Here is a 92,043-nt window from a genome sequence, read left to right on the forward strand (position 1 = left end):
GGCCCCGCCGGCCTTCGAGGACGGCGGGTCCGGTATTTCAGCCCGTCCGGCGTTTGAGGACCGGGTCCGGGCGGAGCCCGGGAAGCGGCGGCGCGGAACGGAAACCCCGCGCCAGGTCACCGGGGTCGAACTCGCCGACGGCTACCGCCTCGACGCCGATCTCGTCGTCCTCGCCTGCGGCGTACGCCCCCGCACCGGCCTCGCCCGGGCCGCCGGGCTGGACGTCCGCACCGGCATCGTGGTCGACGACCACCTCCGCACCAGCGACCCCCGCATCCACGCCATCGGCGACTGCGCCGAGCACGCCGGCCAGGTGTACGGCCTCGCGGGCGCCGCCCTGGAACAGGCCGACGCCCTGGCCGCACTCCTCACCGGCGAGCCCACGCAGTACACCGGCACCCGGGCCCTCACCCGCCTCACCCTCACCGCCGACGGGGACCGCACCCTCGATCTCGCCGCCTTCGGCGAGACCACCGCCCTCCCCGGCGACGACGTGGTCCGGCTCGCCGACGCCACCCGCCGCACCTACCGCAAGGTCGTCCTGCGGGGCGACCGCCTCGTCGGCGGCGTACTGCTCGGCGAGCTCTCCACCGTGGGGGCCCTCGCCCGCACCTGGGAGGGCGAGGAATCACCGCACGACCTGTTCCACCTGCTCACCGACGACGGAGGCCACTGACATGACCGAGCCCCTGCCCACGATCGTGCTCATCGGGCACGGCATGGTCGGCCAGCGCTACCTCGAAGCACTCGCCGAGCGCGGGGTCACCGCCACGCACCGGATCACCGTGCTCTGCGAGGAGCCCCGGCCCGCCTACGACCGCGTGCACCTGACCTCGTACTTCTCCGGCAGCACCGCCGAGGACCTGTCCATGACACCCGCCGGGTTCATGGAGCAGCACGGCATCGACCTCCACCTCGACGACCCCGCCGAGCACATCGACCGGGTCGCCCGTACGGTCACCTCCCGGTCCGGGCAGGTGTTCCCGTACGACGTCCTGGTGCTGGCCACCGGCAGCTACCCCTTCGTGCCGCCGGTCCCGGGCAAGGACGCCCCCGGTTGCTTCGTCTACCGCACGATCGAGGACCTGCTCGCGATCGAGGAGTACGCGAAGACCAGGAGTTCCGGCGCGGTCGTCGGCGGTGGTCTCCTCGGGCTGGAGGCCGCCGGCGCCCTCCAGGGGCTGGGCCTGGCCACCCGTGTCGTCGAGTTCGCCCCGCGCCTGATGCCCGTACAGGTCGACGAGGGCGGCGGCGCGGCCTTGCTGCGCACCATCGAGTCCATGGGGCTGACCGTCCACACCGGCGTCGGCACCCAGGAGGTGGTGATCGGCGACGACGGCCACGTCAGCGGCATGCGGCTGTCCGACGGCTCGGTCGTCGACACCGACCTCGTCGTCTTCTCCGCCGGCGTCCGCCCCCGCGACCAGTTGGCCCGCGACGCCGGACTGGACGTCGGCGAGCGCGGTGGCATCGCGGTCGACGCCCGCTGCCGCACCTCCGACGCGCACGTCTACGCCATCGGCGAGTGCGCCCTCGCCGTCGACGGCCGCGTCTACGGTCTGGTGGCCCCCGGCTACGAGATGGCCGAGACGGCCGCCGACGATCTGCTGGGCCGCGAGAAGGAGTTCACCGGAGCCGACCTCTCCACCAAGCTCAAGCTCCTCGGCGTGGACGTGGCCTCCTTCGGCGACGCCCACGGCACCACCCCGAACAGCCTCGACGTCGTCTGGTCCGACTCCCGCTCCGGGGTCTACAAGAAGCTGGTCGTCTCCCCCGACGGCGTTCTCCTCGGCGGGGTGCTGGTCGGCGACGCGGACTCCTACGGCCTGCTGCGCCCGCTCACCGGAAGCGTCCCGCCCGTCGCCCCCGAGCAGTTGGTGCTGCCCGCCGGGGTCGGCGCCCCGGTCGCGCTCGGCCCGTCCGCGCTCCCCGACCACGCGGTGATCTGCTCCTGCCACAACGTCACCAAGAAGGCCATCGCCGCCTGCGCCACCCTCGCCGAGGTCAAGAAGTGCACCAAGGCGGGCACCGGCTGCGGCAGTTGCGTCAAGGTGATCGGACAACTGCTGCCCGCCGCCACCGACAAGGGGCTGTGCGGCTGCTTCCCCTTCACCCGGGCCGAGCTCTACGAGATCGTCCGCACCCGCCGGTTGACCTCGTACGAGGAGATCCTCGACGGGCACGGCCGGCCGGAGGCCCGCGGCGGCGAGGGCTGCGAGGTCTGCAAGCCCACCGTCGGCTCGATCATCGCCTCGCTCGCCCCGACCCTCGGCGCGAGCGGCTACGTCCTGGACGGGGAGCAGGCCGCCCTCCAGGACACCAACGACCACTTCCTCGCGAACATGCAGCGCAACGGCTCCTACTCGGTCGTCCCGCGCATCCCCGGCGGTGAGATCACCCCCGACAAGCTGATCGTGATCGGCGAGGTGGCCCGCGACTTCGGCCTCTACACGAAGATCACCGGCGGGCAGCGGATCGACCTCTTCGGGGCGAGCGTGGACCAGCTCCCGCGGATCTGGGCGCGGCTCGTCGACGCCGGGTTCGAGTCCGGGCACGCGTACGGGAAGGCCCTGCGCACGGTGAAGTCCTGCGTGGGGCAGACCTGGTGCCGCTACGGGGTCCAGGACAGCGTCCGGATGGCCATCGATCTGGAGCTGCGCTACCGGGGGCTGCGCTCCCCGCACAAGCTCAAGTCGGCTGTCTCCGGCTGCGCCCGCGAGTGCGCGGAGGCACAGAGCAAGGACTTCGGCGTCATCGCGACGGCGAGTGGCTGGAACCTGTACGTGGGCGGCAACGGCGGGGCCACCCCGCGCCACGCCGACCTGCTGGCCCAGGACCTGTCGGACGCGGAACTGGTCCGCCTGATCGACCGGTTCCTGATGTTCTACATCCGCACCGCCGACCGGCTGGAGCGGACGTCCACCTGGCTGGAGCGGCTGGAGGGGGGCCTGGCCCACCTGCGGGACGTGGTCGTGCACGACTCGCTCGGGCTGTGCGCGGAGCTGGAGTCCCTGATGGCCGACCACGTGGCGCACTACCGGGACGAATGGGCCGAGACGCTCCAGGATCCGGAGCGGCTGCGCCGGTTCGTGTCCTTCGTCAACGCGCCCGGCGCCCCCGACCCGACCGTGAAGTTCGTCCCCGAGCGTGACCAGGTCAAGCCCGACCTGGCCGTCCTGACCATAGGAGGAGCCGTCCGATGACCGTGGAACTGCAGGTTGCGCAGGGCTGGCTGACGGTGTGCGAGCTGTCCTCGCTGATCCCCGGGCGCGGGGTGGCGGCGCTGCTGCCCGACGGGAGCCAGGCCGCGGTGTTCGTCGACCGCGCGGGGCGCCCGTACGCCATCGGCAACCAGGACCCCTTCACCGGGGCGCAGGTGCTCTCGCGCGGGCTGGTGGGGACGGCCGGGGGCCGGCCCTTCGTGGCCTCCCCACTGCTCAAGCAGCGCTTCGACCTGGAGTCGGGGCGCTGCCTGGACGACGAGGAGACGGCGGTGCGGACCTATCCGGTGCGGACCGCCGTGACCTCGTGACCTCATGACCTCGTGACCGCGGGGTGGTGCGTGATCAGCTCTGGACCATCGACGGGTCCATCCACATGATCTCCCAGGTGTGGCCGTCGAGGTCGTCGAAGGCACGGCCGTACATGACGCCGTGGTCCTGGGCGGGGCGGGGTTCGGTGGCGCCGGCCGCCAAGGCCCCGTCCACCAGCTCGTCGACCGCGGTGCGGCTCTCGGCGCTCAGACAGATCAGCACCTCGGACGTCTTCGTCGCGTCCGCGATCTCCTTGTGGGTGAAGTCCTTGTAGCGGGCCTCGGTCAGGAGCATCGCGACGATGGTGTCGCTGATGACCATCGAGGCGCAGTTCTCGTCGGTGAACTGGGCGTTGAAGGAGTAGCCCAGCTTGCTCCAGAAGGTCTTGCTGGCCTCCAGGTCCTTGACCGGCAGGTTGACGAAGATCATGGTGGCGGACATCGAGGTCTCTCTTCTCTCGTGTGCGGTGCTTTCGAGAGGTAGACCGCGGGTCCCCGGAAGAATCATCGCTCCTCGCGAACTTTTTTCGATTTTTCTTTCCGGACCACGAAACCGCAGGTCAGGCAAGTGTCCGTCGAGCGGTCGCTCATGCGTCACGGGGAGTTGGGGCCACGGCAACTGGCGCCTCCTAGGTTCCTCCACGCGTGCGCCCCCGCGTCCGACCGGCCGCGGGGCCTTCCTCCCACAGGAGTGACCGTGGAACGTCGTACCTTCCTGCGCGGTGCGGTGATCGGTTCGTCGGCCGCCGCCTTCGGCGGCACGTTGATGCACGGGGCCGCCTACGCCGCCCCCGCCCAGCCCGGTGCCGGACCCTACGGGGCGCTCGGCGCGGCCGACGCCAACGGCATCATGCTCCCCAGCGGTTTCACCAGCCGGGTCATCGCCCGCTCGGGCCAGACCGTCAGCGGTACCTCGTACACCTGGCACAGCGCCCCCGACGGCGGTGCCTGTTTCGTCGACGGTTCGGGCTGGATCTACGTGTCCAACTCGGAGATCAACCCCTCCGGCGGCGCGAGCGCGGTGAAGTTCAACTCCTCCGGCACCGTCACCGGCGCCTATCGGATCCTCTCCGACACCCGGCAGAACTGCGCGGGCGGCAAGACCCCCTGGAACACCTGGCTGTCCTGCGAGGAGGTCGACCGCGGCTTCGTCTACGAGACCGACCCGTACGGGGTGAACGCGGCCGTGCAGCGCCCCGCGATGGGCCGGTTCAAGCACGAGGCGGCCGCCGCCGACCCGGTGCGCCAGGTGATCTACCTGACCGAGGACGAGACCAGCGGCTGCTTCTACCGCTTCATCCCGACCACCTGGGGCAACCTCTCCTCCGGCACGCTGCAGGTCCTGAAGGCCGGCACCGCCACCTCGGGCTCCTTCACCTGGCAGAACGTCCCGGACCCGGACGGCTCGCCGACCGCGACCCGCAGCCAGGTCTCGGGCTCGAAGAAGTTCAACGGCGGCGAGGGTTGCCACTACGCCAACGACACCGTCTGGTTCACCACGAAGGGCGACAACCGGGTCTGGCAGCTGAACCTCACGAACAGCACGTACGAGCTGGCCTACGACGACTCGCTCGTGCCCGGCGGCGCGGCCCCGCTGACCGGCGTCGACAACGTCACCGGCTCCTCGTACGGCGACCTGTACGTCGCCGAGGACGGCGGCAACATGGAGATCTGCGTGATCACCCCGGACGACGTGGTGGCGCCCTTCCTGCGGATCACCGGCCAGTCCTCCTCCGAGATCACCGGCCCGGCCTTCTCCCCCGCCGGCAACCGGCTCTACTTCTCCAGCCAGCGCGGCACGAGCGGCAGCTCCTCCGGCGGCATCACCTACGAGGTGACCGGCCCCTTCCGCGTCTGAGCCCCGCTCCTCCAGCCCCGCCGGCGTTCGAGGCGCGGGGGCCCGGGGCAGCGCCCCCGCAACGGACCGGCACCCGCACAACCGACCGCACCCCCCACGGGCAACCCCGCAGGGGGTGCGGCGGCCGCGTCACGAGGCCACGGCCCCACCCTTCAACAGCGCGGCCCCCAGCGGCGTCACGGTGTGCAGCACCGCGTTCCCCCGCCGCAGCGTGGTCACCAGCCCCGCCTCCCGCATCACACACGCGTGCTGGCTCGCGGAGGCCAGCGAGACCCCGGCCCGGCGGGCCAGCTCGCTGGTGGTCGCCCCGTCCCCTATGGCCCGCAGCACGACCGAGCGGGTGTGCCCGACCAGCTTGCCCAGGGTGCGCTGGCGCTGCTCCTCCACGGGCCGCGCCGCCTCACCCCCCGCCGGCGCCGAGGCCAGCTGCGCGGCGGCCGGGTAGACCAGCACCGGCGGCAGCTCCGGATCGTGCAGGGTCACCGCGGTGCGCCGGCAGAAGAAGGACGGCTGGAGCAGCAGCCCGCGGCCCCGCAGCCGTACGTCACGGTCCACGGGGTAATCGCATTCCAGCACCGGAGCCCGCCAGCGCAGCATCGGCGGCAGCGAGTCCAGCAGTTCGTCCGCGCCGCCGTCCAGCAGGGCCCGGCCGCGCGCGGCGCGCTCGGCCTCGATCTGGGCCTGGATATGCGTCCAGTACGGCTCCACGGCGGCCCGGTGGTACGCGCGGAGCTCGCCCATGAGCCGCGGCAGCTGCTTGTCACCGCCGTCCATGAACTCCCGTAGCCGCGGCGTCATCGGCGCTCCGGCGCCCAGCAGCTGCAGCTCGCGCCGCATGCGCTCGGGACGGATCCCGCGCAGCGCGTCGAGGCCCACGTCCCACCCGTACTGCCCCTCCACAGGGGTCAAGAAATCGGGGAAATAACCACGACTCGGTATGAGCATACCGAGCGTGCGTGTTTCACTATTCAACCTGCTCCGGGTTTCCGTACGCCATTCACCGAACAACCGGGCATCGCGCCGGTCTCTTAAGCGGTGAAAGCTCAGAATCGTTTCCCACAACGCATCGGGACGCCCTGCCATCCGTACGCGTGCCAGGTCCACTCCAGTGAAATGGATACGCAGCACCGAACCCCCACCTGTGCAACCGCAATCCCCCCGCTCCATGAGTATGCACGCCGTCACACGTTGTCACCACGCCCTTTCGGCCACAGTTGAAACCCCTTTCGGCGGGGGCGTGACAACCGAAATCCTGTACTCCGCCGGGCACACTCCGGTGCGACCGAAACGCTCCGCGAAGGCCGTGGGGGGCTTTGCGGGGCCTGGCGGTCGGTCGCACCGGGAAGCGCCGACGTGCCCGGCAGAATGACAGCGGCGGTGGACGGGTGGGGATCCGTCCACCGCCCGCTGGCGTAAAGACTTGTTGAACAACAAAAATAGGCGCGCCCGCCCCCGGGCAGTCAGGGAACCCGGGGACAGGCGCGGTCTATGGGGCCCTTGGAGGGCCAGGGGTCAGCGGCTGTCGCTGCCCTTCGCCTCGGCGGCGGCACGGCCGGCCTCCAGGCGCGCCACCGGAATCCGGAAGGGCGAGCAGGAGACGTAGTCGAGGCCGACCTCGTGGAAGAAGTGGACCGACTCGGGGTCGCCACCGTGCTCGCCGCAGACGCCGAGCTTGAGGTCGGGGCGGGTGGCCCGGCCCTGCTTGACCGCGTGGCGCACGAGGGAGCCGACGCCGTCCTTGTCGATGGTCTCGAAGGGCGAGACCCCGAAGATGCCCTTCTCCAGGTAGGCGGTGAAGAAGCTGGCCTCGACGTCGTCGCGGGAGAAGCCCCACACCGTCTGGGTCAGGTCGTTCGTGCCGAAGGAGAAGAACTGCGCGGCCTCGGCGATCTGGGCGGCCGTCAGGGCGGCGCGCGGCAGCTCGATCATCGTGCCGATGCTCAGCTTGAGGTTGGTGCCGGTGGCGGCCTCGACCTCGGCGATGACCTGGACGGCCTCGTCGCGGACGATCTCCAGCTCCTGGACGGTGCCGACGAGCGGGACCATGATCTCGGCGCGCGGGTCACCCTTGGCGTTCTTGCGCTCGGCGGCGGCCTCGGCGATCGCCCGGACCTGCATCTTGAACAGGCCGGGGATGACCAGGCCGAGGCGGACACCGCGCAGACCCAGCATCGGGTTCTGCTCGTGCAGCTTGTGCACGGCCTGGAGCAGGCGCAGGTCGTTCTCGTTGGCGTCCTTGCGGGACTCGGCGAGGGCGACGCGGACCGACAGCTCGGTGATGTCGGGCAGGAACTCGTGCAGCGGCGGGTCCAGGAGGCGGACGGTGACGGGCAGGCCGTCCATCGCCTCGAAGAGCTCGACGAAGTCCTTCTTCTGCAGCGGCAGGAGGGCACTGAGTGCCGCCTCGCGCTCTTCGTCGGTGTCCGCGAGGATCAGTCGCTCCACGAGTTCACGGCGCTCGCCGAGGAACATGTGCTCGGTGCGGCACAGGCCGATGCCCTGGGCGCCGAAGCGGCGGGCACGCAGCGCGTCCTCGGCGTTGTCGGCGTTGGCGCGCACCCGCAGGCGGCGGACGCGGTCCGCGTAGGCCATGATCCGGTGCACGGCGGCGACGAGCTCGTCGGCGTCGTCGGCGCCGGCGTGCATGCGGCCCTCGAAGTATTCGACGACCGGGGACGGTACGACGGGTACCTCACCGAGGTAGACCTTGCCGGTGGAGCCGTCGATGGAGACGACGTCGCCCTCTTCGATGACCGTCTCGCCGACCGTCATGCGGCGGCGCTTGGTGTCGACGTCGAGCTCCTCGGCGCCGCAGACACAGGTCTTGCCCATGCCGCGGGCGACGACGGCGGCGTGCGAGGTCTTGCCGCCGCGCGAGGTCAGGATGCCCTCGGAGGCGATCATGCCGTCCAGGTCGTCCGGGTTGGTCTCGCGGCGGATCAGGATGACCTTCTCGCCGGAGCGGGACCACTTGACGGCCGTGTACGAGTCGAAGACGGCCTTGCCGACCGCCGCGCCCGGGGAGGCGGCGATACCGCGGCCGAGCAGCGCGGTCTTCGCGTCCTCGTCGAAGCGCGGGAACATCAGCTGCGCCAGCTGGTGACCGGTGACGCGCTGGAGGGCCTCGGCCTCGGTGATCAGGCCCTGGTCCACGAGCTGCGTGGCGATGCGGAAGGCCGCACCCGCCGTGCGCTTGCCGACGCGGGTTTGGAGCATCCACAGCTGGCCGCGCTCGATGGTGAACTCGATGTCGCAGAGATCCTTGTAGTGGTTCTCCAGCGTCGTCATGGTCGTCATGAGCTGGTCGTACGAGGCCTTGTCGATGGTCTCCAGGTCCGCGAGCGGCACCGTGTTGCGGATACCCGCGACGACGTCCTCGCCCTGGGCGTTCTGGAGGTAGTCGCCGTAGACGCCCGCGTGGCCGCTGGCGGGGTCGCGGGTGAAGGCGACGCCGGTGCCGGAGTCGGGGCCGAGGTTGCCGAAGACCATGGAGCAGACGTTGACCGCGGTGCCCAGGTCGCTCGGGATGCGCTCCTGGCGGCGGTAGAGCTTGGCACGGTCGGTGTTCCACGAGTTGAAGACGGCCTCGACGGCGAGGTCGAGCTGCTCGCGGGCGTCCTGCGGGAAGTCGCGGCCGGCCTGCTTGGCGACGATCTTCTTGAAGCGGGTGACGAGCTTCTTCAGGTCGGCGGCGTCGAGGTCGGTGTCGACGGTGACCTTCTTGGCGGCCTTGGCCTCGTCGAGGGCTTCCTCGAAGAGCTCGCCGTCGACGTCCAGCACGGTCTTGCCGAACATCTGGATGAGGCGGCGGTACGAGTCCCACGCGAAGCGCTCGTTACCGGCCTGGGCGGCGAGGCCCTTCACGGAGTCGTCGGAAAGACCGATGTTCAGGACGGTGTCCATCATGCCGGGCATCGAGAACTTCGCACCGGAGCGCACGGAGACCAGCAGCGGGTCGTCCGACTGTCCGAGCTTCTTGCCCATCTTCGCCTCGAGGGCCGCAAGGTGGGCGCTGACCTCTTCGCGCAGCTCGGCGGGGGCCGTGCCGCTCTCGAGGTAGACCTTGCAGGCCTCGGTGGTGATGGTGAAGCCGGGAGGGACCGGCAGACCCAGGTTGGTCATCTCGGCGAGGTTGGCACCCTTGCCGCCGAGAAGGTCCTTGAGGTCGCGGTTGCCCTCGGTGAAGTCGTAGACGAACTTCTGATCTTTGTTTTCCGACACGGGTCTCGACTCCTCGAGGCTCGGTGGCTGCCCTGACGGCCAGGAACATACCCAGATCGAAGGCTTCTGGGTACGTCCACTTGGTCGTCATACGGCTGTAACCACCCGTGCGCCAGCAGATCGAAAGTAACTCATGGGTAATCAGAAAGTACGAACAGCCTTCACATCCCGAAGGATGAGGGGGCTCCTGAGGCCTGATCACGCTCGGATGAGCGATCATCGATACATTTGCCTTCAAGTATTGAACGCACAAAGGGTGGCACCCAGTGCCACCCTTTGAAAGTCTTACCCGTGACTTCTGTGCTCATCTGAGCGAAACCCTTCCCATGCGTGGCGTATATCACGCACCACGGAGGGCGATTTGTCAGCCTCCGGAGGTGTCCAGTTCAGCGTCCTCGCTCACACCGGCGCAGTCGTACGGGTCCTTCAGCCAGCCGTCCGGCAGGACAACTCGGTTGTTTCCGGACGTCCGACCACGAGGCCCGTCCGCGCTCTCCGGCCATGCTTGATCCAGATCGAGCTCGCTCAGATGAGCGTCCAGTTCGGCCAGGGAGGAGGTGACCGCGAGCTTCTTGCGCATCTCGGAGCCCACCGAGAAGCCCTTGAGGTACCAGGCCACGTGCTTACGGAAGTCGATCACCCCGCGCGCCTCGTCGCCGATCCACTCCCCCAGCAGCTGGGCGTGGCGGTGCATGGTGGTGGCCACCTCGCGCAGGGTGGGCTTGTGGAAGTCCTCGGGGCGCCCCTCGAAGGCCGCCACCAGGTCGTTGAACAGCCACGGCCGCCCCAGGCAGCCACGGCCCACGACCACGCCGTCGCAGCCGGTCTCGCGGACCATGCGCAGCGCGTCCTCGGCACACCAGATGTCGCCGTTTCCGAGCACGGGGATCTCCGGCACGTGCTCCTTGAGCCGCGCGATGGCGTCCCAGTCGGCGGTGCCGCCGTAGTGCTGGGCGGTGGTACGGCCGTGCAGGGCTATGGCGGTGACGCCCTCCTCGACGGCGATCCGGCCCGCGTCGAGGTAGGTGAGGTGGTCGTCGTTGATGCCCTTGCGCATCTTCATGGTGACCGGCAGGTCACCGGCGCCGGCGACGGCCTCGCGCAGGATCGCGCGCAGCAGGTTGCGCTTGTACGGGAGGGCCGAGCCGCCGCCCTTGCGGGTCACCTTGGGGACGGGGCAGCCGAAGTTGAGGTCGATGTGGTCGGCGCGGTCCTCTTCGACGATCATGCGGACCGCCTTGCCGACCGTGGTCGGGTCCACCCCGTACAGCTGAATCGAGCGAGGCTTCTCGGTCTCGTCGAAGTGGATCAGCTGCATGGTCTTCTCGTTGCGCTCGACCAGGGCGCGGGTCGTGATCATCTCGCTCACGAACAGCCCCTTGCCACCCGAGAACTCCCGGCAGAGGGTACGGAACGGGGCATTGGTGATGCCGGCCATGGGCGCGAGCACCACCGGGGGCTGCACGGTGTGCGGGCCGATCGCGAGAGGCGGAGGGAGCGTGGTCATCCGCCCATTGTCCCGCATGCCGAGGGGGTGGGGGGGACGTAGCATCGGCGCATGATCGAGCCGAGTCCCCGGCAGCGCATGCTCGTCCTCGCGATCTGCTGCATGAGCCTGCTGATCGTCAGCCTCGACAACACCGTGCTCAACGTCGCTCTGCCCTCGATGCGCCGCGACCTGGACGCCTCGGTCGCGGGGCTGCAGTGGAGCATCGACGCCTACACCCTCGTGCTGGCCTCGCTGCTGATGCTCGCGGGCTCGACGGCGGACCGGATCGGGCGCCGCAAGGTGTTCGTGGCCGGTCTGGTGGCCTTCACCGGCGGCTCGCTGCTCTGCTCGCTGGCCCCCAGCCTCAACTGGCTCATCGTCTTCCGGATGGTTCAGGCGGTCGGCGGCGCGATGCTCAACCCGGTGGCGATGTCGATCATCACCAACACCTTCACCGATCCCGCCGAGCGGGCCCGGGCCATCGGCGTGTGGGGTGCGGTCGGGGGCATCTCCATGGCGGCCGGCCCCTTGATCGGCGGGGTGCTGGTGGACTCCGTGGGCTGGCGCTCGATCTTCCTGATCAACCTGCCGATCGGGCTGGCGGCGTTCGCGCTGACCCTGCGGCACATCACCGAGTCCAGGGCGGCCCGGCCGCGCCGCCCGGACCCGCTGGGCCAGGTGCTGGTCATCGCCCTGCTGGGCAGTCTGACGTACGGGATCATCGAGGCGCCGGCCGCTGGCTGGCGCTCACCGCTGATCCTGGGGTGCGCGGTGGTGGCCGTCGCCGCGTTCGTGGGGCTGCTGATCCACGAGCCCCGCTGCGAGGAACCGCTGATCGATCTGCGGTTCTTCCGGAGCGCGCCCTTCAGCGGGTCGACCGTGATCGCGATCAGCGCCTTCGCCGGCCTGGCCGGTTTCCTCTTCCTGAACACGCTGTACCTCCAGGACGTACGGGGGCTCAGCGCCCTGCACGCCGGGCTCTACATGCTGCCGATGGCCGGCCTGACCGTCCTGTTCGCGCCGCTGGCCGGGCGACTGGTGGGCAGCCGTGGGCCGCGGATCTGCCTGCTGATCGCGGGCGTGGCGATGGCGTCGAGCGGGCTGCTGTTCGCCCTGTTCGAGGCCGAGACGTCCAACCCGCTGCTGTTCACCGGGTACATGCTGTTCGGGCTCGGCTTCGGCATGGTGAACGCGCCGATCACCAATACGGCGGTGTCCGGGATGCCCCGCTCCCAGGCCGGGGTCGCGGCCGCCATCGCCTCCACCAGCCGACAGACCGGCGGCACCCTGGGAGTGGCGGTGATCGGCTCGGTGCTGGCGGCCGGGCTGGCGAACGGCTCCGATTTCTCCGGGGCCGCCCAGCCGGCCTGGTGGATCATCACGATCTGCGGGCTGGTCGTCCTGATCGTGGGCGCGGCGACGAGCGGAGCGTGGGCCCGGGCGACGGCGGAACGGACCGCCCGCACCCTGGAGGAGTCGGTCGGCGCCGCCACGACGACGACGGGTTCGCCGCGCGGCTAGGTCGTCTCTTTCGGATCTTGTCGGCCGAGCCCGCGTTGTCCAGTGCCGTGCATCGCAAGGCGGAGGGGCTCCCTTGTACCGGACGTACTCGGGTGCTCCGACAACGCCGCGAGGTGCGGTGCCGGACAACGCGGGCCCGGCAAGATCCGAAAGAGACGGCCCAAGGCTGGCCCTTCCGGATCCTGCCGGGCGGCTACTCGCCGCAGTTGAAGTCCTCGGCCGAGGTGTTGACCCGGTCGAGGAGGCCGCGCAGGAGTTCGCGCTCGGCGGCCGACAGACCCGCGAAGATGCCGCTCTCGACCTCGTCGAGGGCGGTGTTCGTCTTGCGGAGGGCCGCTTCGCCCGCGTCGGTGATGGCCACGTTGTGCCGGCGACGGTCGGCCGGGTCCCGGCGACGCTCGGCCAGGCCCTCGCCCTCCAGGTCGTTCAGGATCCCGACGAGCACGCTCGGGTCCACCACCAGCCGCTCCGCGAGCGCCCGCTGGCTGATGGGGCCGCCCTCCAGGTGCATCAGCGTCATCGCGTGCCGCGGGGTGAGCCCGGCCGCGCCGAGTGCTCGCTTCATCCGCGTCTGGGTGACCGATCCGTGCCAGGCCAGCAGCAGGCCCAGCCGCTGGGGAGGGTGCGGTCCGTCCTGATCTGCCGTCATGGTCCACATCGTAGCAACCAGGAAATGATTGCGTTCAAGATATCGTTGATGTTATTCAATGATTTCGCATCATCGACCGTTGGAGATCTTCATGTTCGTCGCCTACGCCGTCGTCGGCGTCCTGCTCGCCCTCGCCCTCACCGCCTCGGCCACCTTCACCCTCCAGCGCAACGACCAGGTCGTCGCGAACATGCAGAAGGTCCAGGTCCCGGACTCGTGGCTGCCACGCCTGGCCACGCTCAAGGCCGCGGGCGCGATCGGCCTGGTCGTCGGCCTGTGGGTGACGCCGCTCGGCGTGGCCGCGGCGGCCGGCGTGACCCTCTACTTCATCGGCGCGGTCATCACCCACCTCCGGGCCAAGAACTACGAGCTGGCACCGGCGGCCGTTCTGACCCTGGTCTCGACGGCCGCCCTGACGCTGCGGATCCTCGCCTGACACTGACGAGTGACAGATATTGAAATCTGTCACTCTTCATGCCATTCTCGTTCCATGACGAAGAACGAGAGCACCCACACCCGCGCCCACACCCACACCGGCACGACCGCCGATCGCAGCACCCTCGGCACCCTCGGCAGCACCGGCCCCACCGTCTTCCGGCTGGGGCTGGGCTGCATGGGGATGTCCGCCCTCTACGGGGAGGCGGACCGCGCCGAATCCATCGCGACCATCCACGCCTACCTGGACGCCACCCCCGACGGCACGCACCCACTGCTGGACACCGGCGACTTCTACGGCATGGGGCACAACGAACTGCTGATCAACGAGGCTCTGCGCACGGCGCCCGCCGAGGCCCGCGAGCGGGCGCTGACCAGCGTCAAGTTCGGTGCGCTGCGTACGGTCGAGGGCGGCTTCACCGGTTACGACGGACGGCCGGAGGCCGTCAAGAACTTCCTGGCCTATTCGCTCCAGCGGCTCGGCCGGGACCACATCGACATCTACCGGATCGCGCGTGTGGACCCGGACGTGCCGATCGAGGAGACCGTCGGGGCCATCGCCGAGGCGGTGGAGGCGGGGCACGTGCGCCACATCGGCCTCTCCGAGGTCGGTGCCGACACCCTGCGCCGAGCCGCCGCCGTGGCCCCCATCTCCGACCTCCAGATCGAGTACTCGCTGATCTCCCGCGGCATCGAGGCCGAGATCCTGCCGACCGCCCACGAGCTCGGCATCGGGATCACGGCGTACGGGGTGCTGTCCCGCGGCCTGATCAGCGGCCACTTCACCCGCGACCGCGCACTGGCCCCGGGCGACTTCCGCGGCATGAGCCCCCGCTTCCAGGGCGACAACCTCGACCGGAACCTCGATCTGGTGGAGGCGCTGCGCAAGGTGGCCGAGGGCAAGGGCGTGAGCGTCGCCCAGACCGCGATCGCCTGGGTGCTCGCGCAGGGGCCGCGACACGGGGTCGACATCGTGCCGCTGGTGGGAGCCCGGCGCCGGGACCGACTCGCCGAGGCACTGGGTGCCATGGACGTCTCCCTCGACGCCGCCGACCTGGCCGCCGTGGAAGAGGCCGTCCCGGCCGGCGCCGCGGCCGGGGAGAGGTACCCGGCGGCCCAGATGGCCCACCTCGACAGCGAGCACTGAGCTGACGGTACGGTCGTACCCATGCCCCCCGCTGCTGCCGAGCCCCTGACTCCCGAGCGCATCCTCGCGACCACCGAGGAGGTGCTGCGCCGCTTCGGTCCCACGAAGGCGACCGTGGTGGACGTGGCCCGCGCCCTGGGTGTCAGCCACGGCAGCGTGTACCGGCACTTCCCGTCGAAGGCGGCGCTGCGCGAGGCCGTCACGGACCGCTGGCTCGCCCGGAGCGTGGTCATGCTGGAGGAGATCGCCTCGGCTCCCACCGGGAGTGCCCCCTCCAAGCTGGAGGCGTGGCTGGAGGCCCTCTTCGAGGCCAAGCGCCACAAGGCGGGCGACGACCCGGAACTGTTCGCCACCTACACCGTGCTGCTCGCCGAGAACAGCGGCGTGGTCGACGCGCACCTCACCGAGCTGATCGACCAGCTGGGCCGGATCATCGCCGAGGGTGTCGCCGCGGGCTCGCTCGCCGCCGACGACGTTCCGGCGGCCGCGCGTGCGGTCTTCGACGCCACCGGCCGCTTCCACGATCCGCAGTACGCGGCCGACTGGCTCTCGCCGACGATCATCACCGAGTTCGAGGCGGTCACCGCCCTCGTGATCCGGGGTCTGCGCGCCTGACGCGGGGCGGCCACCATCCGGAATCAGTCAGTCCGGAGAACTTGATGATCATTTTGGGTGCGTTCGGGTTGTTCGCGTCCCGTCAAAGTCTTTACGGTCCCCCTACCGCACCTCATCAGGCACGTCTCAGGGGGAACCATGTCCACTCCAGCAACTCACCACGCACGACCCGCGCCTCCGAAGCGCTCGGGCGGCGCCGCCGCCCTCGGCTGGATCCTGACCATCGGGTTCAACGTGGTCGCGCCGATCATCACGTACAACGTACTCACCAAGGACCACGGCTGGAGCGAGTTCTCCGCGCTACTGATCAGCAGCGCCTGGCCGGTGCTCGAAAGCGCCATCAGCCTGGCCTGGCGGCGCAAGCTCGACGAGTTCGCCGTCGTCACCCTGGTGTTCCTGGTGATCACCGCCGTCGTCTCGCTCGTCGGCGCGCACTCGGCCCGCGCCCTGCTCATCAAGGACTCGGGGGTCACCGGGCTGTTCGGGCTGCTCTGCCTGGCGACGCTGCTCGCGCCGCGGCCGCTGATGTTCTACTTCGGCCGCAAGTTCGCCACCGACGGCACCCCGGAGAGCACCGCGTGGTGGAACGGCCTGTGGCAGTACGAGGGCTTCCGCACCACCTTGACCCGGATGACCCTGGTGTGGGGCCTCGCGTACGTCGCCGAGGCCGCCGTCCGCGTCGTCCTCGCCTACACGCTGCCCACCAAGACCATGGTGGTGCTCAGCCCGATCATGATCTACGCGGTGCTGGGCGCCCTCGGCGTATGGACCGCCATGTACGGGAAGCGGTCCCAGGCCGAGGGCGAGCGCCGCGCGGCCGAGGCGGCGGCCGCCCGGACCGCAGCGACCACCTGACCGAGGCCCACCCCGCGAAAGACCGGTGGCCCGGTGCGCTGCGAGCGCACCGGGCCACCGGTCTTCGTACGGCAGGACCTAGCAGCCGAGCAGACGGCTGCCGAGGTAGGCCTGGATCTGGTCCAGGGAGACGCGCTCCTGCTTCATGGTGTCGCGCTCGCGCACGGTCACCGCGTTGTCGTCCAGGGTGTCGAAGTCGACGGTGACGCAGAACGGCGTACCGATCTCGTCCTGGCGACGGTAGCGGCGGCCGATGGCGCCCGCGTCGTCGAACTCGATGTTCCAGTTCTTGCGCAGGTCGGCGGCGAGGCCCTTGGCCTTCGGCGACAGCTGCGCGTTGCGGGACAGCGGCAGGACGGCGACCTTGATCGGGGCCAGGCGCGGGTCGAGGCGCATCACGGTGCGCTTCTCCATGACGCCCTTGGCGTTGGGGGCCTCGTCCTCGTTGTACGCGTCGAGCATGAAGGCGAGCATGGCGCGGTTGACACCGGCGGCCGGCTCGATGACGTACGGGGTGTAACGCTCACCCGACTCCTGGTCGTGGTAGGTGAGGTTCGCACCCGAGGCCGCGGAGTGGGCCTTGAGGTCGAAGTCGGTGCGGTTGGCGACGCCTTCGAGCTCCGAGAACTCGTTGCCACCGAAGTTGAAGCGGTACTCGATGTCGGCGGTGCGCTTCGAGTAGTGGGACAGCTTCTCCTTCGGGTGGTCGTACCAGCGGATGTTCTCCTCGCGGATGCCGAGGTCGCGGTACCAGTTCCACCGCTCCTGCATCCAGTACTCCTGCCACTGCTCGTCCTCGCCCGGCTTGACGAAGAACTCCATCTCCATCTGCTCGAACTCGCGGGTGCGGAAGATGAAGTTGCCCGGAGTGATCTCGTTGCGGAAGGACTTGCCCATCTGCGCGATGCCGAAGGGCGGCTTCTTGCGCGAAGTGGTCTGCACCACGGCGAAGTTGGTGAAGATGCCCTGGGCGGTCTCGGGGCGCAGGTACGCCTTCGAGCCGGTGTCCTGGGTCGGGCCGAGGTGGGTCTCCAGCATGCCGGAGAACTGCTTGGGCTCGGTGAACTGGCCCTTCACACCACAGTTGGGGCAGTTGACGTCGGCAAGACCATTGGCGGGCATACGGCCGTGCTTGGCCTCGTACGCCTCTTCAAGGTGGTCCGCGCGGTGGCGCTTGTGGCAGGAGGTGCACTCGGTCAGCGGGTCCGAGAAGGTGGCGACGTGGCCGGAGGCCACCCACACCTCGGGGGCCAGGATCACGGAGGAGTCGATACCGACGACGTCCTCACGCCCGGTGACCATCGCCTTCCACCACTGGCGCTTGATGTTCTCCTTGAGCTCGACACCGAGCGGGCCGTAGTCCCAGGCGGCCTTGGAGCCGCCGTAGATCTCACTGCACGGGAAAACGAAGCCACGGCGCTTGCTCAGGCTGACGATGGTTTCGATCTTGTCGGCGGCCACGGTGCTCTCTTCATTACGAGGACGAACGGCGAAGCCTTTAGATTACCGGCGCCCGCACCCCCCCTTTCAAATCGGTTCCCCTTCCAGGCCCGGCCACCCAGGCCTCCCACCTGCGTTTTTGACAATCGTTTCCATCTTTGATGAAAATGGATGTCATGAACGTACGCCGCCTCATACCCACCGCCGCCCTCGCCGGAGCCGTCGCCCTCGGCGCGACGGCCCTGACCGCCTGCTCCGGAGCCGCCGCCGGCACCGGTGGCGGCAACGACGGCAAGGTCGGCGTGACGGCGTCGTTCTACCCGATGGCCTTCCTCGCCGAGCAGATCGGCAAGGACCACGTGAAGGTCGACAGCCTGACCAAGCCCGGCGTCGAGCCGCACGACCTGGAGATCACCCCGAAGCAGACCGGGCAGCTCGGCGAGGCCGACGTGGTCCTCTACCTCAAGAGCCTGCAACCCGCCGTCGACAAGGCCGTCGCCCTGTCCGGCGTGAAGAACATCGTCGACGCCGCGACCCTCACGGAGCTGGAGGTCCACGGCTCCTCCGGCCACGACCACGGCGCCGAGGGCCACGCCGAGGGCGAGGGCCACGACCACGAACACGGCGAGGCCGGCCGGGACCCGCACGTCTGGCTCGACCCCGCCAAGTACGCGGAGATCGCCAAGGGAGTCGGCGCCGCCCTGGAGAAGGCCGACCCCGACCACGCGGCGGACTACAAGAAGAACACCGACGAGCTGGTCGGCAAACTGACCGCGCTGGACACGGAGTTCAAGGACGGCCTGAAGAACACGGCCTCCAGGACCTTCATCACCACCCACTCCGCCTTCGGCTACCTCGCCGAGCGCTACGGCCTCGACCAGGAGGCCATCTCCGGCGTCGACCCCGAGTCCGAGCCGAGCCCGGCCCGGATGAAGGAACTCCAGGGCCTCGCCAAGCAGGAGAATGTCTCCACCGTGTTCTTCGAGACCCTGGCCAGCGACAAGACGGCCAGGACCCTGGCGGCGGACACCGGCCTGAAGACCGACGTCCTGGACCCGCTCGAAGGAATCACCGACAAGTCCCAGGGCGCTGACTACTTCGAGGTCATGCGGTCCAACCTGAAGAACCTCCAGAAGGCGCTCGGAGCCAAGTAGATGACAGCAGCAACGGAGGCGCGAGCCATGCAGTCGACGCCGGCACAGTCAGCGGACCAGCCCGTCATATCCCTGCGCGGGGCCACGGCCTCGCTCGGCTCGCGCCCCGTGCTGCGCGGCGTCGACCTCACCGTCCGGCGCGGCGAGGTCGTCGCCCTGCTCGGCGCCAACGGCTCCGGCAAGTCCACGGCCGTGCGCGCCGTGGTCGGCCAGGTCCCGCTGACCGGCGGCGAGCTGTCCCTCTTCGGCACCGAGTTCAAGCGCTTCCGCTCGTGGTCGCGCATCGGCTACGTCCCGCAGCGCACCACGGCGGCCAGCGGGGTCCCCGCCACCGTCCGCGAGGTCGTCTCCGCCGGCCGGCTCGCCCGCTCCCGCTTCGGGATCCTGCGCAAGGCCGACAAGGCCGCGGTCGAGCGCGCGCTGGCCCTGCTCGGCATGGAGCAGCACGCCTCCTCCTCGGTCAACGCCCTCTCCGGCGGCCAGCACCAGCGGGTGCTCATCGCCCGGGCGCTCGCCGTCGAACCCGAACTGCTGATCATGGACGAGCCGATGGCCGGCGTGGACCTCGCCAACCAGGAGGTCCTCGCGAACGCCCTGCGCGAGCAGAAGGCCCTCGGCACCACCCTCCTGCTCGTCCTGCACGAGCTGGGCCCGCTGGAGCCCCTGATCGACCGGGCCGTCGTCCTGCGCGACGGCTGCGTGGTCCACGACGGCCCGCCTCCGGAGGCCGTGGGACAGCACGCGCTGCCCGGCCACGACCACGTACACCCCCACGCGGCGCACGACGCCGAGCCCCTGCGGACGGGACTGCTGAGCTGATGGACCTCCTCGAATACGCCTTCATGCAGCGGGCCCTGATCGCGGCCGCCATCGTCGGCCTCACCGCGCCCGCGATCGGCACGTACCTGGTCCAGCGCCGCCAGGCGGTCATGGGCGACGGCATCGGCCACGTGGCCACCACCGGTGTGGGCCTCGGCTTCCTGCTGAACACCAGCCCGGTGTGGATGGCCTCCCTCGTCGCCGTCGTCGGCGCGGTGGGCATGGAGCACATCCGCTCCCGCGGCAGGACCAGCGGCGACATCGCGCTCGCCATGCTCTTCTACGGCGGCCTGGCCGGCGGCGTCATGATCATCAACATGGCCGGCGGTTCCACCGCCACCCTGTCCAGCTACCTCTTCGGCGGCATCACCACCGTCGCGCCGGAGGACGTCTGGGCCGCGGTGATCCTCGCCGTCTTCGTCCTCGGCGTGACCGTCGGGCTGCGCCGCCAGCTGTTCGCCATCAGCCAGGACGAGGAGTTCGCCCGGGTCACCGGCATGCCGGTGCGCGCGCTGAACCTCCTGATGGCCGTCACGGCCGCCCTCACCGTCACGGTGGCGATGCGGATCGTGGGCCTGCTGCTGGTCAGCGCCATGATGGTGATCCCCGTCGCGGCCGCCCAGCGGGTCACCCGGGGCTTCGCCGCGACGCTGTCGCTGGCCATGCTGATCGGCGTGCTGGTCTCGCTCAGCGGCGTGACCGCCACGTACTACCTCGACGCACCTTCCGGCGCGGCGATCGTGCTGCTCGCCATCGCCGTCTTCGTCGTGATGACGGCCGTATCGGCGCCGCTGGCCAGGCGACGGGCGAAGGCGGGCCGCGCCGCCACCGAAGAGGTCTGCACGAGGGACGATGTGAAGGTCTAGAAATGTCGGCCGCCTGGCACAATGGGCCGAGGCCGATACGAGGAGGAACCGGTGGCGACTGCGCCTGGCGAGATGAATACCGCGCCAGTACGAGGACGATCCACCCGACAGCGGGCCGCGGTCGCGGCGGCGCTGGACGAGGTGGACGAGTTCCGCAGCGCCCAGGAACTCCACGACATGCTCAAGCACCGTGGCGACTCCGTGGGCCTGACCACCGTCTACCGCACCCTCCAGTCCCTCGCGGACGCCGGTGAGGTCGACGTCCTGCGCACCAGCGACGGCGAGTCCGTCTACCGCCGCTGCTCCACCGGCGATCACCACCACCACCTGGTGTGCCGCAAGTGCGGCAAGGCCGTCGAGGTGGAGGGTCCGGCCGTGGAGAAGTGGGCGGAGTCCATCGCGGCCGAGCACGGCTACGTGAACGTGGCCCACACGGTGGAGATCTTCGGCACCTGCGCCGACTGCGCTGCCGCGGGCTGACCGTCCGGCCGCGGCGGCCGGCATGCGCCTCGGCCGCCCGGGTCGTCCCTCCCGGATCTTGCCTGGCCCTCCCCCAGCCCCAGGGGGCTGGGAGGTGCCCCCTGCCGCCCGGCAGGATCCGAAAGGCTGCCCCTAGACCTTCCGCAGGTTCCGGTCGAGGATCCCCCGCAGCCGGTCGACGTCGGCCGGCTCCTGGGCTCCCCGCTTCGGCAGCACCGCGAGGCAGCTCGCGCGCGTGCCCCCGAGCAGGACGAAGAGCTCCGAGGTCTCCGCGTAGTGCGTGAAGAGCTTCCAGTCGGCCGTGTAGGACATGGTCTCGCCCGTGGTCGCGGTGCCCCGCTCGTCGACCTCCGTGCGGCACTGCCCGTACGTGGCCATCGCCCCGTGGAGCCGGCGCGCCATGCCGCGCCGGCCGCGCGCGGCGCCGAAGAGCCCGGCACCCAGTCCCAGCACCGCGGAGACCGCGACGACGACCGGCAGGAGCTCGCGGGACACGCCGAAGCCCACGGTCAGGCAGATCGTGACCAGCGGGAGAAGGGCCGTCTCCGCGCGGCCCGCCCCCGTCCTACGGGCGCGGGCCCGGACGGCCCCGTGAAAGTCCTCGAACGTCGGCCGGTAGATGAACACCGCCGACTCCGTGCCCTGCGTCCGCTGCTCGTGATCTTCGTCCAAGTGCATGGCACGGGAGCGTAGACGACGCTCAGGCGGAGGTGCCCGGCTCCCCCTGGTTGGGGACGGCCCCGCCGAAGCGGCGGTCGCGCTGGGCGTACTCCAGGCAGGCCGCCCAGAGATTGCGGCGGTCGAAGTCCGGCCACAGCACGTCCTGGAAGACCATCTCGGCGTACGCGCTCTGCCAGAGCAGGTAGTTGGAGGTGCGCTGCTCGCCGCTCGGGCGCAGGAAGAGGTCCACGTCCGGCATGTCCGGGTAGTACATGTACTTCGCGAAGGTCTTCTCGTTCACCTTCGACGGGTCCAGCCGGCCCGCCGCGACATCGCGGGCGATGGCCTGCGCCGCGTCCGCGATCTCCGCGCGGCCACCGTAGTTGACGCAGAAGTACAGGGTCATGGCGTCGTTGTCGACGGTCTGCTCCTGCGCGACCTGGAGCTCCTGGACGACCGACTTCCACATCTTCGGCATGCGGCCGACCCAGCGGATGCGGATGCCCAGCTCGTTCATCTCGTCGCGGCGGCGCCGGATGACATCGCGGTTGAAGTTCATCAGGAAGCGGACCTCGTCGGGCGAGCGCTTCCAGTTCTCGGTCGAGAAGGCGTAGAGGGAGAGGTTCTTGACGCCCATCTCCAGGCAGCCCTTGAGCACGTCGAGCACGACGCCCTCGCCCACCTTGTGGCCCTCGGTACGCGGCAGGCCGCGCTCCTTGGCCCAGCGACCGTTGCCGTCCATGACGACCGCGACGTGGTTCGGGACCAGCTCGCCGGGGATCTTCGGCGGGACCGCGCCGGACGGGTGCGGCTCGGGAACCTTGTACTCGCGGCGAGAGCGCCCCAGAATCCCGCGTCGTGCCATGTGCCCAGCTCCTATTTCTCGACGTATCGCAGGGAGCGTAGCCCGCGCTCCAGATGCCAGTGCAAATAGGCGGAGACCAGCCCGCTGCCCTCCCGCACGTGACGCGCCTCGCACGCGTCGGCATGCCCCCAGTCGCCCGTCAGCAGGGCGCTGAGCAGAGCGATGGCCTCAGATGAGGGTACGACGCTGCCCGGCACGCGGCAGTCCCCGCATATCACTCCGCCCGCGGCGACGGAGAAGTGCCGGTTGGGGCCGTGGATGCCGCACTTCGCGCAGTCCTCGAAGCTGGGCGCGTAGCCGTTGACGGCGAGGGAGCGCAGCAGGAAGGCGTCGAGGATGAGGTGGGGCTCGTGCTCGCCGCGCGAGAGGGTCCGCAGGGCTCCGACGAGCAGCAGGTACTGCTGCACGGCGGGCTCGCCCTCGTTCTCGGTGAACCGCTCGGCGGTCTCCAGCATGGCGGTGCCGGCGGTGTAGCGGGCGTAGTCGGTGACGATGCCGTTGCCGTACGGGGCGATGATCTCGGTCTGGGTGCAGAGCGGCAGGCTGCGGCCGATCAGTTCGCTGCCGCGGGCGAAGAACTGCACGTCGGCGTGGGAGAAAGGTTCCAGCCGGGCGCCGAACTTGGACTTCGTACGCCGGACCCCGCGGGCGACGGCCCGCACCCGGCCGTGGCCGCGGGTCAGCAGCGTGATGATGCGGTCCGCCTCACCCAGCTTCTGGGTGCGCAGCACGATGCCGTCGTCGCGGAACAGACTCATGCGCCCATTGTCCCGTACGGCGACGGAACCACGGGCCGGGTGTCGGCGCCGTGAACGGCAGCGGCCCCGGCCGGGCGCGGGGCCCGGCCGGGGTCCACCCCTTGGGAGGGTCAGGAGGCCGGGGTCCGGGCTTCTTCGCCCTCACCCGACGGGGCCGGTACGGCTGCCGCGGAGTCCGCGGTGTCCCCGGCCGCCGCCACCTGGGCGGGCAGTTCGACCTTGGGAGCGTCGTGGGCGCCTTCCTTGCCCAGGCCGTTGAAGACCAGGTTGAGGACGATGGCGGCCGTGGCACCGAGGGTCACACCGCTGTTGAGCAGCGAGGACAGGTCCGGGTCCATGTGCTTGGTGAAGAAGACCGGGACGGTCGCGGGGAGCAGGGCGAAGGCGAGGGAGACGCCGACGATCAGCGCGTTCTTCTCCTCCTTCAGGTCCACCTTGGCCAGGGTCTGGATACCGGCGAGGGCGACCATGGCGAACATGACGGTCGCGGCGCCGCCGAGGACTCCGTGCGGGACGGCGGCGACGATCGCGGCGGCCTTGGGCAGCAGACCCAGGACGATCATGAAGACACCCGCGGCGACCACCACGAACCGGCTCTTCACCTTCGTCATCCGCACCAGGCCGACGTTCTCGGCGAAGGCCACGTACGGGAAGGAGTTGAGGACACCACCGAGGGCGGTCGCGGCGCCGTCGGCACGCAGGGCGCGGGCCACGGTCTCGCTGTCGACCTCCTTGCCGACGATGTCACCGACGGCGTAGGTGTCACCGGTCGTCTCGACCATGGTGATCAGCATGACGATGAGCATCAGGACGATCGGGAACCACTCGAACTTCGGGGCACCGAAGTGGAAGGGGGTGGTGACGCCGATCCACTCTGAGTTGCCCACGTCGCCGAACTTCGCGTCGCCGAGCAGGAAGGCGACGGTGGTGCCGACGACCAGGCCGAGGAGGATCGAGATGCTGGAGAGGAACGGCTTGCCGATCTTCATCAGGATCAGGATGAAGAGCATCGTGCCGCCGGCGTAGGCGAAGTTCTTCGGGTCTCCGAAGTCCGGGCTGCCGAGGCCGCCGGCCGCGTCGTTGAGACCGACCGGGATCAGGACGATGCCCAGCACCGTGATCACCGTGCCGGTCACGACCGGCGGGAACAGCCGCATCACCGTCCGGAACGCCTTGGCGGGTAGCCAGGCGAAGGCGAAGGTGGCGATACCCGCGGTGATCACCGCGCCGTAGATGACGAGGAGGGCGGCGGTACCGCCGCCGGCCCCGAGGCCGATGGCGATCATCGGAGAGACCGCGGTGAAGGTCACGCCCTGGATCAGCGGCAGGCGCGCGCCGATCCGGCCGATGCCCCAGGCCTGGATGATCGAGGCGATACCGCAGGTGAAGAGGTCCGCGTTGATCAGGTAGACCAGCTGTTCAGGGCTCAGCTTCAGCGCGTTGCCGACGATGATCGGGACGATCACCGCGCCGGCGTAGAAGGCGAGTACGTGCTGGAAGCCGTACAGCGCGAGCTTGGGGAGGGGGAGCACCTCGTCGACCGGGTGCGTGCTCTGCTCTCCGTCGGTGGAAAGCCGGGCGGCGACACGTGCCATCTCAGCCTTGCCCTTCAAGGTAGGTAAGTGAGAGGAGATCTGGTTGTCCCTGGGCGTAGTGGGTCGCTAACCCGTTGGTACGCCAGGGTTGTCAGTGCATTCACGCTGAGGTGAATCGAAGCCGCGCTGTGTTAACGGCGCCGTCTTGTCGTGTGACCGGAATTGAACGCCTGTGGGAGGCGCCACACATATCGTCGACTTCGACAAACTGTTGACGTTCAGGCCCGTCGGATCTGTAGGTTTCTCCAGTGGTGCGCAGCTCTCGGCGGGGGTATGCGCGCAGGGGTGCGGAGCCAGGTGTTCCCGCCGCGCGACCGTGAAGCACATACACCGTGACGTGCGCGTACGGCCTTTGCAGCCCTTCGGACGGGCAAACCCGAAGGCCCTGTTCCGACCGTCCGACTGGTGGACACATCGGGCACGGAGCCTGCGCCCACACCCTTCACACGACGTTCACCCGTCCCGAAACAGGCCCTGCGAGGCCGGATCGTTACGTCGCGGAGGCCCGTTTCGGACGGAACGAGCCCCTCCGGAGTCCACCGGTCGGACACGAAACGGGCCCGCGCGGGGGATTCGCGCGGGGCCGCTCGTGCGGGATCCGTGGCACACCCCCTCAGGGAGCGCGTACCGCCGACAGCAGTCGGGTCACCTCGTCCGTGTCGATCCGCAGCGCCGAGCCGACCGTCGCGAGCACCTCGCGCTCGGCCGGGGTGTACGGGCCGTCCGCGAGCGCGATACGGGCCCCCTGGAGCAGGATCGATTCACGCCCCGGGCCGGCCAGGTGCGGGGCCAGCGGTTCCAGGGCCTCGTGGAGCTCTATCGACAGCGCCGCCCCACAGCACTCCGGGACGTCGTACAGCCCTTGCCGGCCCTCGTCCATGGACAGCGCCTCCACGAGGGACTCCAGCTGCTCCTCGGTGCACTCCTGGAAGCCCGCGGCCCGTACGGCGCCCACGGCGGCCTCCAGCGCGCTGCGCGAGGCCGTCCCGCCCGCGGTGAGCACGGCCAGCGCCACGGTGTGCACGGCATCGCGCAGGAGAGCCGTGAACCGGGTCGTGGTGAGGTGGTCCAGGACGTCGGTGGCGAAGCGCGCGCGGCAGCCCTGGCACTCGATGACAGGCCCGGCCTGCCCGCGGGGCAGCAGCGGCACCCCGAGGACGGTGAACCGGCGCCGCCCGGTCCGCCTGCGGTAATTGCGGTCGCCACCGCAGGCGGGGCAGAAGAACTCCCCGTCGCCCACGGTGCTCCAGGTGGTACGGGTGCCCCAGACCGTCAGCTTCCGGCCGTCCCCACCCCGAACTGGCAGCACGTCGCACCTCCGTAACCTTCCGGCAACATCGCCGGGTTGGCGTGATGTTAGCCACATCGATGAGGATGCGTCAGTCGTGTGACAAGACAACATGTCCCCGGCCCCGGACTTGGCCGGTCTGCGTCCCCGACGTCCCCCCGCCCCCCGCCCGCTCCCTCTAGGGTTCGCCGCATGAACGAGAAGTCCTGTCTGGTCACCGGCGCCGCGAGCGGGATCGGCCGGGCCACCGCCCTGCTGCTGGCCCGTTCCGGGGCCCGGGTGACCGCGGCCGACATCAATGGCCCCGGGGTGGAGGCCCTGCGTACGGAACTGGCCGCCGAGGGGTACGCGATCACCGCGGTCGCCGGTGACGTCGCCGATCCGGAGGCCAATCGCGCGATGGTCGCGGCCGCCGTCGGGGCCTACGGGCGCCTGGACGTCGCCGTGGCGAACGCCGGGGTGCTCCCCCTCTCCGACGTACGCGAGACCAGTCCCGAGGACTGGGACCACGTCATGGCGATCGACGGCCGCGGCATGTTCCTGACCTGCAAGTACGCCATCGAGGCGATGACCGCGCAGCCGCGCCCCGGTGGGGCTCTGGTCTGCGTGTCGTCGATCTCGGGGGTGGCCGGGCAGGCCCGCCAGGCCGCGTACGGACCCGCGAAGTTCGTGGCGTCGGGGCTGACCAAGCACCTCGCGGTGGAGTGGGCCGCGCACGGGATCCGGGTCAACGCGGTGGCACCGGGAACCATCCGTACGGAGCGGGTGATCGCGCTGCGGGACGAGCCGGGCGGGCCGGAGTACCTGTCGGAGATCACGGGGGCGCACCCGATGGGCCGGCTCGGGGAGCCGGAGGAGGTGGCCCGCGTGATCGCCTTCCTGGCCTCGGACGCGGCCTCGTTCGTGACGGGCGTGATCCTGCCGGTGGACGGCGGCTACCTGGCCCGCTGAGCCCGCCCTCCCCGCCGGCCCGCGGGGGAACGACGGGGAACGGTGGGGAACGGTGGGGAACGACGGAGCCCCGCCGCCTTCCCGGAGGAAGGGGCGGGGCTCACGTACGAGCGGTCAGCGGCCCGCGCGGTTGACGGCGGAGATGACCGCCTTCAGGGAGGCGCGGGTGGTGTTGGCGTCGATGCCGATGCCCCACAGGACGCGGCCGTCGATCGCGCACTCGATGTACGAGGCGGCCACGGCGGAGGCGCCCTCGCTCATGGTGTGCTCGGTGTAGTCCAGCAGGCGGGCGTCGATGCCGATGCCGGCCAGCGCGTCGAAGAAGGCCGAGATCGGACCGTTGCCGGTGCCGTCCAGGACCGTCTCCACACCGTCCACGACCGCCTCGACGGTCAGGGTGTCCGTGCCGTCCTTGTCGGTGGCCGTCGAACCGGAGCGCAGCTGGATGCGGCCCCACGGGTTCTCGGGGTTGGGCAGGTACTCGTCCTCGAAGACCGACCAGATCGCCTTCGGCGTGACCTCTCCGCCTTCGGAGTCGGTCTTGGCCTGGATGATCCGGGAGAACTCGATCTGCATGCGGCGCGGCAGGTCCAGCTTGTGGTCGTTCTTCAGGACGTAGGCGATGCCGCCCTTGCCGGACTGCGAGTTGACCCGGATGACCGCCTCGTAGGAACGGCCGACGTCCTTCGGGTCGATCGGCAGGTACGGAACGGCCCACTCGAGATCATCGACGGTCTTGCCCTGGGCGGCCGCGTCGGCCTCCATGGCGTCGAAGCCCTTCTTGATGGCGTCCTGGTGGGAGCCGGAGAAGGCGGTGTACACGAGGTCGCCCGCGTAGGGGTGGCGCGGGTGGACCTCCATCTGGTTGCAGTACTCGCTGGTGCGACGGATCTCGTCGATCTGCGAGAAGTCGATCTGCGGGTCGATCCCCTGGGAGAACAGGTTCATGCCCAGGGTGATCAGGTCGACGTTGCCGGTGCGCTCGCCCTGCCCGAACAGGCAGCCCTCGATGCGGTCGGCGCCGGCCATCAGGGCCAGCTCGGCGGCGGCGACGGCGGTGCCCCGGTCGTTGTGCGGGTGCACGGAGATGCAGATGTGCTCGCGGCGGGTCAGGTTGCGCGCCATCCACTCGAAGCGGTCCGCGTGCGTGGACGGCGTCGAACGCTCCACGGTGGCGGGCAGGTTCAGGATGATCTCGCGGCCCTCGGCAGGCTGCCAGACGTCACAGACGGCCTCGCAGACCTCCAGGGCGAAGTCCAGCTCGGTGTCGGTGAAGATCTCCGGGCTGTACTGGTAGCCGAAGGTGGTCTCGGGACCCAGCAGCTTGTCGGCGTACTCCACGACCAGGCGGGTGCCGTCGACGGCGATCTGCTTGATCTGCTCCTTGGAGCCGCGGAAGACGACCCGGCGGAAGGTCGGGGCGGTCGCGTTGTACAGGTGGACGGTGGCGCGCTTCGCGCCGACCAGGGACTCCACGGTCCGCTCGATCAGGTCCTCGCGGGCCTGGGTCAGTACGGAGATGGTGACGTCGTCCGGGATCGCGCCCTCTTCGATGATGGAGCGCACGAAGGCGAAGTCGGTCTCGCCGGAGGAGGGGAAACCGACCTCGATCTCCTTGTAGCCCATGCGCACCAGCAGGTCGAACATCTCGCGCTTGCGGGCGGGGGTCATCGGGTCGATCAGCGACTGGTTGCCGTCGCGCAGGTCGGTGGAGAGCCAGCGGGGGGCCTTGGTGACGCGGGCGTCCGGCCAGGTCCGGTCCGGGATGTCCACCTGCTCGTACGAGCCGTACTTGTGGATCGGCATCCCGGAGGTCTTCTGGGTGTGGGTCGCGTTCGTGATGGGCGTGGGGCGACCGACAAAAGGCTGCTGGCTCATGGCGTTGGGCTCCTCGCGTGTCCGCGTGTAGTTCGCTGGGACGGCCGACGACGGTAGTGAAAACCGCAACACCGAACTCCGCGGGGAGGGGGTCGGCCTACGACTACAGACCCTCGCCGCGGCAGCTAAGGAGAAGCAGCCCGAAACGCATGATGGGCCGAGCCTAGCCGAGCCGCGCCGTTACGCGAGGACCTGTTCCAGTATGCAAGACCCGGGGGTCCGATTTGCCCCAAATGTGAGCCAAACCTCGTTCGCTCCCGTCAGGTCCGGTTGTTCCGTCAATCCAGCGTCGCCACTTTCAGACAAGTGAATGAATCATGGTCGCAGGTAGTGACAGCGTCATGACCCACTGCCACATTGCCGGGCATGGATGCCTCCCACACCCACCGCCATCACCCCGTCTTCTGCACCGTCGTACCGCCGCACCTCCTCGACAAGGCCGCCCGCTCCGAGGACTCCCGCCGCGCCGACCTCGCCCAGCGCACCCTGGAGCGCGACTCCCTGCTGCGTACCCGGCGCCGGGTCACCGCCGTCCGGGGAGTCGTGCCCACCCTCGCCGTGACGGCCTCCGACGATCCGGACCGGACCGTCTACGACGCCCAGCACCGCACCCGGCTGCCCGGGAAGAAGGTCCGGGGCGAGGGCGACCCGCTGAGCAAGGACGCCACGGTCAACCGCGCCTACGCCGGGCTCGGGGCCACCTACGACCTGTTCCTCAAGGGCTTCGGTCGGCGCTCCATCGACGACGCCGGGCTCGCCCTGGACGCGACCGTCCATTACAGCGAGGACTACAACAACGCCTTCTGGGACGGCCGGCAGATGGTCTTCGGCGACGGGGACGGGGACCTCTTCCTCGACTTCACCGTGTCCGTGGACGTCATCGGGCACGAGCTGACCCACGGGGTCACCCAGTACACGGCGAACCTGACCTACCGCGGCCAGTCCGGCGCCCTGAACGAGTCGATGTCCGACGTCTTCGGCTCGCTGATCAAGCAGTACTCGCTGGAGCAGACCGCCGAGCAGGCCGACTGGCTGATCGGGGCCGGGCTGCTCGGTCCCGACGTCACCGGGGTCGCACTGCGCTCCATGAAGGCACCCGGCACCGCGTACGACGACGACGAGCTCGGCAAGGACCCGCAGCCGGCCACGATGGACGACTACGTGAACACCCACAGCGACAACGGCGGCGTCCACATCAACTCGGGCATCCCCAACCACGCCTTCTACATCGTGGCGACCGAGCTGGGCGGCAAGGCCTGGGAGCGGGCCGGACAGATCTGGTACGACACCCTGACCGGCGGGCGGCTCGCCGAGAACGCGGACTTCGCGGACTTCGCGCGGCTCTCGACGGCGGCGGCCGTGACCCGGTACGGGGACGGCGGCGCCGAGCACCAGGCACTCCAGAAGGCGTGGTCCGCGGTGGGTGTCCCGCTCGCGGGGTAGAGGGCTCCCATGCGCATTCAGGTGGTACGGACGGGCGGTTTCGCGGGCATCGAGCGCCGGGCCGAGGTGGACACCGCGGGCCGGCCGGACGAGGACGAGTGGCGGGCCCTGGCCCAGCTCGCCTTGCGACCCACCCCGCCGGGCGACCCGGCGGACCGGGTCCGGGACGGCTTCTCGTACCGGATCACGGTGGACGGTCGGACGGTGGCGTGCGCGGAGCCGCACCTGTCGGACGCCCAGCGGGCGCTGATCTCGCGCGTCCTGAAGGAGGGCGCCTGAGCCGGCCGGGAAAGCAGGTGCCCGGCCGGCGCCGCTTTGTTTGGATGGCCGAATGACCAACCACATGATCGATTCGACGCTGTCCGAGCTGGAGCGGTACTACGACACGGTGCCGCGGGTGGGCGGGGCCCGCGCCGAGGACTTCGGCCCACTGACCCTGTTCGTCCAGGAGGGCACGGGCTGGCCGTACTACGCGCGGCCCACGCTCGGCGGCCCCGAGGCGACCCGGGCCGACGTGGAACGGGTCTGGGAACGCCAGCGGGAGCTGAAGGTGCCCGAGGCCTTCGAGTGGGTGGCCGAAACCAGCCCCTCGCTACGGGCCGCGGTGGAGGCCGCGGGACTGCGGGTCCACGCGCACCCCCTCATGGTCCTGGACCCCGCGGCCGAGGCCCTTCCCCCGCACCCGGAGGTCCGTCTGCTCGACGCCGACGACCCGCTGCTGACCGCCGCGGTGACCGTCCCGGCCCTGGCCTTCGCGGCCCCGGGAACGGCCGTGGGCGAGGCCGGACCCGCGGAACTGGCGGCGGCGATGACGCAGCCGGCGGCCGAGGAGGGTAGGGCGCGGGTGTCCGGCAAGCTGACGGCGGGCACCACGGCCCTGGCCGCGGCCGTCCGGGACGGCGTGGTGCTGTGCGCCGGCCAGTACAACCCGGTCGGGGACGTGGTGGAGGTCGTGGGCGTCGGCACCCTCCCCTCGGCCCGCCGCCAGGGCCTGGCCCTCGGGGTCACGGCCGCCCTCGTCGCCCGGGCCCGGGCGCACGGGGCCCGTACGGTCTTCCTCTCGGCGGGCGACGAGGACGTGGCCCGCGTCTACGCCCGCATCGGCTTCCGCCGCGTGGCCACGGCCCTGATCGCCGAGCCCGAGGAGTGACCCGCCCGCTCGCGGGCCGTCCCCGGAACCGGGGCCGGCCGGCGGAGTTCTGACCGCTTCCGGTTCTTCTTTGCCGGGTCGGCAACAAAGTTTGCCGTAGGACGCCGGGCGGGCGGAGCATCGGCCGTACCGGCACTCGTACTGGAAGAGGGACCCATGACCGAGCACACCCACACGCACGCGCACTCCCACGACTACCCCGCGGACGCGCCGCCCGCCGGGGAGGCGTTCTGGGACGGCCGCTACGGGGAGAGCGACCGGATCTGGAGCGGTGAGGCCAACGCCATGCTGGTGCACGAGGTGTCCGCGCTCGCCCCGGGCCGGGCCCTGGACCTGGGGTGCGGGGAGGGTGCCGACGCCGTCTGGTTGGCCCGCCGCGGATGGACGGTCACCGGTACCGACATCTCCGGGGTCGCCCGCGGCCGGGCGGCCGAGCACGCGGCGGAGGCCAAGGTCGCCGACCGGATCACCTTCGCCCGGCACGACCTGACGGAGTCCTTCCCGGAAGGGGAGTTCGACCTCGTCTCGGCGTGCTTCCTGCACAACTACGGGGACTTCCCGCGGGACGCCGTCCTGCGCGCGGCCGCCTCGGCCGTGGCCCCCGGCGGCACCCTGCTGGTGGTCGGCCACGCGGGCTGGGCGCCGTGGCAGGAGGAGCGGGAGGAGGCGCACTTCCCCACGCCCGAGGAGGTCCTCGCGCAGCTGGAGCCGGTCACGGCGGGCTGGGAGGTACTGCGGGCCGAGGAGACCGAGCGGGTCCAGAACCAGCCCGACGGCACGCCCGGAACCCGTACGGACAACGTGGTGCGGGTGCGCCGGCCCGCGTAGCCGGACCGGACGAAGGATTGAGGGAACGACGAACGGACGCGGCCCCCTGCGGGGCGGCGTCCGTTCGTCGTCGTGGCGTCGCGGCGTCGTGTTGTCGCCTCGTGCGGTGCGCGCCTCAGAAGCCGAGCTTGCGCAGCTGCTTGGGGTCCCGCTGCCAGTCCTTGGCGACCTTCACGTGCAGGTCGAGGAAGACCGGGGTGCCGAGCAGCGCCTCGATGTGCTTGCGCGACTTCATCCCGACCTCCTTCAGGCGGGAGCCCTTCGGGCCGATGATGATGCCCTTCTGGCTCGGCCGCTCGATGTAGACGTTGGCGTGGATGTCCAGCAGCGGGCGGTCCGCCGGACGGTTCTCGCGCGGGATCATCTCCTCCACGACCACGGCGATGGAGTGCGGGAGCTCGTCGCGTACGCCCTCCAGCGCGGCCTCGCGGATCAGCTCCGCGACCATGACCATCTCGGGCTCGTCGGTGAGGTCGCCCTCCGGGTACAGCGGCGGGCTCTCCGGCAGCAGCGGCGCGATCAGGTCGGCCAGCAGCTGGACCTGGGTGTCGCCGACGGCCGAGACGGGAACGATCTCGGCCCACTCGAAGCCGAGCTCGGCGCCGAGCTGGTGCACGGCGAGGAGCTGCTCGGCCAGCTGCTTGGACTCGACCAGGTCGGTCTTGGTGATGATGGCGATCTTGGGGGTCTTCTTGATCCCCGCGAGCTCCTTGGCGATGAACTTGTCGCCGGGGCCGAGCTTCTGGTCGGCCGGCAGGCAGAAGCCGATGACGTCGACCTCGGCCCAGGTGGTCCGTACGACGTCGTTGAGGCGCTCGCCGAGCAGGGTGCGCGGCTTGTGGAGGCCGGGCGTGTCGACGAGGACGAGCTGGGCGTCGGGGCGGTGCACGATGCCGCGAACGGTGTGGCGGGTGGTCTGCGGCCGGTTGGAGGTGATCGCGACCTTGGTGCCCACGAGTGCGTTGGTGAGGGTCGACTTCCCCGCGTTGGGGCGGCCGACGAAGCAGGCGAACCCCGCACGGTGCGGGGCGGTGGACTCGGGGGAACGATCGCTCATACGGGCCATTCTCCCCGATGCGGCTCCCAGCGCCGACCAGATCACGGCGACGAGGGCCGGCACGGCCGTGAGCGAGGGGTACTCGGCGAGGTCCGCACGGCCCTGAGCTGTGGTTCCGTCGGCCCGGGCGCGCACGGTGACCTCGGCCCATTCCGCTCTGGGCGCGCCCTCCCAACGGGCACTGAGCCGTACTTCCTGACCCGGCAGCAGCTCGGCGGGCAGCCCGCCGAGCTGGTGGGCGAGGAGCGAACGGCCGAGGGCGCCGGTGGCGGTGAGGGTGGCCCGGGGGCGGAGGGTGACATTGCCGATGTTGTGGAGCGTGTACGAGATGTCCGCGCCGGAGCCGCGACGGTGCACGGTGACGCCCCGGACGGTGAGGGCCGGGGCGGTGGGGCCGGTCACCCGCAGGTACAGCCGGGCGGCGACGGCCTGCTGTACGCCGATCCCCCGGCCGGCGTCGGCCGCGTCGGCCGGCCGTTCCTCCAGGGCCACGACGGCGCCGGGGTGGTCCCCGGGTTCCGCCCGGTCGGGGACGGTGAGGGTGAAGCCGACGGCGACCGACGCGCGGGCCGCGACGGTGACCCGGTCCCGGTCGAGCTTCGCCCACGCGGCGGTGGCCGGCCGCGGCTCGTCGGGGCCGCGCAGGGCGAAGCCGCCGTCGCGGGCGGTGTTGTAGGCGTCGGCGACGTACAGCCGGAAGGTGCGGGGCCGGTCGGTGCGGTTGGTGAGGGTGACGGCGTCGGCGACGGACCGGCCGGGCGCGGTGGCGAGGTAGAAGTAGGGCCGCTGCCCGACGGTGTTCGCGACGGGCAGCACGGACCACTGCCCGTCGTCGGCCGCCGTCGCCGTCCCGGCGGGGACGAGGGCGAGCAGGACGGCGGCAAGAACGGCCCCGCCGGCGTTCAAGGCCCGGTGGCCGGGGCGGAGCCCCAGGAAACGGCGCGGCGGCGAGCCGGTCCGCACCGTCACGACAGGGTCAGGGTCAGGACCGCCGTGTACGCGCCCGGCGGGGTGTACGGCGGTACCCGCAGGGTCACCGTGGCGTCGATGGTGAAGGTGCCGCCGACCAGCGCCGCGTCGGGGGTGGAGGCCAGGAGGGCCCCCTCCGGCCCGACCACGCCCGCACTGCCCGCCGTACAGACGCTCCGGCTGCCCGCCGCCGCCACGCACGTCGGGGTCCAGGACAGGGAGGCGCCCGGGATGCGGATCCCGCCGGGTCCGGTGAAGTCGGTGACCTTGCCGATCAGGGACCAGCCGGCCGGGCCGCCGCGGGCGTCGGTCACCGTCACGGTCCCGATCCGGCCGGGCGCGGCGCCGCCGTCGCCGTACGGGACGGCGCCCAGGGTGATGTCCTCGCCGGTCTGGGTCATGCCCAGGACGCCCGGCTCGACGGTGGCCGTGACCTTCTGGACGGTGGGGGCCGGCGGCACAGCGGCGTCGATGACCGTGTACGCGGCCGGACCCGAGCCCTGGCGCGCCGACCAGGCGGCGCCCTCGTAGGCGATCACCGCGGTGGTGGCCTTGTCCGTGACCGGCAGCTCGACCAGGGCCGTGCCCCGTTCGTCGGCCGTGGCGCTCACCCGGTCGGTGGTCTCGGCGGCGCCGGCCCGCCCGGCGACCGTGACGACCGCGCCCGGCGGGAAACCGGCGGCGGTGACCTTGACCTTGGCACCCGGCCGACCCTGGGCCGCGCCGAGGAAGACGCTGCGCAGGTTGGCCGTCGGCAGCGCGGTCGCGGTCAGGCGGGCGGAGACGGGAGCGGTGGACGCGGCGTCGGTGGTGCAGAGGGTGTCCAGGTCCAGCAGGTGGCTGGTGTGCAGGGTGTAGCCGCCCGGGGCGAGCGTGGTCTCGCCGGGTGCGGTGACGGTGAAGGTGCCGGTCATCGTGACGGCGGGGAGGGCCGCGCCCGCCGGGACGGGGTCGTTGCGTTTGGCCCCGACCACCGTGACCTCGCCGCTCTGGGCGCCCGCCAGCAGGATCCGGCCGGTCGGGGTCAGCACGTCGGCGGGGAGTTCGCCACCGACCGGGTTGACGGCGGGGGTGCGCAGCACCTGGTAGGTGACGGTGACGGTGTCGCCGACCTGCGGGGCCGGGTTGTCGACGGTGATGCGTGCGGTGGTCGGTCCGTCCGCGGGCGGGAGTCCGGCCTCCTGGGGTGCCGGGCAGTGGGTCGGGAAGTCCACCTGGCCCGGGGGCGTCTCCCCCTCGGCCGCGGCGGGTGCGCCGAGCGCGCCCCCGGTCGTGGCCGCCAGCACGACCAGCCCTACGGCCGCCGACCATCTCCGCTTCCGCGCCCCTGTTCGCACTGCCCGCCCCTTAGGTTCCCGCGCGCCCGAGCCCGGCGCAGGGGGCCATTCACGAGCGGGGGGCGGGAGAAGTCAATGCACGGCTCCGGCATCATCTGATGGCCCATCAGGAGATGTCAGGTTGCCCGGCGCACCTGCAGCACGGAAGGTGCGGCGGTACGCGGTCGGGCTCCGGCAGGGCTGGGTTGTCGGCCGGCCCGCCGGGAGGCTAGCGGCCGGCCGGGGTCGTCGACTTCAAGGTGCCGTCCGGGGCGGCGAGGAGGACCGGGGTGTCCGGGCCTCCGAGGTCGCGGACCGCCGCACGATCGGCGTCGGCCGGGGCGTCCGCCGCGGTGACGACGGCCGCCGCCTCCAGCGACCGCGCCCCGCTCGCCACGGCCATCGCGACCGCGGTCTGCAGCGCGCTCAGCTTCAGGGAGTCGAGTTCCACCGTCCCGGCGACGTACGTGCGGCCCGTCTCGTCCCGCACCGCCGCCCCCTCGGGCACCCCGTTACGGGCCCGGGCGCTGCGCGCCAGCGTGATGATCTTGCTGTCCTCGGGGTCGATCCCGGTGCTCTCCGTCATGGTCGAAAGCATAGGGAGCGCCGCTGTCCGGCCGTGCAACGACCCCACCGGGCCCCGATCAGGGTCGGTCGAGCTTCAGCCGCTCCGCCCGCGGCAGCCCCGCCACCACCAGGTCGTAAGAGTCCTCGACGAGCTCACGCAGCATCGCGTCGGGGACCCCGCCCACCGTCACCGTGTTCCAGTGCCGCTTGTTCATGTGGTAGCCCGGCACGATCGCCTCGTGCTCCTCGCGCAGCCGCACCGCCAGCTCCGGGTCGCACTTCAGGTTGACCTTCAGCGGCTCCCCGTCCAGCGCCGTCAGCGCGAACACCTTGCCCAGCACCTTGAACACCGAGGTCTCCGGCGTGAAGGGGAACTCCTCCACCGCCGCGTTGAAGCCCAGGCAGAACGCACGCAGTTGCTCCGGGGTCATTCCCCCTCCTCCCCCGCGGCCTCCGCCGCGGCGACCGGCTCCACCAGTACCGTCACGATCTTGTTCCGGCGGCCCGCCGGGGACTCGGCGGTCAGTCGCAGCGGACGCCCGTCCGGCAGTTCCACCACCGACGAGGCGCCCGCGATCGGCACCCGCCCCAGCGCCTTCGCCAGCAGTCCGCCGACCGTCTCCACGTCCTCGTCGTCGAAGGCCTCGACCTTGAACAGCTCACCGAGGTCGGTGATGTCCAGCCGCGCGGTGACCCGGTAGCGGTCCTCGCCCAGGACCTCGACCGGTGGGAGTTCCCGGTCGTACTCGTCGGTGATCTCGCCGACGATCTCTTCGAGGATGTCCTCGATGGTGACGATGCCGGCCGTGCCGCCGTACTCGTCGATGACGACGGCCACGTGGTTGCGCACCTGCTGCATCTCGCGCAGCAGATCGCCCGCGTTCTTGGTGTCCGGTACGAAGACGGCCGGCCGCATCGCGGTCGAGACCAGGTCGGCCTCGGCCTCCCGGCTGATGTGCGTCTTGCGGACCAGGTCCTTCAGGTAGACGATCCCGACTATGTCGTCCTCGTTCTCCCCGGTCACCGGGATGCGGGAGAAGCCGGACCGCAGCGCGAGCGTGGTCGCCTGACGGACCGTCTTGTACCGCTCGATGCAGACGAGGTCGGTACGCGGCACCATCACCTCGCGCACCAGCGTGTCGCCGAGCTCGAAGACCTGGTGCACCATGCGGCGCTCGTCGTCCTCGATCAGCGATTCCTTCTCCGCGAGGTCCACCATCGCGCGCAGCTCGGCCTCGGAGGCGAAGGGCCCCTTGCGGAAACCCTTGCCGGGCGTGAGCGCGTTGCCGATGAGGATCAGCAGCTGCGGGATCGGCCCCATGATCCGGGCCAGCGGGACGAGGACGTACGCGGCCGCCGTCGCCGTGTTCAGCGGGTGCTGGCGGCCGATCGTGCGCGGGGAGACGCCCACGGCGACGAAGGACACGAGCACCATGACGGCGATGGCCACGAGCAGCGCGGTCCAGTTCTCGCCGAACTCGTCGAGGCAGACGTAGGTGACGAGCACCCCCGCCGCCATCTCGCAGGTGACCCGGACGAGCAGGGCCACATTGAGGTAGCGGGTGGGGTCGCCGGCGACCTGGGCGAGCTTCTCGCTCCCGCGCCGGCCCTCCCGTACGGCCTGCTCGGCCCGGAAGCTGGAGATACGGGCGATGCCGGACTCGGCGCAGGCCGCGAACCAGGCCACCACCACCAGCAGGACCGCCCCGGTGATCAGCTGGGGGGCGTTCACGAGACGGTCGGTGCCGGGGACGGGCCGGTGATGCCGCGCTCGCCGCGCCAGCTGTCGACGATGGCCGCCTGGAGGCCGAACATCTCGGCCTTCTCGTCCGGCTCCTCGTGGTCGTAGCCGAGCAGGTGCAGCACTCCGTGGACGGTCAGGAGCTGGAGCTCCTCGTCCATGGAGTGCTGCGTCGGGGCTTCCTCGCCCTGCCTCTTGGCGACCTCGGGGCAGAGCACGATGTCGCCGAGGAGCCCCTGCGGGGGCTCCTCCTCGTCCTTGGACGGCGGACGGAGTTCGTCCATCGGGAAGGACATGACGTCGGTCGGACCGGGCAGATCCATCCACTGGATGTGGAGCTGCTCCATGGCGTCCTCGTCGATGACGATGACGGAGAGCTCGGAGAGCGGGTGGATCCGCATCCGGGTGAGCGCGTAGCGGGCGATGTCGAGGATCGCCTGCTCGTCGACCTCGGTTCCGGACTCGTTGTTGACGTCGATCGACATGGTGCGCTGAGTTCTACTTCCCGTGTTGGCCGTTCCGGCCGTTACGACCGTCCTGGGCCTGCTGACTCTCGTCGTACTTCTCGTACGCGTCGACGATACGGCCGACCAGCTTGTGCCGGACGACATCCTCGGAGGTGAGCCGCGAGAAGTGGATGTCCGGGAGCCCTTCCAGGATCTCCTGGACCTGACGCAGACCACTCTTGGCGCCACCCGGCAGGTCGATCTGCGTGACGTCACCGGTAACGACGATCTTCGAGTCGAACCCGAGCCGGGTCAGGAACATCTTCATCTGCTCGGCGGTCGTGTTCTGCGCCTCGTCGAGGACGACGAACGCGTCATTGAGGGTGTTGTGCGTCAGCAGGTAGTCCTGTGTCACGTACAGCGAGTCCTCGGCGGCCACCTGGATGCACACCGCCTCCTCGCGGCCCGCGGGCTCGATGGAGTCGATGAAGCGCATCGGGCGCCCGCCTCCGCCTGCCGCGTGGTACGCGTCCCGCTTGCGAGCGAGGCGGAAGGGCTCGATGTCCTCGGGGAGCCGGATCTCGACGACGTGCGCATCCCGCCGGTGGGCGGCCAGGGCAGTGCCCTGCTTGCGCCCCTCTGCGGCGCGACGCCGGGTGTAGGCGACACCACCGAGGGACTGCACGAGGGCGATCACATCGTCGCGCAGGACGATCGACGTCGTGGAGTACTGGATGCGGCAGGTACGGTCCCGCTGGGTGACCGGGCCTCCGTCGGAGTCGAGCAGGCCTTGGAGTACCGCGAGGCGGACCTCTGCCGTGTTGAACAGGTAGTCGTCCGGCACGAACTTGGAGTGCGAGCGGCTGCCGAGCAGATCGAGCTCGCGCATCACCCGGGTGACGGGGTTCTCCAGCGTGACCACGTCACCGGGCGACTTCACCCTGTTCAGGACGTAGTCGGGCCCGCCCTTGTGTCGTGCGGCGACTCCAGGAAGCGCTGTTTCCAGGGCGCGGACGAGCTCCTCGTCCTCTGTGGCGTAGGACGGCGTGGTGGAGCCGGTGAGGCACCCGTCGCCGAGCAGCAGACCCAGCGCGTACGGGTCCATCGGGACCTCTCGCTCCGGGAACGCGACCGGAGCGGTGAGCATCGGCAGCTCGTAGCGGCGGGCATGGGCCGCACGGAGGTTGCCGATCATGTCCTTGGTCTCCAGGACCCGCCACGGCTTGTCGCGGCGCTTGTCCGAGGCCGTACGGACCGTCCACAGGTGCTCGCCGCAGCACAGGGTCCAGGAGCCGTCCTGGGCCGTGACGCGGTAGATGTCCTTCGGACCCTGCGGGTAGACGCCGAGAACCGGGGTGGGCTCACCGTTCGACCCGACGACCAGGTCGCCTACCTGGAGATCGCCGATCGGGCGCCAGCCATCGGGTGTCAGCACCTTCGTAAAAACGGGCTGAGCCCTGCCCCTCATGTATGCCAGCGGGGCCACCTCGATCGTGCCGGCCGCCATCAGCCGCGGGATCGAGTCGGGGTCGATCATGTCGTGCAGCGCGTCGTAGAGCGGGCGCAGGTACGGGTCGATCTTGTCGAAGAGGGTGCCCGGCAGGAAGCCGAGCCGCTCCCCCGCCTCGACGGCGGGCCGGGTCAGGATGATCCGGCTGACCTGCTTGGACTGGAGGGCCTGGACGGCCTTGGCCATGGCGAGGTAGGTCTTGCCGGTACCGGCGGGGCCGATGCCGAAGACGATCGTGTTCTTGTCGATCGCGTCGACGTACCGCTTCTGGTTGAGGGTCTTGGGTCGGATGGTGCGGCCGCGGCTGGAGAGGATGTTCTGGGTGAGCACCTCCGCGGGCGTCTCGGCAGGCCCGTCGCCATTGCCGTTGCCGCTCGCCTTGAGCATGGCGATCGAGCGTTCCACTGCGTCCTCCGTCATCGGCTGCCCGGTGCGGAGCACCAGCATCATCTCGTCGAAAAGCCGCTGGATCAGGGCGACTTCCGCCGCTTCACCGATCGCGCTGACCTGATTGCCCCGAACATGGATGTCGGCCTTCGGGAAGGCCTTCTCGATCACGCGCAACAGGGCGTCGCCCGAGCCGAGCACGGTCACCATCGGGTGCGTGGCCGGAACGGTGAAGTGGGCTCGCGCCTGCCCCGGCGCAGGGATGTGGGCTGTCGGTGTCTGAGTCATGGGCCGGCACTGTGGCCTGCGCATACCTCCCGCTGAGGGGCCGCGCCGATCGACGACCTCCGGAGTACCAAGCGTACGTCTCCGCCGCTGCTTCCCCGAGGGGTTTTACCGCCGGATCGCGCCGCGGGCCACCTCCTAGGCGGGGTGCCGGAAGCCGATCGTGGGTACGGCCCTGCGCCGGGCCGCCGGGGCCCCGCTCGGCGGGATCAGGTCGTCCAGGAAGCCGTAGCGGCCGCGCAGCTCCTGCGGGGCCGTCTGCCACCAGTGGGCCACCTCCGGCCAGCCCGGGGCCGACAGGGAGCCGCCGAACTCCTGCACCGACAGGGCCGCCGTCAGCCCGGCGAAGGCGAGGCGGTCCGTGAGCGGCCAGCCCGCCAGGGTGCCGGTCACGAAGCCCGCCACGTAGACGTCGCCCGCTCCCGTCGGATCCAGCTCGTCCACCGTGATCCCGGGGACGTACGCGGTCTCCCCGGTACGCCCGTCCACCGCGTACGAGCCCTCCGCGCCCATCGTCACCACCGCGATCGGCACCTTCTCGGCCAGCGCCCGGGCCGCGGCTCTCGGGCAGTCGGTCCGGGTGTAGCGCATCGCCTCGCCCGCGTTCGGCAGGAAGGCCTCGCAGTGCTCCAGGTCGGCCAGGGCCCCCAGGTCCCACCGGCCGCTCTCGTCCCATCCCACGTCCGCGAAGATCCGCGAGCCGCGCCGGGCGGCCTCGGCGATCCACTCCTCGCCGCGGCCGGGTCCCAGCGCGGCCACGGCCGCGCGGGCTCTCGGCGGGCACTGCGGGAAGGGCCCGGGGCCCGCCGGCGGCGGGGCCTCGTGGCCGTGCGAGACCATCGTGCGCTCGCCCTCGTAGGCCATCGAGACGGTGACCGGGCTGTGCCAGCCGGGGATGGTGTGCGACATGGACAGGTCGATGCCCTCACCCTGCTCGAGGGCGTCCCAGCAGTACTCGCCGTAGTGGTCGTCCCCGAAGGCGGCGGCGAGCGAGGTCCGCAGGCCGAGCCGGGCCAGGGCCGTGGCCATGTTGGCGACGCCGCCGGGGCTGGAGCCCATGCCGCGCGCCCAGGACTCCGTACCGCGTACCGGGGCGGAGTCGAGGCCCGTGAAGATGATGTCGAGGAAGACGGTTCCGGTCAGGAAGACGTCACAGCCGGGTTCCTGGGGGTCACGCAGCGGACCGAGCGGGTCCACTGCGGCTGCGCGGATTTCGTAGTCCCGACCGGTCACGGCGATCTCCCCGTTGTTTCTCGAAGGCCCGTTTCTGCATGACGTTTTCCCGTGGAAAGCTGCCAGCCCTGCCCGCCCCGGGCAGGACCAAAACCCAGTGTGGCGCAGATCACGCTCGAGGGGCCCTTCGTCACTCGGACCACTCGGCGAACACGGCCCCTGCCCGTGCCCCGCCCGTGCCGGGGCCGGGCAGGGGCCGGGCAGGGGCCGGGGCCGTCGTCAGCTCCGCTTGGGCAGGGGCACGCGCATCAGGTCCGCGGCCACCGTGAGCTCGCCCTCGAAGCCGGCCGCGCGGGCCTGTCGCTCGAACTCGGTCGGGTCGGTGTAGCGCTGCGAGAAGTGCGTCAGCACGAGGTGCCGCACGCCCGCGTCCCGCGCCACCCGCGCCGCCTGGCCGGCGGTGAGGTGCCCGTGGTCGGTGGCCAGCCGTTCGTCCTCGTCGAGGAAGGTCGACTCGATCACCAGCATGTCGCAGCCCTCGGCGAGCGCGTCCACGCCGGGGCAGAGCCGGGTGTCCATGACGAACGCGAACCGCTGCCCGGGCCTGGGCTCGCTCACCTCGTCCAGGGTGACCGCGCCGAGCCGCCCCTCCCGCTGGATCCGGCCCACGTCCGGCCCCTTGATCCCGTGCCGCGCGAGCAGCTCGGGCACCATGCGGCGTCCGTCGGGTTCGGTGATCCGGTAGCCGAAGGACTCCACGGGGTGCGAGAGCAGCCGGGCCTCCAGCGTGTACGAGGGCCCCTGGGCGAGCGTGCCGTCCGCGGAGACCGGTTCCTCGCGGAGCGCGACGGTCTCCCGGTAGGCCGTGGCGTAGCGCAGCCGGTCGAAGAACTTCTGCCCCGAGGCCGGGTAGTGCGCGGTGACGGGGTGCGGGACCTGGTCGAGGTTGATCCGCTGGATCACCCCGGCGAGGCCGAGGCTGTGGTCACCGTGGAAGTGGGTGACGCAGATCCGGTCGATGTCGTGCGCGGCCACCCCCGCGCGCAGCATCTGGCGCTGGGTGCCCTCGCCCGGGTCGAAGAGGATGCCCTCGCCGTCCCAGCGCAGCAGGTAGCCGTTGTGGTTGCGGTGGCGGGTGGGCACCTGGCTGGCCGTGCCCAGCACCACGAACTCTCGTACGGACACGTGCTATCCGGGGGGCCACTGGAGGCCGCGGCCGCCGAGGACGTGCGCGTGGGCGTGGAAGACGGTCTGACCGGCGCCGGAGCCGGTGTTGAACACGACCCGGTAACCGTGTTCGACGATCTTGTCGTCGAGGGCGACCTGGCCGGCCTCGCGCAGTATGTCGGCGGCGACGCCCGGCTCGGCCGCGGCGAGGGAGGCCGCGTCGGGGTAGTGCACCTTGGGGATGACGAGCACGTGCGTGGGCGCCTGCGGGTTGATGTCCCGGAAGGCGACCGTGGTCTCGGTCTCCCGTACCACGGTCGCGGGGATCTGCCCCGCGACGATCTTGCAGAACAGGCAGTCGGCCTGCGGTTCCCCGGCCATTGCTTCGCCTCCTGTGACGGTGATCGGTCCGGGCATCGTATCCAGCCGGACGCCTGCCACGGGCGGGCATTTCGGGCCGCCGGGCCGAAGTCCGCGGCCGGACGGGCCGATCGGGACGGGCCCGGCCCGACCGGGAGCCGACCGTCGGCACCGGACCGTCAGGACCGGCCGCCCGTCAGGACCAGCGGCCCGTGCGGGCCAGCAGGACGGCGACCGCCGCCGTACCGGCCGTGGAGGTGCGCAGCACGGAGCGGCCGAGCCGGTAGGGGTGGGCGCCGGCCTCGGCGAAGACCGCCAGTTCCTCCGGGGAGACACCGCCCTCCGGGCCGACCACCAGCACCACGGAACCGGCCTTCGGGAGCTCGGCCGTCGCCAGCGCCTCCGAGGGGGTGTCGCGGTCCTCGTGGAGCACCATCGCCAGGTCGGCGCCGGCCAGCAGCGCCGCCACCTGCTTGGTGGACAGGGCCTCGGCCACCTCCGGGAAGCGCACCCGGCGGGACTGCTTGCCCGCCTCCCGGGCCGTGGCCCGCCACTTGGCCAGGGACTTGGCGCCACGGTCGCCGCGCCACTGCGTGATGCAGCGCGAGGCCTGCCAGGGCACGATCGCGTCCACGCCGGTCTCGGTCATCGTCTCGACGGCCAGCTCGCCCCGGTCCCCCTTGGGAAGCGCCTGGACCACCGTGATCCTGACCTCCGGTTCCGGCTCCTCCGTGACGGAGTGCAGGTCCATGACGACCAGCCGGTCCTTGCCCTCGGCGGCCTTGACCACGCCCTCCGCCCAGTGACCGCGCCCGTCCGTGAGGACCACGTCCTCGCCCGGGTTCAGCCGTTTCACGGACACGGCGTGCCGGCCCTCCGGGCCGTCCAGGACGAACTCCGGCCCCGCGGGGACCTCTTCCACCACGAAAACCGGGGCGGTCATGACGCACTCCTCATCTGCGTTGCCTTCAACGTGCTCTGTGCCTCGGCCAGTTCGGCCGCCAGCACCTCCACCAGCTCCCCCGCCGGCAGCGGCCGGGCCAGCCGGTGCCCCTGGCCCGCCCACAGGGCCATGCCCTGTGCGTCCCCGGCCGCGGCGGCGGCCTTGCGCAGCCCCGAGGTCAGGTGGTGGACCTGCGGGTACGCGGCCGGGGCGTACGGCCCGTGCTCGCGCATGAAGCGGTTCACCAGCCCGCGCGCCGGCCGCCCGGAGAAGGCCCGGGTCAGCTCGGTACGGACGAACAGCGGGTCCGTCAGCGCCTTCTTGTGCACCGGGTCCGCCCCGGACTCCGGGCAGGCCAGGAAGGCCGTCCCGAGCTGCGCCGACTCCGCGCCGGCCGCCAGCAGGGCCGCGATCTGCGCGCCCCGCATGACCCCTCCCGCCGCGATGATCGGGAGCGCCACCGCCTCCCGTACCTGCGCCACCAGCGCGAGGAGGCCCACGGTCGCCGTGCCGTCGATCTGCGGATCGTCCCGGTGGGTGCCCTGGTGACCGCCGGCCTCCGCCCCCTGGACGCAGACCGCGTCGGCGCCCGCGTGCTGCGCGCTGCGGGCCTCCTCGACGGAGGTCACCGTGACGACGGTGTACGTACCGACCTTGCGCAGGGCGGCGAGGGCCGCGAAGGCGGGACAGCCGAAGGTGAACGAGACCACCGGGACCGGGTCTTCGAGGAGGATGGCGAGCTTGGCGTCGTAGCCGTCGTCGCTGGTGCCGATGATGTCCTCCTCGGCGAGCGAGATCTCGTACCAGCTCGCCTCACCGGCCAGCTGCCCGCGGTAGGCCTCCACCGCGGCCGGATCGACGTAACCGGTCTGCGGCATGAAGAGGTTGACACCGAAACGGCGCCGGGTCAGCGCGCGCACCTGCTTGATCTCCTGGTACATCCCGTCGGCGGTCTTGTAGCCGCCGGCCAGGAAACCCAGTCCGCCCGCCTCGCACACGGCGGCGGCGAGGACGGGACAGGAGGCGCCGCCCGCCATGGGAGCCTGCACGATCGGGTACGGGGAGAGACCGTTCGGTGCCGAGGACATGGACTGCATCGTGCCACGTCCCGCGCATGGGGCCGAATCATGGCATTCGCCTGGCATAGTCCGCTTCCCGACCGGTCCGGAGCCGCCGTCGGCCTCGTGCGACGAGCCCGGCCGGGGAATCCCCAGGCCGGGCTCGTGACGGTGGATCCCGGTCGGTCAGCGACCGTTGAAAGCGTCCTTCAGCCGGCTGAAGAGACCCTGCTGACCCGGCGCGAACTGGCCCATCGGCCGCTCCTCGCCGCGCAGCTTCGCCAGCTGGCGGAGCAGGTCCTCCTGCTGGGCGTCCAGCTTGCCCGGGGTGGTGACCTCGACGTGCACGATCAGGTCACCGCGTCCGCCACCGCGCAGGTGGGTGACGCCGCGCCCGTGCAGCGGGATCGCCTGGCCGGACCCGGTGCCGGGCCGGATGTCGATCTCCTCCAGCCCGTCCAGCGTCTCCAGCGGACACTTGGTGCCCAGTGCGGCCGCCGTCATCGGGATGGTGACCGTGCAGTGCAGGTCGTCCCCGCGCCGCTGGAAGGTCGGGTGCGCCAGCTCGTGGATCTCCACGTACAGGTCGCCGGCGGGGCCGCCGCCGGGGCCGACCTCGCCCTCGCCCGCGAGCTGGATCCGGGTGCCGTTCTCGACACCCGCCGGGATCTTGACCGTGAGGCTGCGACGGGAGCGGACCCGGCCGTCGCCCGCGCACTCGTGGCACGGGGTCGGGACCACGGTGCCGAAGCCCTGGCACTGCGGGCAGGGGCGCGAGGTCATGACCTGGCCCAGGAAGGACCGGGTGACCTGGGAGACCTCACCGCGGCCGCGGCACATGTCGCAGGTCTGCGCCGAGGTGCCGGGAGCGGCACCCTCGCCGGAGCAGGTGTTGCAGACGACGGCCGTGTCGACCTGGATGTCCTTGGTGGTCCCGAAGGCCGCCTCGTCCAGCTCCAGGTCGAGGCGGATCATCGCGTCCTGGCCGCGCCGGGTCCGCGAGCGCGGGCCGCGCTGCGAGGCCTGGCCGAAGAAGGCGTCCATGATGTCGGAGAAGTTGCCGAAGCCACCCGCTCCGAAGCCGCCCGCTCCGCCGCCACCGCCCGAGGAGGACAGCGGGTCGCCACCCAGGTCGTAGACCTGCTTCTTCTGCGGGTCCGAGAGGACCTCGTAGGCGGCGTTGATCTCCTTGAAACGCTCTTGCGTCTTGGGATCAGGGTTCACATCCGGGTGCAGCTCGCGTGCAAGCCGCCGGAATGCCTTCTTGATCTCGTCCTGCGATGCGTCGCGGCGCACGCCGAGAACGGCGTAGTAGTCCGTGGCCACTTACGACTCCGCCAGGATCTGTCCGACGTAACGTGCCACTGCGCGTACCGCTCCCATCGTTCCGGGGTAGTCCATGCGGGTCGGTCCGACCACGCCGAGTTTGGCGACTGCTTCGCCGCCCGAACCGTAACCGACCGAGACGACCGACGTGGAGTTCAGTCCCTCGTAGGCGTTCTCATGCCCGATCCGTACGGCCATTCCCGACTCGTTGGCCTCGCCCAGCAGCTTGAGGAGCACGACCTGCTCCTCCAGCGCTTCGAGCACCGGCCTGATCGTCAGGGGAAAATCGTGTCCGAAGCGGGTGAGATTGGCGGTTCCGCCGATCATCAGCCGCTCTTCGGCTTCCTCGACCAGGGTTTCGAGGAGTGTCGCGAGCACGGTGGAGACGGTGCCGCGGTCCTCGGCCTCGAAGGACTCGGGGAGGTCCTGGACGAGCGGGGGCACATCGGTGAAGCGGCGCCCGACGACCCGGCTGTTGAGCCGGGCCCGCAGGTCCGCGAGCGAGGTCTCCCCGAAGGGGCTCGGGCAGTCGATGAGCCGCTGCTCGACCCGCCCGGTGTCCGTGATCAGTACGAGCATCAGGCGCGCGGGAGCGAGCGAGAGCAGCTCCACGTGCCGGACGGTCGACCGGGTCAGGCTCGGGTACTGGACGACGGCGACCTGCCGGGTGAGCTGCGCGAGCAGCCGTACCGTGCGGCCGACCACGTCGTCGAGGTCGACGGCGCCGTCGAGGAAGTTCTGGATGGCCCGGCGCTCGGGCGACGACAGCGGTTTGACCCCCGCCAGCTTGTCGACGAAGAGGCGGTAGCCCTTGTCGGTGGGGATCCGGCCGGCGCTCGTGTGGGGCTGGGCGATGTAGCCCTCTTCCTCCAGCACGGCCATGTCGTTGCGCACGGTGGCGGGCGAGACGCCGAGCCGGTGCCGCTCCGTGAGCGCCTTGGAGCCGACCGGCTCCTCCGTCCCGACGTAGTCCTGGACGATGGCGCGCAGCACTTCGAGTCTGCGTTCGCTGAGCATCGCGCGCACACCTCCAGCTGTGGTCCGTTGCCGTGTTCTGCCGTGTTTGTTGGCACTCTGATCGTTCGAGTGCCAGAGAGCCCCCGCTCAGTGTACGGCCGGGCGGTGAGCCCCTGGCAAGGGAGGCCCGCCAGGGTAGCGTCGCCGTATGGACGTGCGTTGGGAAGAGTCCGGCTGGGAACGGCTGACCGGACGGGCCGGCCGGCGGCGACTGCCGGTGTGGGACTGCACCGTGGGGCTGGTGGTGGGCGAGGATTCGGTCCTTCTGATCGACCCCGGTTCGTGTGTACGCGAGGGCGCGTGGGTACGCGCCGAGGCGGAGCGGCTGACGGGCCGGCGCGTGACCCATATCGCATTCACGCACGGTCATTTCGATCACGTCCTGGGCGGGGCCGCCTTCGCCGGGGCCGAGGTGTTCGGGGCGGTCGGGCTGGCCGCACTGCTGTCGACGGGCCGCGAGGAGCTGCGCCGGGACGCGGTACGGCACGGGCTCGCGGCGGCGGAGGCCGCGGAGGCCGTGGACCTGCTGGTGCTGCCCCGGCACGAGGTGTCGGGCGAGTGGACGCTGGAACTGGGCGGCGTACAGGTGCTGCTGGCCAACGTGGGGCCCGGGCACACCGGGCACGACCTGGCCGTCTTCGTGCCGGGCGAGCGCGAGGTGGTCTTCTGCGGGGACCTCGTCGAGGAGTCGGGCGAGCCCTCGGTGGGTCCGGACGCCATGGTGGGGCAGTGGCCGGCGGCCCTGGACCGGCTACTGTCGCTGGGCGGGGACGACGCACTGTACGTGCCGGGTCACGGAGCGGTGGTCGGGGCGGAATTCGTACGTGCGCAACGCGCCACACTGGCGGCCCGTTCCGGCGTGTCGGAGGCGTGACGCGCGCGGCTCTCCTACTGTCGGCCGGATGCGCGAGTACTCCCCCGACCTGACCCCGCAGTGGAAGCGACCCAAGGCCGTGCCGGAGGTGGCTGCGGACCCCGACCTGGTGGTCGAGGTGGCGGGTACGGACTTCTGCGGCGCGGTGGTGGCCTGCGAGGCGGGCACGGTGACCTTGGAGGACCGCTTCGGCAAGCGGCGGGTGTTCCCGATGGAGCCGCGCGGGTTCCTGCTGGACGGCGAGGTGGTCACCCTGGTCCGCCCCACGCGCAGGCCCGCGGGGCCGCTCCTGACGGCCTCGGGCTCGCTGGCCGTACCGGGGGCGCGGGCGCGCGTGGCGCGGGCGGGCCGGATCTACGTGGAGGGCCGGCACGACGCGGAGCTGGTGGAACGCGTCTGGGGCGACGACCTGCGGATCGAGGGCGTGGTGGTGGAGTACCTGGAGGGCATCGACGACCTCCCGGCCATCGTCGCCGAGTTCGCCCCGGCCCCGGACGCCCGCCTCGGCATCCTGGTGGACCACCTCGTCCCGGGCTCGAAGGAGTCCCGCATCGCGGCGTCGGTGACCTCGCCGGACGTCCTGATCGTGGGCCACCCGTACGTGGACGTCTGGCAGGCGGTGAAACCGTCCGCGCTGGGCATCCCGGCGTGGCCGGTGATCCCGCCCGGCCAGGACTGGAAGACGGGCATCTGCCGGGCCCTGGGCTGGCCGGAGAACACGGGCGCCGCCTGGCAGCACATCCTGTCCCGGGTGACCTCGTACCGCGACCTGGAACCGACCCTCCTGGGCTCGGTGGAACACCTCATCGACCACGTCACGGCCTGACCGCCCCGCAGGCCCCTCTCAGCCCCGCCGCGCCTCTTCTTGCCTCGCCGCGCCTCTTTCAGCCCCGCCGGCGTTCGAGGCGCGGGGGTCCGGGGGCAGCGCCCCCGGCAACGGCGCCGCAGGCTAGTCCACCAGGTCCCGCACCACCGCATCGGCCAGCAACCGCCCGCGCAGCGTCAGCACGGCCCGCCCGCCCTCGTACGGCCCCGGCTCCAGCAGCCCGTCCGCCAGGGCCTTGCGGGACGCCGCCAGCCCGGCCGGAGCCAGCAGCGACAACGGCACCCCGTCCACCAGCCGAAGCTCCAGCAGGATCCGCTCCACCCGCCGGTCCTCCTCCGACAGGAGCTCCCGTCCCGCACCGGGCGACCGCCCCTCCGCCAGCGCCGCGGCATACGCCCCCGGGTGCTTCACGTTCCACCACCGCACCCCGCCGACGTGCGAGTGCGCACCCGGCCCCGCGCCCCACCAGTCGGCGCCGCGCCAGTACAGCTCGTTGTGCAGGCACCGCCCGGCCTCCGAGGTGGCCCAGTTCGAGACCTCGTACCAGGAGTAGCCGGCCTCGGCCATGACCGAGTCCGCGATCAGGTACCGGTCGGCGTGCACGTCGTCGTCCGTCATCGGGACCTCGCCCCGGCGGATCCGCCGCGCCAGCTGGGTGCCCTCCTCCACGATCAGCGCGTAGGCGCTGATGTGGTCCGGCCCGGCCCCCAGCGCCGCCGAGAGCGTCGCCCGCCAGTCCTCGTCCGACTCCCCGGGCGTCCCGTAGATCAGGTCGAGGTTGACGTGTTCGAAACCGGCCGCCCGCGCCTCCGCGACGCACGCCTCGGGGCGCCCCGGCGTGTGGGTGCGGTCGAGCACCTTCAGGACGTGCTGCTTGGCGCTCTGCATGCCGAAGGAGACCCGGTTGAAGCCCCCGGCGCGCAGCTCGGCCAGGTACCGCGGGTCCACCGACTCGGGATTGGCCTCCGTGGTGATCTCGGCGTCCTCGGCCAGGCCGAATTCGTCCCGGATCGCCGCGAGCATGCGGACGAGGTCGGCGGCGGGCAGCAGCGTGGGCGTGCCGCCGCCGACGAAGACGGTCCGGACCTGGCGCGGGTCGTCGCCGAGCACCTTCCGCGCGAGCCTGACCTCGTCGATCAGGGTGTCGGCGTAGTTCTCCCGGGAGGCGAGCACGCCGCCGGTGCCCCGCAGCTCGGTGGCCGTGTAGGTGTTGAAGTCGCAGTACCCGCAGCGCGTGGCGCAGTAGGGGACGTGCAGGTAGAAACCGAGCGGCCGCTCCCCCGCGCCCGCCAGGGCATGCGACGGCAGCGAGCCGTCTTCGGGCATGGGTTCACCGTCGGGGAGTGCGGAAGGCATGCCCCCATCATCCCGCACCGGAAAGGCCCCGCCGGCGTTCGAGGCGCGGGGCCGGGGGCGGAGCCCCGGGGAGCGGGGCCCGGCGGGGCGGTCCCCCGCCCCGCCCCGCCGGGCCCGCGGCAGGCTCTACGCCTCGCGGGACCCCTCGTACATCTCCTCGATCAGGTGCTTGAACTCACGCTCGACCACCGGCCGCTTCAGCTTGAGGCTGGGCGTGAGGTCGCCGTGCTCGACGTCGAGGTCGCGCGGCAGCAGCCGGAACTTCTTGACCGTCTGCCAGCGCTGCAGGCCCTCGTTCAGGGTCTGTACGTACGTCTCGATGAGGCGGTTGGTCTCCGCCGCCGCCAGGACCTCGCCGTACGTCTTGCCCTCCAGCCCGTTCTCGGCCGCCCAGGTCAGGATGGACGGCTCGTCGAGGGCGATCAGCGCGGAGCAGAAGTTACGGTCGGCGCCGTGCACGACGATCGTCGACACGTACGGGCAGATCGCCTTGAACTGGCCCTCGATCTCGGCCGGGGCGACGTACTTGCCGCCCGAGGTCTTGATCAGGTCCTTCTTGCGGTCCGTGATGCGCAGGTAGCCGTCGGGCGACAGCTCGCCGATGTCGCCCGTGTGCAGCCAGCCGTCGGACTCCAGGACCTCGGCGGTCTTGTCGGGCTGCCGGTGGTAGCCCTGCATGATGCCGGGGCCGCGCAGCAGGACCTCGCCGTCGTCGGCGATGCGGACCTCGGTGCCGGGGAGCGGCTTGCCGACCGTGCCGGTGCGGTAGGCCTCGCCCGGGTTGACGAAGGAGGCCGCGCTGGACTCGGTCAGGCCGTAGCCCTCCAGGATGTGGACGCCCGCTCCGGAGAAGAAGAAGCCGATCTCGGGGGCCAGGGCGGAGGCGCCGGAGACGGCGGCCCGCAGCTTCCCGCCGAAGGCCTCGCGGAGCTTGGAGTAGACGAGGGCGTCGGCGATCTTGTGCTTGGTGGTGAGGCCGAAGGGGGCCGTCGCCTGGCCGGTGCGGCGGAAGTTGTCCTGCGTGACCTTGGCGTACTCGCGGGCGACGCCGACCGACCACTGGAAGATCTTGTACTTGGCTCCGCCGGCGGCGCGGGCCTTGGCGGCCACGCCGTTGTAGACCTTCTCGAAGATGCGCGGGACGGCGGCCATGTACGTCGGCTGCACGATCGGCAGATTCTCGATGATCTTGTCGATCCGGCCGTCGACGGCGGTCACGTGCCCGGCCTCGATCTGCCCGGAGGTCAGCACCTTGCCGAAGACGTGGGCCAGCGGCAGCCACAGGTACTGGACGTCCTCCTTGCCGATCAGCCCGGTGGCGACCATGGCCTTGGCCAGGTACGACCAGTTGTCGTGCAGCAGCCGCACGCCCTTGGGGCGGCCGGTGGTGCCGGAGGTGTAGATGAGGGTGGCGAGCTGGTCGGAGGTGATCCCCGCGATCCGCTCGTCAACCGCCTCGGGGTGCTTGGCGAGGTACTCCTTGCCGCGCGCCTCCAGCTCCGCGAGGGAGAGCACCCAGCCCTCGGGGTCACCTTCGGCGGCGACCGCGTCGGCTGCGTCCAGCACCACGACGTGGGCGAGGTTCGGCAGGTCGGCGCGGCGCTCACGCGCCTTCGCCACCTGCGCCGCGTCCTCGGCGATGAGCACCCGGCTGTCGGAGTCGGCGAGGATGAACGCCGACTCGTCCGCGTTGGTGCTGGGGTAGATCGTGGTGACCGCGCCACCGGCGCACATCACGCCGAGGTCGGAGAGGATCCAGTCGACCCGGGTGTTGGAGGCGAGCGCGACGCGCTCCTCCGTTTCCAGGCCGAGGGAGATCAGACCGGCGGCGATGGCGAAGACCCGCTCGGCCGCCTGGCCCCAGCTGAGTGATTTCCAGTCGTCGGCGCCGCCCTGACCGCCGGCCGCCGGTACCGGGTACCGGTAGGCCTCGTCGTTCGGCGTCGCTGCGACGCGCTCAAGGAAGAGCACCGCCACCGTGGGCGGGCGGTTCTCGAGATAGGTCTGTGTGTCGCTCACGACATCCTCCGGACCGATCCACGCGGTAGTGCGTGGGCGTGGGGCGCTGGGGGCGCTGGGGACTGGCGGGTTTGCAGCCGTTGTCTTTTTTAAACTGGCGAGTAACCGTCGAGCAGTGATCAGACTAGAGCGCGACCGGCGCCCGCGTAAGAGCCCGCGAGCGGCCGCTTCATAACGAAACAGGCCCCCGCACCCGGGGGCGGGGGCCTGTGTGTGTCGCGTGACGGCGGGACTACTACTTCTTCTTGCCGCCGGACTCGTCACTGGAGAGGACGGCGATGAAGGCCTCCTGCGGGACCTCCACGGAGCCGACCATCTTCATGCGCTTCTTGCCTTCCTTCTGCTTCTCCAGCAGCTTCCGCTTACGGGAGATGTCACCGCCGTAGCACTTGGCGAGGACGTCCTTGCGGATGGCGCGGATGGTCTCGCGGGCGATGACGCGGGAGCCGACGGCCGCCTGGATCGGGATCTCGAAGGCCTGCCGCGGGATGAGCTCGCGCAGCTTGGCGACCAGGCGCACGCCGTAGGCGTAGGCGGCGTCCTTGTGGCAGACGGCGGAGAAGGCGTCGACCTTGTCGCCGTGCAGCAGGATGTCGACCTTGACCAGGCTGCCGGACTGCTCCCCGGTGGGCTCGTAGTCCAGGGAGGCGTAGCCGCGCGTCTTGGACTTCAGCTGGTCGAAGAAGTCGAAGACGATCTCCGCGAGGGGGAGGGTGTAGCGGATCTCGACGCGGTCCTCGGAGAGGTAGTCCATGCCGAGCAGGGTGCCGCGGCGCTGCTGGCAGAGCTCCATGATCGCGCCGATGAACTCGGAGGGCGCGAGCAGGGTGGCCCGGACGACCGGCTCGAACACGTCCGAGATCTTGCCCTCGGGGAACTCGCTCGGGTTGGTGACGGAGACTTCCTTGCCGTCTTCCATGACGACGCGGTAGACCACGTTGGGCGCGGTGGCGATCAGGTCGAGACCGAACTCGCGCTCCAGGCGCTCGCGCACCACGTCCAGGTGGAGCAGGCCGAGGAAGCCGACGCGGAAGCCGAAGCCGAGCGCCGCCGAGGTCTCCGGCTCGTAGACCAGCGCGGCGTCGTTGAGCTGCAGCTTGTCGAGGGCCTCGCGCAGGTCCGGGTAGTCCGAGCCGTCGAGCGGGTACAGGCCGGAGAAGACCATCGGACGCGGGTCCTTGTAGCCGCCGAGGGCCTCGGTCGCGCCGTTGTGCAGGCTGGTGATGGTGTCACCGACCTTGGACTGGCGGACGTCCTTCACGCCGGTGATGATGTAGCCCACCTCGCCGACGCCGATGCCGTCGGCCGGGGTCATCTCCGGCGAGGAGACGCCGATCTCCAGCAGCTCGTGGGTGGCGCCGGTCGACATCATCCGGATGCGCTCGCGCTTGTTGAGCTGGCCGTCGACGACACGGACGTAGGTCACGACACCGCGGTACGAGTCGTAGACCGAGTCGAAGATCATCGCGCGGGCCGGGGCGTCCTTGGGGCCGACCGGGGCCGGGACCGTGGCGACGATCTTGTCCAGCAGCGCGTCCACGCCGAGACCGGTCTTGGCCGAGACGCGCAGGACGTCCTCCGGCTGGCAGCCGACCAGGTTCGCGAGCTCCTCGGCGAACTTCTCCGGCTGGGCGGCCGGCAGGTCGATCTTGTTCAGGACCGGGACGATCGCGAGGTCCTTCTCCATCGCCAGGTACAGGTTGGCGAGGGTCTGGGCCTCGATGCCCTGGGCGGCGTCCACGAGGAGGACGGTGCCCTCGCAGGCGGCGAGGGAGCGCGAGACCTCGTAGGTGAAGTCGACATGCCCGGGGGTGTCGATCATGTTGAGGACGTGGGTGTTGCCCTGCCCCTCGCCCGTGGTGGGCGCCCAGGGCAGCCGGACCGCCTGGGACTTGATCGTGATGCCGCGCTCACGCTCGATGTCCATGCGGTCGAGGTACTGGGCGCGCATCTGCCGCTGGTCGACCACACCGGTGAGCTGGAGCATCCGGTCGGCGAGGGTCGACTTGCCGTGGTCGATGTGCGCGATGATGCAGAAGTTGCGGATCAGCGCCGGGTCGGTACGGCTCGGCTCGGGCACGTGGCTGGGGATCGCGGGCACGCAGTGTCCTGATTCTCGGTCGCAGTCGGAAGCGTTTGCGGAGCGTCGGTCGGAGCGAAAGTCCGGCTCCCGTCGCTCTCGGCGGCGCGATGTCGGATCTATACGCAGACTCCCATGGTCCCATGGACGGGGCAGTGCGCTCGGTTTGGGCCGCCCCTAGCGTGCCTGGTAGCCTGGGCAGCTGTGTCTCGTATGCCCTCTCAGCTGTCGGGACACAATCCGAAGATCAAACTCTGAACCTGAAAAGGCTCTTTCGTGGCGAACATCAAGTCCCAGATCAAGCGGAACAAGACGAACGAGAAGGCGCGCCTGCGCAACAAGGCCGTCAAGTCTTCGCTCAAGACCGCGATCCGCAAGGCCCGCGAGGCCGTCGTCGCCGGTGACGTCGAGAAGGCCACCGTGGCTTCTCGCGCTGCCGCGCGTGCGCTCGACAAGGCTGTCTCGAAGGGTGTCATCCACAAGAACGCCGCCGCCAACAAGAAGTCGGCGCTGGCCACCAAGGTTGCCTCCCTGCAGGGCTGAAGCTCCTGATGTGATCGCCGGAAGGGACCCAGTGGGCCCTCTCTCCCGCTCCTGACCGGCACCCCGCTCCGCACACGAAGCGTTCGCCACGCGGGTGCGGAGCAACTCAGAAGTAACCGAAGGCCCCGGCCACCACCCTTCCCCAGGGTGACGGCCGGGGCCTTCGTGCTGCTCGCTACCGGCGCTGGGGGCGGGCCGCGCGGGCCACCGCCACCACGGCCTTCTCCAGGGCGTACTCGGGATCGTCGCCGCCGCCCTTGACCCCGGCGTCGGCGGCGGCCACGGCGCGCAGGGCGTCCGAGACCGCGTCCGCCGACCAGCCGCGCATCTGCTGGCGGACCCGATCGATCTTCCAGGGGGGCATGCCCAGGTCCCGGGCGAGGTCGCCGGGCCGGGCCCCGCGGGGGGCGGAGGCGAGCTTGCCGATCGCACGGACCGCCTGGGCCAGGGCGCTGGTGATCAGGACCGGTGCCACCCCGGTGGACAAGGACCAGCGCAGGGCTTCCAGGGCCTCGGCCGCCCGCCCCTCGACCGCCCGGTCGGCGACCGTGAAGCTGGAGGCCTCGGCCCGGCCCGTGTAGTAGCGGGCGACGACGGCCTCGTCGATGGTGCCCTCGACGTCGGCGCACAGCTGCGCGGCGGCGCTCGCCAGCTCCCGCAGGTCGCTGCCGATGGCATCCACCAGGTTCTGGCAGGCCTCCGGGGTCGCCGACCGGCCGAGCGTGCGGAATTCGCCCCGCACGAACGACAGCCGGTCCGCCGCCTTCGTCATCTTCGGGCAGGCGATCTCCCGCGCGCCCGCCTTGCGGGCCGCGTCCAGCAGGCCCTTGCCCTTGACCCCGCCCGCGTGCAGGAGGACCAGGATGATCTCCTCGTAGGGCGCGGCGAGGTAGGCCTTGACCTCCTTGACCGAGTCCGCGGACAGGTCCTGCGCGCTGCGCACGACCAGCACCTTGCGCTCGGAGAACAGCGAGGGGCTGGTCAGCTCGGCGAGCGTGCCGGGCTGGAGCTGCTCGGAGGCGAGGTCGCGGACGTCCGTGTCGGCGTCGGCGGCGCGGGCGGCCGCCACCACCTCGCGCACGGCACGGTCGAGCAGCAGCTCCTCCTGCCCCACCGCGAGGGTGAGCGGGGCAAGCGGATCGTCGGTGGAGTTCTTCCTGGTGGCCATCGGATCCAGCATCCCACGCCGCACCGACAGCCCTCCGCCCCGCGTGCCCGAGAATGGTCGCGTGAATGTGCGACATGTACTCGTCCTGCCCGACCGCGACGCCGCCGAGGAGGTGGCCCAGGAGGCCGTCGACCGCTTCGGCCTCCCGGAGGAACCGCAGTTGGTCCGCGACGCGCTGGCCGGCGAGGACGACGCCGAGGACGCCCAGTGGCTGGTGGTCGTCGAGGACCCGCAGGAACGGCTCGACACCGGCACGCTGGACGGCCTCGCCGCCGAGTACGAGGGCTGGCTGGAAGCCCCGTAGGGGGCTCGGCGGCCTTCGCGTCAGGCCTTGCGCACGGCCTGGATGTCCAGGGTCACGTCCACGCTCGAACCGATGGCCGCGATCCCGTGCGCCAGCATCGACTGCCAGTTGAGGGTGAAGTCCTCGCGGTGCAGTTCGGTGGTGGCCCGGCAGGCCGCCCGGAGCTCCCCCTCCATGCCCGTGCCCAGGCCCAGGTACTGGGTGTCCAGGGTCACGGACCGGCTCACCCCGTGGAGGGTCAGCGCTCCGGCCACGGTCCAAGTGCTGCCGCTGCGGTGGATGAACCGCTCGCTGTAGAACTCCACCGTGGGGTGGCGGACCGCGTCCAGGAAGTCCCCCGACCTCAGGTGGTCGTCGCGCAGCCGCACCCCGGTGTCGATGCTCGCCGCGTCGATGATCACGTGCATGGAGGAGTCCTCCATGCGCTCGGCTATCCGTACCGCCCCGGCGAACGTGGTGAACCGGCCGCGGATGCGGGCCAGGCCGATGTGGCGGGCCGTGAAGCCGATGGACGAGTGCGTCGGGTCGAGCTCCCAGTGGCCGGGCTGCGGCAGCAGCGGCGGCTCCACCGTGTCGAGGATGATCTCCGCGGTGCCGGGCTGCCCCGGGTCCCCCACGATCGTGACCCCGTGGAACGGCGCGTACCCCTCCGTGGTCACGGAGAGCCGGTACTCCCCCTCCGGTACGGCCACGGCGAAGCCGCCGTACGGGTCGGTCTCGCCGCTGACGATGCGCCGGCCGATCGGGTCGGTCACCTCGAACGCGGCCTGCCGGACCGGTCGGTGGACCGTGTCGAGAACCCGGCAGCTGAGCAGACGCGCCGTCGGCGGCAGCGTCAGTGTCGCGGATGTGGGCGGGCTGGAGCTTCCGGCCGACTCCATCCCCCGTCTGCGACCGAACATGGCTGATGCACCCCCGTGCTGTGTGGACTTGGACCGTTCTGGCGAAGACGCATTCGATCATGCTGTCGGGTTGTGGGCAAACAGAGTGGTCGCGCCCGGTATGGCCGCGCCGATTCCGCCGCCGGTTGGCCGGAAATGACCGTAGCCGAACTCCGCTCCCGGTGACGGCGATCGAGCCGTCGAGATCGGTACGCAGCACGGTCGCACCCAGCTCCCGAAGCCGGTCGAGCGTACGCGGCGCGGGGTGTCCGTAGCGGTTGCCCACGCCGACGGGAACGAGTGCGAGCCGTGGCCGGACCCGGGCGTACAGCTCCGGGTCCTGGTGCGCGGAGCCGTGGTGGGCGACCTTGAGGACGTCCACCGGGCCGAGGTCCGGGCGGGCCCTCAAGAGAGCCTGCTGCGCGGCCGGTTCGAGGTCGCCGAGCAGCAGCAGGGTCAGCCCCGCGCCGCGCACCAGGAGGGCGACGCTCGCGTCGTTGGGGCCCTCGGGCGGTGGTCCGTCCGGCGGAGGCCAGAGCACCTGCCATTCGAACGCCCCGGCCCGGCGCCGCTCTCCCTGCACCGCCTTCACGATCGGCACCCCGGCGGCCGCCGCGGTCCGCCGGACGAACTCGGCCTGCCCGCGCGGCTCTTCCAACGCGGTGGCCTGGATCACACCCACGGACCGACCCCGCAACACCCCCGACAGGCCTCCGACGTGGTCGGCGTGAAAGTGCGTCAGCAGGAGCAGCGGCACCCGCCGCACACCCAGGGCGCGCAGACAGTCGTCCACCGGTCCGGGCTCCGGGCCGGCGTCCACCACCAGGGCCTCACCGGGTCCGACGGCGAGCACGGCGGCGTCCCCCTGCCCCACGGCGCACTGGACGTAGCTCCAGTCGGGCGGCGGCCAGCCGGAGAGCGTACGGGTGAGCTGCGGCGGCCGCAGTACGGCCAGGAGCAGCAGCGCCGCCAGGGCGGAACACAGCCACCCGCGCCCACGGAACCGGGCACCGCCGATCACCACGACCGCCAGGGTGGCGACGGCCAGCAGAACACCGCCGGTGAGCCCGCCCGGCCACGGCAGCTCCGCGCCCGGGAATCGGGCCCCTGCCCGGGCCACGCCGGCGATCCACCCGGCCGGCACCGCCGCGCACCGGGCGAGCAGCTCCGCGGCGGGCATCCATACCGGAGCCACCGCGAGCGCGGCGAAGCCGAGGACCGTCGCGGGGCCCGCCGCCAGCTCGGCCAGCAGGTTGCACGGCACGGCCACCAGGCTGACCCGGGCGGCGAGCACGGCCACCACGGGCGCGCACACCGCCTGCGCGGCCGCGGCGGCCCCCAGCGCCTCGGCCGACCGGGGCCCCACCCCACGGCGCCGCAGGGCTTCGCTCCACCGGGGAGCGAGGGTGAGCAGCGCCCCGGTGGCCAGGACGGAGAGCAGGAAGCCGGGGCTGCGGGCGAGCCAGGGGTCGTAGAGCACCAGCAGCAGCACGGCGGCGCCCAGGGCCGGGATCAGGGATCTGCGCCGCCCCGTGGCGATGGCCAGCAGGGTGACCGCCCCGCAGGCGGCGGCCCGCAGCACGCTCGGCTCCGGCCGGCACACCACCACGAAGGCCAGCGTCAGGGCCGCCCCGCACAGGGCGGTGACCCGCAGCGAGAGTCCGAGCCGGGGCGCCAGCCCGCGCCGTTCCGCCTGCTGCGCACGGGCCGGGGGCCCGATGAGCAGGAACAGCACCACGGTCAGGTTGGACCCGGAGACGGCCAGCAGGTGCAGCAGGTCGGTGGCCCGGAAGGCCTCGTGCAGATCGGGCGGAACCCTGGAGGTGTCCCCGACGACCAGTCCCGGCAGCAGGGCCCTGGCATCCGGCGCGAGCCCCTCGGTGGCCTCGCGCAGCCCGGCCCGCAGCCGCTCCGCGAACCGCTGGACGGTGTCCGGGCCGCCGGCCACCCGGGGCGGGGTGTCACCGGCCGGACGCAGCAGCGCCACGGCCCGCTCCCCACCCCGCGCCGGAGCCAGCCGGGCGACCACCACCACCCGGGTGGAAGGCTGCAGCCGGGCCCATCCCGGATGCCCGGCCAGCACCCGCACCGGGGTCTCGACCCGGGTGATCGACCCGTCGGGCCCGGTCACCCGGGTCACCACCGCGTCCAGGACCACCACGGGCGGCCCGCTCCCGCTCCGGGCGGCCTGCGGGTCGGAGCCGACGGTGAGTTCCACGAGGACGCGGGCATGCTCCCGGGCCAGCCCGGCCACCGGCCCGGCCCGCGCCTCGGCCCGCTGGAGCCCCGCCACCCCCGCTCCGGCGGCCGCGCACAGCAGGGCTGCCGCCGCGGCCGGGGCGAGCCGCCACAGCGGTCCCGGACGCCGGCACGCGCCCAGCATCAACAGGCCCGCGCAGACCATCCCCAGGCCCACCCCGAGGGCGGTCCGGTGGACGGGCGCGTCCAGGGCGAGGGCGGCCGCCGCCCAGGCGGCCGCGGCGGGCACCGCGAGGCGGAGGTCCGGCGAGGTCGGACCCGCCGGGCGGTTCACGGCCGTACCAGCGCGCGCAGGTCGGCGAAACGCCGCTCACCGATGCCGTCGACCTGACGGAGCTCCTCCACGGAACGGAAGCCGCCGCGGGCGGTGCGGAAGTCGACGATGTGCTGCGCGAGCACCGGCCCGACCCCCGGCAGGCCGTCGAGCTGTGCGACCGTGGCCGAACCCAGACTCAGCGGGCCAGGACCGGAACCGAGGCCGGAGCCGGCACCGGGGACAGGACCGAAGCCGCCGGCCACCCCGGCCGGTGGCGGTTGCGCCGGGGCACCGACCACCACCTGCTCGCCGTCCACCAGCACGCGGGCCCGGTTCAGCCCGGTCGTGTCGGTGCCCGGCCGCACTCCCCCGGCGGCGGCCAGCGCGTCCTCCACCCGCGAACCGGCGGGCAGCCGCCGCACCCCGGGATCCCGGACCTTGCCGGTGACGTCGACGACGATCCGCACGGCCGTCCCACCGCCCCCACCGGCCCCCGCGGCCGCTCCCTGGGCCGGAGCCGCCGCAGGTGCCGTGGCCGCCGCCGGGAGGGCCCCCGGGGCGACCACCGCGGGCACGGTCACCGCCCGCGGCCGGGCCGACCAGTACCGCTGCCCGGCGAATCCGACGGCGCAGATCAGCACCACCCCGACGGCGGCCACCGCCCGCGGCCGCACCGCGCAGCTGTCCTGCAGCCACAGCGGCAGCCGCTCCCGCACGGAAGGCCTCCGTGCGGCCCTTGAGGGCAGGCCGGAGGCGTCATCGGGCGCCGCTTCGACATCCGGGACATCCACCCCGTCCACGGCCGCCGACGGCGCCTGGAACGCCTCGGGCGGCGGGGGCGGCAAAGGCGGCGGTGCCTGCGGCGGGCCGCTGTCCCCCAGCAAGGCCTCGGCCCGCCGGCGCACCGCGCCCGGCTCCGGATGAGGAACCCGTCGGCCACGAAGCGCCGTACGGCGACGCCGCAGACGGCTGTCGGAGTGTCCACTGCCGGAGAGCGGACCGTCGGCGAGCCGACCATCGGGAAGTCGAGGATCGGAAAGTCGGCCGTCGGAGAGACGGGGGCGGCCCGGGCCACTGGTGGCACCCGACGGATACGGAGCACGCGTTCGAAGAGTCATGCCACGACCGTAGAGGCCGATCCCGCCCCCGGTTCGGAACACTCAATTCCAGTGGAAAAAAGGCCCGTTGTGGATAACCGGGCCACCCGTTCCGGTGATCAGCGGGGCGAGACGACCGCCGCCAGCAGCCCCGGACCGGTGTGCGCCCCGATCACCGCTCCGACCTCGCTGACGTGCAGCTCGACCAGCCCGGGGATGCGCTCGCGCAGCCGCTCGGCGAGCTTCTCCGCCCGCTCGGGAGCCGCGAGATGGTGCACCGCCACGTCGACCTCGGCGGACCCGGCGCGCTCGACGGCCAGCTCTTCCAGGCGGGCGATCGCCTTGGACGACGTACGGACCTTCTCCAGCATCTCGATCCGGCCGCCCTCCAGCGTCAGCAGGGGCTTCACCGCGAGGGCCGAGCCGAGCAGGGCCTGGGCCGCCCCGATCCGGCCGCCGCGGCGAAGGTAGTCGAGGGTGTCGACGTAGAAGTACGCGGCCATGTCCGCCGCCCGCTTCTCGGCTGCCGCCACGGCCTCGTCCACGGATCCGCCCGCCTCGGCCACCTCCGCGGCGGCCAGCGCACAGAAGCCGAGGGCCATCGCGACCATGCCGGTGTCCAGGACCCGGACTGGTACGGGCGCGGTCCTGGCGGCGACCACGGCCGCGTCGTAGGTGCCGGAGAACTCGGCGGACAGGTGCAGGCTGACGATGCCGGTGGCGCCGGCGTCCGCCGCCGCCCGGTAGGCCCGGACGAACTGCTCGGGGCCGGGGCGCGAGGTGGTGACCGAACGGCGCTTCTGCAGGGCCAGGGCCAGGCTGCGCGCCGAGATCTCGGTGCCTTCCTCCAGGGCCTCGCCACCGAGCACCACGGTGAGCGGGACGGCGGTGATTCCGTGCCGCGCCATGGCCGGTCGGGGCAGGTAGGCCGTGGAATCGGTGACGATGGCGACATGGCGGGACATGAGCCGGAGGTTACCGCCAGTGGGGGCAGGACGGCAGCCTGGGCCCACGACGCGACCGTCGGTCGGGGCTCCTACGGCGGCGAGAGCCTACGGTACGAACCCTCGCGCGCCTCTCCGCAGGTCGGGCTCAGGTCGACCCAAGTCGTCCTCAGCTCGTCCTCAGCTCGCGCCCTCGGCTCGCGTCCTCAGCTCGCGTCCTCAGGTCGTGCTTTCCGGCCGGCGCGTCTTCTGCCAGGGGTACTGCGGCGCCGGAGCGGCCGGATTCAGCGCCTGCGGCTGATCCCCGCCTCGAGCCGGGCTCGCCGCCGAGGGCTGCCCCGAAGCATTCGCCGAGGCGCTCCCCGGAGCCTGCGCGGGACCCGCCGCGGCGCCGTTCGCCTGCGCCGCGTCCCACGCCGCGGCCGCCGCCGCGAGGTCGTCCACCGGCTCCCGCGACCAGTCCCGCAGCGCGTCGGACTCGACCTCGATCTGGGCCGACAGCGTGGACAGGTCGTCCTGCGCGAAGCGCTGCGCCCGGTCCCGCGCGGCCCATCGCAGCGAGTCCGCGGCCTGTTTGATCTTGGCCGTCCGCTCCCGCAGGTCCGGCAGGCGCTCCGCGATACGCCCGCGGTCCGGGTCCTGCTCCAGCCGCTTCAGCTCGTCGTCGAGCTCGCGCCCGTGCGCGCTCAGCCGCTCGAACAGCGCGATCGACTCGTGCAGCGAGGCGTCCACCCGGACCCCGTCCCGCAGCGCCTGCTCCGTGGCGCGCATCGAGGTCCGCAGGTCGAGCCGCAGCTGGGCCAGCGCACCCGGGACCCCGACCTGACCGAAGCTCTTGGCCCGCAGGGCGGTGTCCTCCACGGTCCGCCGCGCCTGCGTGATCGTCCGGTCCACACCGCGCTTGGTCGCCTGCACCACCTTGACGGTCGCGTACACACCCAACCCCAGGAAGGTGAAAAGCAGCATCAGCGCGAAGATGATCAACGCGGACTCCATGAGCGTCCCTTCCCGAGCACCCGACGGCTCTTTTCCGTCCCCTCCACGGTAAACGCCGCGGGCAGGTCAAGGGTTCCAATCGAACCCCCAACCTGCCCGTACGGGATCCCCCCTATGCGGGGGTGTGCGTCCTGGGACGACGCGGATGACTCAGATGACGATGTTCACCAGCTTCGGCGCACGCACGATCACCTTGCGGATCTCCGCGCCGCCCAGCGCCGCCACGACACCCTCATCGGTCACGGCCAGCTGCTCCAGCTCCGCCTCGGAGATCGTCGGCGACACCTCCAGCCGCGCCTTGACCTTGCCCTTGACCTGCACCACGCAGGTCACGCTCTCGTCCACGACGTACGCCGGGTCCGCGACCGGGAAGTCCTGGTGGACCACCGACTCGCTGTGACCCAGGCGGTGCCACAGCTCCTCCGCGATGTGCGGGGCCAGCGGGGCGACCAGCAGCACCAGCGCCTCGGCGACCGAGCGCTCCAGCGGGCGGCCGGCCTTCGTCAGCGCGTTGTTCAGCTCGGTGATCTTCGCGATGGCGGTGTTGAAGCGCAGCCCCGTCAGGTCCGAGCCGGCCCCGTCGATCGCCTTGTGCAGCGCGCGCAGGGTCGCCTCGTCCGGCTCGCCGTCCACGACGGTGACGGCGCCCGTCTCCTCGTCCACGATGTTGCGCCACAGGCGCTGCAGCAGCCGGTACTGGCCGACCACGGCCCGGGTGTCCCACGGACGGGAGACGTCCAGGGGGCCCATCGCCATCTCGTACAGGCGCAGCGTGTCCGCGCCGTACTCCTCGCAGATCTCGTCCGGCGTGACGGCGTTCTTCAGGGACTTGCCCATCTTGCCGTGCTCACGCTTGACCGGCTGGTCCTGGTAGAAGTACCCGCCGTCGCGCTCCTCGACCTCGGCCGCGGGCACGTAGACACCGCGCGCGTCGGTGTAGGCGTACGCCTGGATCATGCCCTGGTTGAACAGCTTGTGGAACGGCTCCGCCGAGGAGACGTGGCCCAGGTCGAACAGCACCTTCGACCAGAAGCGGGCGTACAGCAGGTGCAGCACCGCGTGCTCGGCGCCGCCCACGTACAGGTCGACACCGCCGTGCGGGGCGCCCTCGCGCGGGCCCATCCAGTACTGCTCGATCTCCGGGTCCACCAGGGCCGAGGAGTTGTTCGGGTCCAGGTAGCGCAGCTCGTACCAGCAGGAACCGGCCCAGTTGGGCATGGTGTTGGTCTCGCGGCGGAAGGAGCGCACACCGCGGCCGTCGCCCAGGTCCAGCTCCACGTTCACCCATTCGCCGTTGCGCGACAGCGGGGTCTCCGGCTTCGACGCGGCGTCGTCCGGCTCGAAGGTGCGCGGCGAGTAGTCCTCGACCTCCGGCAGCTCCAGCGGCAGCATCGACTCGGGCAGCGGGTGCGCGACGCCGTCCTCGTCGTAGACGATCGGGAAGGGCTCGCCCCAGTACCGCTGACGGCTGAACAGCCAGTCACGCAGACGGAAGTTGACGGTGCCCTCGCCGATACCGCGCTCGGTCAGCCACTCGGTGATCGCGGCCTTCGCCTCGACGACGCCCAGGCCGTCCAGGGCGATGCCCTCGCCCGTCGAGTTGACCAGTTTCGCTTCGTAGGAGACGAAGGCGTCGTCCCACTCGGCCGGGTCGGTGCCGCGCCCGTCCGACGGCTCCACGACGCAGCGCATCGGCAGCTCGAAGGCGCGCGCGAACTCGAAGTCGCGGCCGTCGTGCGCCGGGACGGCCATGATCGCGCCGGTGCCGTAGCCCATCAGCACGTAGTCGGCGATGAAGACCGGGACCTTGTCACCGCTGACCGGGTTGACGGCGTACTCGCCGGTGAAGACACCGGTCTTGTCCTTGGCCTCGGCCTGTCGCTCGACGTCCGACTTCGAGGCGGCCTGCTTGCGGTAGGCGCTGACGGCCTCGGCCGGTGTGGCGTGCCCGCCGGTCCAGATGTCGTGGGTGCCCTCGGGCCAGGCGGCCGGGATGAACTTCTCGACCAGCGGGTGCTCGGGCGCCAGCACCATGTAGGTGGCGCCGAACAGGGTGTCCGGACGGGTGGTGAAGACGGTGATGGCCTCGTCGCCCAGCGCGAAGTCGACGCGCGCGCCCTCGCTGCGGCCGATCCAGTTCCGCTGCTGCAGCTTGATGGCCTCGGGCCAGTCCAGCGCGTCCAGGTCGTCGATCAGCCGGTCGGCGTAGGCGGTGATCCGCATGTTCCACTGGCTCAGCCGGGACTTGAAGACGGGGAAGTTGCCGCGCTCGGAACGGCCGTCGGCGGTGACCTCCTCGTTGGCCAGTACGGTGCCCAGCCCGGGGCACCAGTTCACCGGCGCGTCCGAGGAGTACGCCAGGCGGTACTCGTTCAGTACGTCGGCCCGCTCGGCCGCGGTCAGGTCCACCCAGGCGCGGCCGCCGGGGACCTCACGGGTGCCGTCCTCGAAGGCGGCGACCAGCTCGGCGATCGGGCGGGCCTTCTTGGCGTCGGCGTCGTACCAGGAGTTGTAGATCTGCAGGAAGATCCACTGGGTCCACTTGTAGTAGTCCGGGTCGATCGTGGCGAACGACCGGCGCTTGTCGTGGCCCAGGCCCAGCCGGCGCAGCTGGACCTTCATGTTCTCGATGTTGGCCTCGGTCGAGACCCGCGGGTGCGTGCCGGTCTGCACGGCGTACTGCTCGGCAGGCAGGCCGAAGGCGTCGAAGCCCAGGGTGTGCAGGACGTTGTGGCCGGTCATCCTCTGGTGGCGGGCGAAGACATCGGTGGCGATGTACCCGAGCGGGTGTCCGACGTGCAGGCCCGCACCGGACGGGTACGGGAACATGTCCATGATGAACTTCTTGGGCCGTGCGACCACCGCGGGGTCCCCGGCCAGGTCACCGGTCGGGTTCGGGGCCTCGTACGTGCCCTGCGCGTCCCAGACGTCCTGCCAGCGTGCCTCGATGTCGGCGGCCATGGCAGCCGTGTAGCGGTGCGCCTCGGCCGCCTCGGGGGCCGGGGTGTTCGTCTCGCTCATGATTTCTGAAGCTCCATCGATCGTCTCTGCCGTCTCTGCCTGCCCAAACGAAAAAACCCCTCGCACAGGAGGGGACGCCGCGCCGGGTCCGACCGTCTCGAAGGGTCGGTACTGATCAGCGCGGCTCGGTAAGCAGAAGGCGTACGGCACGCATGGCGTCAGGGTACCGCAGCGGCCCCTCGCGACGCTCGGCCGTTCCACCCGTCGACACGCCACACGACGCACGAGGCACGACCTACGACGCACAGGGGGACAACGAGAAGCGGGCCACCCGTTCCGGGTGGCCCGCTTCTTCACTGTGGAGCTAAGGAGAATTGAACTCCTGACCTCCTGCATGCCATGCAGGCGCTCTACCAACTGAGCTATAGCCCCTTGTTGTGCTTGCCGCTTCGGTTTCCCTTGCCGGTTCCCCTTGGCGACGTCCCAAACATTACACGGTCATGCCCCTGGTCCAAAAATCGGTTTCCACCGACCAGAGGCCATGTCCGATTTGAGCCAACTTGTCACGCTCGTGCGAACTGATAGAACCGCTTCAGCGTGCAGTGCTCGTCGAGCAGCCGCCCGTAGATCGGCTCCCCTTCCAGCTCACGGTACGTCTCGATCGGGTCGCCTTTTATGATCAGCGCCCGAGCGCATTCCTCGCACCAGTACTGGTAGTCGGGGTTGACCGGGTCCATGTCCCGCACGATCGGCGTGCCGTTGTTGCACCAGTCGCACCGGCGCCGGTGTGCACCCATCCGTCAGCGACTCCCTCCCGCGTCGGGCCGTCGTCTCCCCCTCCGGCGGTCACGATTCTGCCATGCCGGTGCGGGCCAGGTCAGCAAACGCAAAGGGTACAAAAGCAAGGATCCCGCCCCCTGTTGGGGACGGGATCCTGATTGTGGAGCTAAGGAGAATTGAACTCCTGACCTCCTGCATGCCATGCAGGCGCTCTACCAACTGAGCTATAGCCCCGCTCTCCGCCGCGCTCCCCCCGTCTCCGGTGTTCTGCGCTGCGAACAAGAAGAACTCTAGCCTGTGACCAGCCGGAAAGTGAAATCCGGGTGGCAGCCCCACCGGGGAGCGGCAGAAGGCCGCTCAGTCGTCGTCGCCGAGCACCGGTTCCGGCAGCGTGCCGGCGTTGTGCTCCAGCAGGCGCCAGCCGCGCGCGCCCTCGCCGAGGACGGACCAACAGCAGTTGGAGAGCCCGCCGAGGCCCTCCCAGTCGTACGAGTTCAGGCCCAGCAGGCGCCCGATCGTCGTACGGATGGTGCCGCCGTGGCTGACCACGACGAGGGTGCCGGGCCGCGGCAGCCGGTCGGCGTGTTCCAGCACCACCGGCGCCGCGCGGTCGGCGACCTCGGTCTCCAGCTCACCGCCACCGCGACGGACCGGTTCACCGCGCTTCCACGCCGAGTACTGCTCGCCGTACTTCTCGAGGATCTCGTCGTGCGTGAGGCCCTGCCACTCGCCGGCGTACGTCTCGCGCAGCGCCGCGTCGTGCGACACCGTCAGCCCCGTGAGGGCCGCCAGCTCGGCGGCCGTGGCGGAGGCGCGCTGCAGGTCGGAGGCCACGATGGCATCCGGCTTCAGCGAGGCGAGCAACCGCGCGGAGCGGCGCGCCTGCGCCACGCCCGCTTCGGTCAGCTCGATGTCCGTGGAACCCTGGAAGCGTCGCTCCAGGTTCCACGAGGTCTGGCCGTGCCGCCAGAGGACGATCTTCCTGCCGGACTTGCCCGAGGTGGTCGCGCTCAGAACAGATCACCGTCCAGTTCGTCGTCGCCCGCCGCCTCACGCAGCTTGGCGTGCTCCTCGGCCTTGCCGATGGTGAGCTTGGCGTCCTCGGGGAGCTCGATCTCGGGGCAGTCCTTCCACAGGCGCTCCAGCGCGTAGAAGACACGCTCCTCGCTGTGCTGGACGTGGACGACGATGTCGACGTAGTCGAGCAGGATCCAGCGGGCGTCGCGGTCGCCCTCGCGGCGCACCGGCTTGGCGCCGAGCTCCTTGAGCAGGCGCTCCTCGATCTCGTCGACGATCGACTTGACCTGGCGGTCGTTGGGCGCCGAGGCGAGCAGGAAGGCGTCGGTGATCGACAGCACGTCGCTGACGTCGTACGCGATGATGTCGTGCGCGAGCCGGTCGGCCGCGGCCTGGGCGGCGGCGGTGATGAGCTCGATGGAGCGGTCCGTGGCGGTCACTGGCCATGCTTTCGGGTTGGCGGGCAGATCCTTACAAGGGTCTCATGTACCGCCGACACAGCCCGCGCGCAGCGTCGCGCGCGGGCGAATGCCTCCCTCCGGACCGCTCCGGGGCCTGGTCAGGACGCCTTGTAGTCCTTGCCCAGGGTCACCACGATGTCCGCGTTCACCGTGTTCTCGCCCTTCTTCACGACCGTCTCGGGCAGTCCCAGCGTCTTGGCGACCTCGATCGCGCGGTCCCGCTGCGCGTCGTCCTGGTAGGTGATCTGCGAGCCGGCCGCGGCCTTGTCGGCCTTGCCGCCGTCGACGAAGGTGTAGCCGCTGTTCACCAGCGCCGCCTTGGCCGCGATCTGCGTCTTCTCGTCGCCGGTGGCGTCCTTGAGGCCGACGCGCGGGGCCGCACCGGGCTGCGCCGCCGCGCCGGAGCCGCCCAGCACCTCCTTGACGACCGTCTTGTTCGCGTCGTCCGTGAGCGCGCCGTCCGCCTTCACCGCGAGGACGTCCGTGCGGTACGCGCCCACCTTGGCGTGCGCGCCGAGCCGGGACAGCAGGGCCCCGAGGGTCTGCGCGTTCAGGGCCGGATCGAGGATCTGGCCGATGCTCTCGACGGTCACGGCCGCCGCCTTCGGGTCGCCCGGAACCTTGCGCAGCACCGCCTGGAGCACCTTGCCCAGGCGTTCCAACTGCTTGGCCTCCGGTTCGCCCTGCCCGCGGAACGTGGCGTACGCGACGGCCATCGGGCCGCTCAGGCTCTGCTTCTGGCCCTGGGCCACGGCCGGGGTCTTGGCCGCGTCGTCGGCCGGGACCACGGTGTCGGTGTCGACCTCGATGCCGCCGACCAGCTCGACCAGGTTCTCCAGGAAGGGGGTGTCCAGGCGCCAGGTGCCGCCGATGTGGGTGCCGAGCACGGAGTCGAGGGCCTCGCGGGTGCCGAGACCGCCGTCCTCGACCGACTTGCCGAGTCCCGTCGCCGTGCCGTCCTGGCCGGTGATGGCCAGGGTGTTCGGCAGCAGGACGGTGGCGCCCTGCTTGGTGGTGACGTTGTCGACGAGCAGCGCCGAGGAGGTGCCGCCCTTCTTGGTGTTGTGCAGGTGGACGACGATCATGTCCCGCTTCTGCGCGCCGGCGTCGGCGGTCGCGCCGGCCTTCTTGTCGCCGGGGCTGTCGAGGAAGGGCAGTTTGCCCGCGTACCAGAGGTAGCCGAGGCCGCCGACGACGAACAGGGCGAGGACGACGATCAGGGCGACCACCCGGTTGCGGCCGCGGCGGCGGGCCTCCTCGCGGCGTTCGGTGCGGCTCTCGGTGAATTTGAGCCAGTCGATGACGTCCTCGGAGTCCTCGTCCGGCTGGTCGATGAAGGCGAACATCTCGGTGCGGTAGTCCCGGCCCGCCGCGGGCTCGTCGTCGTGCGCCTCGCCGCGGGCGCCGCCGCCCTCGCCGTCCGGTCGGCGCGGCTCGGGGACCTGGGCGGCCGGGCGCTCGGCCGGGGCCGGGGCCTCCGCGGGCTCCGGGGCGCTCTGCTGCGGGATCCACTGCTGGGTCTGCTGCGTGTCGTACCCGTAGCCCGGCGCCTGGGTGTACCCCTGCTGCCCGTACTCCTGGGCGGCCGGCTGCTGCGGGTAGTACTGCTGCTGTTGCGGCTGCTGATGGCCGTAGCCCTGGTAGCCGTACTGCTGCTGCTCGTACTGCTGCCCGTACTGCTGCGGGGCGGGCTGGGCGGGCTGCGCGGGCGCCTGGCCGTACACCGGCCGCCCGTACGCGTCGTAGCCGACGAGCTGCTGCTCCTGGGCGGCATACGGGTCGTACGGATCCTGTCGGTCGTTCACCGCGGGGCCCCTCTCTCCGGAAGCTCAGGCTCCCCGGTACAGCTCACGCTTGTCGATGTAGCGCACGACGCCGTCCGGCACCAAGTACCAGACAGGATCCCCCTGGGCCACCCTCGCACGGCAGTCCGTGGACGAGATCGCGAGCGCGGGCACCTCCACCAGGGAGACACCGCCCTCCGGGAGCCCGTCGTCGGTGAGCACGTGGCCCGGCCGGGTGACTCCGATGAAGTGGGAGAGCGAGAAGAGCTCTTCGGCGTTTCGCCAGGTCAGGATCTGCGCGAGCGCGTCGGCACCGGTGATGAAGAACAGATCGGCGTCGTCGTTCTGCGCCTTCAGGTCCCGCAGGGTGTCGATGGTGTAGGTCGGCCCGCCGCGGTCGATGTCGATGCGGCTCACCGAGAACTGCGGGTTCGATGCGGTGGCGATGACCGTCATCAGATAACGGTCCTCGGCCGGCGACACGGCCCGCTGCGACTTCTGCCACGGCTCGCCGGTCGGCACGAACATCACCTCGTCGAGGTGGAAAAGGGCGGCCACCTCGCTGGCGGCCACCAGGTGTCCGTGATGGATCGGGTCGAATGTCCCGCCCATCACGCCGAGCCGGCGCTTGACCGGACCGGTAGGCATCTCCTGCTCTCCCATGAGCGCAGAGCCTACTGGCCCGGCGGACGCGGCGTTCCCGGCGGGTTCAGCGGGTTCAGCGGGTTCAGCGGTCGCGGTTCAGGCGCGTGGTGACCCACAGCATCAGCATCAGGATGACGAAGGCACCGCCGCCGGTCAGGTACGGGTTCAGGCTGTCGTGGTTGCCGCCGTGCTGCTCGGCCCCCTCCGAGGCGAGGACGACCAGGTTGTGGGCGGTGGTGGAGAGGCTCATCAGGCAGATACCTATCGAGTCGGGGAGCGAGCGGAGACTTCGCTCACATCGTATGCGGGGGCCTGGGGCACGCTCACGCCGACTCAGGCGTTGGAGAGGATAGACGCAGGGTCGAGCAGGTCCATCCAGGGGAGGGCGCTATGACGGAAACAGGGTTCGAGAAGGCACCGGCACGGGATCGCAGGCGGTTCCCCGGCATCTCGTCGCGGGCGTACGAGCATCCGGCGGACCGCTCGGCGCTGGTGGCACTGCGCAAGCTGAGCGGCTTCGACACGGTGTTCAAGGCCCTGAGCGGGCTGCTTCCGGAGCGGAGCCTGCGGCTGCTGTTCCTGTCGGAGTCGGTGCGGGTGGGCGAGACGCAGTTCCCGCACCTGCACGCGATGCTGCGGGACGCCTGCTACATCCTGGACCTGGAGAAGGTCCCCCAGATGTATGTGCAGCAGGACCCGAACCCCAACGCCATGTGCATCGGGCTGGACGAGCCGATCATCGTGGTGACCACGGGCCTCGTCGAGCTGCTCGACGAGGAGGAGATGCGGGCGGTGGTGGGCCACGAGGTGGGCCACGCGCTGTCGGGGCACGCGGTCTACCGCACGATCCTGCTGTTCCTGACCAACCTGGCGATGAAGGTCGCGTGGATCCCGCTGGGCAATGTGGCGATCATGACGATCGTGACGGCGCTGCGGGAGTGGTTCCGCAAGTCGGAGCTCTCGGCCGACCGCGCCGGACTGCTGGTGGGACAGGACGTGCAGGCCTCGATGCGCGGGCTGATGAAGATCGCGGGCGGCAATCACCTCCACGAGATGAACGTGGACGCCTTCCTGGCCCAGGCCGAGGAGTACGAGTCGAGCGGCGATCTGCGCGACTCCGTGCTGAAGATCCTGAACCTGCTGCCCCGGACCCACCCCTTCACCACGGTGCGGGCCGCCGAGCTGAAGAAGTGGGCGGAGAGCCGCGACCACCAGCGGATCATGGACGGCCACTACCCGCGACGTGACGAGGACAAGGACACCTCGGTGACCGACTCCTTCCGGCAGTCGGCCGCGCACTACGCCGACTCGGTGCGCACCAGCAAGGACCCGCTGATGAAGCTGGTGGGCGACATCGCGGGCGGCGCGGGCGACCTGGGCGGCAAGCTCCGCGAGAAGTTCACGGGAGCTGCCGGAGCGGGAGCCGGCGCCGCGTCGCAGGACAAGGGCGGAGCTACGGAGCAGGGCTGACGGGAGCGGCCTGCGGGGGCGAGGGCGGCGTCGCGGACTCGGTCACGGGCGGCGTGGTCCCGGGCGGTGCCAGGACGCCGCACAGCCCGGCCGTGCGCCGCGGCCGGCCGGTGGCGTACGGGTCGCTCGCGGCCGGGCCCACCGTGGTCGGGCCGGCTCCGGCCAGAAGCGGGTGGAAGGCCCCGGCCGGGTCGGCGGAGCAGTCCTGGGGCCCGGCCATCACGTAGGCCGAGGCCAGCTCCAGCCGCCGGGCGGTCAGGTCGTCCCGGTCGAAGCGCAGCCGCAGCTCGCGCCGGACGGTGAACAGCGAGGCACCGTCGGCCGCCGCCGGGGATCCGGTGGCGGGCCGTACGGCGTACACGAAGGTGTGGTCGGTGGTGACCTCCAGCATGTCCGGGGCCACCTCCTCGACGGCGAGCGTGCCGCTCACCCGGACCCGGGAGTCGGCCACGACGGCGGTCGCCGGATCGAAGCGGACCAGCCAGCCGGTCGCCGCGTGGCGGCCGTCGCCGGAGGGCGAGGTCATGCTGCGGTCGAACTGCGCCAGCTGGTCGGGGTCGAGCAGGACCCGCACCGGGCGGGAGGCCGCTCCGGTGAGGATGTCGGGGTCCAGCGAGGACTGCACCAGGTAGTCCTTGGCGATGGACAGCGCGGCGACGACCTGGGCGTCGGTGAAGTGGTGTGTGCGGCGCACGGCGGGCAGGGCGATGCCGGCCGCTCCGACCCGGTAGTCGGCGGCGGGGCTCTTCGCGTACAGCTCGGCGGGGCGCCCGCCGGGCACGTCGGTGGTCGGGGCGAGCGGCACCACGGTGCTGGTGAGCGCCTGGGCGGGTCCGCCGGCCGGGGGCAGGTAGGGGTTGCGCAGGCCCATGTAGACGGCGGCGGCGAAGGCCGTGGCGATGAGCAGCACGAGCAGCATGCCCTGCCGTGCGCCCCGGCCGGGGGTGCCGGTCCGGGCCGCGGAGCCGCCGCCGGACCAGATGGAGCGGCTGCGTACGGCACGGGCGTGTTCGCCCATGCGTTCCTGCGCGGAGTACTCCTGGAGGCGGGCAGCCCGGACGAAGTCCTCGTCGAACACCACCGACCGGTACTCGTCCGACCGGAAGTCGTCATCGCCCCCGCCCATGCCCTCGGGGGTGCTGTTGGGTGGATCTCCTGGCACGGCCATCGCTTCTCCCCGCTGTCCCCGCTCCAGAGAAGCCCCCAGCTCCAACGTACGCGAGTGGGGTCGTACCTTCAGGGTTGGCGAACGGAGGGGTACGTAAACGCGCCGACGCCGGTGACTTCACCCCTGGGGGTGCTGGCGGGTGCCGGAGCGGGGTCCGCCTCGCCCGCGGCACTGCGGTAGACGGCGCTGAAGGCGAGGGCGACCATGCCGAGGCCCATCACGAAGGCGAGCACCCAGGCGACCGGGCGCAGCCACGGTGCGCGGCCGCGGTAGGGGCGCAGGCTGCCGCCGTAGGCCCCGTACGGGCCGTCCGGGTATCCGTAGCCGCGGTCGTGGTCCCAGCCGTGGTCGTCGTCGTACCCGTCGGGGTGGCCGTATCCGTAGCTGTCGTAGTCGTCGTCGCCCGTCCAGCCGCCGGCCACGGCACGGGCGGCTTCGGCCTCCGCGCGCGCTCGGTCCGCGGCCCGCTGGCGCTCGGCGGCGCTCGGTTCATGGATCTCGGCGTTCCGGACGAAGTCCTCGTCGAACACCACGGAGGCGAAGTCGTGATCCGCGCCTCCGCGGTCGTCGTCGGGCTCCCCGTCGTCCGGGAACGGCTTGCCCCCCACGTCGTCCGGCACAGGAACAGCCTAGACCTGGGGGGCCTCCTTGGGCAGGGTGTGCGCCGAATTTCGGCCACACGGTGCTCAGGCGTTCACTACCGAACGTGACCGTCGCCGGTGACGATGTACTTGGTGGAGGTCAGCTCGGGAAGGCCCATCGGGCCCCTGGCGTGCAGCTTCTGGGTGGAGATACCGATCTCGGCACCGAAGCCGAACTGACCACCGTCCGTGAACCGAGTGGATGCATTCACGGCGACCGTGGTCGAGTCGACCAGCTGGGTGAAGCGGCGCGCGGCGGCCTGCGAGGTGGTGACGATCGCCTCGGTGTGGCCGGAGGTCCAGCGGCGGATGTGGGTGACGGCGTCGTCGAGGGAGTCCACGACGCCGGCGGCGATGTCGTAGGACAGGTACTCGGCGGCCCAGTCCTCGTCCGTGGCGGGCAGGGCGGTGACCTTGCCGCCCTCGGCGGCGGCGAGGACGCGGGCGTCGCCGTGGACGGTGACGCCGGCGTCGGCGAGTGCGTCGAGGGCGCGCGGCAGGAAGGCGTCGGCGATGTCGCGGTGGACCAGGAGGGTCTCGGCGGAGTTGCAGACCGAGGGCCGCTGCGCCTTGGAGTTGATGAGGATGTCCACCGCCATGTCCAGATCGGCCTGGGCGTCGACGTAGACGTGGCAGTTGCCGGTACCGGTCTCGATGACCGGGACGGTGGATTCCTCGACCACGGTCTTGATGAGGGAGGCGCCGCCGCGCGGGATGAGGACGTCGACGAGGCCGCGGGCGCGCATCAGCTCGCGGACGGAGTCGCGGGACTCGCCGGGGACGAGCTGGATCGCGTCGGCGGGCAGGCCGGCGCTTTCGACGGCGTCCCGCAGGATGGCGACGAGCGCGGTGTTGGAGGAGTAGGCGGAGGAACTGCCGCGCAGGAGCACCGCGTTGCCGGACTTGAGACAGAGGGCGGCGGCGTCGACGGTGACGTTGGGGCGGGCCTCGTAGATGATGCCGACGACGCCGAGCGGGACGCGGATCTGGCGGAGGTCGATGCCGTTGGGGAGGGTGTTGCCGCGGACGACCTCGCCGACGGGGTCGGGGAGGGCGGCGACGTCGCGGACGTCGGAGGCGATGGCGGCGACGCGCTCCGCGGTGAGGGTGAGGCGGTCGATGACCGTCTCGCTGGTGCCGGCGGCGCGGGCCTTGTCCGTGTCCACGGCGTTGGCGGCGATGATCTCGGCCGTACGGGCCTCCAGCGCGTCCGCGATCGCCAGCAGGGCGGTGTCCTTGGCGGACCGCGGGAGTGGGGCGATGGCGGCGGCGGCGGTACGGGACCGCTGCGCGGTGGCGAGGACGGGCGAGGTGGCGGCATCGAGCGAGGTCATGCCGCCCAGGGTAGTCCCCGGTGGGGGCGTGGCCGTGGGGGTTTCCACCCCGCGAGACGGCCTCCGGCCGGGTCGGCGGGGTGGGGCCGCGCCTACGCCCTGCCGGACCCGATCCCCTGCGGTCGGTACCGGTCCGTGGCCCCGTGCGGGCACAGGACCGGGGCTCTGCGGCTCGAACGCCGGCGGGGCCGCGTGGCCCCGGGCTCCGCCCGGACCCCGGTCCTCGAGCGCCGGACGGGCTGAAAGCTCCCGGGACTCCGCCCCGCACCCCGCGCCTCGAACGCCGGCGGGGCCGGAATGGGCCCGCGTCCCCGAACGCCGGCGGGGCTGGGCCGGATGGGGCCGAGCCGGGTGAGGGGCGCGGTCAATAAGGATGGACGCCTACCGGGTGGGCCGGGGGTGGGCCGTAGCCCTCCGCCACGCGCTGGTGGTAGGTGGCGCGGTCGATGACCTCCAAGCCGACGATCTCCCAGGGCGGGAGCTTCGCCGAGGAGCGGTGTTCGCCCCACAGGCGCAGGGCGACGGCCGCCGCGTCGTGGAGGTCCCGGGCCTCTTCCCAGTAGCGGATCTCCGCGTGGTCGTCGGCGTACCGGCTGGTCAGCAGGAAGGGGTGGTCGTGGGCCAGTTGCTCCAGTCCGCGCCGGACCTCGGACAGCGGGGCCGGCTTGCCGGAGACGCTCAGGGTCACGTGCCACAGGCGGGATGCGTGATCCTGCTCCTCCCCGCCACCGCCGCCGTCACCGTCCCCTGTGCCGACGCTGGTCAGCGCTCGTCTCACCAGCCGCCTCCTGTCTCCGTCACGCGGGTCCGCCCGCCCCTCACAGTTGACCAGTCCACGCGCCGCCGCGCTCCGCTTTTACCGAACCTCAGCCCTCCAGCAGGACCAGATCGTCCCGGTGGACGACCTCCCGCTCGTACGCGGGTCCGAGTTCCCGCGCGAGCTCGCGAGTGGAGCGGCCGAGGAGCTGCGGGAGCTCCTTGGCGTCGAAGTTGACCAGGCCCCGGGCGACGGCGCGGCCGTCCGCGGAGCGCAGTTCCACCGGGTCCCCGGCGACGAAGTCGCCCTCGACCGCCGCGATCCCGGCGGGCAGCAGCGAGCTGCCGCGCTCGGTGACGGCGCGGACGGCGCCGTCGTCCAGGACCAGGTGCCCTTGCGGTGTGGACGCGTGCTGGAGCCAGAGCAGCCGGTCCGCGGAGCGGCGCCCGGTGGCGTGGAACAGCGTGCCGGTCCCCCGTCCGGCGAGGGCGTCGGCGGCCTGGCTCGCGGAGGTGAGCACCACGGGGATCCCGGCGGCGGCCGCGATCCGGGCCGCCTCGACCTTGGTGACCATGCCGCCGGTGCCGACGCCGGCCTTGCCCGCGCTGCCGATCGAGACGTGCGCGATGTCCTCGGGCCCGCGGACCTCTTCGATGCGCGTGGTGCCGGGCTGGGACGGGTCTCCGTCGTAGAGGCCGTCCACGTCCGAGAGGAGGACGAGGAGGTCCGCGCGGACGAGGTGGGCGACGAGGGCCGCCAGCCGGTCGTTGTCGCCGAAGCGGATCTCGTCCGTGGCGACGGTGTCGTTCTCGTTGACGACGGGCAGGGCGCCCATGGCGAGCAGCTGGTCGAGGGTGCGGTACGCGTTGCGGTAGTGGGCGCGGCGGCTGGTGTCGTCGGTGGTGAGGAGCACCTGGCCGACGCGGACGCCGTAGCGGGCGAAGGAGGCGGTGTAACGGGCGACGAGCAGGCCCTGACCGACGCTCGCGGCGGCCTGCTGCCGGGCGAGGTCCTTGGGCCGGCGGCGCAGGCCGAGCGGGGAGAGTCCGGCGGCGATGGCTCCGCTGGAGACGAGGACGATCTCCTTCTCGCCTCCGCTGCGGGCCTTGGCGAGGACGTCGACGAGCGCGTCCACGCGGTCGGCGTCGAGTCCGCCCGTTGCGGTGGTCAGGGAGGAGGAGCCGACCTTGACCACGATCCTGCGGGCGTCCACGACACCTTGCCTAGCCGCTGACACGTCTGTCCCCTTGCCCCTTGCCGAAATGCCTGTTGCCGAGATGCCTGCCGTCTCAATCTACGGGGTGGGCACGCGGGGCTGCTCGGGGGTTTCAGACCCTGGACGAGGACCCCGCCGAAGACCCCGCCGAAGACCCTGCCGAGGATCCCGTCGAGGACTCCGCCACGGACCCCGCCTCGGCGGGAGGGGCCCCCCCCGCCCGGGCGGCGCCCGGGACGAGGATCTTGCGGGAGATCAGGAAGGTGAACGGGATGGCCACGACCGCCGCGACCAGCGGGGCGATCCGTGTGTCCATCCCGGCCCAGGTCACCAGCGCGTAGAGGCCGACGGACTGGATGACGAAGTTGGTGATGTTCGTCAGCGGGAAGAGGAAGAACTTCTTCCAGGTCGGCCGGGTCCGGTAGGTGAAGTAGGTGTTCATGAAGAACGAGCCGACCATCGCCAGGACGAAGGCGAGCGAGTAGGCGGCGAAGTACGGCATCCACGGGTGCAGGAGCAGGTAGATGACGAAGAAGGTGCCGGTGTTGACCCCGCCCACGAGGGCGAATCTGAACACCTGGCCGAGCTGTTCCTTGCGGCTCATCGGGTGCTGCGCTCCACGATCGTAGGCTCTGCGACCGGGGCCGCCGGCCGGCCATCGGTCCGCGGGAGCGGCTGTGCTCCGTGCGATTCCTTCACCAGGAAGTGCGGCCTGCGCTTGGCTTCGTAGTAGATGCGGCCGATGTACTCGCCGATGAGACCCAGCATGATCAACTGCACGCCGCCCAGGCCGGTGATGATGGCCACAAGGGTGACGTACCCCGGGGACTCGACGCCGTTGGTGATCGCCATGATCGTGATCCACAGGGCGTACAGACCGGTCAGGGCGACCAGCGACACGCCGAACCAGATCCCGATCCGCAGCGGCCTGTTGTTGAAGGAGATCAGGCCGTCCATGCCGTAGTTCAGCAGGGCGCCGAACTTCCACTTCGTCTCGCCGGCCTCGCGCTGCGCGTTGCGGTAGTCGAAGTGGACGGTGTCGAAGCCGATCCAGGAGAAGAGGCCCTTGGAGAAGCGGTTGTACTCCGGCAGCGACAGCAGGGCGTCCACGGCCGGGCGCGAGAGCATGCGGAAGTCACCGACGCCGTCGGTGAGCTCCACGTCGACCCAGCGGTTGACACCCCGGTAGTAGAGGCTGCTGAGGGCCGAGCGGAGCTTCTTGTCGCCCTCGCGCGTGCGGCGGGCGATGATCTGGTCGTGTCCCTGCCGGTAGTGCTCCAGCATGGTCGCGATGAGCTCCGGCGGGTGCTGGAGGTCCGCGTCCATGATCACCACGGCGTCGCCCGTGGCCTCGCGCAGGCCGGCGAGCATGCCGGCCTCCTTGCCGAAGTTCCGGCTGAAGGAGACGTAGCGGGTCCGGTCGCCGTGTTCGGCGGCGATCTTCCGGAGCTTGTCGAGGGTGCCGTCGCGGCTTCCGTCGTCGACGTAGCAGACCTCGTACTCGACGGGGAGGGCGTCCAGGACCCTCCGGATCTCCACGTCGAAGCTGTCGATGACGGCCTCTTCGTTGTAGCAAGGGACAACTACGGACAGCTTCGTCATGAACACTTCCTGCTGGATCCGAACGGGTGATTGTCGGCGGCCGGACCCACCTCTCACCTCTTCCTTAGAAGTATGCACGGCGAGGGTCGGACGGGCGTCGGGCTGCGGGAGTCGAGGGCGGCACACGGTAGCGTGGACGAGATAAGCGGAATCAGCTCAACGTAACGAAACGAAGGGATCGAGGTGCACGTGCCCGACGTCTCCGTGGTCGTCATCGTCTACAACGACGCAGAGCGTCTGCCGACAGCAGTCCGGTCGGTTCTGGACCAGACCCTGCACAGCGTCGAAGTCGTGATCGTCGACGACTGCAGCAAGGACCGCTCGTACGCGGTCGCCCAGGAACTGGAATCCGCACATCCGGGGAGGGTGCGCGCCTTCCAGCTGCCGGAGAACAGCGGCGGCTGCGGTGCGCCGCGCAACCACGGCATCCAGCAGGCCACCGGAACGTACGTGATGTTCCTCGACAGCGACGACGTGCTGGAGCGCAACGCCTGCCGGAACATGCTGGACGCCGCCGAGCGGACCGGATCCGACCTGGTCGCGGGCATGTGCGTACGCGTGCACCTCGACAACCGGTGGGGCAAGACCACCGAGTGGTACCCCTGGATCTACTCGCGCACGCGCACCCTGGAATCGATCACCGAGTACCCCGACCTGCTGGTCTACGACACCCTCTCCACGAACAAGTGCTACCGGCGCGAGTTCCTGCTGGAACAGGGACTGGAGTTCCCGGTCGGCATCCACTACGAGGACCTGCTGTTCTCCGCGCAGGCCTACGTGGCCGCCCGCCGCATCACGCTGATCCCGAACCACGTCTACTTCTGGAACGTGGTCGAGAAGGCCGCGGCCCTGTCGATCAGCAACCGGCGCCACGAGATCGCGAACTTCGTCCACCGGATGGAGATCCACCGCCGCGTCGACGCCCTGCTGGCCGAGAAGGGCCACACGGACATCAAGTCCGCGAAGGACGCCAAGTTCCTCAAGCACGACCTGGTGCTGCACCTGCGCGACCTGCCGCTGCTGAGCGACGAGTACCGCCAGGAGTTCGCCCGCCTCGCCAACGGCTACCTCGCGGGGATCGACCCGGCCGCGTACGAGAACGTCACCTACCTCCAGGCGATCTGCGCCTACCTGCTGGGCAAGGAGGACTGGGACAACCTGCTCCCGGCCGCCGACGCCATGACCAACAAGGGTCGGCTCACCTCCCCGCTCGCCGAGCGCGACGGCCGCGTCTACTGGTGCGCGCGGCACATCGACGGTCCCGACGCCGACGAGGCCCGCCGGATACTGGACGTCACCGAGCAGGCCTTCCACACCACGCCGCTCACCTCCCTCACCCTGGGCAACCGGCTCACCGCCTACGAGGACGACGGCCGCGGCACGGTCACCATGTCCGGCTCCGTCGTGAACCCGCTGGGCCGGATCCCGGCCGACGCGGACCTGAAGGCCACGCTCGAATTCCGGGCCCGCCGGCAGATCGGCGTGCGGTCCTTCAGCTTCCCGGTGGAAACCGTCCGCCACGCCGGTGACACGATCGAGTGGACCGGCACCGCCGACGTCGCGAGCACCGTCCGTCCGCTCGGCATCATCGACGCCGTCTGGGACGTCCGCCTCAAGCTGACCGCGGGCGGCGAACGGATCATCACCCGTGTCGCGATCGGCGGGGTCGACCTGGAATCGGCGACCCGGCTGCGCGTGCGGCCGCGGCTGACCCGGCTGGTCTCCGACCGCTTCGGGCCGCAGATGACCAAGAAGGGCAACCTCAGCTACGTGCTGAGCGCCGAGGGCGCCGCCGCCGTCCGCACCCAGTCGCTGATCAACAACGCCATACAGGGCAAGGCGGCCGGCGTGGTCAAGCGGGGCCTGCGCAAGGCACTGCGGGCCCGCCGGAACATCGGCTCCGGCGAGCAGAAGGTGAAGATCTACCACGAGGTCTTCTCGAAGCTGCCGATCAAGAAGGGCACGGTCGTCTTCGAGAGCCACATGGGCAAGCAGTACAGCGACAGCCCGAAGGCGATCTACGAGGAGCTCGTCCGCCAGGGCGCGCCGTTCGAGGCGATCTGGTCCTACGCGGGCGCCAAGCCCACCGGCTTCCCCAAGGAGGCCACCCTGGTCAGGCGCTGGGGCTGGCAGTACCTGCGCGCCCTCGCCCAGGCCGAGTACTGGGTCGACAACCAGGGCTTCCCGCTGGCGCTGGCCAAGCGCCCGGGAACCACGTACATCCAGACCTGGCACGGCTCGGCGCTCAAGCGGATGGGCTTCCACGAGCCCCGGACCAAGGCGCAGGGCCGGGCCGGCCAGGCCCGCTTCCAGGCTGCCGTCGACCGCTTCGACCACTTCCTGATCCGCTCCGAGCACGACACCCGGACCCTCGCCAAGGGCTTCCGACTGCGGGACGAGGTACTGCTGCGCACGGGCTACCCGCGCAACGACGCCCTCGTCGAGGCGCATCGGACCGAGTCGCACAGCGGTGAGCGGGTACGTGGGCCCCTCGCGGGCGAGCTGGGCATCGACCCGGACAAGAAGGTGCTGCTGTACGCGCCGACCTTCCGGGCGGGCGCGGACGGCGCGGTGGAGGGCTTCACCTTCCCCTTCGACGTGGAGGAGTTCGCGGACCGGCTCGGCGACCGCTTCACGCTGCTGGTGCGGACCCACTACCTCAACAGCGTCTCGCTGCCGCCGTCCGTGGCGGGCCGGGTCATCGACGTGTCCCGGCACCACGACATCACCCCGCTGCTGGCCCTCGCCGACGGTCTGATCACCGACTACTCGTCCGTGATGTTCGACTACGCGGTCCTGGACCGGCCGATGCTGTTCTTCGCGTACGACTACGAGAAGTACGCGACGGACATCCGCGGCACGTACTTCGACCTGAAGGAGAAGGCCCCGGGTCCGGTGGTGGCCACGGCGGACGAGCTCCTGCAGGCGCTCGCCGCCTTCGAGGAGGCGGACGTCAAGTACGCCCAGGCACGGCAGCGTTTCCTCGCCGAGTTCGGCGAATACGACCGGGGGGACGCGGCCCGCCGGATCGTCGAGAAGTTCTTCACCAGGAGCGGCAAGTGAACCAGCAGACCGTCGCTCCGGGCGGCCGTGACATCTTCATCGTCTCCAACAACGTCGACGAGATCGGCGGCGTGACCACCTGGTCGCACCAGATGGCCCGCCAGTTCACCGACCGCGGCCACCGGGTGCACATCGTGGGCATCGCCCCGGTCGCCGACGACATCCGGCAGAAGCTGCCGCAGGGCCTGCCGTACGAGACGACCACGCTCTACGAGACGCACCCGCCGTCGGCCCGCCGGCTGCGCGGGATCAAGGGCCGGCTGAACGCGCCCGAGCGGCGCCGCCAGGCGGCCCGGCGGGCGCAGATGCGGGTCAAGGCCGAGCAGCTGAGCGAGCTGCTGCGGGCGGCCCGGCCGGGCGGTGTCGTCATCGTCACCCAGGTCTGGGCGATGGAGTGGGTGGCGCTCGCCGACACCAAGGGGCTCACCGTCATCGGGATGAGCCACGAGTCGTTCGAGGCCAGCCAGAAGTCCACCCGCGGGGAGCGGGTCCGTCGCTTCTACCCGCAGGTCGACCGGCTGCTGGTGCTGACCGCCGAGGACGCGGACCTGTGGATCCGGGCGGGCATGGAGAACGTGGGGAGCATGCCGAACCCGCTGCCCTTCATGCCCGACTCCCCCGCGCCGCGCACGGAGAAGGTCGTGGCGTGCGTCGGCCGCCTGGCCTTCGAGAAGGGCGTCGACCTGCTGCTCGACACCTGGGCGGACGTCGCGCCGCACCACCCCGACTGGATCCTGCGGATCTACGGGGCGGGCGCGGAGGAGGCGACGCTGAAGGCGCACTGCACCTCGCTGGGCCTGGACGACTCCGTGGAGTGGATGGGCAGCACCGACGACGTGCTGGGCGCGCTGCGCGGGGCCTCGGTCTTCGCACAGGCCTCGCGCGCCGAGGGCTTCCCGATCACCCTGCTGGAGGCGATGGCGGCGGGCGTGCCGGCGGCGGCCTTCGACTGCGCGCCGGGCGTACGGGAGATCGTCGAGCACGGCGAGGACGGGCTGCTGGCCCGGCTGGGCAACACGATGGAGCTGGCCGGGCACCTGCGCGTGCTGATGTCCGACCGTGAGCTGCGCGACCGGCTCGGGGACAACGCCTTCCGCTCGGTGCAGCGGTACTCCAGCCCCGAGATCACCGACCGGTGGGAAGAGCTGTTCTGCTTCCTGGAGCGCTGACCGCACCCCCCGCCACGACGCACATGTGGAGCGGCCCGCCCCGGACGTGTCCGGGGCGGGCCGCTCCACATGCGGTCGGATACGGCTCGATTTCGACCCGTCAGGCCTTGTGGACGTCCCGGTGGGCGTCCTTGCGGGCCACCTTGTTCGCCTCCCAGCCCGCCCAGGCGGAGGTGACCATCTCGCGGACGTCGTGCCGGGCCTTCCAGCCCAGCTCGCTGGTGATCCTGTCGGCCGAGGCCACGACCTTCGCCGGGTCGCCGGGGCGGCGCGGGCTGATCACGGGGGCGATGTCGTGCCCGGTGTTCTTGTTCAGCAGCTCGACCATCTCGGCGACGGAAACGCCTTCGCCGCGCCCGATGTTGACGGTGAGGTCCTTGTGCTCGCCGGCCGCGGCCCACTCGGCGAGCTTGCGCGCCGCCGCCACGTGCGCCTCCGCGAGGTCCTCCACGTGGATGTAGTCGCGGATGCAGGTGCCGTCCGGGGTCGGGTAGTCGTCACCGAAGATCTTGGCGCCCTGGCCGGCGTCGTAGCGCTCGAAGACCATCGGGACCAGGTTGAAGACGCCCGTGTCGGCGAGCTCGGGGACCGCGGCGCCCGCCACGTTGAAGTAGCGCAGGCAGGCGGTGGAGATGCCGTGCGCCTTGCCCGCGGCCCGCACGAGCCACTCCCCGGCCAGCTTGGTCTCGCCGTAGGGGCTCAGCGGCTTGCACGGGGTGTCCTCGGTGACCAGGTCCACGTCGGGCATGCCGTAGACGGAGGCGGAGGAGGAGAAGAGGAAGTTGCGGATGCCCGCGTCGGCCACGGCCTGGAGCAGGACGGCGAGGCCCTGCACGTTCTCGTGGTAGTAGTACATCGGCTTCTCGACGGACTCGCCGACCTGCTTCTTGCCCGCGAGGTGCACCACGCCGGTGATCTTGTGCTTGCGGATGACCTCCTCCAGGACCAGCCGGTCGAGGACGGAGCCGACCACCAGCGGGACGCCTTCCGGTACGCGGTTCTCGTCACCCGTGGAGAGGTCGTCGAAGACGACGACCTCCTCCCCCGCGAGCCGCATCGCGCGGACGACGTGCGCGCCGATGTATCCGGCGCCACCGGTGATCAGAAACGTCATGTTCTCTCCTTGGTCCTGTCCGACTTCGGGATGAAGAGTGCGGCGGGTGAAGGTCTCCGACCGGCCCCCGCCTGCGGGCCTCAGTCCGCCCCGCGGGCCGCCCGGGCCCGGTCGAGGCGGTTGCGTACGAGGTACAGCGCGCCCTCGGCGCCCGGCGCGAGGCGCAGCGCGAGGGCACCGGCCCCCGTCCGGTAGGGCTGCGCCAGCAGAACACCGTACCTGCTGCTGGGCAGGGCCCGACGGCGAAGCAGTCGGCCCCGGGGGCGCAAGGAGGTGAACACCGAGCTCCCGTCGGCACACCGCACGCCCACCCCCACGTTCCAGGCCTGCATCCTGCGCAGCCCCTGACGGCGGCCCGTGACGGCGAGGTCGGCGAGACGGAACGGCAGGACGGCGACCCAGCCTCCGCCGGAATCGGGCTGCAGCTCGACCGGCTGCGCGAGGACCGCCGCGCCGCCCGCACGGGGTACGAAGCTCAGCTGCGCGGTGAGGGGCCCGGCCTCGGCGAGGCGCCCGTACAGGTCGTGCACGTGGATCCGGACGGCGGCGCGGCCGGCCGGTTCGGCGTCGACGGTGACGGGCAGCTCGCCGACCGGCAGCCCGGTCAGCCCGACCAGCTCGACCGGCAGTTCCTCGCTCCACACCGGAGCTCCGGTGGGACCGGTCGCGTACGGGGGCAGCAGCCGCGGCGGTTCGGCGGCCAGCCGGGTGAGGCGCTCGACGTCGGCGGGCGGGGTCACGGTGGCGCGCAGCAGCGAGACGATCCAGCGGGCATGGGCCGCGGCGGACTCGATGTCGGCCTCGGGGAAGGTGTCGACGTACTCGCGGGTCAGGGTCCACCAGGCGGCCTGGTACTCCGGGTCCCGGCCGAGCTCGCGCAGGTACATGCGCAGGTCGTACTCCAGGAACTTCACCCGGCAGGCACTGCCCAGCACCGGGGAGGCCTCGGCGAGGATCCCGGCGGCCGTTCGATGGGCCTCGATGCGCGAGCGCCAGTTCCCGACGTCCTTGCGGTCCAGGGAGATCGACACCTGGGCGGCGCTGCGGCGCACGTGCCACACGTAGACGAGGTCGCCTGTGACGGCGATGCGGGGGGCCGCGGCGAGCACGCGGGCGGTGAAGACGAAGTCCTCGTAGATGAACCGGCCGTCGGGGAAGCGCAGGCCGTGTTCCTGGAGGAAGGCGCGCGCGTACAGCTTGTTGACGCAGAGGGTGTCGCGGACGAGGTCGGGCCGGTCCACCGGCCGCTCGATCACCTCGCCCGGGGTGTGCAGTCCGGGCATCCACGGGACGTCGTGGTGCAGGGGCAGCTCGCGTCGTACCGCCGCCCCGACGGTGACCGGGGCCCCGTGCTCCTCGGCGGTGCGCACCAGGGCGTCGGCGGCCCCCGGCGGCAGGATGTCGTCGCTGTCGAGGAAGAGGACGTATCGGCCGGAAGCAGCCGCGATCCCGTCGTTGCGCGGGGTGCCGCACCCCCCGCTGTTCTCCGTCCGGTGGACGACCTTCAGGCGGGGGTGGACGGCGGCCAGCTCGTCCAGCACCCGCGCGGTGCCGTCGGACGAGGCGTCGTTCACCGCGATGACCTCGGTGACCACCGGGCCCTGGGCGAGGGCCGAGGAAACGGCCTCGCCCACGAGCCCGGCGTCGTTGTACGCGATGACCACGACGGAAACCGTGGGGAGGTTGCTGCTGTTCACCCGGAAGATCCTAGGCGACCCACATAAAGGCGCCTTCAAACCTTCCGGGCACAAGTCCCTCGGGAGGGGCTCAGAACGGCTTGAATTCGTCGTATTCCTTCTGCGCCGAGTCCCCGCGCTGGGCTTCCTTGTCCTTGCGGCGGGTGGTGGCCGGACGCGGGGCGTCCAGACGGTGGTCCTCGCCACGGCGGCCCAGCATCTCGGCACCGGCCATGACGGTCGGCTCCCAGTCGAAGACGACCGCGTTCTCGTCGGAACCGATGGCCACGCCGTCACCGGCGCGGGCGCCGGCCTTCCTGAGCGCCTCCTCGACACCGAGGCGGTTGAGGCGGTCGGCCAGGTAACCGACGGCCTCGTCGTTGTTGAAGTCGGTCTGGCGGACCCAGCGCTCCGGCTTCTCGCCGCGCACGTTGTAGACGTCCTCGACCTCGTCGTAGGTGACGGTGAAGCCGGCGTCGTCCACGGCCTTCGGGCGGATGACGATACGGGTCGCCTCCTCCTTCGGCTTGCGGGCACGGGCCTTGGCGATGACCTCGGCGAGGAAGTAGGAGAGCTCCTTCAGCCCCGTACGGGCGACCGCGGAGACCTCGAAGACCTTGTAGCCGCGGGCCTCCAGGTCCGGGCGGACCATGTCGGCGAGCTCCTGGCCGTCCGGGATGTCGACCTTGTTGAGGACGACGAGGCGCGGACGCTTCTCCAGGCCGCCGCCGTAGAGCTTGAGCTCCTCCTCGATGACGTCGAGGTCGGCGATCGGGTCGCGGTCGGACTCCAGCGTGGCGGTGTCCAGGACGTGCACCAGCACCGAGCAGCGCTCGACGTGACGCAGGAACTCCAGGCCCAGACCACGGCCCTGGCTGGCGCCGGGGATCAGGCCCGGGACGTCGGCGATCGTGTAGACGGTCGAGCCGGCCGTGACGACGCCCAGGTTCGGGACGAGGGTGGTGAAGGGGTAGTCCGCGATCTTCGGCTTGGCCGAGGAGAGCACCGAGATCAGCGAGGACTTGCCGGCGCTCGGGAAGCCGACCAGCGCCACGTCGGCGACGGTCTTGAGCTCCAGGACGACGTCGCCGGTGGTGCCGGGGACGCCGAGGAGCGCGAAGCCGGGGGCCTTGCGGCGGGCGGAGGAGAGCGCGGCGTTGCCGAGACCGCCACGGCCGCCCTCGGCGGCCACGTAGGTGGTGCCCTGGCCGACGAGGTCGGCGAGGACGTTGCCGTCCTTGTCGAGGACGACGGTGCCGTCCGGCACGGGCAGGACGAGGTCCTGGCCGTCCTTGCCGGAGCGGTTGCCGCCCTCTCCGGGCTTGCCGTTGGTGGCCTTGCGGTGGGGGCTGTGGTGGTAGTCCAGCAGGGTGGTGATCGCCTGCTCCACCACCAGGATGACGTCGCCGCCACGGCCGCCGTTGCCGCCGTCGGGGCCGCCCAGCGGCTTGAACTTCTCCCGGTGAACGGAGGCGCAGCCGTGGCCCCCGTTACCCGCGGCGACATGCAGCTCGACGCGGTCCACGAAGGTGGTCATGGGTGTTCCTCCAGATACATACGGGAATGTCCCGGGCAGGCCGTATTTCTACCACTGCCCATTAAAACGTGGTCTATATGACAACGCGCCGAGGGCGGACCTCTCTTCCCGGCTTGCGCCGGGAAGAGCTGAGATCCGCCCTCGGGAAGTTACGAACGCTCGATCAGCCGAAGCTGGATCAGGCGGCCGGAACGATGTTGACGACCTTGCGGCCACGGTGCGTGCCGAACTGGACCGCACCGGCCTGCAGCGCGAACAGCGTGTCGTCGCCACCACGACCGACACCCGAACCCGGGTGGAAGTGGGTGCCGCGCTGGCGGACGAGGATCTCGCCGGCGGAAACGACCTGACCGCCGAAGCGCTTCACGCCGAGCCGCTGGGCATTGGAGTCGCGCCCGTTCCGGGTGGACGATGCGCCCTTCTTGTGTGCCATGTCTCAGTCCCTCTTACTTCGCAGCCGCGGGGATACCGGTGACCTTGATCGCCGTGTACTGCTGGCGGTGACCCTGGCGACGGCGGTAGCCGGTCTTGTTCTTGTAGCGCAGGATGTCGATCTTGGCGCCCTTGTGGTGGTCCACGATCTCGGCCGTGACCTTGATACCGGCCAGGACCCACGGGTCGCTGGTCACGGCGTCGCCGTCGACAACGAGCAGGGTCGAGAGCTCGACCGTGTCGCCAACCTTGGCAGTGGAAATCTTGTCAACCTCAACGATGTCGCCGACAGCAACCTTGTGCTGGCGACCACCGCTGCGCACGATGGCGTACACGCGGATCTCTCTCTCACTCGGGACGGATGCTCCTGAAGCCAGCCGCTCAGGCAAGCTCCGCCGCGAAGGCGGAACCGCACGGATCCGGATTGGACGAGCGGCCTCTCTCGCCCGACGCTTGCGCGTACGGAACGTGAGGAAGGTGCTCAGGAGCGCGGCACGCACTGGAGGTATTCGCCCAAGCATGCCGACGGTCTAGGTTACGGGGCCGGTTCCGGAGGGTCAAACCGGGCCCGTACGGCCGTGGGCCCCGCCGCTCGGCGGGGCCCACGAACGCGTGTCACTCAGCGGTGAATCAGGCTTCGGTCGGAGCCGAGACGGACGGGAGCGTCTGCTGCTCCGCCGCCGTGGTCTTCTTCGTCGCCCGCTTCGTCGCGGTCTTCTTGGTCGTGGCCGCCTTCTTGGCCACGGTCTTCTTGGCGGCCGCCGCCTTCTTGGCCGGGGCCTTCTTCGCCGCGGTCGCCTTCTTGGCCGGAGCCTTCTTGGCGGCCTTCTTGGCCGGTGCGGCCTCCTCGACCACCGGTGCGGCTTCCTCGACCGGCGCCGGGACCTCCGTCACAGGGGCCTCGACGACCACCACGGCGGCCTCTGCCGCGCCGGCCGGGGAACCGGCGGGTGCGGTGGCCTTACGGGTGGCACGGCGACGCGGACGGGCCGGAGCGGCCTCCACGACGGGGGCCTCCTCGACCTCGGCGACGGCGACGACCTCGGGCTCGGGCTCGACGACGGGCTCCGGCTCCGGCACGACGACCGGCTCCGGCTCCGGGGCCACCTCGGCCGCGGGGGCCGGGGCGCCCGCCGGGGCGGTGGCCTTACGGGTCGCACGGCGACGGGTACGGCCCTTCGGCGCGGCCTCCTCGACCGCCTCGACGACCGGAGCGGCCTCGGCGACCGCAGCGGCCTCGGCGACGAACTCGGCAGCCGGCTCCAGCACCGTCTCGGCCGCCTCGGTCACCGGCTCGTCCACGACCACGGGGGCCGGGGCCTGGACCGGAGCGGCCGCACCGCGCGGGGCGCCCGCCGGAGCGGTGGCCTTACGGGTGGCACGGCGCCGGTTGCGGCGGCCACTGATGCCCGCTGCGGCCTCGGCCTCGGCCGGGCTGCTGTAGAGCTCCTCGTCCGCGACGAACTCCGGCTCGGGCAGGGCCCGCGGCGCGGCGGCCTCGGCAGCCACCTCCGCCTCGGTCTCGAAAGCCCCCATGTCGGCGGACTCGACCGTCTCGACCTCGTGGTCGTGCTGGTCGAACTCGGTGCGGCCACCGCGGCGCTTGGAGCGCTTGCCGTTGCCACCGCCGCCGATCACGGTCGGGGTCTCCATGTGGACGATGACACCGCGGCCGTTGCAGTGGACGCAGGTCTCGGAGAAGGACTCCAGCAGACCCTGGCCCACCCGCTTGCGGGTCATCTGGACCAGGCCCAGCGAGGTGACCTCGGCCACCTGGTGCTTCGTACGGTCGCGGCCCAGGCACTCCAGCATGCGCCGCAGGACCAGGTCGCGGTTGGACTCCAGGACCATGTCGATGAAGTCGATGACGACGATGCCGCCCAGGTCGCGCAGCCGCAGCTGGCGCACGATCTCCTCGGCCGCCTCCAGGTTGTTCCTGGTGACGGTCTCCTCGAGGTTGCCGCCCTGACCGGTGAACTTGCCGGTGTTGACGTCGATGACGATCATCGCCTCGGTCTTGTCGATCACAAGCGAGCCGCCCGAGGGCAACCACACCTTGCGGTCGAGCGCCTTGGCGAGCTGCTCGTCGATCCGGTACGTCGCGAAGACGTCGACCTCGGAGGTCCAGCGGGACAGCCGGTCGGCCAGGTCCGGGGCCACGTGGTTCACGTAGCCGTGGATGGTCTCCCAGGCCCCGTCACCGCTGACGATGACCTTCGAGAAGTCCTCGTTGAAGATGTCGCGCACGACGCGGACGGTCATGTCCGGCTCGCCGTACAGCAGGCTCGGCGAAGAGGTCGAGATCTGCTTCGACTTCTTCTGGATGTCCTCCCACTGGGCCTGCAGACGCTCGACGTCGCGGCGCAGCTCGTCCTCGCTCGCGCCCTCGGCGGCGGTGCGCACGATGACGCCCGCGTCCTCGGGGACGATCTTCTTGAGGATGGTCTTCAGGCGCGCGCGCTCGGTGTCGGGCAGCTTGCGGCTGATACCGGTCATCGAGCCCTCGGGCACGTAGACCAGGTAGCGGCCGGGCAGCGAGACCTGGCTGGTCAGGCGGGCGCCCTTGTGGCCGATCGGGTCCTTGGTGACCTGCACCAGGACCGACTGGCCGGACTTGAGGGCGGACTCGATGCGGCGCGGCCCGTTGGCCATGCCGAGCGCCTCGAAGTTGACCTCACCGGCGTACAGGACGGCGTTGCGGCCCTTGCCGATGTCGATGAAGGCGGCCTCCATCGACGGCAGCACGTTCTGGACCTTGCCCAGGTAGACGTTGCCGACGTACGAGGTGGCTTCTTCCTTGTTGACGTAGTGCTCGACGAGCACGTTGTCCTCGAGGACGCCGATCTGGGTGCGCTCGCCGGCCTGGCGGACGACCATGACGCGCTCGACGGCCTCACGGCGGGCCAGGAACTCGGCCTCGGTGATGATCGGGACGCGGCGGCGGCCCTGCTCGCGGCCCTCGCGGCGGCGCTGCTTCTTCGCCTCCAGGCGGGTCGAGCCCTTGATGGACTGGACCTCGTCGGAGGACTCGGTCTTCTCGCGCGCCGGGCGCGGCTCGCGGACCTTGACGACGGTACGCACGCCGTCCTCGTCGCCCGCTTCGGTCGCCTCGGCGGCGCCCTCGCCGCTACGACGGCGGCGGCGACGGCGACGACGGCTGGAGCTGGAGCCGAGGGCCTCGTCGGACTCCTCGTCCTCCTCCTCCTCGGTGTCCCGCTCGGCGGCGTCCTGCTCGGCGGTCTCGGCCTCGTCCTCGGCGGACTCGTCGAGGTCGGCGGACTCACCGCGACGGCGGCGACGGCCACCGCGACGGCGACGGCGCGACGGGCGCTCGCCCGACTCGTCGCCCTCTTCGAACTCGGCGGACTCCTCGTCGAGCTCGGCGGCCTCGGCCTCCGGCTCCTCCTCGGCGAGCACCTCGGGCAGGGAGACCGGGGCGGACTCGGCGACCGGGGCGGACTCTGCGGCGCCGCGCCCACGGCGCCGGCGGCGGCCGGCGGGCTGCGCGACGGGGGCGGCGGTGACCTCGGCCTCGACCTCGGTCTCCTCCTCCTCGACCTCTTCGGCGGCGCGCGCCGCGGCGGCGGCCATGGCGGCGGTCTCGGGGGTCTGGAACATCGGCTCGGCGAAGACCGGGGCCTGGAAGACGGCCACGGCGGGACGCGCGGCACGGCGGGCGCGGGCCGGGGCGGCGGGCTCGGTGCTCTCGACGACGGGCTGCGGAGCGGCGGCCGGCGCGCAGGTCGGTGACGGCGGAGCCGGTCTCCTCGACGATGCCGAGGAACTCGTGGCCG

Annotated in this window: 79 protein-coding genes, 2 tRNA genes and 2 pseudogenes; 25 read left to right on the forward strand and 58 right to left on the reverse strand. The window is 71.2% G+C overall.

What is annotated here, in order from left to right; translation table 11 throughout:
* The 3 genes from AB8A24_RS14905 to nirD all read left to right on the forward strand — a co-directional run.
* Positions 1-676: FAD-dependent oxidoreductase (locus AB8A24_RS14905; RefSeq protein ID WP_369476020.1), on the forward strand; the 676-nt coding region annotated here is incomplete at its 5' end.
* 1 nt (position 677) lies between these two features.
* Positions 678-3,203: a nitrite reductase large subunit NirB gene (gene nirB, locus AB8A24_RS14910; protein WP_328963431.1), complete on the forward strand. Its 2,526-nt coding sequence runs from the start codon at positions 678-680 to the stop codon at positions 3,201-3,203.
* The gene (gene nirD / locus AB8A24_RS14915) at positions 3,200-3,532 is read left to right on the forward strand and encodes a nitrite reductase small subunit NirD (RefSeq protein ID WP_030715551.1); all 333 of its coding nucleotides are present in this window, start codon (positions 3,200-3,202) and stop codon (positions 3,530-3,532) included. The genes nirB and nirD overlap by 4 nt, the downstream gene beginning before the upstream one ends.
* 34 nt (positions 3,533-3,566) lie before the next feature.
* Here the strand turns inward: nirD and AB8A24_RS14920 are convergent, their stop codons facing one another.
* Positions 3,567-3,974, reverse strand: coding sequence for a VOC family protein (locus AB8A24_RS14920; protein WP_266391232.1), 408 nt, complete (start codon positions 3,972-3,974; stop codon positions 3,567-3,569).
* Positions 3,975-4,229: 255 nt separating this feature from the next.
* On the opposite strand from AB8A24_RS14920, the gene AB8A24_RS14925 reads away from it, so the two are divergent.
* A complete protein-coding gene (locus tag AB8A24_RS14925; protein ID WP_328963430.1) occupies positions 4,230-5,390 on the forward strand; it encodes an alkaline phosphatase PhoX in 1,161 nt (386 codons plus the stop codon).
* A gap of 129 nt (positions 5,391-5,519) precedes the next feature.
* Here AB8A24_RS14925 and AB8A24_RS14930 read toward each other — a convergent pair whose 3' ends face one another.
* The 3 genes from AB8A24_RS14930 to dusB form a co-directional block, all read right to left on the reverse strand.
* On the reverse strand, positions 5,520-6,518 hold the full coding sequence (locus AB8A24_RS14930) for a winged helix-turn-helix domain-containing protein (RefSeq protein WP_328963429.1): 999 nt from the start codon (positions 6,516-6,518) through the stop codon (positions 5,520-5,522).
* A gap of 384 nt (positions 6,519-6,902) precedes the next feature.
* Complete coding sequence (gene ppdK / locus AB8A24_RS14935; RefSeq protein ID WP_328963428.1) at positions 6,903-9,611, reverse strand: pyruvate, phosphate dikinase; 2,709 nt, start codon at positions 9,609-9,611, stop codon at positions 6,903-6,905.
* A 364-nt stretch (positions 9,612-9,975) separates the two neighbouring features.
* Positions 9,976-11,136 (reverse strand): tRNA dihydrouridine synthase DusB, encoded by a 1,161-nt coding sequence (gene dusB / locus AB8A24_RS14940; protein WP_051773687.1) that lies wholly within the window; start codon positions 11,134-11,136, stop codon positions 9,976-9,978.
* 33 nt (positions 11,137-11,169) lie between these two features.
* On the opposite strand from dusB, the gene AB8A24_RS14945 reads away from it, so the two are divergent.
* Positions 11,170-12,621: an MFS transporter gene (locus AB8A24_RS14945; RefSeq protein WP_369476025.1), complete on the forward strand. Its 1,452-nt coding sequence runs from the start codon at positions 11,170-11,172 to the stop codon at positions 12,619-12,621.
* Positions 12,622-12,814: 193 nt separating this feature from the next.
* Here the strand turns inward: AB8A24_RS14945 and AB8A24_RS14950 are convergent, their stop codons facing one another.
* The gene (locus tag AB8A24_RS14950; protein WP_328963426.1) at positions 12,815-13,270 is read right to left on the reverse strand and encodes a MarR family winged helix-turn-helix transcriptional regulator; all 456 of its coding nucleotides are present in this window, start codon (positions 13,268-13,270) and stop codon (positions 12,815-12,817) included.
* 79 nt (positions 13,271-13,349) lie between these two features.
* Here AB8A24_RS14950 and AB8A24_RS14955 point away from each other — a divergent pair, with 79 nt between their 5' ends.
* The 4 genes from AB8A24_RS14955 (at position 13,350) to AB8A24_RS14970 (ending at position 16,322) form a co-directional block, all read left to right on the forward strand.
* Positions 13,350-13,706 (forward strand): DoxX family protein, encoded by a 357-nt coding sequence (locus AB8A24_RS14955; protein ID WP_369476027.1) that lies wholly within the window; start codon positions 13,350-13,352, stop codon positions 13,704-13,706.
* A gap of 54 nt (positions 13,707-13,760) precedes the next feature.
* Complete coding sequence (locus AB8A24_RS14960) at positions 13,761-14,852, forward strand: aldo/keto reductase (RefSeq protein ID WP_369476028.1); 1,092 nt, start codon at positions 13,761-13,763, stop codon at positions 14,850-14,852.
* Positions 14,853-14,873: 21 nt separating this feature from the next.
* A complete protein-coding gene (locus tag AB8A24_RS14965) occupies positions 14,874-15,467 on the forward strand; it encodes a TetR family transcriptional regulator (protein WP_030008968.1) in 594 nt (197 codons plus the stop codon).
* 138 nt (positions 15,468-15,605) lie between these two features.
* The gene (locus AB8A24_RS14970) at positions 15,606-16,322 is read left to right on the forward strand and encodes a VC0807 family protein (RefSeq protein ID WP_328963422.1); all 717 of its coding nucleotides are present in this window, start codon (positions 15,606-15,608) and stop codon (positions 16,320-16,322) included.
* Positions 16,323-16,400: 78 nt separating this feature from the next.
* Here AB8A24_RS14970 and AB8A24_RS14975 read toward each other — a convergent pair whose 3' ends face one another.
* A complete protein-coding gene (locus AB8A24_RS14975) occupies positions 16,401-17,783 on the reverse strand; it encodes a glycine--tRNA ligase (RefSeq protein WP_328963421.1) in 1,383 nt (460 codons plus the stop codon).
* A 155-nt stretch (positions 17,784-17,938) separates the two neighbouring features.
* Between AB8A24_RS14975 and AB8A24_RS14980 the strand changes: the two genes are divergently transcribed.
* The 4 genes from AB8A24_RS14980 to AB8A24_RS14995 are packed head-to-tail and all read left to right on the forward strand — an operon-like array spanning position 17,939 to position 21,081.
* Positions 17,939-18,916: a metal ABC transporter substrate-binding protein gene (locus AB8A24_RS14980; protein ID WP_328963420.1), complete on the forward strand. Its 978-nt coding sequence runs from the start codon at positions 17,939-17,941 to the stop codon at positions 18,914-18,916.
* 27 nt (positions 18,917-18,943) lie between these two features.
* Complete coding sequence (locus AB8A24_RS14985) at positions 18,944-19,735, forward strand: metal ABC transporter ATP-binding protein (protein ID WP_161288789.1); 792 nt, start codon at positions 18,944-18,946, stop codon at positions 19,733-19,735.
* Positions 19,735-20,601 carry a metal ABC transporter permease gene (locus AB8A24_RS14990; protein WP_328963419.1) on the forward strand — a complete coding sequence of 289 codons (867 nt, stop codon included), beginning with the start codon at positions 19,735-19,737 and terminating at the stop codon, positions 20,599-20,601. Before AB8A24_RS14985 ends, AB8A24_RS14990 begins: the two co-directional genes overlap by 1 nt.
* Positions 20,602-20,652: 51 nt before the next feature.
* Entirely contained in the window at positions 20,653-21,081 is a 429-nt protein-coding gene (locus AB8A24_RS14995) for a Fur family transcriptional regulator (protein ID WP_078626133.1), read from the forward strand.
* 132 nt (positions 21,082-21,213) lie between these two features.
* On the opposite strand, the gene AB8A24_RS15000 is transcribed toward AB8A24_RS14995, so the two are convergent.
* The 5 genes from AB8A24_RS15000 to AB8A24_RS15020 all read right to left on the reverse strand — a co-directional run bounded on the left by AB8A24_RS15000 (position 21,214) and on the right by AB8A24_RS15020 (position 26,268).
* On the reverse strand, positions 21,214-21,759 hold the full coding sequence (locus tag AB8A24_RS15000; protein ID WP_328963418.1) for a hypothetical protein: 546 nt from the start codon (positions 21,757-21,759) through the stop codon (positions 21,214-21,216).
* Between the two features lie 22 nt (positions 21,760-21,781).
* Positions 21,782-22,606: an isoprenyl transferase gene (locus AB8A24_RS15005; RefSeq protein WP_266391260.1), complete on the reverse strand. Its 825-nt coding sequence runs from the start codon at positions 22,604-22,606 to the stop codon at positions 21,782-21,784.
* Between the two features lie 11 nt (positions 22,607-22,617).
* The gene (gene recO, locus AB8A24_RS15010) at positions 22,618-23,364 is read right to left on the reverse strand and encodes a DNA repair protein RecO (RefSeq protein ID WP_030757462.1); all 747 of its coding nucleotides are present in this window, start codon (positions 23,362-23,364) and stop codon (positions 22,618-22,620) included.
* Positions 23,365-23,474: 110 nt separating this feature from the next.
* A complete protein-coding gene (locus tag AB8A24_RS15015) occupies positions 23,475-24,959 on the reverse strand; it encodes a nucleobase:cation symporter-2 family protein (RefSeq protein ID WP_266484565.1) in 1,485 nt (494 codons plus the stop codon).
* 613 nt (positions 24,960-25,572) lie between these two features.
* Positions 25,573-26,268: a TerB family tellurite resistance protein gene (locus AB8A24_RS15020; RefSeq protein ID WP_369476034.1), complete on the reverse strand. Its 696-nt coding sequence runs from the start codon at positions 26,266-26,268 to the stop codon at positions 25,573-25,575.
* Between the two features lie 171 nt (positions 26,269-26,439).
* On the opposite strand from AB8A24_RS15020, the gene AB8A24_RS15025 reads away from it, so the two are divergent.
* The gene (locus AB8A24_RS15025; protein ID WP_328963417.1) at positions 26,440-27,198 is read left to right on the forward strand and encodes an SDR family NAD(P)-dependent oxidoreductase; all 759 of its coding nucleotides are present in this window, start codon (positions 26,440-26,442) and stop codon (positions 27,196-27,198) included.
* A 114-nt stretch (positions 27,199-27,312) separates the two neighbouring features.
* Here the strand turns inward: AB8A24_RS15025 and leuA are convergent, their stop codons facing one another.
* Complete coding sequence (leuA, locus tag AB8A24_RS15030) at positions 27,313-29,076, reverse strand: 2-isopropylmalate synthase (protein ID WP_369476036.1); 1,764 nt, start codon at positions 29,074-29,076, stop codon at positions 27,313-27,315.
* A 366-nt stretch (positions 29,077-29,442) separates the two neighbouring features.
* On the opposite strand from leuA, the gene AB8A24_RS15035 reads away from it, so the two are divergent.
* From AB8A24_RS15035 to AB8A24_RS15050, 4 genes are all read left to right on the forward strand, one after another.
* On the forward strand, positions 29,443-30,519 hold the full coding sequence (locus AB8A24_RS15035; RefSeq protein ID WP_328963415.1) for a M4 family metallopeptidase: 1,077 nt from the start codon (positions 29,443-29,445) through the stop codon (positions 30,517-30,519).
* Between the two features lie 9 nt (positions 30,520-30,528).
* Positions 30,529-30,798, forward strand: coding sequence for a protealysin inhibitor emfourin (locus tag AB8A24_RS15040; protein WP_328963414.1), 270 nt, complete (start codon positions 30,529-30,531; stop codon positions 30,796-30,798).
* Positions 30,799-30,850: 52 nt separating this feature from the next.
* Positions 30,851-31,669 (forward strand): GNAT family N-acetyltransferase, encoded by an 819-nt coding sequence (locus AB8A24_RS15045; RefSeq protein WP_328963413.1) that lies wholly within the window; start codon positions 30,851-30,853, stop codon positions 31,667-31,669.
* 156 nt (positions 31,670-31,825) lie between these two features.
* Complete coding sequence (locus AB8A24_RS15050) at positions 31,826-32,497, forward strand: class I SAM-dependent methyltransferase (protein ID WP_369476040.1); 672 nt, start codon at positions 31,826-31,828, stop codon at positions 32,495-32,497.
* A gap of 115 nt (positions 32,498-32,612) precedes the next feature.
* On the opposite strand, the gene era is transcribed toward AB8A24_RS15050, so the two are convergent.
* From era to hrcA, 15 genes and pseudogenes are all read right to left on the reverse strand, one after another.
* Positions 32,613-33,554: a GTPase Era gene (gene era / locus AB8A24_RS15055; RefSeq protein ID WP_181382474.1), complete on the reverse strand. Its 942-nt coding sequence runs from the start codon at positions 33,552-33,554 to the stop codon at positions 32,613-32,615.
* Between the two features lie 552 nt (positions 33,555-34,106).
* Positions 34,107-34,523 (reverse strand): annotated as a pseudogene (locus AB8A24_RS15060) (hypothetical protein); the annotation flags it as partial.
* Positions 34,520-35,860 (reverse strand): beta-xylosidase, encoded by a 1,341-nt coding sequence (locus AB8A24_RS15065; protein WP_369476042.1) that lies wholly within the window; start codon positions 35,858-35,860, stop codon positions 34,520-34,522. The gene AB8A24_RS15065 and the pseudogene AB8A24_RS15060, both read right to left, overlap by 4 nt.
* A 208-nt stretch (positions 35,861-36,068) precedes the next feature.
* On the reverse strand, positions 36,069-36,425 hold the full coding sequence (locus tag AB8A24_RS15070; protein WP_328963410.1) for a cytidine deaminase: 357 nt from the start codon (positions 36,423-36,425) through the stop codon (positions 36,069-36,071).
* A gap of 58 nt (positions 36,426-36,483) precedes the next feature.
* Positions 36,484-36,837 carry an MmcQ/YjbR family DNA-binding protein gene (locus tag AB8A24_RS15075; RefSeq protein WP_266391279.1) on the reverse strand — a complete coding sequence of 118 codons (354 nt, stop codon included), beginning with the start codon at positions 36,835-36,837 and terminating at the stop codon, positions 36,484-36,486.
* Positions 36,834-38,138, reverse strand: coding sequence for a hemolysin family protein (locus AB8A24_RS15080; protein ID WP_328963409.1), 1,305 nt, complete (start codon positions 38,136-38,138; stop codon positions 36,834-36,836). The genes AB8A24_RS15075 and AB8A24_RS15080 overlap by 4 nt, the downstream gene beginning before the upstream one ends.
* Positions 38,135-38,632 (reverse strand): rRNA maturation RNase YbeY, encoded by a 498-nt coding sequence (gene ybeY / locus AB8A24_RS15085; protein ID WP_328963408.1) that lies wholly within the window; start codon positions 38,630-38,632, stop codon positions 38,135-38,137. Before ybeY ends, AB8A24_RS15080 begins: the two co-directional genes overlap by 4 nt.
* 13 nt (positions 38,633-38,645) lie before the next feature.
* Positions 38,646-40,778: a PhoH family protein gene (locus AB8A24_RS15090; protein ID WP_328963407.1), complete on the reverse strand. Its 2,133-nt coding sequence runs from the start codon at positions 40,776-40,778 to the stop codon at positions 38,646-38,648.
* A 135-nt stretch (positions 40,779-40,913) separates the two neighbouring features.
* Positions 40,914-42,008: a carbohydrate kinase family protein gene (locus tag AB8A24_RS15095; RefSeq protein WP_369476046.1), complete on the reverse strand. Its 1,095-nt coding sequence runs from the start codon at positions 42,006-42,008 to the stop codon at positions 40,914-40,916.
* Between the two features lie 219 nt (positions 42,009-42,227).
* On the reverse strand, positions 42,228-43,133 hold the full coding sequence (locus AB8A24_RS15100; protein WP_328963405.1) for a ribonuclease Z: 906 nt from the start codon (positions 43,131-43,133) through the stop codon (positions 42,228-42,230).
* 3 nt (positions 43,134-43,136) lie between these two features.
* Positions 43,137-43,496: a histidine triad nucleotide-binding protein gene (locus AB8A24_RS15105; protein WP_328963404.1), complete on the reverse strand. Its 360-nt coding sequence runs from the start codon at positions 43,494-43,496 to the stop codon at positions 43,137-43,139.
* A gap of 175 nt (positions 43,497-43,671) precedes the next feature.
* Complete coding sequence (locus AB8A24_RS15110) at positions 43,672-44,418, reverse strand: 16S rRNA (uracil(1498)-N(3))-methyltransferase (RefSeq protein WP_328963403.1); 747 nt, start codon at positions 44,416-44,418, stop codon at positions 43,672-43,674.
* On the reverse strand, positions 44,415-45,506 hold the full coding sequence (locus tag AB8A24_RS15115) for a nitronate monooxygenase (protein ID WP_266391290.1): 1,092 nt from the start codon (positions 45,504-45,506) through the stop codon (positions 44,415-44,417). Before AB8A24_RS15115 ends, AB8A24_RS15110 begins: the two co-directional genes overlap by 4 nt.
* 156 nt (positions 45,507-45,662) lie before the next feature.
* Positions 45,663-46,802, reverse strand: coding sequence for a molecular chaperone DnaJ (gene dnaJ, locus AB8A24_RS15120; RefSeq protein WP_030010180.1), 1,140 nt, complete (start codon positions 46,800-46,802; stop codon positions 45,663-45,665).
* The gene (hrcA, locus tag AB8A24_RS15125) at positions 46,803-47,819 is read right to left on the reverse strand and encodes a heat-inducible transcriptional repressor HrcA (RefSeq protein ID WP_030715666.1); all 1,017 of its coding nucleotides are present in this window, start codon (positions 47,817-47,819) and stop codon (positions 46,803-46,805) included.
* 148 nt (positions 47,820-47,967) lie between these two features.
* Here hrcA and AB8A24_RS15130 point away from each other — a divergent pair, with 148 nt between their 5' ends.
* Both AB8A24_RS15130 and AB8A24_RS15135 read left to right on the forward strand, forming a co-directional pair.
* Positions 47,968-48,693 carry an MBL fold metallo-hydrolase gene (locus AB8A24_RS15130; RefSeq protein ID WP_266391291.1) on the forward strand — a complete coding sequence of 242 codons (726 nt, stop codon included), beginning with the start codon at positions 47,968-47,970 and terminating at the stop codon, positions 48,691-48,693.
* 28 nt (positions 48,694-48,721) lie between these two features.
* Positions 48,722-49,519: a DUF3097 domain-containing protein gene (locus AB8A24_RS15135; RefSeq protein ID WP_328963402.1), complete on the forward strand. Its 798-nt coding sequence runs from the start codon at positions 48,722-48,724 to the stop codon at positions 49,517-49,519.
* Between the two features lie 123 nt (positions 49,520-49,642).
* Here the strand turns inward: AB8A24_RS15135 and hemW are convergent, their stop codons facing one another.
* The 3 genes from hemW to lepA form a co-directional block, all read right to left on the reverse strand.
* Positions 49,643-50,875, reverse strand: a complete 1,233-nt coding sequence (hemW, locus tag AB8A24_RS15140; protein ID WP_266391295.1) for a radical SAM family heme chaperone HemW — start codon at positions 50,873-50,875, stop codon at positions 49,643-49,645.
* A gap of 126 nt (positions 50,876-51,001) precedes the next feature.
* On the reverse strand, positions 51,002-52,894 hold the full coding sequence (locus AB8A24_RS15145; RefSeq protein WP_328963401.1) for an AMP-binding protein: 1,893 nt from the start codon (positions 52,892-52,894) through the stop codon (positions 51,002-51,004).
* A gap of 235 nt (positions 52,895-53,129) precedes the next feature.
* Positions 53,130-54,995: a translation elongation factor 4 gene (lepA, locus tag AB8A24_RS15150; protein ID WP_266391299.1), complete on the reverse strand. Its 1,866-nt coding sequence runs from the start codon at positions 54,993-54,995 to the stop codon at positions 53,130-53,132.
* 255 nt (positions 54,996-55,250) lie between these two features.
* Here lepA and rpsT point away from each other — a divergent pair, with 255 nt between their 5' ends.
* On the forward strand, positions 55,251-55,517 hold the full coding sequence (gene rpsT, locus AB8A24_RS15155) for a 30S ribosomal protein S20 (RefSeq protein ID WP_030384651.1): 267 nt from the start codon (positions 55,251-55,253) through the stop codon (positions 55,515-55,517).
* 175 nt (positions 55,518-55,692) lie between these two features.
* Here the strand turns inward: rpsT and holA are convergent, their stop codons facing one another.
* Positions 55,693-56,685, reverse strand: a complete 993-nt coding sequence (gene holA / locus AB8A24_RS15160; protein WP_369476052.1) for a DNA polymerase III subunit delta — start codon at positions 56,683-56,685, stop codon at positions 55,693-55,695.
* Between the two features lie 61 nt (positions 56,686-56,746).
* Here holA and AB8A24_RS15165 point away from each other — a divergent pair, with 61 nt between their 5' ends.
* Positions 56,747-56,989 carry a hypothetical protein gene (locus tag AB8A24_RS15165; protein ID WP_030715683.1) on the forward strand — a complete coding sequence of 81 codons (243 nt, stop codon included), beginning with the start codon at positions 56,747-56,749 and terminating at the stop codon, positions 56,987-56,989.
* Positions 56,990-57,009: 20 nt separating this feature from the next.
* Here the strand turns inward: AB8A24_RS15165 and AB8A24_RS15170 are convergent, their stop codons facing one another.
* From AB8A24_RS15170 to AB8A24_RS15235, 14 genes and pseudogenes are all read right to left on the reverse strand, one after another.
* On the reverse strand, positions 57,010-57,870 hold the full coding sequence (locus tag AB8A24_RS15170) for a YceI family protein (protein WP_328965983.1): 861 nt from the start codon (positions 57,868-57,870) through the stop codon (positions 57,010-57,012).
* 157 nt (positions 57,871-58,027) lie between these two features.
* Positions 58,028-60,403, reverse strand: a pseudogene (locus AB8A24_RS15175) (ComEC/Rec2 family competence protein); the annotation flags it as partial.
* Entirely contained in the window at positions 60,400-61,101 is a 702-nt protein-coding gene (locus AB8A24_RS15180) for a helix-hairpin-helix domain-containing protein (RefSeq protein ID WP_369476054.1), read from the reverse strand. The pseudogene AB8A24_RS15175 and the gene AB8A24_RS15180, both read right to left, overlap by 4 nt.
* A gap of 500 nt (positions 61,102-61,601) precedes the next feature.
* Positions 61,602-62,447 (reverse strand): DegV family protein, encoded by an 846-nt coding sequence (locus AB8A24_RS15185; RefSeq protein ID WP_328963399.1) that lies wholly within the window; start codon positions 62,445-62,447, stop codon positions 61,602-61,604.
* Positions 62,448-62,645: 198 nt separating this feature from the next.
* On the reverse strand, positions 62,646-63,422 hold the full coding sequence (locus AB8A24_RS15190) for a hypothetical protein (protein ID WP_328963398.1): 777 nt from the start codon (positions 63,420-63,422) through the stop codon (positions 62,646-62,648).
* Between the two features lie 150 nt (positions 63,423-63,572).
* Positions 63,573-66,443 carry a leucine--tRNA ligase gene (gene leuS / locus AB8A24_RS15195; protein ID WP_328963397.1) on the reverse strand — a complete coding sequence of 957 codons (2,871 nt, stop codon included), beginning with the start codon at positions 66,441-66,443 and terminating at the stop codon, positions 63,573-63,575.
* Between the two features lie 299 nt (positions 66,444-66,742).
* Positions 66,743-66,815, reverse strand: a tRNA-Ala gene (locus AB8A24_RS15200).
* 131 nt (positions 66,816-66,946) lie between these two features.
* Positions 66,947-67,180, reverse strand: coding sequence for a hypothetical protein (locus AB8A24_RS15205; protein ID WP_008738908.1), 234 nt, complete (start codon positions 67,178-67,180; stop codon positions 66,947-66,949).
* Positions 67,181-67,324: 144 nt separating this feature from the next.
* Positions 67,325-67,397: transfer RNA gene (locus AB8A24_RS15210), tRNA-Ala, on the reverse strand.
* 123 nt (positions 67,398-67,520) lie between these two features.
* Complete coding sequence (locus AB8A24_RS15215; RefSeq protein ID WP_328965982.1) at positions 67,521-68,177, reverse strand: histidine phosphatase family protein; 657 nt, start codon at positions 68,175-68,177, stop codon at positions 67,521-67,523.
* A complete protein-coding gene (gene rsfS, locus AB8A24_RS15220) occupies positions 68,174-68,620 on the reverse strand; it encodes a ribosome silencing factor (protein ID WP_030008628.1) in 447 nt (148 codons plus the stop codon). Before rsfS ends, AB8A24_RS15215 begins: the two co-directional genes overlap by 4 nt.
* A 119-nt stretch (positions 68,621-68,739) precedes the next feature.
* Positions 68,740-70,446, reverse strand: coding sequence for an LCP family protein (locus AB8A24_RS15225; protein ID WP_328963396.1), 1,707 nt, complete (start codon positions 70,444-70,446; stop codon positions 68,740-68,742).
* Positions 70,447-70,470: 24 nt separating this feature from the next.
* Positions 70,471-71,088: a nicotinate-nucleotide adenylyltransferase gene (gene nadD / locus AB8A24_RS15230; RefSeq protein WP_030008626.1), complete on the reverse strand. Its 618-nt coding sequence runs from the start codon at positions 71,086-71,088 to the stop codon at positions 70,471-70,473.
* Between the two features lie 64 nt (positions 71,089-71,152).
* Positions 71,153-71,320: a hypothetical protein gene (locus AB8A24_RS15235; RefSeq protein WP_033224011.1), complete on the reverse strand. Its 168-nt coding sequence runs from the start codon at positions 71,318-71,320 to the stop codon at positions 71,153-71,155.
* Between the two features lie 140 nt (positions 71,321-71,460).
* Here AB8A24_RS15235 and AB8A24_RS15240 point away from each other — a divergent pair, with 140 nt between their 5' ends.
* A complete protein-coding gene (locus tag AB8A24_RS15240; protein WP_328963395.1) occupies positions 71,461-72,540 on the forward strand; it encodes a M48 family metallopeptidase in 1,080 nt (359 codons plus the stop codon).
* Here AB8A24_RS15240 and AB8A24_RS15245 read toward each other — a convergent pair.
* The 7 genes from AB8A24_RS15245 to AB8A24_RS15275 all read right to left on the reverse strand — a co-directional run bounded on the left by AB8A24_RS15245 (position 72,524) and on the right by AB8A24_RS15275 (position 79,258).
* Complete coding sequence (locus AB8A24_RS15245; RefSeq protein WP_328963394.1) at positions 72,524-73,708, reverse strand: hypothetical protein; 1,185 nt, start codon at positions 73,706-73,708, stop codon at positions 72,524-72,526. The genes AB8A24_RS15240 and AB8A24_RS15245 overlap by 17 nt on opposite strands.
* A gap of 68 nt (positions 73,709-73,776) precedes the next feature.
* Positions 73,777-74,328, reverse strand: coding sequence for a hypothetical protein (locus tag AB8A24_RS15250; RefSeq protein WP_328963393.1), 552 nt, complete (start codon positions 74,326-74,328; stop codon positions 73,777-73,779).
* A gap of 77 nt (positions 74,329-74,405) precedes the next feature.
* Positions 74,406-75,692, reverse strand: a complete 1,287-nt coding sequence (locus AB8A24_RS15255) for a glutamate-5-semialdehyde dehydrogenase (protein ID WP_106983018.1) — start codon at positions 75,690-75,692, stop codon at positions 74,406-74,408.
* 355 nt (positions 75,693-76,047) lie between these two features.
* Positions 76,048-76,449 carry a hypothetical protein gene (locus tag AB8A24_RS15260; RefSeq protein ID WP_030757343.1) on the reverse strand — a complete coding sequence of 134 codons (402 nt, stop codon included), beginning with the start codon at positions 76,447-76,449 and terminating at the stop codon, positions 76,048-76,050.
* Positions 76,450-76,549: 100 nt separating this feature from the next.
* A complete protein-coding gene (gene proB / locus AB8A24_RS15265; RefSeq protein ID WP_266391323.1) occupies positions 76,550-77,677 on the reverse strand; it encodes a glutamate 5-kinase in 1,128 nt (375 codons plus the stop codon).
* A 91-nt stretch (positions 77,678-77,768) separates the two neighbouring features.
* Entirely contained in the window at positions 77,769-78,260 is a 492-nt protein-coding gene (locus AB8A24_RS15270; RefSeq protein WP_369476061.1) for a GtrA family protein, read from the reverse strand.
* A complete protein-coding gene (locus AB8A24_RS15275) occupies positions 78,257-79,258 on the reverse strand; it encodes a glycosyltransferase family 2 protein (protein WP_328963391.1) in 1,002 nt (333 codons plus the stop codon). The genes AB8A24_RS15270 and AB8A24_RS15275 overlap by 4 nt, the downstream gene beginning before the upstream one ends.
* A gap of 183 nt (positions 79,259-79,441) precedes the next feature.
* Between AB8A24_RS15275 and AB8A24_RS15280 the strand changes: the two genes are divergently transcribed.
* Positions 79,442-82,321: a bifunctional glycosyltransferase family 2 protein/CDP-glycerol:glycerophosphate glycerophosphotransferase gene (locus tag AB8A24_RS15280; protein ID WP_328963390.1), complete on the forward strand. Its 2,880-nt coding sequence runs from the start codon at positions 79,442-79,444 to the stop codon at positions 82,319-82,321.
* Positions 82,318-83,490, forward strand: coding sequence for a glycosyltransferase (locus AB8A24_RS15285; RefSeq protein ID WP_328963389.1), 1,173 nt, complete (start codon positions 82,318-82,320; stop codon positions 83,488-83,490). Before AB8A24_RS15280 ends, AB8A24_RS15285 begins: the two co-directional genes overlap by 4 nt.
* A 100-nt stretch (positions 83,491-83,590) precedes the next feature.
* Here the strand turns inward: AB8A24_RS15285 and galE are convergent, their stop codons facing one another.
* From galE to AB8A24_RS15315, 6 genes are all read right to left on the reverse strand, one after another.
* Complete coding sequence (gene galE, locus AB8A24_RS15290; protein WP_328963388.1) at positions 83,591-84,604, reverse strand: UDP-glucose 4-epimerase GalE; 1,014 nt, start codon at positions 84,602-84,604, stop codon at positions 83,591-83,593.
* 80 nt (positions 84,605-84,684) lie between these two features.
* Positions 84,685-86,301, reverse strand: a complete 1,617-nt coding sequence (locus AB8A24_RS15295; RefSeq protein WP_328963387.1) for a glycosyltransferase family 2 protein — start codon at positions 86,299-86,301, stop codon at positions 84,685-84,687.
* Between the two features lie 70 nt (positions 86,302-86,371).
* A complete protein-coding gene (obgE, locus tag AB8A24_RS15300; protein WP_266391337.1) occupies positions 86,372-87,817 on the reverse strand; it encodes a GTPase ObgE in 1,446 nt (481 codons plus the stop codon).
* Between the two features lie 178 nt (positions 87,818-87,995).
* The gene (rpmA, locus tag AB8A24_RS15305) at positions 87,996-88,250 is read right to left on the reverse strand and encodes a 50S ribosomal protein L27 (protein WP_030027134.1); all 255 of its coding nucleotides are present in this window, start codon (positions 88,248-88,250) and stop codon (positions 87,996-87,998) included.
* Between the two features lie 13 nt (positions 88,251-88,263).
* On the reverse strand, positions 88,264-88,584 hold the full coding sequence (gene rplU, locus AB8A24_RS15310; protein ID WP_030715748.1) for a 50S ribosomal protein L21: 321 nt from the start codon (positions 88,582-88,584) through the stop codon (positions 88,264-88,266).
* Positions 88,585-88,879: 295 nt separating this feature from the next.
* The coding region (locus AB8A24_RS15315; RefSeq protein WP_369476064.1) for a ribonuclease E/G at positions 88,880-92,043 on the reverse strand (3,164 nt) is incomplete at its 5' end.

This window comes from Streptomyces sp. BF23-19 (assembly GCF_041106355.1).
Lineage (GTDB): Bacteria > Actinomycetota > Actinomycetes > Streptomycetales > Streptomycetaceae > Streptomyces > Streptomyces virginiae_A.

Bases quoted from the DNA above. Each gene is read 5' to 3' on its own strand.
- AB8A24_RS14950 (WP_328963426.1), bottom strand. From the start codon at position 13,270: ATGACGGCAGATCAGGACGGACCGCACCCTCCCCAGCGGCTGGGCCTG.
- AB8A24_RS15090 (WP_328963407.1), bottom strand. From the start codon at position 40,778: ATGACTCAGACACCGACAGCCCACATCCCTGCGCCGGGGCAGGCGCGA.
- AB8A24_RS15185 (WP_328963399.1), bottom strand. From the start codon at position 62,447: ATGTCCCGCCATGTCGCCATCGTCACCGATTCCACGGCCTACCTGCCC.
- AB8A24_RS15105 (WP_328963404.1), bottom strand. From the start codon at position 43,496: ATGGCCGGGGAACCGCAGGCCGACTGCCTGTTCTGCAAGATCGTCGCG.
- AB8A24_RS15275 (WP_328963391.1), bottom strand. From the start codon at position 79,258: ATGACGAAGCTGTCCGTAGTTGTCCCTTGCTACAACGAAGAGGCCGTC.
- AB8A24_RS15135 (WP_328963402.1), top strand. From the start codon at position 48,722: ATGCGCGAGTACTCCCCCGACCTGACCCCGCAGTGGAAGCGACCCAAG.
- nadD (WP_030008626.1), bottom strand. From the start codon at position 71,088: ATGGGAGAGCAGGAGATGCCTACCGGTCCGGTCAAGCGCCGGCTCGGC.
- AB8A24_RS15035 (WP_328963415.1), top strand. From the start codon at position 29,443: ATGGATGCCTCCCACACCCACCGCCATCACCCCGTCTTCTGCACCGTC.
- hrcA (WP_030715666.1), bottom strand. From the start codon at position 47,819: ATGCTCAGCGAACGCAGACTCGAAGTGCTGCGCGCCATCGTCCAGGAC.
- leuS (WP_328963397.1), bottom strand. From the start codon at position 66,443: ATGAGCGAGACGAACACCCCGGCCCCCGAGGCGGCCGAGGCGCACCGC.
- AB8A24_RS15000 (WP_328963418.1), bottom strand. From the start codon at position 21,759: ATGCACTTGGACGAAGATCACGAGCAGCGGACGCAGGGCACGGAGTCG.
- AB8A24_RS15170 (WP_328965983.1), bottom strand. From the start codon at position 57,870: ATGGAGTCGGCCGGAAGCTCCAGCCCGCCCACATCCGCGACACTGACG.
- AB8A24_RS14945 (WP_369476025.1), top strand. From the start codon at position 11,170: ATGATCGAGCCGAGTCCCCGGCAGCGCATGCTCGTCCTCGCGATCTGC.
- AB8A24_RS15130 (WP_266391291.1), top strand. From the start codon at position 47,968: ATGGACGTGCGTTGGGAAGAGTCCGGCTGGGAACGGCTGACCGGACGG.
- nirB (WP_328963431.1), top strand. From the start codon at position 678: ATGACCGAGCCCCTGCCCACGATCGTGCTCATCGGGCACGGCATGGTC.
- galE (WP_328963388.1), bottom strand. From the start codon at position 84,604: ATGACGTTTCTGATCACCGGTGGCGCCGGATACATCGGCGCGCACGTC.
- AB8A24_RS14980 (WP_328963420.1), top strand. From the start codon at position 17,939: ATGAACGTACGCCGCCTCATACCCACCGCCGCCCTCGCCGGAGCCGTC.
- AB8A24_RS15205 (WP_008738908.1), bottom strand. From the start codon at position 67,180: ATGGGTGCACACCGGCGCCGGTGCGACTGGTGCAACAACGGCACGCCG.
- AB8A24_RS15040 (WP_328963414.1), top strand. From the start codon at position 30,529: ATGCGCATTCAGGTGGTACGGACGGGCGGTTTCGCGGGCATCGAGCGC.
- rpmA (WP_030027134.1), bottom strand. From the start codon at position 88,250: ATGGCACACAAGAAGGGCGCATCGTCCACCCGGAACGGGCGCGACTCC.
- AB8A24_RS14920 (WP_266391232.1), bottom strand. From the start codon at position 3,974: ATGTCCGCCACCATGATCTTCGTCAACCTGCCGGTCAAGGACCTGGAG.
- AB8A24_RS14985 (WP_161288789.1), top strand. From the start codon at position 18,944: ATGCAGTCGACGCCGGCACAGTCAGCGGACCAGCCCGTCATATCCCTG.
- AB8A24_RS15240 (WP_328963395.1), top strand. From the start codon at position 71,461: ATGACGGAAACAGGGTTCGAGAAGGCACCGGCACGGGATCGCAGGCGG.
- AB8A24_RS15115 (WP_266391290.1), bottom strand. From the start codon at position 45,506: ATGTCCTCGGCACCGAACGGTCTCTCCCCGTACCCGATCGTGCAGGCT.
- AB8A24_RS15045 (WP_328963413.1), top strand. From the start codon at position 30,851: ATGACCAACCACATGATCGATTCGACGCTGTCCGAGCTGGAGCGGTAC.
- AB8A24_RS14960 (WP_369476028.1), top strand. From the start codon at position 13,761: ATGACGAAGAACGAGAGCACCCACACCCGCGCCCACACCCACACCGGC.
- AB8A24_RS14990 (WP_328963419.1), top strand. From the start codon at position 19,735: ATGGACCTCCTCGAATACGCCTTCATGCAGCGGGCCCTGATCGCGGCC.
- AB8A24_RS15005 (WP_266391260.1), bottom strand. From the start codon at position 22,606: ATGGCACGACGCGGGATTCTGGGGCGCTCTCGCCGCGAGTACAAGGTT.
- AB8A24_RS15050 (WP_369476040.1), top strand. From the start codon at position 31,826: ATGACCGAGCACACCCACACGCACGCGCACTCCCACGACTACCCCGCG.
- AB8A24_RS15070 (WP_328963410.1), bottom strand. From the start codon at position 36,425: ATGACGGAGAGCACCGGGATCGACCCCGAGGACAGCAAGATCATCACG.
- AB8A24_RS14970 (WP_328963422.1), top strand. From the start codon at position 15,606: ATGTCCACTCCAGCAACTCACCACGCACGACCCGCGCCTCCGAAGCGC.
- AB8A24_RS15075 (WP_266391279.1), bottom strand. From the start codon at position 36,837: ATGACCCCGGAGCAACTGCGTGCGTTCTGCCTGGGCTTCAACGCGGCG.
- AB8A24_RS15190 (WP_328963398.1), bottom strand. From the start codon at position 63,422: ATGGAGTCCGCGTTGATCATCTTCGCGCTGATGCTGCTTTTCACCTTC.
- recO (WP_030757462.1), bottom strand. From the start codon at position 23,364: ATGAGTCTGTTCCGCGACGACGGCATCGTGCTGCGCACCCAGAAGCTG.
- obgE (WP_266391337.1), bottom strand. From the start codon at position 87,817: ATGACCACCTTCGTGGACCGCGTCGAGCTGCATGTCGCCGCGGGTAAC.
- AB8A24_RS14965 (WP_030008968.1), top strand. From the start codon at position 14,874: ATGCCCCCCGCTGCTGCCGAGCCCCTGACTCCCGAGCGCATCCTCGCG.
- ybeY (WP_328963408.1), bottom strand. From the start codon at position 38,632: ATGTCGATCGACGTCAACAACGAGTCCGGAACCGAGGTCGACGAGCAG.
- holA (WP_369476052.1), bottom strand. From the start codon at position 56,685: ATGGCCACCAGGAAGAACTCCACCGACGATCCGCTTGCCCCGCTCACC.
- nirD (WP_030715551.1), top strand. From the start codon at position 3,200: ATGACCGTGGAACTGCAGGTTGCGCAGGGCTGGCTGACGGTGTGCGAG.
- era (WP_181382474.1), bottom strand. From the start codon at position 33,554: ATGAGCGATCGTTCCCCCGAGTCCACCGCCCCGCACCGTGCGGGGTTC.
- hemW (WP_266391295.1), bottom strand. From the start codon at position 50,875: ATGCCTTCCGCACTCCCCGACGGTGAACCCATGCCCGAAGACGGCTCG.
- AB8A24_RS15270 (WP_369476061.1), bottom strand. From the start codon at position 78,260: ATGAGCCGCAAGGAACAGCTCGGCCAGGTGTTCAGATTCGCCCTCGTG.
- leuA (WP_369476036.1), bottom strand. From the start codon at position 29,076: ATGAGCCAGCAGCCTTTTGTCGGTCGCCCCACGCCCATCACGAACGCG.
- AB8A24_RS15110 (WP_328963403.1), bottom strand. From the start codon at position 44,418: ATGACCGCCCCGGTTTTCGTGGTGGAAGAGGTCCCCGCGGGGCCGGAG.
- AB8A24_RS15025 (WP_328963417.1), top strand. From the start codon at position 26,440: ATGAACGAGAAGTCCTGTCTGGTCACCGGCGCCGCGAGCGGGATCGGC.
- dusB (WP_051773687.1), bottom strand. From the start codon at position 11,136: ATGCGGGACAATGGGCGGATGACCACGCTCCCTCCGCCTCTCGCGATC.
- AB8A24_RS15235 (WP_033224011.1), bottom strand. From the start codon at position 71,320: ATGAGCCTCTCCACCACCGCCCACAACCTGGTCGTCCTCGCCTCGGAG.
- AB8A24_RS15015 (WP_266484565.1), bottom strand. From the start codon at position 24,959: ATGGCACGTGTCGCCGCCCGGCTTTCCACCGACGGAGAGCAGAGCACG.
- AB8A24_RS15245 (WP_328963394.1), bottom strand. From the start codon at position 73,708: ATGGCCGTGCCAGGAGATCCACCCAACAGCACCCCCGAGGGCATGGGC.